Raw genomic sequence first — 115343 nt, 5'->3', positions numbered from 1 at the left:
CGACTGCGGTAGCGCCCGCCCACTTACGAGATCGAGTACCCCCCTTCCCCGCGGGTGCGCGGTGGCGATCATCGCCGCGCACCCGCGCCGGCTCGATCGACCCTGGCCGCTGTCCGGCAATGACCGGCCGCGGCTAGAGACGGCCAGCGTTACGAAGGGGAAGGCATGCGCTCGAATCTGATTGACAGGCACATGGTGACCAGCGCGGACGGCACGCCGATCATGGTCCACCGTGTCGGGGACGGCCCCGATGTCGTCCTCGTCCACGGCGGGATGGACAGCTCGGTGAGCTGGATGCCGGTCGCGTCCTCGCTCGCCCGCCGGGGATATCGGTGCTGGCTGCCGCAACGGCGGCGCGCCGATGCCGGTGAGGGCTACTCACTGGATCGTGAGATCGGCGATCTGGCCGCGGTGTTCGAGCTCGTCGACGGGGCCGCGCGGATCGTCGGGCACTCCTATGGTGCCCTGATCGTCCTCCGTGCTCTCCTGCGTACTCCGGCGCTGCCGGTTGCGGCCGCCGTGCTCTACGAGCCGCCGCTGACCGCGGGCGGTCCGATCGTCGGTGATTTGCTCGCCCCCATCGCCGCCGCCGCTGCGACCGGAGATCACGCCGCCGCGCTACTCATGTACCTGCGAGATGTCGCCGGCCTCACGCCGGAAGCCGCCCAACGACAGGCCGGGAAAGCCTGGCTGCAGAGCCAGGTTCCGGCGCTGCTGCGCGAAATCGAGGTTGCCGACCGTCTCGTGTGGACACCGGGGACCTACGCCGCGATCGCCGTGCCGACGATGTTGCTGCTCGGCGAGCGCTCAGCTCCGCACCCCAATCGCGACTCCACCCTCGCGCTCGCGCAGACCCTTCCGGCCAGCCGGGTGGTGCGCATGCGGCGGCACGGACACCTGGCTCATCGCCGGGACCCTTCCTATGTCGCCGGCCTGATCCGCTCCTATCTCGCCGATCACGCGCATCCCGAAGCCACGGGAGCGGCGTGACCACAGCCCCGATGCCGCAGATCAACCCATCCGATCGAGGAGGACCACGATGACCGACTCCGCCCCGCCCGCCGCCCCGCTTCTCGTTCTCGTCCGGGACGAAGAATCCGGCTGGGCGCACGTCGCCCGCCAGCCGCACGACCCGCACGCGACGCCGAAGTTCACCGGATTTCTGCACACCACCACCAAAGACGAACTCGTCTCCGCCATGCGCACGGCCGGTTACAGCGTCTTCGCCACCTACGCGATCGATCCGGACACGACCAACTACTGGTTCGCTCCCTCCTCGCCGCCGACGCCCCCAGGCCAGCCACTGCCGGTCGCGCATCCGTCGAGGGCCGCGGCATGACCAGCCTCGCCTCCGCCGCGCCGACCGAACCGTGGTGGGAAAGCACTCCGGATGCCCGCCGATTGGTGCTGCACCTGGGTGAGCGCAGCGCCACCGTGCCGGTCCAGATCACCGCCATGCTGCTGAAGCAGCACCAGCCCCGGAGTGACGCCGCCGCCGATGTCCTGCGGATGGACGCCCACGTGCGGGACCTGGAGCAGCGGGCGGCCGACAGAGCAGCCGCCGACATCGCCGAATACGCGCGGCTACGACGGCTCCTGGTGCAATTAGGCCGAAGCTGGTTCGCGCGCACTCGCCGCGCCGAGGTGCGAGCGGAGTCCGAGAAGGCACGCGACAGCTATCTCGACGCGTGCAGGATCCATGCGGAAACCCTTGCCATGAAAAGGGCACTGCGAGCCTTTGTGATCGCGATGGAGCCCCAGGAGGGACTGCTCGCCGAAGCGGCGGCCGGATGGGCACGCTCCCCCGCCGTACCCGCCGGAGTAGCGGTGTTCGAGGAGGTTTCCTACTTTCTGAGCGATACCCGCCGGGACGCGGCGCCGGACGGGCCTGCGGGCACCATCGCGGGCGAGGACTACGGCGAGCTGTGGCGACGCGAGGGCGACGACCCGATCGAGCAGCCGCTCGCACGGGCGGGATGCTGGCAAGTGGGCTACATCGCACGGACACACGAGATCTACGCCGTCCGGCGCTGCAGTACGGAGTCCCGCGAGGTCTGGCTACTGGGGCGGGGATTCACCGCCGCGCGAGCGCATGACCTGCTGGCTCCCCTGATGGCGCGGATGCAGGAGCCGAACTCACTGATCCTGGTCGCGGAAGAGGTCGTCAGCGCGGCACACCCCCATCCCGGAGGCGACGCATGAAACCCCGGACCGGCCTGGCCCTCGCGCTCGCCGCGACCGCAGCTTTTCTGATCGCCTGCAGCGGCGACGCCCCCGGGCCGTCCCCGCCACCCACCACCGGATGGGTGAACCCAGCCCCCGCCGACCGGCCCGGACCACAGATCGTCGTCGACGGCACCGCCACTTGGCGCACCGACCACATCGGATGCGCGGAGATGGTCACCGACCACGGGCAGAAACTCCGGCTCGTCGGCCAGGTCGCGACCGACCACGAACGCGCCGTATTCGAAGGCGCCCCCGCGCAGGAACGCGTCCGCATCACCGGCTATACCTTCGACCCACTGGCCAACGCGACCGTGTGCGGATCAGGAATCCCTTTCGTTGCCGAAAAGGTGGAATCACGCCCGATCCGATAAGCAAAAGCCCTATTCGATAATTCGTGGACCCGTCTGTCACTCGGTCCTCGAACGCTTTACCCTGCCCGAAAACTCGCAATAACATGCAGTAAGAAATTCTTTTCGGAATTGGTTGACAGATCATTTGGCGGTTGTGCAGAGTGAGTCGTGAACCGGGAAACCCCAGTTCACAGGCCAGCAGGGGAGACGCTGGCTGCACATCGGAACGCGAGTGGCCCACACGGGAAATAAAGCTGAAGCCAGCCTTCGGCATTGCGTCTATTAAACTCTTCCTCGTCCCGTGAATTGATGGCCGCCTCGCACTATTCCGGCGTGTTGCATACGCCAACCGAGTAACGGGGGCAACACATGGCAGTACGACCATCTCGCGCAGTCGGCGTGATCGCCGGATGCGCGGCGCTCGCCGGGATCGCGGCCGCGACACCCGCGATCGCCACGACCGGCCAGGCCAGCAACCGGGTCGCCGTCGCGGGCAGCACGCCGGCCTGGGCCACACCGGCCGCCAAGATCGGCGGCACCGACGGCGGCGCCCAGCGCCACGTTCAGGTCGCGCTGGCCCTGCGCGACCAGACCGGCGCCGCGCGGCTGGCGACGGCGATCAGCACGCCCGGCTCACCGCAGTACCGCAAGACGCTGACTGCCGAACAGTTCACCGATCGATTCGCGGCGACCAACGACACTGTCGACAAGGTCCGCGGCTGGCTGCAGAAGCAGGGCGTCCGCATCACCGAGGTGTCGGCGAACCGGCACTTCATCGAGGCGGTCGCCGACACCTCCACCCTGGAAAAAGCTTTCGGCGCCAAGCTTTCCACCTACAAGCACCGCGGAAAGCACGGCAAGGTCGAGTACCTGGTCGCCCCGGAGTCCGCGATCACCCTGCCCGCCTCGCTTCGTGATGCGGTGACCGCGGTGCTCGGACTGGACGACTCCGAGAAGACCATCACTCCGCAGCGGGTGGATCGCCGCGCACCGGCGGCACAGGCCGCGGCCGGGACCGGCTGCGCGACGTACTGGGGCCAGACCGTCAACACCAGCGTGCCCCGCAAGTATCCCGATCAGTCCAATGAAATCTGCGGCTACAACAGCGCGCAAACGCGGGGTCTATACGGGCTGACACCCGCGCAGACCGGCGCGGGCACCAACATCGGCATCGTCGCCGCCTACAACGGCGACCGCACCTTCGCCGACGCCAACCGCGCGGCCGCGAAGTTCGGCTCGACGCCGCTGGCGCCCGGCCAGTACACCGTGAAGCTGCCCGACGGCGGATTCAACCCGGACCCCGCCTGCGAGCCCGACGGGTGGGCCGGTGAACAGGCCCTCGACGTGCAGGCCGCGCACACCATCGCCCCCGCGGCGAAGATCACCTACTACGCCGGGCGGGACTGCCGCGGTCTCTACACCGCGCTCAACAAGGCCGTCGCGGATAACGAAGTCGGGATCATCACCAACTCGTGGGGCTACAACGGTGACGAGACGACCGCGTCGCCCGCAGCCCGGCAGCTGATGGATTCCATCGGCGTCCAGGCCGCCATCCAAGGTCAGTCGATCTTGTTCTCCTCCGGCGACGCGGGCGACCTTTCCGGTGTGACCGGCGGAAAGCAGTCGGCGACCTTCCCTGCCTCTCACCCGTGGGTCACCGCCGTCGGCGGCACCTCGGCCGCGATCGACGGCGCGGGCAAGAAACTCTGGGACACCGGCTGGACCTCTACCGGGCTGGTCCAGTCCGGTGACCGCTATGTCCCGACCCAGGACAGGGATGGGCCGTTCGCGGGCGGTGCCGGCGGTGGCGTGTCCCAGGTGTTCGAGCGTCCGGAGTACCAGGCGGGCAAGGTGTCCAGTACCCGCCGAGCGGTTCCCGACATCGCCGCCTTGGCCGATGCCTACACCGGTTTCGCCGTGGGACACACCGTTCCCGGCCACGGCTACGTCGAATACGCCTCGGGAGGCACCAGCCTCGCCTCGCCGCTGCTGGCGGGCATGATCGCCGCCTCCGCGCAGGCCGCGGGCACCGATCGGCTCGGGTTCGTGAACCCCGCGATCTACGACCTCGCGGGAACGCCGGCGATCTCGGACGTCACGCACCGCGACGGAGGGGTCTGGACTGACCGGCTGGGCTCCTACGGCGGAGTCTCGGTTCCCCCAGGGCAGGGCAGCTACCTCGTGGACTTCGACCAGAAACCCCAGTCACTGCAAAGCGGCCCCGGCTGGGACCCGCTGACCGGCGTCGGCACGCCGGCCGCCGGTTTCCCCGCCGCGCTCAGCAAGTAGCCCCGGTTCGTGCCGTGGCGGCGCCCCGCGCAGGAACGCGCCGCCACGGCACCCCGGCCACATCCCAGCAACCTCAGGGAAAGGAGGCTCCGATGGACAAGGACGGCGACCAGACCCCGCGGCCGAGTCAGGCCGGACACGAGCAGGACGCCTCGCTCGGCCCGAACACCCCACCGGGACGGCGCGGCTCGACGGAGCCGCCCTCGAGCGCACGGAACCGCCGTGCCGGGCTGGCCGCGATCGCGGGGCTGGCCGCCGTCGCCATCGCATTGGCCGCCGCGATCACCTTTACCTCGGGTGAGTCGACGGCGAAGGTCGCCACCCTGCCAGCCGGCTCCGAGGCTCAGCCCGCACCGGAGGTCGAGCAGATCGTGGCACCGCAGGAGGTCAGCGCGCAGAGCCTCGCCGGACTTCCCCAGGCCACGACCTTCACCACCATTTCCGGTGCACCACATGACCCCGCGCCCAGTGCGCGCACCTCGGGCCGGATCATCCACCCCATCGCCACGATCGCGGTGTACGCGCAGCCCGGCGGGCCGCCGATCGCGGCGCTCCCCGCGCAGCAGACATTCGGCGAGCTGAGGACCGAAACGAAGGTCCCCGTGATCACCGAGGAACCCGGCTGGGCACAGGTCCTGCTTCCCAGCCGTCCCAACGGATCCACCGGCTGGGTATCCCTCGACGACCCGGCCGTCACCATCGAACGCAGCAAGCACCGCCTCGTCGTCGACCGTGCTCACTTCACCCTGACGCTGTTCGAGCAGGACCGCCACATCGGGGTATGGACGGTCGGCATCGGCAGGCCGGGCGCGATCACCCCGGCGGGCCGAACCTTCATCCTGTCGTCCATTTTGGACACCAGCCCGAAAGCGTTCAGCCCTGTCGTCCTGCCGCTCGGGTCGCATTCGGACACCTACTCCAGCTATGGCGGCGGTCCGGGGACTGTCGGCCTTCATTCCTGGCCCACCCCAGCGGTTTTCGGGCGGGCCTCCTCAGACGGCTGCGTCCGCGTTCCCGCCGACGCACTCGACGTGATCTCCCGGACCGTGCCCCTGGGCAGCCTCGTGGAGATCACGTGACCACCCGCATTCACTTCACTCAGTCAAGGGGGGACCACGTGGTCCACACACTCGATCGACCTGCCACCCGCCGGGCGCTCGTGACCGCCGGCATCGGCGGCATCCTCGCCGCAGGTGTCATCGGCGTCACCGCCTCCACCACCGCACCGCACGCCGCCGCAGCCGGATCCACCGCGTTCGGAGTCAGGGCAACCGGGAACGAGAACAAGGCCGCCAACAGCGGCTCCCTCTCCGGGATGTCGTTCTCCGCGTCGGGAATCTCGACCGAGACACGGCCCGGGTACGCCAAGGCGACCATCGGCAGCTTGACCGTCGGCGGCAAGGCACTCGGCTCGGTAACCGCGACCTGCGAGCAAGGGGTCACCAAGGTCAACTTCTCCGGCAGCGCCCAGAACACGAAGTTCTTCCAGGTCGTCCCCGGAAAGGGCGGCGGCCCCAGCGTCGTCGGCGTCACGGTCACCATCTCCGACGCCAAGGGCAAGAAGAGCCAGACCGTGGCCGCCGCCGGAGTGAGCTGCGACAAGGCGACGACCCCGCCGACCACACAGCCGCCGACCGGCACACCAGGCCCGACCGGCACGCCGGCCCCCACGGGCAAGCCCACCGGCAAGCCTGGCACCCCGAAGCCGGGGACCGGCAAGCCAGGACCGAGCAAGCCGGGAACGGGCAAGGCACCGGAGAAGGACGCCACGCCGGTCCCGCCGCGACCGGGCCACCACGCGGTGACCGGGTGATACCCGCCGGGGCAGCGCCCGCCAGCGCTGCCCCGGCGCCTCTTACCCGCTCCAGCGGCCAGACTCGGCCACCTCGCGGGCGTGCCGACCCGCCTGGAACGGACAACAACCCGAGGGGAAAACACCGGGTTTCCCTTCTACCCCAACACAAACGGACTACGACGCGGCTTTTCGCCGCATCTTGGAGGAGAAACGTGAACTCGACGACCACCACAACCGCCCGCGGGCGGATCGCGCTGACCGCACTCGCGCTCGGCGCACTCGTCGCGGGCGGGGCCGCCGTGACCACCGGCACCGCCAATGCCGCACCCGCCGGGGCCATCAGCGTCGACGGCAACTGGGAGCCGGGCTCCGCACACGCCAGACTCAAGCTCGCCCCCGACGCGGACGTCGGCCCCGTCCCCGGCGGCCTCGCGGGAAGCGACGTTCCCGCGATCGCCCCGGACGGCACCGAGATCCGCGGCCTGCAGTCCGACCCGTGGTCGGGCCTGGCGCACCGCCGCGGCGACAACCAGGCCATGCGATCCACGGGCGGGGTCCAGGCACAGGGCGGGTCCTACGTCGACATCCTCGCCAACGGCGCCCGGCTGCGCGCGTCGGTCCCGAGCGGACGGGTGCTGGCCTACGGCTACCGCAACTCGACCGCCTTCGTCGGATGCAAGATTCCGCAGGGCCCCTACACGTGGGGCTGGATGAGTCTTTACACCTCGGGCGGATGGCGAAGCGGCTGGATGCGCAGCGACCTGTGGGAGGTCGAGCAGTCCACCGGCCCCGGTGGCGGTGGCACCGGTTACGTCCCGTGGTGCTGAACCGGCTCCCGAGCTGATCAAGATCCCGGGGGCGGCTTGGCCACCGTGGGAGACCAGGTAGTCAAGCCGCCCCCGCCCGGCGCGGCGGCACAGACCGCCACCGGCAGGTTTCCGCGCTGCCTCATCCAGCACTCCGCCCAGGAGGTACACAGTGATCATCAGTGCGCGCACTGGTCCTGCCGTGCGCGGCCCGTTCCATCGAACCCGCCACCGCGCTCCGCTGACGTGGTCACGGCATATGCGTCACCTCGCTTTCGCCTCGTTCCGGCACGCGCAGGGATCTCAGGCTCTGCAGGTCCACTTTGTCCAGAGCTATCTGCGAGTGACACACGAAAGCGGAACGCCCGCATCGGTGCCGCCGCTGCAGCGAATCCTCGACCACGCGGCCAAGTTGGCCGTCCCTGGCGGACACCTGGTCGTCGATCCCGCACTCGCACGGGCGCAATTCCTCTTCTGGTCGCGCAACATCTGGGACATCGCCCGGTCGATCCTGGTAGCCGACCCGCAACTCCTGCCCGACCGTAGTGAGCTCGACGAGCGCGCCGCCGCCGCCGGTGCCCTTCCGGGCATGAGCAGCTTCAGTGACGAGGAGCTCGACAGCCTCGCGGGCGCATTCCGGGTCTACCGCACCTCCAGTCCGGAGACCCTGACGGCGGAAACCGTGGTGCACAAGCACTTCGTTCCCCGGTTGCTGGAGGTCGAACTCGGCTTCCAGGGACACGGAGACCGATACCCGGAACGTCCCCGGACCGACGGCGGTGACCCGCACGGGAGCCGGTTCCTGCAGCACTGCACCACCGCGCACACGCGGTTCGCCGAGTCGAGACCGTCCATCACAGATCAGGTCTACCGGCTCGTGTGCCTCAGCCTCGACCGCCGGGAGGACGCGGCCGCCAACGATCCCGTCGCGCACCGCTACCGGCAACTGATCGCCGCCTACAACCGCCACCATCCCGGCGCCGCGCTGCCACGGCTGCACGTTCCCGACCGGGAGTTTCCCGCCCATCCCCTCAACGACAAGGACAACCGATGACCCTCATGGCCAGGATCCTCTCCGGCGCGCTAATGCTCGTCGCGACGGCCACGACCACGGCTGCCCTGGCCGCGGGCCCGTCCGACGCGGCCACCGCGCCCGCCCTGCCCGACGGCGTCACCGCCCACCACCAGGTGATCGACGAGAACGAACCGCCGGCTAGCCCCGCCGGCACCTTCGACCCATTCGGCACGCGCATCACCACCGCCCCGCATGCCGCTGTCCCCGGCCTGTTCGTCCGGGTGACCAGCCTCGCCGCCTGACAGAACCCCTTGGGAGACAGCATGAGCACCCAGACGCAGCACCGCCTGCACACCACCACCAACCCGATGGCCGACTACGCGGCCGGCCCGCAACGCCAGCAACTCGCGCCCGCCGTGCACTCCGGGATCGCACCGATCGACGCCCTGTCCTCCGGAGTCGTGCGCATGCCCGGCTATCACCACGCGCTGCCGCACCTGCACGCGTACTCGGAGATCACCATCTTCGTCGCCTACGGCCTGGTCGCCTCACTCGTCGGAGACGAACTCGAACACACCTTCGTCCACTCCCCGCACTCGATCATGACCATCGGGAAAGGCGTGCCGCACATCGGCGTGAACCTCTCCGCCGAAGTCGCGATGGTCTTCGAGGCACGGACCGACCCGGACTTCAACACCGACGTCGAACGAATTCCCCGCCTGGACACCCTCGCCGAGGCCCGGGTCGCGCAGGTCCAGAACGACTATCGCAACGGCCGGTTCCACGACCAGCTGCAAACTGCCTCCTGGAGCACGGCGGTGTGGAATGTCCACCACAGCTGACGTCCCCGCCCCCCACTACAGCGGACCACGGCGCATCGGCGGAATCACGAGGCTGGCCGCCAACGAACTGCCCCACCCGCCGCCCTCGCCGGTCCGCGCGGCCGTCGCCGACAACGTCCAGCTCAACCGCTACCCCGACCCCGCCTGCACCGAGCTGATCGCCGCACTGGCCAAGCATCTGCGCGCGACACCGGAGCAGATCATGCTGGGCGCGGGCGCCTCCGCCATCCTCCACAGGCTGATCCAGATCGCATGCACGGAACCGGACCACGCGGTGCTGTGGACCAGCCCGGCATTCGCGGCCTTCGACGTCTTCGCCCGCCAGGCCGGTGCCCGTGCCCAACGAGTGCCGCACGCCGGCGGCGAGACGCTCGACCTCGACGCGATGCTCGCCGCGATCACCCCGTCCACGCGCGTTGTCGTCGTCGTCAACCCCCACAACCCGACTGGCGCCATCGCCCGCCAAAAGGACCTGCGCGCGTTCCTCAACCAGGTCCCCAACGACGTTCTCGTCGTTCTCGACGAGGCATACAGGGAATTCGTCACCGACCCGCACGTCGTCGACGGCGCCGAACTGGCGCAGGCCCGGTGGGCCGCCGGGCAGGAGAACGTCGTCGTGGTCCGGACCTTCTCCAAAGCCTTCGGACTCGCCGCGACCCGGATCGGATACGGCATCGCGCCTGTCCCACTGGCTCGGGCGATCCGCGACGCCTCGGTGCCACGCGAGATCGGAGCCGCCGCTCAGAGCGGAGCAATCGCCGCCCTCACACACCAGCACGCCATGCGCCACAACGTCGCCCGGGTCACCGCCGAGCGCACGCGTCTACTGACCGAGCTGCGCCGGATCGGATACGCCCCCAGCGAATCTCAAGGCAACTTCGTCTGGCTGCCGCTCGCCGAGGACTCCGGGAGATTCGCGGCGCACTGCTACGACGACGGCGTCCTCGTACTCGACATCGCAGACCACGGCGTACGCGTCACCGTCGGCAGTCCGTCGGACAACGACGCCTTCCTGCGGGCCGCGCACACCTGGGTCACCGGTCACGGACATATCCTCAACGCTCCCTCCACCTTGTGACCACGGAACAGAAACAGAACCTTCCGCACCCGCTTGGTTTTTTAAGCCGCAGCGTGTTTCCGTTAATTCCGTCGAGCGGCGCACAGCTGGTCCACAAAAACTGGTAGCAGTACTTGGCAGAAAGAAGACGGCTATGGGACGTCATCGTAGGCCTCGCAACGAGCCGGGTTTCGAACTCTTCGCTCGCATCACCGGCTCACGTCAGCGCGGCCGCCATCGACGAGGGCGCCAGGCGTCCGGTTCATTTCTTGCGGCATTACACGCACTACTTCGGGCAGGCTTGCCGGAACGAATCTGGCGGGCAGCGACATGAGCAAGGCGTGGTCGAACATGACAGCACGGTGCGAACACCTTATTCAGGCCTTGGAGATACCATACCCGTTCGACCTCTCAATCTTCGTGGAAATGTCATCCAAGACGCTTGGTAGGCGAATCGAGCTCATTCCAGCACGAATTGCAATGAATCAGCTCTGCGGGTTACTGATCAGCACAACCGATGTCGACCACATCTACTTTTCCGAAGACTTGCCGCCTTTCCAATCACGACACACTGTGGTACATGAGGTCGGACACCTTCTACTTGGCCATAGAGGTCTTGAAAGTGACGGCCGTCACTTTGAGCTCGTCGCAGAAAGCAACGCTTTGCGGATGCTGTTGCCCACACTGTCGCCAACACTCGTCCAGCGGATACTTGGCCACGCCAGCTACGCCGCCGCAGAGGAGCGTGAGGCCGAACTATTCGCCTCCCTTGTACTTTCGCGGTCAGACACCAGTCAGACCGACCTTGGCAGCCACGCCTTGAATCTCAGTTCGACCGGGACGTCCGGCTTCGGCCGACGATTCCGCCTTGACCATCTGTCGGCGCGCACTTGGGCAGAGCGTGCGACCAGGCAACTAACCCCGCTGTGGAAACAAGTGACCTCCCAGGTGCCGAACGTAGTGCTCGGCAATCTTCCTAGCGGGCACCTCACCCTCACCGACGGTGCAATGTACCAGCTCTATCGCAGAGTTCTGGAAATCCTCGACGCTCAGCTAACGCTTAGATCCTTCATCCCGCCCAACATCGCCGACTTGGCATTGGAGGTCGCGGCCGAGCGAAGTCATGACCTTGTCGAGTCGGACGTGCTTCTGGCGGCCGCGGAGATCGCTGCCTCCTTGGACGGCCACCGTGCTGGGAGCAGCAATCCAATAGAGGACAGTAACGCCGTCGTACCCCGGCGCAACTATTCAGCGTCGGACTTGTTCGCCGAAGCGCACTGGCTGGTCCGTGTCGCCACTGCAGTACAGCGCGACCCCGACATCTCTCTCATCCGACACCGAGCGAACGCGGTCTCCGCGCAGGGGTACAACGTCGAAGCTCGACGGTCGGCAAGCATGGACGGGCACCAATCCAACCAGGCAATGTAAGTACCCGGCGGTTGTTGACACGCGGTTCCGTTAAATCTGGCTTGCGACACCACCGAGAGAGAAGTGGCGGCCTTCGCGGGTGCGCCGTAATGGATCAGCCCGCCAGCGAGCTCGGTCGCAGGCACGTGCGCTATGAGGAACTCTGATCTGCAAGCTGGATCGAGAGCACAGTTCGTCAGTCCACACGGGGGGTCTCGTTGATATCAGGTGCCATCGCGCCCGTAGGCCACGACCGCTCGTCCTCGAGCGTTGACATCGCGGGGCCAGAAGGATTCGACCGCATCGCGTTCACCGCACCTTTCATTCTCATCGACAGCGAGAACACCGGCGTGGCCACAGCGCGATCCTTACGAGATGCGCGCACCTACGCGGATTCGCGGCCGGATGTGAGAACGATTGCTGGAACACTTCGTGCCCAACTTTTCGCAGTTGACATTGATCCGAAGGACTGCGATGCCCGGGCTGAGGCGGGCGAAGCGCTCACCGATCTCCTCGCCGCTTGGTGCGAACGGCGCGGGCTGTGGTGGACACGGAGAGCCTCCGGCCGCCCTGGGCACTACCACCTTATTGTCCACATCCCGCAGCTTCTCCAGTCGGAGTTCAGAACCGTCGTCCGAGATCTGTCAGATCACCAGCGTGTACCTGCCACGATCAGGTCGACAATTCGACTACTGACGGCGCCACATCGCTCCGGAACGGACAGTGGCATCGCCACCGAGAATCTGACCGCGGCCGGCCTGCAAGACTTGGTACTCGCGTTAGGTGACAGGCGATTCAGGCCAAATAGCGCTCAGCGCGTTGCGCAGCGCGCCGACGCAACTTATCGCAGCACCGCCAAAACCCGACGGAGCAGATCCGAGTCGGAGTTTGGCGAAGCGATCGCTCGGGTGCGGGCAGGTTGGTCCCTCGATCAAGCATGGGCAGCGGCCCGAGGTCCAGGCTCGAAAGCTGCCGAAATCGGATACCTGGCGTGGCGACGATGGTTCTGGGCGCCAGCAGTCAGCAGGGTCGACGCCGAACGGGGAACCGATGTCGAGTTGGCCTGGCGGAACTTTCGGCATGCGTCGCCAGTCCAAGCCCGACACCTTGGGTACGCGGGCTGGTTGACCTCGCGATGGCGACCAGCAGTTGAGGAAGCCGCAACCTGTCGTCCACGGCGTCGAAGGACTGCGCCGGGCAGTGCCTCTGGCCCACCTCATGATGTTTCAAGTCCGACGCGAGCCGCGGACGAACAGATAGCCGCGATGTCGGACCGCCTCGCGGAAGCCGCCTGCCGTGCGTCTGCTCAGGTGGGACGGCTCCCCGGTGGCGTCCGGCCGCGGACGTTGTGCATAGCCCTACGAGCTCTCGCTCACGCAATCGTGAGGCGTGACGGATCAATTTCTGTCCGAGCCTGGGCCGAGAGGGCACGCCTCGACCCTAAAACCGTTCGACGCGCCCGCGATGCCGCGGAACAGCTGGGATTGATCGAGCGCGTCCGTCGATACGGCGGGTCTGCCGACGACTGCGATGCTTGGATGCCTGCCTCAAAATACGCTGGAATTGCTGGTCAGGGAGCCCTATGGGGGGATTCCCCCACTGGGCGGTACGCCCCCTACCCTGACTCCCAGGGGTCAGCCAACATCGAACGCCTCCGAGACTGCCACGCCACTGATCGAGAGCGTTGGAAGGCGTATCTCTCGTCGAGATGGGCGCAACGACCCAAGCTGAACACCGCAGCCTCCCGGATCGCGTTCATTTTCGGCCGGCAACGCGGATGGTTGTTGCCCCTCAGGGCGGCGGAAAGTTCGACACTCTGCGCGGCCCGAATGACGCAAGTGGGGGCGCTGCCTCGCTCTGCAAGAGGTCAGTGGTTCTCCTGGCTGGCGCTCGTACGCAGCCTTGCGCCTGGTGAACGAGGATTAGGCCGTCCCACGTCGAGAAGGAGGAATTGTGACAAATGCCAATATGGAACCACTTTGGACTACCGAGGAACTAGCATCGTTCCTACGCGTACCAGTGAAAACTTTGGCCGACTGGAGACTCCTCGGAAAGGGTCCACCGTTCACCAGAGTAGGAAAATATGTGCGCTACTACCCAGACGGCATCAGGGAATGGCTCTCGCAATCGGAGCCGTGATGCCCACTTTTGACACCCATTTACCTTGCTAAGGATTCATCAGTGGCGTACATCGAAGATCGCTGGATGCGGCAGAAACGTGACCCAGTCACGAGAGCAAAGCTGGTCGACAACAGGGGAAACCCGCTCATGGAGCGGACTGATCGGTATGGAAGCGGACAGAGGTACCGAGTTCGCTGGATCGACAAGAACCAAGATGAACAGTCCCTAGCCTTCCCCGACAAGGCCTTGACCCAGGCGCGCGAGTTCGCCGACAAAGTCGGACATGCGATCCGCTCTGGAGCCTTCATCGATCCTCGCGCCGGGGACATCACAGTCACGCAGTGGGCCAAGGTATATGTCAAGGGTCGATCTCAAGACGAGTCGAGCCAACTATCCTTAAACAGCCTTATCAGTAACCAGGTACTTCCGTTCCTGGGCAACTACTCGCTCAACGAGGTCGACGAAACAGAGATTCGCGAGTACAAGCACTGGCTCGCTAACCACTCAACCATCTCGATCAACTATCAAGCCGACGCCTGGGAGACCTCGAGTCTCATGTTCGACGCGGCAGTAGATGCACGAAAGATCGACCGAAATCCTTTTAACAGCAAGTCGATCCCCGGCCCCAAACGTCAGATGACACTCATCACGCCGTGGCCCGAATCCAAGATGCACGCCGTCGAGCACGGCCTCTCGCCTCGAGGAAAGATCAGTGTTCCACTGGGTGCGGGCCTCGGCTTGCGCATCGGTGAAATGCTCGCCTTTTCGCCTGACTTCATCGATAGAGACAGGATGCTCTATCGATGTGCACGACAGCTTATCTACAGGACAGGAGTCCTCAAATTCAAGCTCCCGAAGGGTCATAAGGAGCGAGACATACCCATCAGCGCCGGTCTTCTCCAGCGCATCGACGAGTACTGCGACGTGTTCGAACCCGTAGAGGTGACCCTTCCCTGGGCGGAGAGGGATGGAGTTACCGACATGACCGTCCGACTCATGATCACCAATGCGTCCAACGGGCCGTGGCGCGCGAGCATGTGGACCGATGAAGTCTGGAAGCAGGGGTTTCGAGACGGCGGGGTCGAGTACCGCCCCCGCAAGGATGGAACACACGCCCTCCGGCATCTCTACGCCTCCTACCTGCTCTCACAGGGCGTCAGCATCAAGGAACTCGCCGCGTTCCTCGGCCACACTAGCGAAGGTTTCACCTTAAAACGATATGTTCACCTGCTGCCGTCGGGCTACGACCGGGCCCGCTTGGCTGTCGACGCGATGTTCCCTCCGACAAGAATCCTCTCCGCTGTGCAGTCGCCCAGCAGGGTCCGGATTGCCGGGCGACGGGCAGCCGGTATTCGTCGCCCCAACTAGCACATCAGTAGCCACGCCCATGTGGATCCGCTCCCCCGTGGCTGCCAGGCTTGGGTAGGGCCTGCAATGCGGCTGGCCAGGGATTTCGGCAAGATCTCGTCGAATCCTGACGGGTGCAGGTTCGAGCTCACCACCAACGCGCGTCGTTCGTAGGCGGCGTCGACCACGCGGTGGGCCCCTTAGGCGGCGTCGGGGTTGACGGCGATCATGCCGATATCGTCGATGATGGTCCGGTCGGTGCGGATCAGCCGGGCCAACGCGCAGGTGACGGAGTGGTCGACGCTGGCCGGCATTGAGAGCCGTGGCCCCCATCCACCACAACCGCAAACCCGGCTCCGCGATCCACAACCGAAACTCCCGCTGCGGTCCCGGCCGCAGCCGCCGATTCATATGCGTAACCACCCCGCAGGTAGAGCGTTCGCCACCAGTGACCCCCTCCCTGCGCTCCGCCGATGCAGCACATCCACGCGAACCTTGCCGCTCGACCACGCCACCAATTCCTCGATCTTGGGCAGGTACTCGTCGATCGGACGAACCCGGTGCTCTCGCGCAAGCGCGCTGCCCGCAGAACCAGGTACAGCGCGACCGTGATGGCCACACCCCGCCAAACCTCCCGCGACGCGGTAACTCCCAGTGACGTCATCAGCCTCGCGGAACTCCTTGGTGTTGTTCACATCGCGCGGCCTGGCCGCACGTCAACCTGGACGATCTACCGGTTATATATCTGCCATTCACGGGGAATCCTGTGGCGCCCAGCGAGGCCATATCTGGCCGACTAGGAGGAGCATTCACTGCCCGCGGACATCTTTCGTGACCACACTCATGGTTAACCTAGTTCGGGGTAGCAGGGAAGCACTCGTAGAGCTACTGTCAACATGGGCTCAACGAACCCCCGGACCACGCTGAGCGGGCTCCAGACCGAAGCGAGACCAAGAACCGGCGACTGCATGCTTTTGCAAGCGGCCCAGATTCCCCCCAGGGATCCATTGTGGACGTTCGCGACAGCTAACACTGCAGGTAACGTGAACGTCCAGGCGACGGCCTACGTCCCGCTTTTACTTGTGCGACATGATCCCGAACGCCGAGCACTGGCGGGTCTCCGTGCACGAGGCGCAGGAACTCCAGCACGCCATCATGGGTTACCTGCCCGGCTACGCGACGCCGCGGATCGTCTGCGACGTGCCGTATGTCGGGAAGCGCTGGGTGCACCAGCTCGCCGAATACGACCGCGAGCTCGGGATCTCGTACTGGACCAAGAACTACCGGACCGGGATCGAGCACGAGGACCCGGAGGCCTTGCAGCGCAAGTACCCGTACTACGACCCGATCTCCACGCTGCCCGAAGCCGGTCAGCGCTGGTGGCGCGAGCAGCCCTGACCGGCCAGCTCGTCAGGCAGGTTCGCGAGGGGCGTTCAGGCTCACGTGCGAGCTTTGAACGCCCCTCTGCCGCGCAGGCGGTAGTGCTGGTCAGAACCGGTTGCGACAGGGGTGAGTCACTCGGTCACGGTCCGAAATGGACATACGGGGCCCAGATGGCCGGGTTGCGGGGGGCCGAGTCGCGCAAGGCGCGCACGGTGCGGTGGAGCAGGAGTGCGGTGTCGTCGAGACGCAGACCCGAAGGTCCGAGCAGTCCGGTGTACATCATCTCGGTCACCTCGGCCGCGGTCCGGTCCGTGATGGTCCACAACGTCGCGATCACCTGCCGGTAACCCGCGAGCTGGAGCGCCGCGGCGAGGTGGATGGCCTCGTCGGGCAGATTCGTGCCACCGATCGCCGTACTGCAGGCCGACAGGTAGGCCAGTTCGGCGTGCTCGAGATCCAGTTCGGCGACCTCGAGCACGGTCAGTGGTCTGTCCCACAGATAGAGGCTGCCGGTCGACGGTTCTTGCAGGTTTTGCCCGCCGTGGCAGGCGAAATGTGCGTAGGCGTGGGTGCGCAGGTCGGCGGTTGTCGCAGCGTGGGTGGCGGTGTCGGCGACCCGCAACGTGCCGTTGAGCGAGGGCACACGAGAAATGAACTCGGCTTCCGCCCGAGCGCCGGGCAGAGGGCACATGTCCGGGTTACCGGGAACCGGCGGGGTCTCCGGCATGCCGACCACGAGGATACGTCGGTCGACGGGCTTGACAGCGCTCGCGGTGTTCGCCTTCGCCAGCGCGCGCAGTGTCGGTGTGTAGGACGACACCGCGCGGTCGATCACCGTGCGTCCGGCGGGAGTGTCGGCCGGGTCGTGGTAACCGGCGGCGTGCAGCGGGAGCAGGGTCAGTGATCCGGTCGGGCACCACCACAGTCGTGGCAACGGCTCATCGTGCCCGGTGTGGCCCAAGCGGGTCAGCACCGGATCGGCGACGGTGTCCCACAACCATTCCAGGGTCGCGTGCACCGTTTGTTTGGCGCCGGTCGTGGCGAGGTCGCCGGGTCCGCCGGGGTTTTCCAGCAGCTTCAACGCCCGCAGGTATCCCTCTGCCCGTCGTCCGGCCTCCACGTACGACAGGTCAGGCAGTGGGACGTGGTCGACGTCGCGGTCCCGGTGCACGATCAAGGCGTCACATCGGGCTTCGTCGACGTTGATCAGGACGACGGGACCGTCGGGCAGGCCCTCGCGGAGGGTGGCCAGCGGCGGGATCCGCAGTAGGTATTCCAGTCCGGGTAAGGCGCGTGCTTCGGCGAGTAGCCGGTCCCAGTCCTCGGCCAGCTTGATCCGGTCGGACTGCATACGCTGGCTCGGGTCGCTCCACGGATCGGTCGTGGCGGCGGCCTCCGGAATGTCGGGCGCGGTCGTGGCCGCCAGCTTCGTCGCCACGGCGCGCAGGCGATCGTGCAACGCGAGGTCACGTTCCCGCAGCGTCGACAGGTCGTCCTTGGTCTGCAGTGCCTGCGACCACAACACGGAGCGGCCCTGCTCGAGCAGTTCCACCGCACGGCCGGGGTCACCGGCCTCCAGCGCCGCGGCGGCGGCCGCCCTGGCCAGGCCTTCCCACATCGTCAGCCTGCGCTCGCGCGCGTCGCGTTCGATGCCGTGCCAGGCCACATGGGGCAGCAGCGCGACAGCGACGCCGAAGGCCTCCGTAGCGGAGGCCCAATCGCGGTGCCGGACGGCCGACTCGGCCCACAATCTGGCCGCGGCCGCCCGATACGTCGGTGCGGCAGCGGGAGATTCGACCGCCGTTCGGTAGGCCGCGACCGCGGCGTCGACGTCGCGCCGGCCTTCGACGCGCCTGCGCTCGTGCAGCCTTCCCAACGTCACCCAGGCCACCGCGACTCGCGGGTCACCGGCGCTCATGCTGTCTATCGCCCGTCTGGCCGACTCGATCGATTCGGCCGCGTCCGCGTCGTCCCCACCGCGGTCGTACCGGGTGTGCAGCACGGTCGAGAGGCTGAGGACGCACAGCGGGTACATCGAATGCGCGACGTCGGTGATCGCGATCGCCTCCCGGACGAGTGCGACAGCCCGGTCCAGTGCGTCCCGGCTCGGACGCCGGTCACGGCGGGTGCGTAACAGTCCAGCCAGGTTCAGCAGGATCTCTCTCCGGTTCGGGCTCTGGGGCGTGCTGCGGTCCACCGCCTCGTTCAAGGCCGCGACCGCGGCGTCGAGGTCCGCGGTGTCCTGCTTTTCCAGGTACCGGATGTGCAGCGCGGTCCCGAGGTTCATCAGGCACATCGACACCGCCGGATGGTCCGACGGCGCGGACGCGACGGCCGATCGCCCGGCGTCCACGGCGGCGTCGAGGTCAGCGGCCGAGCCGAGCAGGCCAGCCCGCGTCCGTAGCGCGTTGGACAGGTTGGTCAGCATGACGGGCCGCATGATGTGCCCGGGATGGGCGTCCTCCGCCGCCTCGAACAACGCGTCGATGGCGGCGTTGAGGTCGGAAACCGTTCCGGTCCGATCGAAGCGGGACCACAGTGCCAGTCCCAGCGTCATCAGGTTGACCGCCGAAGCGACGTGCCAGTTGGGCGCGCGGGCGGCCTCGCGCCCCAGGTCGACGGCTGCGTCGAGGTCGTCGAGATCGCCGGTGGCCAGCGATCTGGTCAGCAGACCGGCGGCCAGTGCGGTGAACTGGGCACTCCGTTCGGCCGGTGTCGTGCCCGGCAGGGTCGTGGCGCGCTCCGCGGCCTCGATGGCCTCGTCCAGATCGGCGGACTCCGCCAGGATGCTGTACCGGCCACGCAATGCGTGCGCCAGCTCGGACAACGCGTTCGCCGTTATCGCGTTGTTCGTGCCCGCGGCGGCCACCCCGCGGCGCAGCACCTCGATCGACTCGGTCGCCACCCCGACGTCGCCGGTCCGCTCGAACCGCAGGGCCAACAGGGTGCCCAGCGTGATCAGTGCGTACGCCCGGTTGGTCTCCTCGTCCTGGGTGCGCGGGACGATCTCCCTGCCGATCTCGATCGCTTCGGCGAGCAGAATCTCTTCTCCGGAGTTGAGAAAACGCAGGCGCAGCGTGCTCGCCAGGAAGATCCCGGCCGTGTTCCGGCCCGGGCTCGCCACGGGTAGCCCGTCAGCCGCGACCCGCAGCAATTCACTCGCCTCGGCGAGCGCGACCTGGTCGTTCGACCACTGCCCGTGAAGCGACAGCGCGATTCCCAGCATCATGCTGACTTGAACCTTCTGGTCGCGCGATCTGGCCGACGCGAGGCCTGGCCGCAGCACCGCGATCGCCTCGTCCAGATCCACGATCGAGGCCGTGGCCTGGAAACGGGCCCGGAGGGCATAGCCGAGATAGAACCGGAGCGTCGGCAGATCCGGACTGTCCGGCCGGGCCCGGCCGAGCACCGACCGCAGTGCTTCGACGGCCTCGGTGAGATCGGCGGAGTCGCGGGCCCACTCGTACCGGTCGGTCTGTGCGGCCGCGACATTACCCGCCAGCAGCAACGCGTCGGGGTTTTCCCGCAGTGCTGCCTTCCCCCTGTCGATCGCCTCGGTCAGTGCGCTCTTGTCGCCGTGGCGGAAAAACCGGATGCGAAGCACCTGGACGAGGTTGTTCACGAGCATGAGCCGGTTCATCCCGGTCGCGTCCGCCAAAGCGGACCGCAAGGTCGTGGCCGCCGCCTCCAGGTCGGCTTCGGCACCGGTGTTCTCGTAGCGGGATATGAGCGCGTTGCCCAGGGTGAGGGTGACCGACACCTTCGGAACCACGCCGGGTGGTGTCGCCGCGTGGCAGGCTTCTATGGCTTCGGTCAGCTTCCCGGGGTCGCGCTCGGAGGTGGCTGTCGAGCTGAGGATCGCGGCAAGAACGCCGAGTATTCGATAGCGACTCGAGTCGCCCGAGCCGGTAGCGGCGAGCGCCGAGCGGATCAGCCGGGTCGCCGTCTCGCTGTCGGCAGGCTCGCCCCTGGCGTCGAAGCGTTGCAGGTGCGCCAACGCGGCGTCCGCCCGCAGGTCGGGCAGTCGGGGATCGTCCGCGGGCAGGGTCTCGACGACCCGGCACAACGCGGCGACGGACTCGTCGAGGTCGGCGGGGTCCGGATTCCTGCTGTATCGGAGGCTGAGTGCGTCCGCGAGCGCGGACAAACACTGCGTCAACGCCGGGGCGTCGGGAGCCAGCGGCACCGTCGCCCGCAGCGTCTCGATCCGTTCGTCGAGATTCGCGGCCCGGCCTGTGCGCAGGAAGCGCCACCGCAGCAGTTCCGCCAGCTGCCAGAGCTGCTGGCCGCGAATCACCGTGTCATCGGGGATGCCCTGCGCGGCCGCTCTCGTTGTCTCGATGGCTTCGTCGAGCTCACCGTCATCGATCTCGCCGTCGGCGTCGGCCAGTTTGACCGCCTCGTACAGCACCATCGACAGGGCCGTGAGCATCGGAGCCCGGCCGAGCGGACCGCCTGCGCCGGCCGTCTTCGCCTCACGAAGGACGTCCACGGCTTCCCGGAGGACCTCCTCATCACCGGAGGCCCGGTACTGGCGGCGAAGTGCCTCACCGAGGGACAGCAGCGCGGTCCCCCGAAGCGGGCTGTCCGCGGGCAGTGCCGCCAAGGCCGCTCTTGCCGCACGTGTCACCTCGGCATGGCCCGCGTCATCGGCTCGGAGCACGGTCGTCAGCGTGGCCTCGACCGCCCACCTCAGCGGGTGGCCTTCTCCAACGGCCGCGTCGGCCTCCCTGGCCAGAGTGATGGCTTCGGCCAGATCGGCCTTGTCCGGACCATCAGGTGTGGTGAACGCCGAGGCGTACGAAAACCGGGTCTGGAGTGAGCTTGCGAGATTGAGCAGCGCGGGGACATGCGACTCGCAGCCCTCGGGGAGCTTCCGCAGCGCCTCCCGCAGGTACCGGACACTCTCCGCGATGTCGGTGGCATCGCCCGTACGGACGAACCTGACCCGCAGGGCACTGCCTCGCAACAGGAGTGCTTCACCGAATGCCGGGTCGTCCGAAGCGCAGCTTGCGAGGACTTCCCGGGTCACCTCGACGTACTCCTCCACCACGGCGAGCGGACCGCCGATATTGCAATGGGTCTCCAATGCCAAGGCGAGCTGCGACAGACAGGCGACGCGGTCCGGGTCACCGGACGGCAAAGACGACGCCACTTCGCGCAGGAGCACCGTGCTGTCGGTGAGGTCCCGTTCCCGCCCACGGATGCCGAACCGGGTGAGCAGAGCGAGCCCGAGGGGAAACCGGACCGCCGAAGCGATCGGGTGCTCGGCCGACTCGAGTGCCGCGCGGCCCACCGCGACGGCATCGTCCAGATCCGCCTCGGCGGCCGTCCATTCGAAGCGCTGGTTCAGCAGCGTCATCAGATTGAACAGGTGCGCCGGACGGTCGACCTCACCGCCGGCGTCGACGGCGGCTCGACACGCGGCTATCCCCAGGTCTGTCAAGCCGGGATCCGCGGCCGTCAAAGCGGCGTCGGCGATCACCGACGCGTAGAACGGTCCGAGTTCCGCGGGCGTCAATCCCCGATAGCGGTTTTCCTGAAGCCAGCCGAGCACCGGTGGTGGCACCACACCGGGGAAGGATTCGGCAAGCGGGGCGAACAGTTCCGTACAGATCTGGATGTCAGGTCCGATACCACCCGGTGGCAGGGCGCAATGCCGCAGCCAGTGCAGCATTCCGAGCTCTCGAAGCATCTCGGGAGGCAAGCTGCTACCGATGACGGGCACGACCAAGCGAGCGGCGTCCGCCACGGCCTCGGGTGTGATGACCTCGTCGGATTCGTTTGTTTCCAGGCAACGCCGGATGCGTTCCAAGAGCGAGATGCCCACCCCTCCCCCTCGCCACCCACTACGGTGCGGTAGACGATTCAGGATGGCACAAGGGAGGGGCGAAGTGGCGGCGTTCGACGAGGGACAAGCGCTCGTTCTGTGGTGCACCGCCATGCCGGATCTGCGCCGGGCCGCCATCGCCGGCCGGTGGACCGACCGGTTGGAACGAACCGCCTCCCGTGTGCGCGCGGGTGGTTCGGCGTTGGACGCGTGCCGGCAGTTCGACCTGCTCGATGCCGAGTCGGCGGAGCCGACCAGGAACGCGGGCACTCCGGACCGCATGCCCGTATATCCCAGCACGCGGAGCCCTCGCCTGCCACGGACCGGACGCGGCGAGTACGGCTGCCCGCGCGGGTTGTGCATGCGCCACGACCATCGGGACGACAACGGGCACCCGCCCGTCTGCGCCTTGTTCGACAACGAGCCGATGCTGCCGACGGGCGCGACGCCGTGAACCCCTTCTTATCCTCTCTGAGCGGCAAGCTCGCCGAGCGATGGGTCGCGACCCTCGTGCTGCCGGGGGCGCTGTTCGTCGCCGCGGCGGTGTGCGCGGTCCGACTGGGCCACCGTTCCGCGTTCGACCTTGTCTCGGTGATCGGCTGGATCGTGCGGGAGGCGCCGCGCGTGCCGGTCGCGGCGACGGCGGTCTTCGTGCTGGCCGGTGCCACAGCGACGGCCATGGCCGCGCAGGCGGTCGGCAGTCTGGCCGAGGCGGTCTGGACCAGGCCGTGGCGCGGGCCTGCTGCCTGGCTCGCACGGGGATTGGTGGCCGTACGCGGCAGGCTCTTCGATCGAGCGGCGGCCAGGGCGGGGGTGGACCCGGTAGCCGCCTACCGGCCACGGCATCCGGCCTGGATCGGCGAGCGGTTCCGGCTGCTGAACGCCCGGATCTCCGGGCAGTACCACGGACTCGATCTGAGCTTGGTGTGGCCGCGCTTGTGGTTACTGGTCCCGGAAACGGTCCGCACTCCAGTGCAGGCGGCCGAATCCCAGTTCAGGTCGGCGACCAGGCTCGTCGGCTGGGGCGTGCTGTACCTCGGCCTAGGGATCCATTGGTTTCCCGCGGCGCTGGCCGGAATCGGCACCATCGCGGTGGGGTGGAGCCGGGCCCGATCCACCACCGCGACACTCACCACGTTGATCGAAGGCACCGTGGACACCCATCTCGACACGATCGTCACCGCTCTCGGCCACACCATGCCGGCCGCGGGCTTCACCGGCGATCTCGCCCGCCGGATCAACGACCGGCTGGCCAAGGGCGACTGACCACCGCCGAACGGTTTCAGCCGAAAGTTCACGGAGCGCACAGCCCGTGCGGAATGTCCATATTGGACAGACATGGCGGGCGCCTCACCACTCGCGTTGATTCGGCAGGCCGCGTGGTCACTGCCCGGCGTAGCGCTTGGCGAGCTCCTTCTCACGGGCGGCGGGCCAGGGGCAGCGGATGTCGCCCTGGGTGGCGGCGAAGAAGAGTTCCATGTGCACGTGCCAGGCGGCGAGGGATTCGGGGCCGTGTGCGTTCTCTTGGAAAAGGGTCACGGTGGTGCCCTGCAGGTGTTCGTGGTGGAACTCCCAGCGCACGACGCCCTGTGGAATGCCGTCCTGGAGCCACTCGTACTCCAGCAGGTGGGGTGCTTCGGAGCGGGTGAGCCTGCCCGGGGTGATGCCGGGGTGGGCGGCGCGGGTGGGAACGGTGTCGGTGGTGCCTTCGGTGAGGAGGGTCCAGACGTTGTCGAGCGGGGTCCAGACGAGGTCGCGGGCGAAGTGGATGCCATCGGAATTGTCGGTGCCCTCGTCGAGGCCGAACTTCGCGATGTAGTGCTCGATGCGCGAGAGCCATTCGGTGGGTGGCTCGAACTCGGTGCCGTCGGCGTGGGCGACCAGGGCGTCCAGACAGGTGATCCAGCCGGGGACGTCGCGGCCGGCGGAGAGCTTCGACGAGACCACGGCGGTGAACACCAGCAGGCAGCCGTCCGCCTGCGGGAGAATCTCGAAGCGCAGCACGTCGTTCGCCCAGCGGAAGGCGAAGACCTTCGGCGGGTCGGACTCGAGCAGTTCGCCCTCGCCGCCGTCGGCGTCGACCGGGGCGGCTTCCGGGAACGTGAAGCGCAGGGTGCGGCCGTCGATCGTGACCTCGGCCGGGAACCAGTGCTTCATTTCGGCCGGTTCGGTGACCACCCGCCAGACCTTCTCCGGTGAGTGCCGCAACCGGCGCTCGAAGCGCAGCACGGGCTTGCCCTCGATCATCTGCAGTTCCGCGTCCACGGGTCAGTCCCCTTCGATCTCGTCGAGCCGGCGTTCGAGCGCGTCCAGGCTCTTCTCCCACATCGCGCGGTAGGGCGCGAGCCAGGCCTCGACCTCCGCCAGCGGGCCCGGGTTGACGCGGTACCAGCGGCGCTGGGCGTCCGTACGCACCTCGACCAGGCCGGCCTCGCGCAGCACCTTGAGGTGCTTCGACACGGTCGGCTGGGTCAGCGTCAGCCGGTCGACGAGGTCGCCGACCGGCTGTTCGCGTTCACGCAGCAGGTCGAGGATCTCCCGGCGACTCGGATCCGCCAGCACGGCGAAGGTAGATGCCATGACAGCAATATAGCCGAAGTGGCATATGCGTGCTCGGTACGCCTGTCACGTGGGCTCGACGCGACGGTTCAGTTGTTCAGGCGGACGGCCACCTCCGTGGCCCGCCCGAGCGGACTCCACCTCGGACCGAGACCCGGCTACAGCGAGCTCGGCGAGTCGCGTCGTGTGAGACCGGTACATCAACGCTCAGAGGAGATAGGTGACCTCGACGAGCAGGCCCGCGCCGTCGCCGGTTTCGTGGGTGTTTTCGTCAGCCGGTGCCTCCGTGCCGCCCGCGGAGCCATCTATGGCGCCGATCGTGAACCAGTCGGTGATTCCCGCTGCATCATGGGCGTCAAGGCACCGTCAGGTATCACGATCGCCCACGGGATCGCCTTGACGGGGAATGGTGGCGCGGATGACCTGGCGGGATCGGACAACCGACCAGTGGTGGCCGCGAACGTATCGCCGAGGGCGTCGGCCGATGTCGGCATAGGTTGCGGGGCTGACCGGGACGGGCACGTAGGACGCCGGCGCCGTCGGGCAGCTGCACCTCAGACGCTCCGGCTGCCGATGCCCGAGTAAGCCAAAGGACCAGGTTGGTGCACCCCGTTGGTGGGCGCACCAACCTGGCAGAAGTCGATGACTAAGCCTTTGTCCCCGTCCATACGAGTGGACTGTTTCCATTTTCCGGGTCGATCATCATGATCGTTCGTCCCATTTCGACCGCGGCCCTGACCGCGCCGCTGAGAGCCGAGTAATCCGTATAGACTCCTCTGCCGCCGGGGGCTATTTTGACGAACTGCTCGTGACTGAATCCCTTGCCGATTGTCCGGCCTATCCAGTTGTTGTGCAAGTCCATCAACCCCCGATTGTCGGCGTTGCCCTCCTCCATCTCGTGAGCGTCGGTGAACTTCTTCGCATCCGCCTCACCGAAGTATACCGTCAGCAGGGCACTCCAATACGCATGCTGAAACGCGTTTCCGATGGCTCCGTCCTGCGTAGCATCTTCACCGTTTCCATAGTCATACGATTCTCCGAAAAGTGCCTTTGTCGTGTTTATGGCCTCAAAGTAGATCTCAACATATCTGCCCTTCTTTTCGTTGGACAACCCCTCGATCAACGCCTTTTCCGCAACGGTAACCGGGATTTTGTAGTATGTCGTTTTCGGCGGCCCGTTGAGTAGCGGAAATTCGTCCCTGAACTGGTGATTAATTCTGGCCATTTCAGTGTCGTCGAGTGGCCCGACTCCCGGGGTGCGCTCGGAAGGACTCTTCCCGGTGGGGTCAGTCAGGATGACCGGGTTGTTGTGCACGTAGGTGTGGGTGGCGAGGTTGCGGGGGTTGGTGATGCCACCCGCGACGTTGGAGTCCAGGTACTCAGGCAGCGCTGGGTCCGCGCTCGCCCAGAGTTGCGTTCTCGGGTTGTAGTAGCGAGCACCGTGGTAGTAGAGGCCGGTCTCTTCGTCGAGCTCCTTGCCGGTGAACTTGTACGGCGTATCGCTCTGGCCTGCCTGTTCCTCCACCCAGGTTTCGCCGAACGGCATGTACTCGAGGTGTTCGGTGACGTTGCCTTGCCTGTCGGTGACGTACCCGGAGGAGCCGAGGTGGTCGGTGTGGAAGTAGGACTGGGTGTTTTCGGGGTCGCCGGCCGCCACGGTCTTGGTGGTGAGGCGGCTGTCGCCGATGAAGATGTGCTTGAAGCCGGTCCCGTTACGTTCGCTGTAGCCACGGTTGGGATAGAGCGACAGGCCGTCGCCCTGTTTGATGACGCGTTCGCCGGCCGCGTCGTAGGTGTAGGCGACGGTGGCGTCCTGGCAGCCTCCCGGAGTTTGAGGGACTGTCGCCGTGGTGGTGTCCTGGTTGCAGGCGAGCCGGTTCTCCTCGTCCCAAACGTACTGGCGTCGTTTGCCGTCCGAGGCGGTGTTCACCGTGTCGGTGAGGTTTCCGCTCGTGTCGTAGGCATGAGTGATCGGGCCGACCTTGCTCGGTGCGTGGGGTTTTCCGCTCCCGTAGTCGTATTTGTAGTCGTAGCTCCCAGCAGCCTCGATCGGCCCGGTGGACAGCGGGCCTAGCGACGCCGGGCCCCCTCCGCCGCCACCGACCGGCGACACAGGACTGGACCCGCGGTTCAGCGCCGCCGCCTGAGTGGTCGTGCCGGTGATCTCGTGGTGCTGGGTCTTGCCGGTGGTGTTGTGGATGGAGTCGTAGCTCAACGCCAGGGTGTACTTGTCCTGCTGGTTGCTCTTGGTCGTGTACTGGCCGCTGGCGGAGGTGAGCTGGTACAGGTCGTCGTAGCCGAAGGTCTGGCTGCTCGGACCACCGATCGTCGGGTTCTGTGGCGTGCTGTTGGTCAGCTGCGTGATGTTGCCGACGTTGTCGTAGGTGTAGCCGAGGTTCTGGAACTCGGTGGCCCCCGGCGTCTTCGACTTCAGAGTGGCGAGCCTGCGGTCGGCCTGGTCGTAGGTGTAGGTGGTACGTACTCCGTTACCGGCTTGCTGCAGCACCTTCTGGCCGAACTTGTCGTAGTCGAGGCGACCAAGATAGACGTAGTCGGTTCCGTTCTTGGTTCCGGTGGCGCGGGTGACCTGGCCGCCGGTGTCGTAGTCGTAGCGGAGCAGCTCGCCGTCCGGATAGGTCATCTGCAGCACACGGTTGAAGGCGTCGAAGCGCCACCCGGTGGTGTAGCCGCGGTCAGCCTGCCCGGCGATCTTGATGGTGCGGGTCTCCCGGGTGGTCTCGCCCAACGGGCCATAACCACGAGTGAGGGTCCCGGCCCCATCGCGGATCTCGGTGATCCGCCCGGCGCCGTTGTCCGGCGCGCCAGATGCGCCATAGATGTAGGTGACGTTGTTGGCCGGGAAGGTCGGGTAGCGAACCGCGGTGAGGCGGCTGTGATCGTAGTCGTACTCGATCTGCTTACCGCCGGCGGTGATCTTCGCCGTCGGGTTGCCCGCCAGGTCGAAGCGCGTCTCGGTGCGGCCCGCATCGGGGCTGTCGAGCACCGTCCGGCGGCCGAGGGTGTCGTACTCGGAGCGGGTGGTGTTGTTCTTGTCGTCCACCACGGTGGTGATCTGCCCGAGCGCGTCGTAGCCGTAGCTGGTCCAGATCACCGGTTGTCCACCGGCCGGGTTGAACTCCTTGACCGCGGTGGTCTTCTCGCGCAGGTCGGCGTAGTTGCGCTTCTGTTTGCCGTTGCCGTCCGTCGCGATGGTTTCAAACCGGGTGACACCGGCGCGGTCGGGTCCGAATCCATAGGCCATGGCGGTCGTGACCTCGTCCGGCGCGACCGTCTTGACCGGCCGGTCCAGCACGTCGAACGAGGTGCGGGTAGGCGCCACGGTGTCGAAGGCGGCATTGAACGTGGTGCTGCCGTCACCCTTGGGCTCGGTCACGGGGTGATACTGCTCCACCACGCGGCCGGCGAAATCGACCTTGGTGCGGCCGGAGACGGTCATGACCTGGTCGGGGGTGTCACCGGGATTGTTCGCGACCGACGCGTCCTTCTTGGTCTGGAGAACGCGTTTGAGACCGTCGGTGAAGGTGACGGTGTCGATGGTGTCCTCACGGACACCCGTGGCATCACGGTCGAGGTGACGCGTGGTGGCGTACGGAACGGTGGCTTCGGGGTGATAGTCGAAGTCGATCGTGACCTTGCCCGACCCGATCTCGTACGGACCGGTGACGGTGTCCAACCGGCCCACGCTGTCGTAGGCGCGCAGCACCTGTTGGCCGTTCTGGTCGGTGGTGCGGTCCGGTTGCCCGTACTTGAGGTTGTGCGTCGCGCCCGACCGCAGCCCGAAGCTGTCCACAATAGACTCGATGTGGACGCCGACGAGCGTGTCGTAGCCGTACTCCAGGCGGTACCGCTGACCGGACTTGCCTGCCGGTTTGGTGACCGCTTTGAGGTTCCCGTCCGGGTAGTACTCCAGGTCGGTGTCGGCCGATGTGGTGCCGGTGAGGTACGCGCGGACCTGCCGTACCGTACCGGTCACACAATCCACTGTGGATTCCCTGTGTCGCGACAGGTCGGCGCCGCCGCGCTGTTCGAGCAGATTCGCGGTACCGACCAGGTTGCGCGCCCGGCAGGCCGGGTCGGACGCGGTGTAGCCGTAGGTGGTCTCCACGTCGTCGGCGACGCCTTCGTCGGCGGCGTCGAACGAGCGGATCAAGTTGCCGAAGTCGTCGTACGACATTTCGGTGTAGGAGGACTTGCCAGGGTTCTCGGCACCTTCGTAAAAGCGTTTGTCCACCCGGGACAGAGCTGCGAACACGCTGCCCGGTGCGGTGTCGCGTAGCTGATAGGTGTTGACGGTTTCGGTGAACGGCCGTCCCGCACCGTCGGTGCCGAGGGTGCGAGCGAGCAATCCGCGGGTATACGGGCCGTCGGTGCGGTACTCGTCAGTGGTCGAGCGATAGAGCGCCTCGGCAGCGCCAGGGTCACGCTGTTCGGTGACGACCTTGCCGAAGCCGTGGAACTCGCGTTCGAGTCGGTCGTACTTCCCTTGTTCGTAGCGATAGGTGGTGAGCTGGGTATCGGCTCCGTCACCGCGATGACCGTCGGACACGCTGGCGCGGGACAGCACCCAGCGGGACTCTGGCGTCGCCTGCGTGTTACCGGTACGGGTGTAGTCCAGATCGATCTTCCCTCCCAACGGCCGCGTCACCGTGCGGAGCAGGTTCGTGCGGCCGGTTTTGTTCACCGCGACCAGCAGCTCGTTGTCCCGGGTGGATTTGACATGGTCGGCCAGGCCGTCGCCGTTGATGTCACGCAGGCCGATCTCGGCACGGCTGATGCTCGAGGAGGCGTTGACGCCGGGGTTGAACACGAAGGTGCCGACCGGGGTGGGGACTGGGAACGTGAAGTAGACACCCGCACCGAGGGTGGCGTTCTTGTCGACGGCGATGTCGGTGAAGCCGCCGCGGAACGGAGTGGGCGCGTTGAAGCCGGTGCCGGTGTTGACGGCCACCTTGATCGGATTGGCGCCATCGGTGAAGACGCGGTCGGTGAGACCGTCGCCGTTGACGTCGAGCATGCTCGCGTTGGTGAAAGAAGTGCCCAGTTCGGCGGACAGTCCGCCGGCGAAGCCGTAGTTGTCGACATTGAAACCGAGGTTGACGCCGAGGTTGCGGGTGGAGGCGTCGTTGATCGGTCCCGCTGACCAGGGTTCCCTGGCGGCGAAGCTGTAGCCGAGGTTGAGCTGGGCGTCGCCGTTGGCGAAGACCTTGTCCGGCAGACCGTCGCCGTTGATGTCGACGAGGTCGACGCGGGTGTCGGACTCGCCGCCGCCGAGGCTGCCACCGATCCCGAGTGCCGGTTGGACCGGGCCGGAGGTGGCGGTGTTGTTGCTGCTGCCTGCCTCCGGAGCGGCCAGGCCCTGCGCACTGGCCAGTGTCGCGGCCTCACTGCCGGCGGAGTAGGACACGTTGCCGGACAAGGTGTCGGACTCGCGGACGTTGCCACCGAGCGTGCCACGTCGAGCGCCGAGCCCGCCGTTCATGTCGGTGAACTGGATCTCCTTGGCGCCGACGACATCGGGAAAGCGGTCACCGTTGAGGTCGACGTAGTCGACGGAACCCGCGGTGATCCCACCGACGACCGTGCCCCCGAACGGGCCGGCGGACAGCGTGCCGGACACCTGACCGGTCACGCCGCGACGCATCACGGTGCGGTCACCGGCGACATCGGCATCGGTGACCACGTCGATGGTGTCCGCGCCGAGCCGGGAACTGGTCGCCATGGTGGAGGTGAACCAGGACGACTCGTCCTGCGCGGCCCAGCCGCCTTTTGCCGGGTTCGGTGCGAAGATCGCCAGCCGGGGCATGGTGATCCGGGGGTTCGCGGCGAACGCCGGGATGTCGGCTTCCTTGGGTTCCCGGGGAAGGGCGTCCTTGAAGCTCTGGTCGATCGCGAGTTCGGCCTGCTTGATGGGCTGGGTGGCGCGGTCGCGGTTGGCCTGGTAGCCGATCACACCCCAGCCGCGGTAAGGCTGCGGGAACGCACCCTGCTGAACGGAGCCGTGTGCCGCGCTCGGCGCCGGGCTGAACGTCGGCCATGGGGAAGAGAGGTCGTAGGTGACCTTCGCGGACTGTTCGGCGATCAAGCCGAACAGGTAGGGGTCCGTTGTGGAGTGGTCGAAATACAGCTCGTCGCCCTCGGTGACCTGGACGATCACGTCCAGGTTCTGGCCGGGCGAGCCGTACTGCCCGTTGACGATGTCGACGACCCGCTTCCCCAGCAGCTGGTCGCCGCGTTTCTTGACGGTGAACGCGATCTTGGTCGCTCCGGGAAAGCCGAAGTTGAGCTTCACGCCCGGCCGGACCCGCAGCTTTCCGGTCTTGGTCACCTTGTAGGTCTGCTGCGGCGCCTTGAGGGTATCCGCGGGATACATGTCCACGTCGAACGGCGGGCTGATCACCAGGCTCGGCTGCCCCTTGTCATCGACAAGCGACTCCACCCCCGGCGCCTCCGTGTAGTGCGCTTTCGGCACCCACGACACTGCGGAAACGTCGATCGGTGAGTCGCTCTTGATGTGCCAGGACATCTTCTCGAACTGGCTGACCGGGAGGTTCATGTCGATCGTGGTGGTCCCGGTCGACCCGGCAGGCAGGACCTTGCGGAACACCTCCGCCGGCGCGTGTACCCCGTTGCCCTTCGTGATCACCACGGTCACGTCGTCCGAGGTCGCTTTGTGCTTGACCACGTCGCCGGTCAGCTGAAGCTTGCCGGTCACCGGCACCATCACCTGCGACGAGCGGCCGCCGAGCGTGAAGTCCGCGGACGCGCGGAACACGGTGTTCGCCATCCCGTTCACGTCCGTACCGGCCGCCAGGTCGGTGTAGGTGATCGTCGGATCCCACGCCACCGTGTCGTACTTTCCGTCCAGAATGGACTGTGTGCGGAAGTAGAGCGCGTCGCCCTTCTTCACCGCGATCGCCGACACATTGGCCGGGGTGAACTCGGTGTGGTCGTCCGGACCGATTCGTTGCGCCCACAGCTCGGTGTCCTTGGCCTGGATGGTGACCCGCACACCGTCGGCCTTGGCGTACGCGGCGCGCGCGGGCGACGGGTCCACGGTCAGCTGCACCCGGCCGTCGACGCGGACGGTGCCGTCGAACGGCGCGACCCACCGGCGCACCGAGTCCAGCAGCGGCGAGTTGTCGACCTGCTGGTTGAACTGCGCGGTCTGGTCACCGACGATCTCGCCGGTCACCGCCCCGCCGCCGACCGGTGCCGGGGTGCGGGTGGAATCCGGGCTGTAGGCGGGCTGCCCATTGGCGTCCAGATAGCCGAACAACACGCCGCCGTTGTTGACCAGGTCGGTGATGCCGTCACCATTGACGTCGCTGAAGAACCGGTCCGACGTGGTCGTGGTTCCAACGAAGTCCAGCTGCGCGGCGATAGCGAGGACGAATGCCTCGACACCGATCGTGCCCGACAGCGTCCGCTCGGTCGAGATCCCCGGGAGGTCGCGCAACCTGATCGGCGTGTCACCGAACTTCGGTTCACCCCCCGGGGTGCTCAGATTGGGGCGGTAGTGCACTTCGTTGTTCTTGCGGAAAACCTTGTCCGGAAGGTTGTCGCCGTTCACGTCCACCAGCGCCGAGAGGCCATCGGACTGGCCGGCGTTGAAGCCGACCTTCAGTCCGACGCCACCCTGCTTGACCGGCAGTCCCTGCACGTTGTAGCCGGCGAACAAGTGCGCGCCGAACCCGACGGAGGTGTTCGCCGAGATCGCACTCGCCTCACCTTCACGGATGTTCACGCCCAGGTCGTCATCCGGGACCGACCAGCCGGCGGCGTCAGCGAACCCGCTGTAGTTGCCTGCCTGGTCACGCACCTCGTCGAAATACTCGAACGAGTGCGTGTTGAACAGCTTGTTGTCCTCACCGAATTGCGACACCGAGGCGAGGAGGGATTTCGCGTAGGCACCGGTCCGGTAGTTCAGTTCGTAGGCACGGATCAGCTGGTCGTCCAGCTTGACCTCCACCCGCCGCAGCAGATCGGCGGTCACCTTCTTGAACCCGCCGCGAGCGTCGATCTGCACATCGCCGCGGCGTGGCTCACCCCGGTCCCGGTCGCGCAGGAACGTCACCGAATACTTGCCCTCGGTCGCGCCATGTCCGGTGTAGGTGATCCGCCGCGGATACAGGGCACTGCCCGGCACCGTCGACTTCTCGGTGCCGCCGTCTTCCACCCGGGCGTAGTGGTAGCGCATCACGTTGTCGTTGGTGTCGCGGACCTCGCGTGCCGCCCACGTCGCCACGTGTCCCGCGGCATCGGTCAGCGAGGTGTTCTCGGCCCCGCCGAACACCGTGCGCGTGCCCGCCTTGTCAGTGACCTCCCACCAGTAACCGGCTGGATTGTCCCCGTGGCGCACGATCCGGTCGAACCGGCTCTCCACGCGGGCGTGGAATACCTTCTCCGCCGACCTCTTCTGCAACTCGCCCCGATGGGCGACCGGCGTGAGCTGCTCACCGTTCAGGAGATAGGTCTCGGTCTCCAGAGCCGAGTCGAACCGCGGTACTCCCCAGCGGGTGTCGACCGTGATCGCCGGCATGGCGACGTCCCACCCGACACCCAGCCAGCCGTTCGCGCCTGCGGAGCTGTAAGCCACTGCCAGCTTCGGCTCCAGGCCCGCCCGTCCCTTGGGCACCTCGAGCGGGTAGGACATCCGCGCATCGCCGGAGCTGTTCGCCGACGGTGGGGCGATCAGGTTTACCCCGGCCCCCGGATCGGCGGCTTTGATGTCCTTGATCTGATTCGGATCGAACGCCGTCCCCTCGGGATGCTCCGGAGCGGCCACCGCGCCATCCGCACCTGACGCCTGCCCCGCCACACGCATCGAGGCAGGCGGGCCCGCACTCGGGACCATCATCGCCACCAAAGCCAGGAACAACAGCACCACCACGGCCTTGTGGCGATGACGAACCGGACGAGCCCACACGAAGGCAGACATGCCCCCGACCCCCTCTGGATCAGCGAATTCGGTTACTTGGACCCGGCAATCCCTGTCTCGCAGGGGGTCGAGCGGTGAAGCGTGGACGAAAGACGTACGATCGAACGGTCGAAACGAACTAGTGCGTTCGGACGAATTCCCGTTGGGGCCGCGCTGATCCCCGCAAAAAGAGACTTCGATCTTCGACGGACGCTATCGGCGGGTCATTAAATTTCGATGAAACGCCGGGGAACCGCTGCTCAGCTACGGCACCTGCAACAGCGGCGGCCGGGAGGTCCGGGTCCAGAGCATCTGCCAGCACGACATCTGTGTCGCCGGGCCTGCTGACCGGCGGTACCGGCACGGCCATCGGCGACAGCTCGCGAAGATGACCGCGCACGGCGTCCGACAGGAGGCAGGCTCAGGAAGCCGGTTTGTCCGCCAGCTGCTCGAGGCGCGCCATCTCCACGTCGAGGGCGGTTTGCGCCCGGCTCAACGTCTCCGAGCTGTACCCGCCGCTCGACCGGGCCCGTTGAAGACGCTCGGACTGCTCGGTGAGGACGCGCAGGCGCAGCCGCAGATATTGCTGGACGTCCGAAGCCGAGCGGCCGACTGGCGCCTTGCCCGGGACGCGTACGTCCGAGCGCACCCGGTCCAGGACCGCGTCACTGAACGGCCCTTCGGCCGGATCGTCCAAAACGGACTTCGCCGCGTCGGCGAGCTCGGTCATGAGCCGGACGTACTCCTGGCGCGTCCGGTCCGGATCCTCCGCGGGCACCCGCGCCGCGCGGATGACCGCCGGGAGCGTCATTCCCTGCACCAGCAGCGTCGTGGTCGCCACCACGTAGGCGATCAGGACCAGCAGGGCGCGATCCGGGGTGTCCTGCGGAAGGGTCTGCGCCGCCGCGAGGGTGATGGCACCGCGCATCCCCGCCCAGCCGAGCACCACGCCACCGCGCCAGCCCAGGGTCTCGGTGAGCCGGAACTCGACGTCGGCGGCGGCACGATCCAGTCGTTTCCGGAAATGCGCCACCCGTCTCGGTGACGCCTTGTCCAGTCGCTCGGTGACGGCGGGATTCGACTCGTCGCCCCGCAGCACCGCCTGTGTCGTTTCCAGCCGTGGTTTGAAGCGCGCGGCTTTCCGCTGCTCGCGGTACAGGCCGGCGACCAGCGGCCCGACGAAGACGACGCGCGCGACGATGACGAGCGCCGACGCGGCCAGGCCGATGGCGAGCGCTCGCCAGACGCTCGAACCGTCCTCGTGCGCCTCGTCGATGAGGGTTTTCACGCTGAGCCCCATGAGCAGGAACATCCCGCTCTCCAGCAGGAAAGCCGCGGTGCGCCAGTTGACGGTCTCGGCGAGGCGGTCCGTCGCGCGCAGATGCCGCGGGGCGAGATGACCGGTCACCAGACCGGCGACGACGACGGCGAGCACGCCCGAGGCACCGGCCTCCTCCGCGGGCAGGAAGGCGATGAACGGGACCACGAACGAGATGGCGGTGTTGAGCACGGCGTTGCCCAGCAAGGCACGTGCCCGGACGTTGACGATCCCGACCAGGATCCCGATCCCGACCGCCACGACGACCGAGAAGGCGAACTCGCCCACGACGCCCCAGACAGACACCGAGCCGGCCACCGCGGCGACCGCGGACCGCAGAAGCACGAGCGCCGAGGCGTCGTTGACCAGCCCTTCGCCTTCGAGCACCGTCAGCAACCGGGGTGGCAGGCCGAGCCGCCGTCCCACGGAAGTCGCCGCTACGGCGTCGGTGGGACTGATGACCGCGCCGAGCGCGAACGCGGCAGGCCACCCGATCCCCGGCACCAGCCAGTGGAACAGCCAGCCCGCGCCCAGCGTCGTCCCCACCACGAGCAGGACCGCGAGGCCGGTGATCGGCCGGATGTTCCGCCGGAAGTCGACCATCGGCATGTTCACCGCCGCCGAATACAGCAGCGGCGGGAGCACCCCGGCGAGGATCAGCTCGGGTTCGACCTCCGGATGCGGGACACCCGGCAGGAAGCTCAGCCCGATCCCGGCCACCACGAGGCTCAGCGGAGCGGCCAGGTTCAGCCGTTCGGAGAACGCGGCCACCACCACGATGATGACGACGCCGAGCACGGCGACGAGAGTCAAGTTCACCGGCACGTGTCCTCTCGCGTTCGCGGCACTCCGAACGTGTCCATTGGTGACACGACGCCGCAAGTCGGAGCATTAAGGTCGGGGTACGGCGGTCCCCGGTCTGGCCGCCAAACCGGTGACCGACCGGCTGCTGTACGTCCGTGCGCGCGGCGGGCTCCGCACCCACATCCTGCACGTCGTCACGAAGGACAGCCGGCCGACACGGAACCAGCGGATCCTGCGGAACCATCCGGCCGACGCGGCGCGGTACGCCGACTCAATCACGCGAGATACGGCTTCAATCACGCGAGTTCGGGATTGAACCTGATGGGGTGGCCCGCGACCGGAGTGGGGTCGAGGGTGCCGGCGCGGGCGAAGGTCGCCCAGACGGAGCGGAGGGCGGCGCCGAAGGCGTCGACCTCGGGCCACGGGACCTTGCCCAGCATCGGACTGTCCTGCCAAGCACGCTGGGTGCCCAGCAGCAGCGGCAGCTCGACACAGTGGGTGGCGCCGAACTCCGACCCTTCGGGCCTCCAGTCGAGCCGGTACGACCAGACGCCGGCTCCGGCCGAGCGCAGGCGGTCGCCGAAAGCGGCCAGCGGTTCGACGTAGATCTCGTCGGTGCCCGCGGCGCCGGGGAACGCGGTCATGTCGTTGGCGTTCCAGCCGTACAGCACGTCGAGGTCGCGCACATTGTCCACGAAGGACGCCTTGTCCAGCGTGTCCACGGGAACGAACGCGGGTTCCATCGGATCGCCGGTGAGCCGCAGGTTGGTCAGCGCGGTCTCCTTGTGCGCGGCAAGGATTTCCGTGATCCCGGCGGTGTGCGGGTCGCTGCCGAGCGCGTCGGCGAACACCTGGCCGAGTTTCGCCGCGTGCTCGGGCCGCCGGGTGGCGAGGCCGAGCGGCGCGCTCTGCAGGATCGCCCGGCGGAACAGGCCGCGAGCCTCGGGCAGGTCCATCAGGAGCCGGATGGAAATGCCGCCCGCCGACTGCCCGGCGACCGTCACGTTGTCCGGGTCGCCGCCGTAGGCCGCGATGTTGGCCCGCACCCAGCGCAGCGCCTCCAGCTGGTCGGCCAGCCCGAGGTTGCCGGGGCTGACGCCGTCCAGATACAGGTAACCGAGCGCGCCGAGCCGGTAGTTGACGCCGACCACCACCAGATCGCCTTCGGCCGCCAGCGCGCCGCCGTCGTACCAGTCGAGCAACCCGCCACCGCTGGAGAAGCCACCGCCGTGCAGCCACACCAGCACCGGCCTGCGTCCGTCATCCAAGCCCGGAGTGGTGACCGTCAGGTTGAGACAGTCCTCGCCCTGCGGGAGGCGATCGCGCGGCGGCCCCATCACGCGGTCCAGCCGGGACGGTGGTTGCGGGCTGATCTCCCCGCTGGACGGCGTCTGCTCCGAAACGCCGACCGGCAGGGCGAACCGTGCCGCTGTGGCATAGCGGATCGGTCCGGTTCGGACAATCGTGGTCATACGCACCTCGCGGGTAGGATCGGCGGGTGATCTTGCCTCGCCTGCTGGACGGCCGACTGAAGTTCCGCCACCTCGTCCTGCTCGACGCGCTGGCCAGGCAGGGCACCGTGGTCGGGGCCGCTGCCGAGTTGCACGTGACGCAGCCGGTGGCGACCCGAAGTCTGCACGAACTCGAAGAGATCCTCGACGTGCGGTTGTTCGAACGCGGCCCGCGCGGCATCACCCCGACCGTGTTCGGCGAGGCGTTCACCGGACACGCCCGCGCGGTGCTCGCCCAGCTCGAACAGGCCGGGCGGCACGTCGCCGAGCTGGCCGACGCCGAGCGCGGCACGGTGGTGGTCGGCACCCACCTCGCGGGGTCGAACATGCTGCTGCCGCGCGCGATCGCGGCGATCAAGACCGAGCGGCCGTACTTGACCATCGTGGTCCGGGAGGGTTCTCCCGAAGCCCTGCTGGTCGAGCTGGAAGCGGGCCGGGTGGACCTGATCATCGGCAGGCTGACAGCGCCTTCGGACGAGCGGATCGAGCGGCGCAAGCTGTACGACGAGTCGGTGGACCTGGTGGTGCGCAACGCGCATCCGATGGCGGGCGCGACCGGCGTCGAGCTGGTTGATCTCGCGGAGTATCCGTGGATCCTGCCCGGCGCGGAGACCGCGCTGCGCCGCGAACTGGAGCAGTTGTTCACCCGCAACGGCTTCCCGCTGCCCGCGAACCGGGTGGAGACCACCTCTTTCCTGACCGTGCGGCAGTTGTTGCTGGAGACCGACGTGATCGCCGCGCTGCCGAGCCTGATCACCAAGGACGATCCGAGGATCACCAGGGTCTCGCTGGCGCTGGAACCCATCGGGCACAGCGTCGGGCTCACCCTGCCCGCCCAGCGCACGCTCAGCCCGTCGGTGGACGCGCTGATCCGCAGCCTGACCGATGTCGCCACCGGGATGTCGCATTAGGACGGTCACGACAGTGACAGGAAACGTTCGGCGTTCCCGCTGGTGATCAGCCGCCGCTCGGTCTCGCTCAGGAAGGCGCTCTTGCGCACCACCTCGCCGACCGGGCGTTCGCCGAGCGGGTACGGATAGTCGCTGCCGACCATCACCCGCTCGGCGCCGAGCGTGTCCACGAGCAGCCGCAGCGCCCGCTCGTCGAAGACCACCGAGTCGACGTGGAACCGCTCGAGGTAGTGCGACGGCGGGAACTCCGAAGTGCCGATCACGTCGTTCCGCCGATGCCAGGCGTTCTCCATCCGGCCGAGCCAGAAGGCGAACGACCCGCCGCCGTGGGCGAAGCAGATCTTGAGACTCGGGTCGATCCGGTCGAAGACCCCGCCGAGCACCAGCGCCAGGATCGACAGATGCGTCTCGGCGGGCATCGCGGTCAGCCACCGTGCCATCCACCGGTCCAGCCGGGGCGAATCGGCCATGTCCCACGGATGCACGAACACCGGAACGCCGAGCGACGCGCAGTGCTGCAGGAAGGTCTCCACCCCGGCGCTGTCGAGATCCTGGTCGCCGACGTGGTTGCCGATCTCCACCCCGCGATGCCCCGCGGCCAGGCAGCGTTCCAGTTCGCGGCACGCCGCGTCGGTGTCCTGCAACGGAACCTGGCAGAACGGGATCAGCCGGTCCGGCGCCGGCGCGACGATCTCCAGCGCCAGGTCGTTGAAGATCCGGGCGATCCGGCCCGCCTGCTCGGCGGTCCGGCCGTAGTTGAAGAAGGCGGGCGTCGGGGAGACCACCTGGGTGCGCACGCCGTCGGCGTCCATGTCCAGGAGCCGGGTCTCCGCGTTCCAGCAGTCCGCGCCGATCCGGCGGAACTCCTTCTCCCCCATCATGATCATCGCCTGGGACTCGGTCTCCGCGCGCAACCACGGCGCGTCCGGCCCGGCGTCCGCGCGCAGATCCGGCCAGCCGTTCGGCACGTAATGCGTGTGGATGTCGATCAGGCCGGTCATCTCAGCCCTTCCCGGGGTGGAGGGCGCCGCAGCCGTCGCAGGTGCGGGCTTGCTCGTCGCCGTAGAAGGCGGTGAAGACCGGCGGCAGGTCCTCGACGATGTCACGCACCTGGAGTTCCACCTCGTGCACCAGCGCGTTGCATTCGAGGCAGTACCACTGGAACTTCTCCAGCGTGCCCTCCTCGCGGACCCGCTCGATGACCAGGCCGATCGAGTCGGCTTCGGGACGCTGCGGCGAGTGCGGGATATCGCCCGGCAGCAGCCAGGTGTCGCCCTCGGAGATCCGGACGGTCTTCTGGCCTTCGTCGGTCATGACGTTCACGTGCATGTTGCCCTTGAGCTGGTAGAACCATTCCTCGTAGGGGTCGACGTGGAAGTCGGTGCGCTGGTTCGGCCCACCGACGATCTGCACGATGAAATCCTTGCCCAGCGCCATGGTCCGGTTGTTCACCGGCGGCTTGAGCAGATGCTCGTGCTCGGCGATCCAGGCCTGGAAATTGACCACCTCGGGAATGCCGGTCATCGCGGAACCTCCGTGTCTTTCGGTAGCTGGGCGATCGCCTGGATTTCGATCAGCAGATGCGGATGCGGCAGCTGATGCACGGCGACCGTGGTGCGGGCGGGGCCTGTTTCGTCGAAGTACTCGCCGTAGATCTCGTTGTAGCCGCCGAAATCGTTCATCGAAACCAGGAACGTGGTGATCTGCGTGATGTCGGCGAGGTCGGCGCCGACCTCGTGCAGGATGCCGCGGATGTTCTCGATCACCGCGCGGGTCTGCGCGCGGATGTCCAGGTTCGTGGTGCCCAGTTCGTCCACCTCGACTCCGGCGAACGTGTTGTCCGGACGTCGGGAGCTGGTACCGGACACGAAGATCAGATCTCCCGCGACCTTCACATGCGGGAAGCGGCCCCTCGGCTTGGCCAGCCCGGAGATCACCCGCCCGCTCATGCCAGCCCTCGCACCGATACCCGGCCGAGCCCGGCGATGTCCGCCTCGGCGATGCCGGGCACGAACGGCACCGCCTCGGTCGCCGCCCCGGCCAGCACGACCTGCCCGGCCCGCAGCGGGATGTCCCGTTTCCGGCACAGCTCGACCAGCGCGTGCAGCGCGCGCACCGGATCGCCGAGGATCGCCGACGTCGAGCCGATCACCTCGCGGTCTCCGGAGCGCAGCCGCACCGCCCGGTTCGCCGCCTCGCCGAACGCGCGCCACGGACCGAGCACGAACCCGGCGGCCGAGGTGTTGTCGGCGACCACATCGGTGTGGGTGAACCGGAAATCCCGGTACCGGGAGTCGATGATCTCGATCGCCGGGGCCATCGCGTCCACCGCGGACTCCACATCGAACGCCGGGTCGGCGAGATCGACGTCGCGGGCCAGCCGATACGCGACCTCCGGCTCCACCTTGGGATGGATGAAGCCCGCCAGCGAGACCTCGCCGCCGTCGGCGACCCGCATCGCGTCGGTGAGCCTGCCGGCGATCACCTCGGACACGCCCATCTGCGCCATTTTCGCCTTGCTGGTCAGCCCCAGCTTCACCCCGAGCACCCGCTCGCCACGCGCCTCCCGGCGGGCCACCAGCTCGGCCTGGATCGCGTACGCGTCGGCGATGTCGAACTGGTGATCGTCGGCGAGGCTCGACGTGTCCACGCGCGACGTCTGCGCGGTGTCCAGCCGATCGGCGAGCGCCGAGATCTCCGCGATGGCCATCATGTGCCGCTCCGTACCAGGTCGAGTGCGATGTCCACGATCATGTCCTCCTGCCCGCCGACCAGCTTCCGCCTGCCGACCTCGGTGAGAATCCGCCGGGTGTCCAGTCCGTAGCGGGCGGCCGCGCGCTCGGCGTGCAGCAGGAAGCTCGAGTAGACCCCGGCGTATCCGAGGGTCAGCGTCTCGCGGTCCACCTGGACCGGCCGTTCCCGCAGCGGGCGGACCAGGTCGTCCGCCGCGTCCTGCAACGCGAACAGGTCCGCCCCGTGCTCCCAGCCGAGCAGGTCGGCGACCGCGACGAAAGGCTCGGCCGGGCAGTTGCCCGCCCCCGCGCCCTGCCCGGCCAGCGCGACGTCCACCCGGTAGGCGCCGTGCTCGACCGCGGTCACGCTGTTCGCCACCGAAAGGGAGAGGTTCTCGTGCGCGTGGACGCCGATCTCGGTCCGCTCGTCGAGCACCTGCCGGTACGCGTCGATCCGCTCGGCGACCCCGTTCATCGTCAACCGCCCGCCGGAATCGGTGACGTACACGCAATGCGCGCCGTAGGACTCCATCAGCCTGGCCTGCTCGGCGAGCGCGGCCGGCGTGGAGAGGTGGCTCATCATCAGGAATCCGGACACGTCCATGCCGTGCTCACGGGCCCAGGCGATGTGCTGCGCGGCCACGTCGGCCTCGGTGCAGTGGGTGGCGATCCGCACGCTGCGCACCCCGAGGTCGCGGACGCGGCGCAGCTGTCCGATGGTGCCGATACCGGGCAGCAGCAACGTGGTCAGCGTGGCGTTCTCGATCACCTCTGCGGCCGCGGAGATCCACTCTTCGTCGGTGTGCGCGCCGAATCCGTAGGTCGCACTGGAGCCGCCGATCCCGTCGCCGTGCGCGACCTCGATCGCCGCCACCCCGGCTTTGTCCACTGCGGACACGATCCGCCGGACCTGTTCCACTGTGTACGCGTGCCCCATGGCGTGCATGCCGTCGCGCAAGGTCACGTCCTGGAGGTAGATCTTCATCCGAGCCACCCCCTCAGTTCGGCGATCCGCTCGGCCGTGCGCAGCGCCGCCGAGGTCATGATGTCGAGATTTCCCGCGTAGTCGGGCAGATAGTGGGCCGCGCCGAGCACTTCGAGGAACACCGAGACCTTCAGCCCGGAGATCTCCCGGCCGAGCTCGGGCACCCACTGCCGGGTCACCGGGTCGAACTGCACTTCCTGTTTCAGTGTGTAGCCGGGCACGTACTCGCGCACCCGGTCGGCCATCTGCCCGACCGACGCGGCGATCTTCTCCCGGTCCGGCTCGCCCTCGACCAGGCAGTACACCGTGTCCCGCATGACGATCGGCGGGTCGGCCGGGTTCAGCACGATGATCGCCTTGCCCATCGCGGCGCCGCCGACCTCGCGGATCGCGGCCGCGGTGGTCTCGGTGAACTCGTCGATGTTCGCCCTGGTGCCCGGTCCCGCCGAGCGGGACGAGATCGACGCGACGATCTCGGCGTACGCGACCGGGGCGACCGAGGACACCGCGGCCACGATGGGGATGGTGGCCTGTCCGCCGCAGGTCACCATGTTCACGTTCGGTGCGGCGAGGTGCTCGTCGAGGTTCACCGGCGGCACCACGAACGGGCCGAGCGCGGCCGGGGTCAGGTCGATCATCAGCTTGCCGTGCGTTTCGGCCACCTCGGCGTGCCGGCGGTGCGCACCGGCCGAGGTCGCGTCGAAGAGCACCCGCACATCCGCGAACTCCGGCAGCGCGGCGAGGCCGTCGATACCGCCGTGGGTGGTGGCCACCTTGAGCCTGGCCGCCCTGGCCAGCCCGTCCGACGCCGGGTCGATACCCGTCATCGCGGCCATCCGCAGCGTCTTCGACAACCGCAGCACCTTGATCATCAGATCGGTGCCGATATTGCCGGAGCCGATGACGGCGACCGGAACCGTTGCTGTCACTGAATCTCCTCCTCGATCACCGCGTCGACCTCACCGAGTCCGTCCAGCCGCAGCCGGAAGCGGCCCGCTCCCGTGACCGGCACCATCGGGCCGAGCGCCCCGGACATCACCACGTCGCCCGCGCGCAACGGCTGCTCGCGAGCGGCCAGCTCCCTGGCCAGCCAGGCGACCGCGGCCACCGGCGACCCGAGGCAGGCGTGGCCCGCGCCGAACGACACCGGTTCACCGTCCAGCTCCAACGTCATCCCGGTCGCGGCGAGATCCCGGCCGGTCAGCGAGAACGGGGTGCAGCCCAGTACCACCGCGCCGCTGGACGCGTTGTCCGCCACCGTGTCCACAATGGAGAGATCCCAGGCGCCGATGCGCGAGTCGACGATCTCGATCGCGGGCAGCACGAACTCGGTCGCCCGCAACACGTCCGCGACCGACGCACCCGGCACGTCCAGATCGCGGCCGAGTACGAAAGCGATCTCGCCCTCCGCGCGGGGTTGCAGGAACCGCCGGTAGGGAACGGGTTCGGCGTGCGCGTACAGCATGTCGTCGAAGAGCACACCGAAGTCCGGCTGGTACACGCCGAACTGACGCTGCACCGACGGCGCGGTCAGCCCGATCTTCGCCCCGGCCGCCCTGGCGCCTGCCTCGACTCGCTGATCCCGGAGCCTGCGCTGCACCGCGTAGGCCGCGTCGACGTCTTCCGCGCCGAGGAATTCCCGCACCGGCGGGCAGGGGCCCGCGGTGCTCGCCGCCGTCGCCAGCCGGGCGGCGGCCGCCTCGATCGCCGCCGTCACAGCCGCACGCACACATTCGTCGGCTCGGTGTAGAAGTGCAGCGAAGACGCGCCGCCCTCCCGGCCGATCCCGGAAAGCCCCATCCCGCCGAACGGCGAGCGCAGGTCGCGCAGGAACCAGGTGTTCACCCAGGACATGCCGACGTGCATGGCCTGCGCGACGCGGTGTCCCCGGCGCAGGTCCTGCGTCCACACCGAGGAAGCCAGCCCGTATTCGGTGTCGTTGGCCAGCGCGATCGCCTCGTCCTCGGTGTCGAACGGGATCAGCGCGGCCACCGGGCCGAAGATCTCCTCGCGCACCGGCCGGTCCTTGTTGGTCAGGCCGGTCCAGAGGGTCGGCTCCAGCCACGAGCCGCCGTCGAGTTCCGGACCGAGCTCGGGAATCCCGCCGCCGGTCAGGGTTTTGGCGCCGGCCTCCTCGGCCAGCGCGAGGTAGTCCAGCACCTTGCGCCGGTGCTCCGGCGAGATCAGCGGGCCGGTGGTGGTCTGCTCCGCCGACGGGTCACCGAGCCGCAGGCCACGCGCTTGCTCCACCAATCCGGCAGCTACGTCGTCGAACACCGAGCGCTGCACGTACACCCGTTCGGTACACAGGCACACTTGCCCGGTGTTCGCGAACACCGACCGGGTCAGCCCGGCGAGCGTCTCGTCGAGATCGGCGTCCTCGAACACGATGGCGGCGTTCTTCCCGCCGAGCTCGAACGACACCGGCCGGACCCGGGGCGCGACCGTGCGCATCACCTGGGTCCCCGTGGCGGACGAGCCGGTGAACGTCACCCCGTCGATACCGGGATGCTCGGTCAGGTACTGCCCCGCCGAGTCGCCACCGAAGCCGTGCACCACGTTGTAGGCACCCGCGGGCAAGCCGACCTCGGCCAGCACCTCGGCCAGCAGGGTCGCGGTGGACGGGGTCTGCTCGCTCGGCTTGACCACGACCGCGTTGCCGCAGCCGAGCGCCGGCGCGACCTTCCAGGTCAGCAACAGCAGCGGCAGGTTCCACGGCACGATCACCGCGACCACGCCGAGCGGCTTGCGCACCGCGTAGTTCAGCGCCTGCGCCCCGCCGGGCAGATCGGTGACGAATGATTCCTGGCCGGCGGCCGCGATCACGTCGGCGAACGTGCGGAAGTTCGCCACCGCGCGGGCCACGTCCAATTCGCGGGCCTGGGTGACGGGCTTTCCGGTGTCCGCGACCTCGGCCGCGACGAACTCCTCGAACCGGGCCTCGATCCGGTCCGCCGCCCGGCGCAGCAACGCGGTCCGCTCCCGCACCGGGGTGTCCGCCCAGCCGTTGTGCAACGCCGCGCGGGCGCCGGTGACCGCGCGGTGCACCAGCTCCCGGCCGGCCTCGTGCACCCGGGCGAACTCCGCGCCCGTCGCCGGATCGATCGCCGGGAACCCGGGCCCGTCCGGCTCGGCGAACTCACCGTCCACGAAGTTGCGGATCCACCGCACTGGCTGCGTCATGCCGTTCACTCTGTCCGGCCGCGCCATGCGGAACAAATGCGAATCTGCTCGTCAGCCATACCTTTTCAGGCATACCGGAGTGGGTCTCCTGCCTCGATTCACGGGGCACAAAGGGGAACTCGCGTGATCAGACGGACGACACGTGGCGGGGAGCCGACGTCGCGTTGGCCCGTGAAGGGGCGCGGTACTGAGTGGGTCACCGTGGTCGTGAGTGGCGATTCGGGTTCTAACCCGAATCGCCACTCACGACGGGTTCGGTGAGCGTGTCGCGGGTCCGGCCTCGCGCCGCCGCCCGAGCTATACCAGTTCGGGCATGACAGACCGGCAATTCGGCATTTGTGGCCTATGCCTCACGGTGTCAGGCTTCTGCCCAATCGCCAGCAGCCGCGATCGGCTGTCGCCTGAGTCGATTGGGTTTTCGCAGATGAACGCACCCGCGCCCCGCAAGATCGCCGCCGCCACGCTCGCCGGGACCACCCTCGAGTGGTACGACTTCTTCCTCTACGGCACCGCGTCCGCGCTGATCTTCAACAAACAGTTCTTCCCCTCGCTGAGTCCCACGGTCGGCACCCTCGCCGCGTTCAGCACCTTCGCCGTCGGGTTCATCGCCCGCCCGCTCGGCGGTCTGGTGTTCGGTCACTTCGGTGACCGGATCGGCCGCAAGTCCACGCTGGTGGTGTCGCTGATGCTGATGGGCGTCGGCTCCACGTTGATCGGGTTGATCCCGAACTTCGACGCGATCGGCATCTGGGCGCCGATCCTGCTGGTCGCGATGCGGATCGTGCAAGGCATCGGGCTCGGCGGCGAAGGCGCGGGAGCGACCCTGATGTCGATGGAACACGCGCCCGACGGCCAACGGAACCGGTACGCCGGGTTCCCGCAGATGGGCACCCCGGCCGGGCTGGTGCTGGCGAATCTGCTTTTCCTGGGCAGCAGCGCGGTGATGCCCGCGGACGCGTTCGCCGCGTGGGGCTGGCGGATCCCGTTCCTCCTGAGCTTCGTGCTGGTCGCGATCGGACTGATGATCCGGCTGAAGATCACCGAATCACCGTCGTTCACGCAGGTGGCCCGGAACGACAAGGTGGTCCGGTTCCCGCTCGGCGCCGCGTTCAAGGTCGGCTTCGGCAGGCTCGCGCTGACCCTGCTGGTCGGCGTGGCGAACTCGGCGGTCGCCTACGTCTTCATGGTCTTCACCCTGTCCTACGGAAGCCAGAACCTCCACTACGACCGGCAGTTCCTGGTCCTGTCGGTGACCGGATCGGCGGTGCTGTGGTTCGCCACCATCCCGATCTGGACCCGCATCGCCGACCGCCACGGCAGGCGCACGATGTTCATCGCCGGCTCGGCCGCGCTCCTGCTGTGGTGTCTCGCGTTCTTCCCGTTGCTGAACAGCGGCGACACCGGGCTCGCCATGCTCGCCCTCGCGGGGATGGGCCTGGTCGTCCCGATCACCCACTGCGTGCAGGGCGCGATCATCGCGGACACCTTCCCGGTCAACGTCCGGTTCTCCGGTATGTCGCTGCTGCTGCAGGGCGGCGCGATCCTCGGCGGCGGGCTCGCCCCGATGATCGCCACCGCGGTGCTCAACGCCACCGGTTCGACCACCGGCATCACCTGGTACCTGGCCGCGATCTGCGGCGTCAGCATGATCAGCGCGGTCGCCCTGTTCCGGCTGCTCCCTTCCCGCGCCACGGAATCCACAGTGGACGGACCGCGCGACCGCGACGCGGTTCCGCTGTCCGTGAACACCCACCCGGCCGGGCTCGACGATCAATAGAGTCCGTTCCATGCCGGTCACCACACGCACGGTCGAGTACCCCGCGGACGGACTGACGATGGTCGGGCGCCTGGCGCTCCCCTCCGGTACCGACCGCCGTCCCGCGGTCCTGATCGGGCCGGAAGGGACGGGACTGAACGATTTCCAGCGTCGCCGGGCCGACGCCCTCGCCGAGTTGGGGTACGTGGCGCTGGCCTTCGATTTCAACGGCGGGCGCTGGTTCTCGGACCCCGAAGAGATGCTGGCGTACGTGATGCCCCTGCTCGCCGATCCGGACCGGATGCGGGAGATCGGCCACGCGGCCCTCGACGTGCTGCGGTCGGAGCCGCGGACGGACCCGAGCCGGATCGCCGCCATCGGATACGGCACGGGTGGCGCGATCGCCCTGGAGCTCGGCCGGGACGGCGTCGACCTGCGCGCGATCGGCACGATCAACGCGGTGACCACGGGCCGTCCGGGCGAAGCGGCACGTATCCGTTGCCCGGTCTGGGCCGGGGTCGGCTCGGAAGACCCGATCATGCCGCCCGCGCAACGGGAGGCGTTCACCACCGAAATGCAGGAGGCCGGCGTCGACTGGCGGCTCGTGGTCTACGGCGGCGCGCAGCACGCCTTCCACCACCCGCCGGTGGATCAAGTGGTGCTGCCGGGCGTCGGCTACCACCCGCGGCACGCGGACCGGGCGTGGCACGACGTCGTCGAGCTGCTCGCCGAATGCGTGCCGGTGGTCAGCCCAGCTTGAGCCATCCCAGCGCCAGCGCGACGACGAACCCGCTCGCCAGGACGACGATCACGCCGATGAAGATCAGCCAGGCGATCGGCATCGCCTTGGAGGGCATCGGCTGCGGGTGCGAGAGCCCGGAGGTCTGAGCCGAATCGGGCGGCGTGGCGCCCGGTGAAACGCCGCCTCCTGGTTCGCGGCGGGTTTTCTCAGGTTCCGGGTCGGGCGGCTGCGCTGTCATCGCCGGTGCTCCTTCGGTCGGTCTCCCGCTCGGGTACCCGATCGACGGCGACGAAACCCTGTCAGCCGAGCTGGGGAACGTCGTTCGGGAACGTGATGGGCAGCTGGAACATCCCGCGGGCGGTGCGGCCACCGCCGAGCCAGCCATGGAAGTGGATATGCCCGTCGACGACGTCGGCCCCACCCGGTGCGTCGACCTTGCCGCCGAGCAGATCGGTGGACAGGAACGGCGCACCGGCTTTCACGAACGGTCCGCTCAGCGAGGGCGCGGAGGCATAGCCCGTGTGGTAGCCGGAGCTCTGGAAAGTGTCGGCGGAGTAGAAGAGCAGGTACTTGCCCGGCGTCTTCACCACCGACGGTGCCTCGACGACGGCGTTCTCCGACGCGAGATCGGCGCGCAGCAGCTCGATCCGCGGACCGTCCGGTGTGCGTCCATCGGCGCGCATTTTCTGCGACCAGATCGCGGCCGGAGGACCGATGGCCGCGCCGTCGCTCTTGTAGAGCAGGTACCGAGAGCCGTCGGTGTCCACAAAGGTCTGCGGGTCGATGTCGCCGCCGTCGCCGGGGACGCAGATCAGTGGACCGTCACCGGCAGGTGTGTACGGCCCTTCGGCCTTCGAGGCGGTCGCGACGCCGATGCACATCTCCCCGCCGGGAGCCACCGCCGCCGAGAAGTAGAGCAGGAACGTACCGTCGGAAAGCCGGGTCACATCGGGAGCCCAGAACCCGCCGTCAGGCTTCGCCCATTTGGGTGCGGCCGCGAGCGCGTCCCCAGCCATCTGCCACGGACCTTCCGGTGCCGGAGCGTGCGCGTACGGCATTTTCGTCGCGCCGGTGCTCGTGGAGAAGGCGAGGTAGCCGGAGTCGGTCTTGACGATGTCGGGATCCGGGAAGTCCTGTCCGATGAGCAGTCTCGGCGTGCCGATGGCGGAGGCCGGAGGCGAGGTGACGAGTGTCGACGCCATCACCACGGCGAGGGTCACAAGGCAGTACATGAACTTCATGACCGATTCTGTGGACGGGACGACGCGGCCTGCAGTGTCGCCGGCGCCATGCCACCGGGAAGCGTGTATTCGGTCGTTCACCCGGTGATGCGGGATTCATCCGCGCGTCTTCGGGTAGCCGGTGTGGCCTTCCTTGTGGTGACGGACCACGGCGACGGGACACGGCGCGTGGTGGACCATGGCACGGCTGACCGAGCCCAGCAGAGCACGGCGCAGCGGCCCGCGTCCGTGACTGCCGACGACGAGCAGCGCGGCACCCTCCGCTTGCTCCGCCAGCGCGTGGGCGGGCCGGTCGACCGCGATCACCCGATGGACCGGAACGTCGGGATACCGTTCCCGATATCCGGCGAGCGATTCGTCGAGCAGGGGCTTTCCCCGTTCCTCGATGAGCTCCCTGTCGTGCTCGGTAGGCGTCACCGCCATGGCTTCGAGCGGGAGATCGGACCAGACGTGCAGGGCCACCAGCGCGCGGTCGTGCCGGTCGGCGAAGTCGTAGGCGAACCCGATGGCTTCCCTGCTGGTCTCGGACCCGTCGACACCGACCACGACCTTTCCCCCCGCCGGTACGTCACCGGCGCGCACGACCACGATGGGCCGGTGATAGTCGTGCAGGAGTTCGTTGGCCGTCGAGCCGACCAGGAGCCTGGGCAGCGCGGTGAGCCCCGACGACCCGATGACCAGCAGCTCCGCGTTCTCCGCGGCGCGGGCCAGCTCGTCGGGTGCGCGGCCGGACAACAGCCGCGTCGAGACGGCCAGCCCCGGCCAGGCTCGGCGGCAGTCCTGGGCGATGTCACCGAGCATGGCCTCGGCGTGCCGCTGCGCCGTTTCCTGGCCCGCTTCGAGGAACCCCGGTCGCGGCCACGCACCGCCACCCGGGAGCGCCTCGGGTACGGGCGGGAACCCGACGACTTGGGCGACGACCAGCCCGCGGCCGCGGGCGGCGGCCTCCCCCGCGGCCCAGCGCACGGCCCTCCGCGCTTCTTCGGAGCCGTCGTAACCCGCGACGACCGCTCCCTTGTCCATTGTGGATTCCGGTGATGTCATCACTGTTCACGTCCTGTCCGAGCGACGGCGACATCGCCATGAATACCACGTTCGCAGGTCGCCGAAACCTCGCTCAAGAAGACGCGGCCGCCTGGAGCAGCGCGACGACTTCCTCGTCGCTGGTCTGCGAGAAATCCTGGTACCACTGGCCGACCGCTCTGAACTGCTCCGGTTCAACCAGGCAGAGGACGTCGTCCGCCTCGTCGCGCAGCATCTCGGGTGCCCGCACGGCGCACACGGGGGTGGCGAACACCAACCGGCGGGGCTCCGCCCGGCGCAGGGCGCGCAGCGCGGCAGTCGCCGTGACACCGGTGGCGAGCCCGTCGTCCACCAGCAGGACGTCACGGCCGCGAGCCGCGACCGCGACCCGGCCACCGTGATAGCGGTCGAGCCGGCGGCGCGCCTCCGCTCGCTCGGCTTCGCACGTCTGCTCCAGGTCGGCCGGTCTCAGCCCGAGCCTGCGCAGTGTGTCCATGTCGTAGTAGGGCGGCCCGTCCGCCGTCACCGCGCCCACCCCGAACTCCGGGTGGCCGGGCGCGCCGATCTTGCGCGACACGGCCACCCCCAGCGGCGCGCCGAGTTCGCGCGCGACTTCGGCGGCGACCGGCACACCGCCCCTCGCCAGGCCGAGCACCACCGGATCGGGCCAATCGGGCCGGCCGATCGCGCGGGCCAGCTGCCGGCCCGCCATCCGCCGGTCGGCGAACGCGCGATACGTGGCTGAAGACATGACCTCGGCCTGCCCTCCGAAGCCGGGGCGGCAGGCATCGAACACCTCCTACCCGGGGCGTACTCGAGAGCGGGCCGGGCAAACCCGCTCGTCAGGCGAGTGCCGAGATCAGCCCGATCGCCAGCGCCGTCCGTTCCGGGATGTGCCGCGCGAGGATGTGTTCGTCCCGCGCGTGGGCGCCTCCTCCGACGGCGCCGAGCCCGTCGAGCACCGGGCGGCCCAGCGCGGAGACGAAGTTGCCGTCACTCGCCCCTCCCACCGCGGTCTCCTCCAGCTGCCAGCCCTCGTCGGCGGCCACCTTCCGCGCGGTCGCGAACAGCGCCCGTGACGGGTCGTTCGGCGTCATCGGAGGTCGGTTCCACTCCCCTTCGACCGAGATACTCACACGAGGATCGGTGGCTTCCAGACCGGCGAGTACCTTGTCGATCCGGTCCATTTCGGACGGTTCGGCGACGCGGACGTCGACGCCGCAGCTCGCGCCGCCCGCGGTGACGTTACGACCGGTGCCGCCGGAGATGGTGCCGACGTTGACCGTGGTCCCGAGCTCGCGTGAGCCCGCGGACGCCAGCTGTCCGACGATCTCGGCGAGGGCGTGGATCGCGCTCGCACCCGCGTACGGGTCCAGGCCCGCATGAGCCTCGACGCCGGTGGTGGTCACGTCGAACAGGCCCACCCCCTTGCGCGCGGTCTTCAGCTTGCCGTCGAGCGATGCCTCGAAGACGAGGGTGGCCAGCGCGCCTTCACTGGCCGCTTCGATGTACGGCCGTGAGTGGGGGCTGCCGATCTCCTCGTCGCCGTTGAAGAGGAACTTGACCGACGGATGCGAAAGGCCGAGCTCGCGGAGGCCTCGCAGGGCCCAGACCGACTGCACCAGACCGAGTTTCATGTCGAACGCGCCCGGCCCGGTGACGTGGCCGTCCTCGTCGGTGTACGGCCAGCCCGCGAGCGTGCCGGTCGGCCACACCGTGTCGTAGTGACTCAGCAGCAGTACCGTTCCCGGCGCTGTCCCCGCATAGCCCAGTTCCAGCACGTCGCCGCGGACCGTGTCGGTGTGGCGGGCTTCGGTAGCGGGCTCGCCGAGGCGGTCGAAGACCCAGGCCCGGATGGTGTCGATGCCTTTGTCCAGCATCGGCTTGTCGTAGCTGTGCGTCTCCAGTTCGACGATCGTCCGCAGATCGTCGAGCATGGCCGGCAGTGCCTGGCGGGACCATTCCGTGTGTGACAAGAGAATCCTTTCTACCGAACGGGGGCGCCGGGGCCGAGCGGGATGCCGAACACCCAGAACACGGAGAACAGCAACGTCCACACCACCAGCAGGGCGAACGAGAGCGGGACCGTCATCGAGAACAGCGTCCCGATACCCGCCGAACGCCGGTAGCGCTGCAGGAACCCCAGCGCCATCACGAAGTACGGGCTCATCGGGGTGATCGCGTTCGTGCACGAGTCCGCGATGCGGTACAGCGCCTGCGTGGTCTCCGGCGGGATGTCCAGCAGCATCAGCATCGGCACGAACACCGGGCCGATCAGCGCCCACTGGGCGGAGCCGCTGGTGACGATCAGGTTCACCAGGGTCACCACGACGAGGATGCCCAGCATGATGACCGGCCCGGACACGCCGGCGGATTTGAGCAGGCCGGCGCCGTTGATCGCGGTGATCTCACCGATACCGGTCCACTTGAAGTAGGCAAGGAACTGGGAGATGGCGAAGAACAGCACCAGGATCGGCGCCATCTCGCGGAATCCGTGCGCCATGAACCCCGGGATGTCGCGGCTGCTGGTCACCGTCCCGGCGACCTTGCCGTACGCCCAGCCCGCGGCCAGGAAGCCGAGCGCGAGGAAGATCGAGATGGACGTCAGCAACGGTGACTCGATGATGCTTCCGCCCTTGCCACGCAAGGGCGACGACGCGGGCAGGACCGCAAGCACCAGGGCGACCACGAAGACGACCAGCGCGATGAGTGCGGCGAGCAGGCCCCGTCGTTCCTGACGGCTGAGCTGGAGCGAGCCGAGATCGTCCTCCTCCGCGTCGTCGTCGACGGGCATCGCCTCGGCGCGCCGCGCGAGGACCTTCTCGGTCACGAGCGTGATCACGGCGGCCAGCACGATCGACGAGGCGAGCGAGAAGAAGTAGTTGGCCAGCGGGGTGACCGAATAGGCCGGATCGATCGTCTGGGCCGCCGCCGTGGTCAGCCCGGACAGGATGGCGTCGGTCGGCGTGATCAGCGGGCTGGCGTCGTACCCGGCGGAGATGGACACGAACGCGACCACGATGCCGAGGATCGGGCTTCGTCCCACCGCGCGGAAAGCCAACGCCCCCAAGGGGATCAGCACCACATAGGCCGCGTCCGACGCGACGTGGGACACCATGCCGGTGAACGCCAGCGCGAAGGTCACCCATCGCGGCGAGACCTTCGAAACACCGGACCGCAGCACGGCCGCGAGCAGACCGGAGCGCTCGGCGACCGCCACGCCGAGCATCACCACGAGGATCGTGCCCAGCGGCGGGAACGACGTGTAGCTCTTGACCGCGTCGGTCACCATCATCCGCACGCCGTCGGCGGACAACAGGTTCTTCGCCTCGACGGTCTTGCCCGTTGCCGGGTTCACCGCCGACACGTCGGCCGCGCTGAGTCCCCAGCTGGCCAGTGCCAGCACTCCGCTCAGGATGACGAAGAGCCAGAACGGGTGCGGCAGCTTGTTGCCGAGCCGCTCGACTCCGTCGAGCGCGCGCAGCAGGAGGTTCATCGGACGTGAGGTCGTTCTGGCCTGGCTGGAACTCACCGGCGCGGCTCCTTCCTGATCGGAGGCCCATTACAAACTCAAGCGACCGAATAGTGCAACCCTGAACTCGATTCCGCATGGATCAGTCATGTGGGAGAATCAGATGACTGATATATTCATCAAATGCTGACCGAACCCGAGCTGGACCTGATCGCGGCGCTCCAGATCGCCCCGCGTGCCTCGGTCGCCACGCTCGCCGAGGCGCTCGACGTCTCCGCCAGCACGGTGGGACGACGGCTACTTCGGCTGGAGGAACAGCGGATCCTCAAGGTGATCGGCCAGGTCGAGTGGACGGCGAGGGCGCGCGGGAACCCGCGCCATGTCTGGGTCACGACCGAACCGGGCGCGTCCGGCTCGGCGGCGAAGGCGCTCGCGCGGTTTCCCGAGGTCCAGCTCGCGGCGGAGACAGCGGGCCGGTCGGACGTCTACCTGGCCGTGCACGTTCCGGACCGGGCCGAGGCACGCGAGCTGCTCGCTGAGCGCATCCCCGGCGTACCGGGTGTGGCTGGGACCCATTCGGAGCTGGTGCTGCGGGCGTTGACCAGGGCCGACTCGTGGCGGCTGCACCGGCTGAGCGAAGATCAGCAGAAGATCTTGTCCCGCGATCAGGTGGTACCGGACGGATTCGACGCCGACGAGGTGGGCGCCGACGAGCGGCGGCTCATCGGGCTGCTGGCCGGGAACGGGCGGATCACCGCGGCCGAAGCGGGCCGGAGCCTCGGCCTCAGCCAGTCCACCGCCTACCGGCTGATCCAGTCGACGTTGCGGCGCGGCATCGTCCGGCCACGCGTCGAGGTGGAACCAGCGCAGCTCGGCTACGAACTGGAGGCGGTCATCGCGCTGACCATCACCCCGGGCGCCATCCAGGCCGTGGCCGGGGAACTGGCGCGGCATCCGTCGGCGCGGTACGTGTCGATCGTCGCCGGCACCGCTTCGGTCATCCACCAGGGCGTGTTCCGGAACGAGGACGAGATGGCCGACTTCCTCACCAGGGACCTCGCCCCCTTGCCCGGGATCACCGCACTGCAGGTCTCCGTGGTGTTGCGCATGCTGCGCCGGTACTGGTTGTACCGGGAAGACGGGAGATTCGCCGTCATCGACGAGCCGTCGTGACCGACGGCGACGACGCCAGGGGAACCAGCAGACGCGGCGCTCCGGTGCCGTCGGCGGGCACGGACCAGATGTCGCTCTCCTTGCCGTCCGCGCGCGGCAGGCCGTAGGCGATCGTGTCGTTATCGAGCCAGACCACCTGATCGTCGATGCTGCGCGCCTCCGCGAGCGGCGTTTCCCGCATCGTGGTCAGGTCCAGCACATGCTCCCGCCATGGCCGGACGTCGCCGTCGGACACGCGTTTCTTGAACGCGAGTTTCGTGCCGTCCGGTGACAACGACGGGCATTCCGCGTTCTCCCGCAGGGTGCGCGCCTTCCACGCCTCGTTGTCGCCTTCCACGAGATAGGTCCGCCCGCCGGTGGAGACCGTGGCGAAGAACGTCCGCTCGTCGGTGGCGAACGTGACGCCCCAGTAGTTGACGTCCTCTCCCCGGTGGACCGCGTCCCCGATCCTCAGCGGGATACCCTCGATATTGCTCGAAAGCTCGTTCCGTTCGCGGTCCATGATGGCCGTGCGCGTCGAGAACGTGCCGGGTGTCGAGTACGAGTCACCGGTGACGAAGGTGGTCCAGCTCCCCATCCGGCCGCCGGGTGAGAGTTTCGCGCGGTTGGGGATGCCGGGGACGTCGACGCGTTTGACCTCGCCGAGCGCGGAGTCGACGAATTTGGCGACCGCGCCCGGGAGTGGTGTGGGTTCCTTCGCGAGACACAGCCCGCCGTCCACCGCGGTGTAGAACCGTTCGCAGCCGAGCGAACTGATCCGCCGCGGACCACCGGGTTCGAAGACGGGGACCGACGCGACGTTGCCGTACCCCGGACCCGGCGCACCGTTGCGGAACAACAACCTCCCCGGCTCCCCCAGCACGACCGGCCCCGAGGAATCCACCGCGACCGCCGCGTCGGCCGTCCGCCGCTCGGGGCTGTTCGCCTTGGCCTGCACCACGTACACCACCGAGGCGGCGGCGAGCGCCGCGACACCCGCCAGCGCCACGACGAACTTCACCGGAAGCTTCACTCCGTCCCCTTTCCTCGTCACCGGCAGGTGTACGGGCCCGCTTTGTCGAGCAGTTCCCCGTTGGTGCCGATGATCTCCCAGGAATAGGTCTTTCCCTTGAGCACCAGCTTCATCACGCCGTGCTTGCCCAGGATCTTCTCGACGCCTTCACGTGCCTTGTAATCGAGATACAGGCTGTCGCCGCCGATGCCGGCGATGACCGAACGCACGCCGTTCGCCTCGTCGACATGCCCGTTGACGTCCAGCGGCTTCGTCCGCTCGTAATGGTGATCGTGCCCGGCGAACACGACGTCCGCCTTGGCCCTGGCCAGCTCGTTCCACAACGGCGCGATGCTCTTCGCGTCGCCGGAATTCCCGGAGTTGAAACGCGGATGGTGCCAGTACCCGGCGATACAGGACTTCTTCGTTTTCGCCAGATCCTTGCGCAGCCACGCCACCTGCTCGGCGCCGCCGCCGTTGTACACCGGGTCCGAATCGAGCGCGACGAAATGGAAGGCGCCGACGTCGAAGCTGTAGTACGGCTTCCCCTTCGGTGTCGCGATCTTCCCGAAGTACTGTTTGTAACCCGCCAGCTCGTTGTTCCACTCGTGGTTGCCCGGCGTGGGTTTGGTGATCTTCTTGAACCTGCCCCAGGTCTTGTCGTAGTAGGTCCGGAACTCCTCGATGGTGCCGTCGACGTACTGGTTGTCGCCGACCGTCAGCACGTACCGGGGGTTGATCTTGCGCACCAGCTCCGCCGTCCGCTGGTGCTCGGACGGCAGCTCGGCCTTGGCGATGTCGCCGGCGAGCGCGATGACGATGCCGTCGGACGCCGTCGGCCGGGTGGACGCCTTCACCGGCGCGGTCGATCCGGACAGGTTCCCCGCCGCGTCCCGCGCCCGCACCGCGTACTGGAAGTCGAAACCCGACGCCAGGGACGTGTCGGTGTAGGAAGTCGTCGTGGACCGGCCGATGACGTTGCCGTTGCGCAGGACCTCGTACTCCGTCACCCCCACGTCGTCGGTCGACGCGGTCCAGCCGAGCGTGATGCTCTCGGTGGTGGACGACGCCTGCCGGAGCCCGGTCGGCACCGACGGCGGCTGGATGTCGCCGTCACCGGTCCGGACGCCGTAGACCTCCAGCTCCCACAGCGAGTACCCGTACACGGTCGCGCGTGCCGTGCCGAAGATCCGGACGTGCCTGGCGGAGGTGTTCAGCCCGGTGAACTCGTCGAGGCCGCCGTCGCTGCCCACCACGGTCTTCACGTCCCGCCAGTTCTGGCCGTCGTCCGACGCTTGGACCTGATAGTCCTTCGCGTGGGCGGATTCCCAGAAGACCTTGATCCGGCTGATGTCCGCCGGACCGCCGAGATCGACCGCGATCCACTGTGGATCGCCCTCCAGGCTTGCCCAGCGGGTGGTCGAATCGCCGTCGACGGCGAGCGCGCCGTTGAAACCCTCGCTCTCCACGGTCGAGGTCGTCGTCCGCTTGCCGACCGACAGCAGGGATTCCGCCGTGGCATCGGAAGCCGTCACGGGCTGCGCGAGCAGGACGATCGCCGCGATCGCGGCGGTGCCCGGCTTCACCAATCGATTCACCTGTACTCCTGGCTGGACCTACGTCGTGTTCATGTTGAGGGGCAAGCAATGTGTCTTGTCTTGACCAACGGCTACCGATGAGTGAGTCGGCGGCCGGTCAGTAGTGTCCGTTTTGGACACTTTGCGCGGGGGTCGTGAGTGGTAATGAGCGTTTTCTTTGAGCCGAAGGTCAAACGTGTCTTGTCGGGCGGGGCGTCCTGAAGGCCACCTTGGGGACGTTGGATGTCTCAACGGTGACCTTCAGGACATCGCTTCTGTCCAGGACCACACGGCGGCGGCTGTGTCGCGAAAGCCACTTTCGGGACATCAGGCGTCGCGAAAGTGGCTTTCGCGACATGCCTCGGATATCACGCCACCTTGCCTTACCTCCCCATGACCCGAACGCCACTCACAACCGGGTCCGGTGCCGCGTACGGCACCGGACCCCGGCCGTCAGCGACAGGTGTACGGACCCGCCTTGTCGAGCACATTCCCGTTGGTGTCGTGGATTTCCCAGGAGTAGGACTTCCCGTTCAGCATCAGCTTCATCACCCCGTGCTTGGCGAGGATCTTCTCCACCCCTTCACGAGCCTTGTAGTCCGTGTAGAGGTAGTCGCCACCGATGCCGGCGATGACCGACCGCACCCCATTGGCCTCGTCGATGTGACCGTTGACGTCCAGCGGCTTCGTCCGCTCGTAATGGTGGTCGTGACCGGTGATCACCATGTCCGCCTTCGCCCTGGCCATCTCGTTCCACAGCGGCGCCATCTGCTTCTTGTCCCCGGAGTTCCCCGAGTTGAAGCGCGGGTGGTGCCAATACCCGATGACGCAGGACTTCGTGTTCTTCGCCAGGTCGTTGCGCAGCCAGGTCACCTGGTCGGAACCACCGCCGGTGTAGATCGGGTTCGAGTCCATCGCGACGAAGTGGAAGTCACCGATGTCGTAGCTGTAGTACGGCAAACCCTGCGGATACGCGATCGCGCCGAAGTACTCCTTGTAGCCCCGGAGCTGGTCGTCCCATTCGTGGTTGCCCGTCGTGGGTTTGGTGATGCTCTTGAACTTGCCCCACGTCTTGTCGTAGTGGGAGCGGTATTCGGAGATGGTGCCCTTGTGGTACTGGTTGTCGCCCACGGTCAGCACGTACTTCGGGTTGATCCTGGCGACCTGGTTCGCGGTCCCTTGGTGCGTGGAGAAGAGCTCCGGGTTGGCGATGTCACCCGCGAGTGCGAGGGTGACGGGGCCGGTGCCGCCGGGCTGGGTCGCCGCCCTGACCACCGGGCTCGCCGCGGAGACGTTGCCCGCCGCGTCCCGAGCTCGCACGGAGTAGCCGAACTCCACTCCGGACGCCAGGCCGCTGTCGGTGTAAGTGGTCGTCGCCGTGGTCCCGACGACGTTGCCGTCGCGGAGCACCTCGTACTCGGTGACCCCGACGTTGTCGGTGGACGCGGTCCAGCCGAGGGTGACGCTGTCCGTCGTGGTGGCTTTCGCGGCGAGACCCGTGGGCGCCGTCGGCGCTTGCGTGTCCCCGCCGCCGACGCGGTCGCCGTAGATCTCCAGCTCCCACAACGAGTAGCCGTAGCCCGTGCCGCGAGCCGTGCCGTGGATCCGGATGTGGCGCGCGGTGGCGTTGAGGCCGAGGTGCTCGTCGATAGCGCCGTCGCCGCCGACGACGGACTTGATGTCGGTCCACGTCCTGCCGTCGGCCGAGCCCTGGATCTTGTAGGTCTTGGCGTAGGCGACTTCCCAGTTCAGTTTGACCTTGGTGACGGTCGAGGTGGCGCCGAGGTCGACGGCGATCCACTGCGGATCGACCATCTCCTCGCTCGCCCACCGGGTCGTGGTGTTGCCGTCGACGGCGTTGGCGCCGCCGAACTCGGCGCCCTCGACCGACGAGGTCGTCGTCGGCTTACCCGCGGACAGCAGTGCTTCCGCTTGGGCCGCGGTCCCCGAAGAGATCAAGGTCTGCCCCAGCAGGGCCAGCGTCGCCACCGCGACACCGGCCAGGGGTGTTCTCCGTTTCATGCGAACTCCTCGACGTTGCGGAGTCGGCGAGTACCGGCGGTGGGCGGCGAGGTCGGCCGGAGTCGCTTTAGTTAAGTAAGTTTCCTAACGATCCGCAGTGTAAAAGGTTCTTAAACTCACAGTCAACGGGTGAACGCGTCGTGACCGGCACCATTTGATGGCAGGGTCACGGCCATGGTGACGCTGGATCGGCTCGTGAACGTCCTGGGTGGATACGGGGCGCGGCTGTGGTGCTGCCCGGTGTCGCGCGAGGTGGCCTTGCGCGACGTGGTGATGCACGACGCCGCGGACCCCCGCGAACTGCGCGGCGACGTCTTCCTCGCCGTCGGGACGGACTCGATCGCGACGGCCGTCGACCTCGCCGTCGCGGCACACGCCTCGGTCGTCCTGGTCCGCGGATCGGCGCCGGACGAGCGCGCCGAGAGCGACGCCGTCGCCGTGCTGCTGGTGGACCCGGACGTGTCCTGGGGTCAGCTCGCCGGCGTCGTCTACGGGCTCGTGCTGGAAGGCCGCGAGACCGAGTCGGGCCGTGGGCCGACCGATCTGTTCGCGCTCGCCGACAGCCTGGCGGACGCGCTCGGCAGCGCGGTGACCATCGAGGACCGGCTCTCGCGGGTCCTTGCCTACTCCAGCCGTCAGCACCTGGCCGACCGGGCGCGGCTGGAGACGATCCTCGGCAGGCGCGTCCCGGAACCGGTCCGCGAGCTGTTCGAACGGCGGGGCGTTTTCGCGCATCTCGCGGAATCCGACGAGCCCCTGTTCGTCGACGCCGATCCCGAGCACGGGCTGACCGGGCGCATGGTGGTCGCCGTCCGCGCGGGCCGGGAGCTGCTGGGCTCGATCTGGGTGGAATGCGACCGGCCGCTGACCGACGCCCGGCGAGCGGTCCTGCGGGACAGTTCGCGCACGGTCGGCCTGCATCTCCTGCGCTCCCGGGCGAGCGCGGACCTGGAGCGGCAGGTCGAATCCGATCTCGTGATCCGGCTGGTGGAGGGAACGCCCGACGCGGCCGCCGTGCTCAGCAGGCTCGGCCTGCCTCCCGGCCGGTTCCGGGTGATCGCGCTCCAGGCCCATATCGGCGACGAGCGCCACGCCGCGCTCCTGCTCGCGTTCGAGCGGGCGACGACCGGTTTCGGCTGGTCACGGCCGGGCCGCAGCACGCTGTTCAGCAACACCGTCTACACGGTCCTGCCGGGGGACGACGTCGAGGCGGCCAGGGCATGGGTGCGTTCGATCCGCGAGGCGCTGCCCAGGCAGGTGACGATGCTGGCCGGGATCGGCGCGGGTGCCACGTCGGCGGAACTGCCCGCCAGCAGGCTGGAAGCCGACGAATGCCTCGCGTTGCACGCCGTGCGGCCGGGCACGGAATCCGCGATCGCCTACGACGAGGCCTGGGACGACATCCTCGTGCAACGGCTGCGGGCCGCCGCGGCGTCCGGCAGGGCACCGGCGCGCGGGCCGATCACCGAGTTGCGACGGCACGACAGCGCCAACGCCACCAGCTACGTCGCGACGCTGCGCGCCTGGCTCGAAGCGCAGGGGGATCTCGCCGAGGCCGCCGAGCGGCTGGAAGTGCACCCCAACACGATCCGCTACCGGCTCCGCAAGATGGCGGAGGTGACCGAACTCCGCCTCGATCAGCCCGCGAAACGGCTAGCGATGATCATCGAACTGGCCGTGTCCGAACCGGCCCCTTGACCGTTCCGGCCAAACCGGCCCGCCCGGATTGTCGGAACCGGACAATCTCCGCCGCCCGGATCCGAGCCATCCTGACCGCGACAGCACCACTCGTGCAGCGGAGGAACACATGGGCGAGCTCGACCGGATCGACGGCGGCCCGCGTTCGGCGATCGTGATCGGAGCCGGCGTGGTCGGCCTGTCGACCGCGTGGTTCCTGCAGGAACGCGGCGTCGGAGTCACCGTGCTCGATCGCGAAGGCATCGCGGCGGGCGCGTCGTGGGGCAATGCCGGCTGGCTCTCCCCCGGCCTCGCGATCCCGCTCAACGAACCCGGCGTCCTGCGCTACGGACTGCGGACCCTGCTGGACCGGCAGGCCCCGCTGCACGTCCCGCCGTCCCCCGATCCGCGGCTGTGGTCGTTCCTCGCCCGCTTCGCCGCGAACTGCACCGGACGCTCGTGGACCCGCGCCGTCGAGGCGAACTCGCCGCTGAACGACGAGTGCCTGGAGGCCTTCGACGTCCTCACTGCGAACGGGGTGGACGCGCCGACCATCGAAGCACCGATCACCGCGGCGTTCGAGACCGCGGATCAGGCGGCGGGGCTGATCACCGAACTGCGGCACATCGGTGAGAGCGGGCAGGACATCTCCTGGACACGGCTCACCGCGGCCGAGCTCGCCGAGCGGTTTCCTCAAGCCACGTCGCGGCTCGGTGCCGCCGTCCGGATCGACGGGCAGCGCTACGTGGACCCGGGCCGGTTCGTCGAGTCGCTGGCGCGTGCGGTGGTCGGCCGGGGCGGCACCATCCGCCACAAATTCGAGGTCGCTTCGCTGCGCGCGTACCGCCACGCGCTGAGCGTGCGCTCGACGACGGGCCAGACGGTGAACGCCAACGCGGTCGTGCTGGCGACCGGGGCCTGGCTCGGTGATCTGGGCCGGAAGTGGGGAGCCAAGGTCCCTGTCCGCGCTGGACGCGGCTACTCCTTCACCGTGCCGACCGACCGCCCGGTGCCGGGCCCGCTGTACCTGCCGGACATCCGCGTGGCGTGCACGCCGTACCGGGGCGGTCTCCGGGTGGCCGGGACGATGGAATTCCGGAAGCCGGACGCACCACTGGATCCGGCCCGGATCGCCTCGATCATCGCGTCGGCGCGGCCCTTCCTCACCGGACTGGACTGGGAGCGGCGCACCGACGAGTGGGTCGGCTCTCGCCCGGTCACCACCGACGGGCGGCACGTGATCGGCGCGACGAGCACCCCCGGGCTCTACGTGGCGGGCGGGCACGGGATGTGGGGACTGACCCACGGTCCGATCACCGGACGGCTACTTGCCGAGCACATCACCACCGGCAAGCAGCCGGAGGCCCTGCGTCCCTTCGACCCCCTTCGCTGATGGCACAGGACAACGGAACCCCAGCCGACGAACAGTCCGAAGTGGACCGGCTCCGCGCCGAGAACGCGCTGCTGCGCGCGGAGAAGGACCTGCTGCTGAAGGCCGCGATCGGATTCGCCACCGACGCGGGCGCCTTCCAGCGGCGGTCTCGTGAACCCGAGACCCGCTGACCGAAGCGGGACTCATCGAAGGTCTGTGGGGGCTGGGTCCTTTCCGCGCCCGGCCCCCACAGACGTACCCACCGAAAGGCGATCATCACCATGTCAGGCCCTTGGCTGACCAAGGAAGCGCACGAGCGGCTGGTGCGCGAGCTCGCGACGTTGCGACGCCCCGGCACCGACGACCGGTACGGCGACGACGAATTCGCGCACAAGACCCACCGGCAGGCACGGATCCGGCAGATCGAGGACATGCTGCGCGGCGCCGTCGTCGGACAGGATCCTCCCGACGACGGGATCGCCGAGCCCGGCATGGTGCTCACCATCCGGTACGACGACGGCGACACCGAGACCTTCCTTCTCGGCACGCGGGACGAGGCAGGCCACGGCGAACTCGAGGTCTACTCCCCCGATTCGCCGCTCGGCCGCGCGCTACACGGCGCGCAACCCGGCGAGAGGCGGGAGTACCGCGTACCCAGCGGCGGGGCCGTGCGCGTCACGCTTCTCGACGCCAAGCCTTACGGGCGCCATCGGGAAACCGCGCACTGACGCTCGCCCTCGCTTCCGTAGATTGTCCTGTGTGGACCAAGATGAGTACCGCCGCCGGCTTCGCGACGTCCTCGACACGCGTACCGAGGACGTCGCCACGCGGCTGAGGACGATCGTCGAGGCGATCGGTGACAGTGTCGAGAGCTTGGAGATCGAGGTCTTCCCCGACCAGGACGGCGAGGGCACCTTCGACGTCTGGGCCCGGTTCGACGGCCCGGATTCCTACGTCCTCAACAAGCCGATCGACGATCACCGCCACTTGTTCGGCGTCGTCCATCACGAAACCGGCTGGGAGCCCGACGTGCCGCCGCTCCCGCGCGGGAGCTCGGCGGACGTCATCGTGGACACGGTCGCCGAATGGGTCGACTCGGTCTGGACCCGGACGTTCGACCGGCCGCCGGCGATTCCGGTGGCGGTGTCGTCCCCGGACGGCTACGGCGAGGCCTCCCGGATACCGTTCGTCGTGGAGCCCGGCTTCGAACTGAGCTGACGAGAAACCCGGAGGTCTCATGGACGTCGTCACCCTTGGCCCGGAGGAGATCCGTGCCGCCGTGTCCATGCCCGACGCGATCGACGCGGTACGGAACGGTTTTCTCGCACTACACCGTGGCGAGTTCGAAATGCCGACCCGGACCGCGTTGCGCGATGGCGGATTCCTGGTGATGTCGACGCATCACCGCCCGACGGCGTCGGCGGCCATCAAAACCCTGAGCCTCAATTTCGACGACCGGGTGCCTGCCATCGTCGGGACCGTCGTCTGGAGCGAACTCGGCCACGGCCGGCATCTCGTCGCCGACGCCGCCGAGGTGACCCGCATCCGCACGGGGGCCGTCGTCGGCGTCGCGACCGACCTACTGGCCCCGGCGGACGCGAAGACCTGCACCCTCATCGGTGCCGGCGGACAGGCCGCCGATCAGATCCGCGCCGTGCACTCCGTCCGGCCGTTGACCGAACTCAGGATCGTCAGCCGCGGACTCGAACGCGCCGAAGCGCTCGGCGAGGCCCTCGGCACGGAGTTGGACCTCGGCACCGTCGTCACTGTCGCCGACGCCGATCAAGCCGTCCGGGACGCGGACATCGTCTGCTGTGCCACGACGGCCACCACCCCGCTGTTCTCACTCGCCTCCCTGGCCGGGCACGCGCACGTCAACGCCATCGGCGCCTTCCGCCCCACCATGCGGGAACTTCCGGACGACCTGCTCGCCGACGCGACCGTCGTCGTCGACCAGCGCGAGGCGGTCCTGGAAGAGTCCGGAGAGATCATCCACGCCATCGAGGCGGGTGCCATCGACGAGGACGACCTGATCGAGCTCGGCACGGCGCTGACCGAGGGAGCCGGAGAGCGGGACGGCCGCACGGTCTTCAAGACCGTCGGAGTGGCCATGCAGGACTGGGCGATCGCCAGTGTGCTCGCTCGAACGTGCCTGGGCGGGCCCCGGTAGCGGCACCTTAGCGGTCTTGGCGACCTTCACGTTCGCGGAGGACGCGAGCCTCCCGGCGGCGCAGGTCGGCGCGTTCCGACCAGCCGTCGATCAGGTCGTACCCCGCGACGCACAGACCGAGCAGGCCGAGGATCCCGGTGATCACCGCGGCGGAGATCAGGTCCAGCACGGAGCACAGCACGGCCGCACCCATCAGTACCGCGCCGATGCCGAGATTCCATTTGCCGAAGCCGCTCATGCCGGCATGATGCCGTACGGCAGGCTCGATCGTGGAGATTCGGGACGGCATGTGTCCCGAATCTCCACGACCTCCTAGGCCTCGTCGAGGAGATCCTCGATCAGGATGGGGATGTGCCGGACCCGGATGCCGGTGGCGTTGTGGACGGCGTTCGCGACCGCCGCCGCCATCCCGACGATGCCGATCTCGCCGAGCCCCTTCGCGCCCACCGAGTTGTGCAGCGTGTCCGGGTACTCGACGAAGTGGACGTCGACCTCGGGGATGTCCGCGTTCACCGGGATCAGGTAGCTCGCGAAGTCACCGTTGGCGAACCGCCCGTTCTCCTCGACCTCCAGCCCCTCGTGCAGCGCGGCCGAAACACCCCAGATCATCCCGCCGAGGATCTGGCTCCGAGCCGCCGCCGGGTTGATGATCCGGCCGGCGTCGAACACCCCGAGCATGCGGGACACCCGGATCTCACGCGTCCACTTGTGCACGCGGACTTCGCAGAACTGCGCACCGAACGAGCTGAACGAATGTTTCGTCAGCTCCTCGCCGGGCGCCGACGAACCGGTCACGGACAACGACGAACGATCGAGTGTCCGAAGCAGCTCACCGAAGGTCATCGTCCGCTCCCCGGCCTGCACGCGACCGTCCGCGTAGGCGACCTCCATACCTTCGAACGGCGCGCCGGGAGCGGACGCCAGTGCGAGCAGCTCGTCGATCGCCTTGGCCGCGGCGATCATGATGGCCGTGCCCACGCTCGCGGTCGCCGTGGAACCACCGGACATGCCTCCGGGCGGGAGGATCGAGTCGCCCAGCCGCGGCACCACCCGATCCGGCGGAATGTCCAGAGACTCCCCGCCCACCAGGGAAAGCACGGTCAGCAGGCCCGTCCCGGGGTCCGCCCCGCTGGTCGCGACGACGGCGGTGTCGTCGGGCAGCAGGGTGATCCCGACCGTGGCCGGGAACCGCAGGGCGGGGAACATGGCGGTGGCCGTGCCCATGCCGACGAGCCAGTCGCCGTCCGTACGCCCCTGGGGTGCGCGATCCGCCCAGCCGAACCTGGCCGCGCCGACGCGGAAACACTCGTCGAGGTGCTTGCTCGACCACTGCAGATCCTTGCCGGGCGGAGCGGTCGAATTGTTCCGCTGCCGCAACTCGATCGGGTCCATGCCCAGCGCGACCGCGAGTTCGTCGATCGCGCTCTCCAGCGCGAAAGACCCCGGTGCCTCGCCTGGCGCCCGCATGAAGGTGGTCGGTGGGAGGTTGAGCGGCACCATCTTCTGGCTGATGGCCAGGTTCCGGGTGGCGTACCACTCACGCGAGGTGCCGTGTGACGTCGGCTCGACGAACGACCGGTCCAAGTCCGTGCCGCACCACGAGTCGTGCCGCAGCGCGTTCAGCGTGCCATCGTGTTCCGCGCCGAGGGCGATCTTCTGCACCGTCCCGGCGCGGCCGGCGGTCGCGGTGAAGACCTGCTCCCGGCTGAGCACGGCCTTCACCGGTTTGCCCAGCACCTTGGCGGCCGCCGCGGCGAGGAACGCCGGGGTGGCGGTCCGGCCTTTGCCCCCGAACGCACCGCCGACGAAGGGATTCACCGCGTGCACCTCCGACGGCTCCGTGCCCAGCGCCATCGCCAGCTCCGCCGCCTGGATATCGGAACCCTGGTTTCCGCTGTAGACCGTCAGGCCGCCGGGCCCCCACACCGCGACCGCGGAATGCGGTTCCATCGCGGCGTGGTGCTGAGGCGCGGTGGTGTACGTGGCTTCGACGACCACCGGGCTCTCGGCGAGCGCGTCCTCGATGGACTCGACGCCCTCGGCGAGGATCGCGAGTGACGACGGGCCGCCCCTCCCGTCAGGGGCTTCTTCGGCCGAGGCGAGGCCGTCCTCCAAGGAGGTCAGGGCCGGCCTGGTCAGATAGGAGACCTCGACCAGCATCGCCGCGTCGCGCGCCTGCTCGTAGGTCTCGGCGACCACGAAGCCGATCGGCTGGCCGTAGTAGGTGACTTCCTTGTCCTGCAAGGGAACCCAGGTCTCACCCAGGAACGGCGTGGCCGGCGTGCGCAGCTCCAGCGGATCGAAGGGCGTGTACACGCCGATCACACCGGGTGCGCCCTTCGCCGCCGTGACGTCCATCGTGTCGATCTCGCCATGGGCGATCGTGCTGAGCACGACGTAGCCGTGGACCAGTCCGGGGAAGGTGTGGTCCGCCCCGTAATCGGCCCTGCCGGTGACCTTCAGCGGCCCGTCCACCCGGCTGGTCATGAGTGGCTCCCCTCGGTCAGTTCGAGTAGCGCGCGGACGATGGTCCGCCGCAGCAACGACGGCTTGAAGCCGTTCCCGGACAGCGGCCGCGCGCCCTCGGCGGCGAGTGCCGCGGCGTCTTCGAAGGACGCGACCGTCGCGGGCGCGCCCCGCAAGGCCTCCTCGACCGCCGGCAGCCGCCACGGCACCGTGGCCACTCCACCGGCCGCGACCCGGGCGTCGACGACGCGGGTGTCCTCCACCCGCAGCGCGACCGCCGCGGAGCACAGCGCGAACTCGTAGGACTGCCTGTCCCGCACCTTGACGTAGGTGGAGTTCGACGCCCAGTCCAGCCGCGGTACCTCGACCTCGGCGATCAGTTCGCCGGGCCGCAGGTCGTTCTCGACCTCGGGGGTGTCGCCGGGCGTGCGGTAGAAGGAGCCCAGCTCGACGGTGCGGCTCCCGGTCTCGCTGACCAGGCGGAGTCGCGCGTCGAGGGCGACCAGTGCGACGGCGACGTCGCTGGCGTGGGTCGCCACGCACGAATCACTCGTGCCCAGCACGGCGTGCATCCGGTTGGCGCCGGAGATCGCCGGGCAGCCGCTGCCGGGTACTCGCCGGTTGCACGGCGTGGCGACGTCGCGGAAGTACGAGCAGCGCGTGCGCTGCATGAGGTTTCCGCCGATGCTGGCCATGTTCCGGATCTGCTGGGAGGCGCTGAGCAGCAGCGCACGGGAGATCGCCGGGTACACCCCGGGATGTCCGGCGATGTCGGCCATCCGCTCCAGCGCGCCGAAGCGGAGCCCGTCGGTGGTGTCGATGCCGCGCAGCGGTACCGCGTTGATGTCCAGCACCTGCCGCGGTGTCAGGACTTCGAGTTTCATCAGGTCGACGAGGGTGGTCCCGCCCGCCAGGAATGTGCCCGGCGAGCCGACCGCGTCTTCGACGGTCTCGGGGGCGAGCAGCTCAAAGGGACGCATCGGCCCTCCTCGCCTGCTCGACCGCGGCCACGATGTTCGGGTACGCCGCGCAGCGGCAGAGGTTGCCGGACATGAACTCCCGGACGTCCTCGACGCCTTGCTCGACGGCGGCGACGGCCGACATGATCTGCCCGGACGTGCAGAATCCGCACTGCAGGGCGTCCTGATCGACGAACGCCTGCTGAACCGGGTGCAGTCCGTCCTCTGTGGACAGTGCTTCGACCGTGGTCACCGGCTGCTTCACGGTGGCGGCCAAGGTCAGGCAGGAGAGCACCGGCCGCCCGCCGACGTGCACCGTGCAGGCGCCGCACTGCCCTCTGTCGCAGCCCTTCTTCGGGCCTGTGACGGCGAGCCGCTCCCGCAGGGCGTCCAGCAGGGTCACCCCGGGATCGACACCGAGATGTTCCGTCCTGCCGTTGACTTCGAGTGAGATGTCCACTGGATCTCTTTCCGCAGATCGTCCGGGCGGGCCCGGACGGCGTAGGTTGAGGTGGTGGGAGTCCGTTCGCGATAGCTGAAACGGATATTCATCCGCTTCGAATTTCAAGTTAGCGGAACACCATCGGCTCGGCAAGGTCGATACCCGCGCTGGAGTCGCTCCAGGTGCGACGGGTTCCTCGGCTACATTCACCGGAGAACCAGATCGGTGGACAGGAGGGACGATGACGACGGGATCGGTCAATCCCCGGCGTGCGGACACCCGGCGCAACCACGAGCGCATCCTCGCCACCGCGGCGAAGTCGCTGGCCTGTTCCGGTGAGGTTTCGTTCAACGCCATAGCGAAACAGGCCGAGGTCGGCGTCGGCACGGTCTACCGGCACTTCCCCACGCCGGAGGCCCTCATCCTGGCGGTGTACCGGCGCGAGGTGCGCCAGCTCGTCGAGATCGTGCCGAGCCTTCTCCAGAAGCACCCGCCGGAGCAGGCGTTCCGGGTCTGGACGACCGACCACCTGGCGCACTACATGATGACCAAACGCGGCCTGGCCGACGCACTGCGCGTCGCGACCGCCTCACGAGGCGAACTGCCCGCCGGGGCCTATCAGGACATGGTCGGCGCGGTTTCCACCTTGCTGCGGGCCAACGTCGACGCCGGCACCGTCCGGGCGGACCTGGAGCCCGAGACCGTCCTACGTGGACTGGGCGGACTGCTGTACCTGGACCCGAAAGGCGAATGGCGGCGCGACGTGGCGAACCTGCTCGACCTGCTGTGGCACGGAATGGGCACCGGCCGGGTCTGACGCGTGCGTCACGGCCGGGGGATGTTCCGGAGGTTGGCCCTGGCCAGGTCGATCATCCGGCCGACCCCGCCTTCGAGGACGACCTTGCTCGCGGCCAAGGCGAACCCGCCGAGCTGACCGGCGGTGATATGCGGCGGGACCGACAGCGCGTTCGGGTCCGTCACGACGTCGACCAGTGCGGGCCCGTCGTGGCTCAGCGCTTCCTTGAGGGCCGCGCGCAGCCGGGTCGGATCTGTGACCCGCTCGGCGCGCAGGCCCGCGCCACTGGCGATGGCGGCGAAGTCGACCGGACGGTGGTCGGTCTGGTAGTCGGGCAGGCCGTCCACCAGCATCTCCAGCTTCACCATGCCCAGCGAGGAGTTGTTGAACGTCACGATCTTGACCGGAAGGTCGTGCAGGGCAACGGTGAGCAGTTCGCCGAGCAGCATGCCCAGCCCTCCGTCGCCGGACATCGACACGACCTGACGACCCGGATAGGCGAACTGCGCGCCGATGGCGTGCGGCAGCGCGTTGGCCATCGTGCCGTGCAGGAACGACCCGATCACCCGGCGCCGACCGTTGGGGGTGAGATACCTGGCCGCCCAGACATTGCACATGCCGGTGTCCACGGTGAAGATCGCGTCGTCCGCGGCGAGCTCGTCGAGCAGATCCGCGGCGAACTCCGGGTGGATGGGCACATGCCGTTCGACGTTGCGGGTGTAGGCGTCGACGACCTGTTCCAGTGTTTTGCAGTGATCACGCAGCATGCGGTCCAGGAAAGTCCGGTCGGTCTTGCGCCGCAGGAGCGGCTGCACGGCCCGCAGGGTCTCCCGCACGTCGCCGTGTACCGCCAGTTCCAGCGGTGTGCGCCTGCCGAGGCGGGTCGCGTCGTGGTCGATCTGCACGGTCCTCGCCTGGGGAAGGAAAGAGTCGTAAGGGAAATCGGTGCCGAGCAGGACCAGTAGATCCGCGTCGTGCATGGCCCGGTAGCAGGCGCCGTAGCCGAGCAACCCGCTCATCCCGACGTCGTAGGGATTGTCGTACTGGATCCATTCCTTGCCCCGCAGGCTGTGCCCGACCGGTGCCTGCACGGTCCCGGCCAGCTCCATCACCTCCGCGTGCGCCCCGCGCACCCCGGCGCCGGCGAACAAGGTGACGGTCTCGGCGTCGTTGATCAGCTCGGCGAGCCGTGCCACCTGAGGTTCCGGTGGCACGATCGTCCCGTGCTCGGTGACCGGCGCCCCGGTGCCGGTGGGCGCGACGGCGTCGAGGTGCGCGACGTCGCCGGGCAGCACCAGTACCGAAACCTCGCCGCGGGACACCGCGTGCTGCATGGCGATCCGCAGCACCCTCGGCATCTGTGCGGGCCCGCTGATCTGTTCGCAGTAGCCGCTGCAGTCGACGAACAGCCGCTCGGGATGGGTCTCCTGGAAGAACCCGGTCCCGATCTGGCCGGACGGGATGTGCGAGGCGAGCGCGAGCACCGGGGCGCCGGTGCGGTGCGCGTCGTAAAGCCCTTGCACCAGATGGGTGTTGCCGGGGCCGCAGCTGCCCGCGCACACCGCGAGCCGTCCGGTCAGCTGGGCCTCGGCGGCCGCGGCGAAGGCACCGGCCTCCTCGTTGCGGACATGGACCCACTCGATGCCCGGGGTGCGGCGGATGGCGTCGACGACGGGGTTGAGGCTGTCCCCGACCACGCCGTAGATCCGTTCCACCCCGGCCTGCACCAGGACTTGGACGAACTGCTCGGCGACGTTGGGCTTGGCCATCGGGACCCCTTCGATGCTTCGGCGGCGGACACCCTCATGATCCACGTCCGGCCCCCGCCTCGCAGGTTCTATTGAGAGGTAAGTCAAACGTGTCGTGCTCGTGGGCGAGGCTGAAGGCACTGGTCGTGAGTGGCGTTTCGGGTTAGAACCCGAAACGCCACTCACGACCACCTGTACCGACCCACGCCACCTTTGCCCTACCCCTCGAATAACCAGGGCGCCTTAGGTATCTACGTGGATTCGGGCTGCGGGGCGATCAAGGACCGCCCGTTCTAGCCGAGCTCGGCCGAGGAACCGACGACGACCGCGTAGAGATCACCGATCGTGGCGAGCGCCGCGCGGTGCTGGTCCGCGGCGGTCACCGGACCGGCGACGGAAGGGAGCGCGCGTGTGGCGCAGGCCGCGGCCACCACGGTCGGGTTGTTCCCGCGCAGGAACGCGCCTTCCGCGGTGAACGTGACGCACATATGGGTCATGAACCCGGCCACCACGACGTCTTTGTGCCCGGCGGCGTCCACCAGCTCCCCCAGGCGGGTCCCGACGAAGGAGTTCGGCGCGGTCTTCACCACGACCTCCTCCCCTGGGCCGGGGGCGACGCGCTCGTGGATCCGGCCCAGGTCCTGCCGGAGGTCGTACGGGCTGCCCTCGCCGCCGTCGTGCATGACGTGGATGACCGTCGCACCCTCGGCGCGAGCGCGCGCCAGCAAGGTGGCCGCTTCGTCGAGCGCCGCCTCCCAGCCGTCGAGTTCCATCACGCCGCGGGTGTAGGTGTTCTGGTAGTCGACGAGGATCACGGTCGCGTCCGAGAGCGTCGCGGGAGTCGTCGGCAAGGTGCTGATTTCGCGGAGCGTGGTGCTGGTCATCGTGTGTTCCTTCGCTTTCCGGTCGGTACGGTTACCATGATCGCTGACCCGATTCGATGGTGAGATACGGATTCGGGTCAGCCGTGGCCGGGATCGGCCGATATTCGCGGGAAGGGATCGATGAACGCTCCGAGTGTGGCCGTCCTGGCGTTCCACGGGATCAGCCCGTTCCATCTCGCCGTGCCGTCCTTGGTGTGGGGAGCCGAATCCCCGGCGGGCGACATGGAACCGTGGCCGATCACGGTCGCCGCCGTCGAAGCGGGCAGGCTCGCCACGAGCGCCGGCTATTCGATCGACGTGCCCGCCGGCCTCGGCGCGCTCGCGGAGGCCGACATCGTCGTCGTGCCGTGGTGGTCCGACCCGGAAACCTCGACGCCTTCACCCGTGGCCGCCGCGTTGCGAGCCGCACACGAACGCGGAGCCCTCGTCGTCGGGCTCTGCCTGGGGGTTTTCGCCCTCGCGGACGCCGGCATCCTCGACGGGCGCGCCGCGACCACCCACTGGAAATGGGTCGAAACCTTCCGGAGGCGCTTCCCTTCGGTGGAGCTGCGCCCCGAAGAGCTGTACGTCGACGAAGGCGACATCGTGACCGGCGCGGGCGCGACCGCCGGGATCGACACCTGCCTTCACCTCCTCGCCCGCACGGCCGGGCAGGTCGTCGCCAACGGCGTCGCCCGCCGGATCGTCGCCGCGCCGCACCGTCCCGGCGGCCAGGCCCAGTTCATCGAGCTTCCCGTACCCGCCGCCGACGAGGATCCGCTCACCACCGTGATGAACTGGGCACAGTCCCGCCTGGACGCGCGGCACAGCATCGACGACCTCGCCACCAGGGCGCATATGAGCCGAAGTACCTTCACCCGCTCGTTCCGCGCCCGCACGGGGACCACCGTCCACAGCTGGCTTGTCGCGCAACGCCTCGCACGGGCACGCCAACTTCTCGAGACGACAGGGCTCGGCATCGACGCGGTCGCCGCGCAGTCCGGGTTCGGCACGCCTGCCCGTCTTCGCGAGCACTTCGCCTCCGCGCTGGGCACGACACCGACGCGCTACCGGGTCGAGTTCTCCGCCCCGGGTCCGGCACCCGGACCGCGGTAGCCGGGAGAAATCCTTTTCCCGCCGCTCACCGGAAAGTGGAATCATCAATTCCGCGAACCGGCGGGACTGCGTGCGCGTCCGGAAAGAGCCGTGTCCCCGCACTGCCATTTCGCGCCGGTGAATAGCTCACCCCCGAGGGTGAGCTCAATCGAGTGCATTGTCCGGCGGAACTGGATCGAAGAAGCCGCTCCGGGGCAAGATGACCGGGCACGAAGACCGGGACGACGGAGGACCATGTGGAGCTGTGCGGAACCCCCATCTTCGACTCTCTGGTCGAGGAGACGAGAAGGGCGGCCGCCGGAAATGGCACGCTCCCCCGCGAGGACAATTCCGAATCGAGCGAACCGCGCGTGGATGCCGGCGAGGAAAACAAATGACGATCATCCGACACTGTGAACGTTCCGAATAGCCGTCGCCGATTATCAGCCTGTTTCAGATGAATGCGCGTCGCCGGGAACACCGGCGGAATTCTGCAGATCGTCGAGCAATCCCAGCTGGCCGGTGATGACCCCGGTCAGGATCCCGCGAGCGACGGCGAGCAGTTCGGCGACCGACGGACTGGTCAAGGAGTAGGAGACGGTCGTACCTTCCTTGCGCGGCACCACCAGGTTGGCGCGCCGCAGGACGGCGAGCTGCTGAGACAGGTTGGCGGGCTCGATACCGAGGTCGGCGAGCAGCTCCGAGACGTGGTGCTCCCGCTCGCTGAGAAGTTCGAGCACGCGGATCCGGACGGGGTGCCCCAGCGTCTTGAAGAGCTCCGCCGTCGCCTGATACAGGGGACTGTTCATCGGCATCCCTTCCCCGCGGGTCCCGCCGTCCGCACAACCTGATCGTGCCCGATTTCCGGAGCCGCCGAACCTCGGCCCGCACCGTTCGAGCAGGACCACACCCGATCAGGGCATAAAAACGTCCATAAATTGCATATTTATGCAAGTCTGCATATCAGAGAAGGTGAGAACACCTGTGAGTCACGGCATGCGGGATTCCGCGAGCCTCTTGTCGTTCCCCCGGCCCGCCACGAGGTGCGGACGGTGACCACCCGCCACTCCATCCCCACCGCGGCCACCCGGGCCCACCTCGCCCTCGCCGCGCACGCGGCGGAACTGGCCGATCTCGCCGCGAACGCCGCCCGGGTCGACGCCGACGCGGAGCAGGACGCGTGCTCGACGCGGGATCATTCCGGGCTGATCGGGATGGCGCAGCAGATCCTCGAAGCGGCGGTGGTCGCCGCACGGCTCGACGGGAAGACCTGGCAGGAGATCGCGTACAGGCTCGACGGAGCTACACCGCGGTCCGTGCGGACCCGATACTGGCCTTCGGTCGCGCGGTTCCGTGCGGATCCCTTTCCGTCACAGCACTCGCGCCGCGACGGCGTGCCCGAGCACACTGAGCAGACCGCATTCCGCCTTCGCAGGCTGCCGACGCCGGAACAGCGACCAGACGCCGGCGAGTCCGCGCCGGAACCGGCCCGCTCGCCGGCCGGGCACCTCGCCCTGGTCACGATCCCGGCCGAACAGGGCGACGACCAAGCCGCACGGGAGCCGACGGCCGCGGACGCGCGGCTGAAGATCGCGGAAAGGCTGGTCGCCGCCTACGAGCGGATCGCGACCAACGACCGGCAGCCACCGCAATGGATCCTCGACGGGCTGGCCCACGCCCGCCGCACGGCCGCGGAACTCCGTGCTCACACGGGCGCGCCGCCTGAATGACTCTCGGCGGGAAGCTACACCGAGGTCGCGAGACCGGCTTCGCGGTCGAAGTCGTGCTCGTCCTCGGTCTGCGTCCGCGCCACCATCTTCGCGACCAGGTCGAAGATCGGCGTGGCTTCCTGCGGGAAGGTCACGCTCTGCTGGTTCGCGCTCTCGGCGATCATGAACCGCTACTCCTCAAGGGTGATGACTACAGCGACCGTTCACACTAACGGCCGCGCCGTGATGACGGGCCGTATTCGGGGTTTTCGGTCGAACGTCACTGAAGTCACCGGATGCGGACGTCGTGGTGCCGGACGGACTTAGGAGTCCTTCGCGGACACACGATCGCCGGATATCTCGTGCTCACGCCTGGTGAGCACCAGTGGAGCACCTTCGGTGATGGCCACCGTGTGCTCGGAATGAGCCGTGCGTGAACCGTCGGCCGAGCGGATGGTCCAGCCGTCGTCGTCGAAGACGATCCGGTCGGTCGTGCGGGCGAACCAGGGTTCGAGCGCGACGGTGAGTCCCGGCTGGAGCTTCAGACCACGGCCTGCCTTGCCCTTGTTGGGAATGTGGAGTTCCTCGTGCATGGTGCGGCCGATGCCGTGGCCGCCGAACTCGGTGTTCACCGGATAGCCGTAGGCGCGGGCGACCGCCCAGATGGCCGCGGAGATGTCGCCGAGACGGTTGCCGGGACGTGCGGCCTCGATCGCCGCCTCCAGTGCTTCCTCGGTGGCACGGACGATCCGCAGGTCCTCTTCCGCGGGCGTTCCGACGATGACCGTGCGCGCCGAGTCGGCCGCCCAGCCGTCGATCTTCACCGCGAGATCCGCGGTGAGCACGTCACCGTCGCGCAGCGTGTAGTCGTGGGGCAGGCCGTGCAGGACGGCGTCGTTGACCGCCAGGCAGATGACGTTGCGGAACGGGCCTTTGCCGAAGGACGGCGCGTAGTCCCAGTAGCAGGACTCCGCGCCGCGTCGCTGGATCATGCCGCGTACGTGGTGTTCCAGGTCCATCAGGTTGACGCCCACGTCCGCGAGGTCGCCGACCTCGGTGAGCACTTCGGCGACGAAACGCCCGGTCACGTGCATACGCTCGATCTCGGCGGGCGTCTTCAGTTCGATCATCGGATCCTCGCGTCACAGGTTGGTATTATTATACCGGAACCCTAGCAGGTGGCGGTATAATAATACCAACTCCCTCCCGTCAGGCGACTGGAGAAGGGCTGCCCAGCCGTCCGTCGTGCACTTCGACGATCCGGTCCACCGCGGCGAGATGCACCCGATCGTGCGTGACCAGGACGGTGGCGGTGGACCGCTCGCGCGTCAGGCAGGCGATCAGCTCGATGACCGCGGCGCCGCGGTCGTGATCGAGGGCGCTCGTCGGTTCGTCGATCAGCAGCACGGTCGGTTCGTTCATCAACGCGCGCGCGATGTTCACCCGCTGTCGTTGACCACCGGAAAGCTGATGTGGGCGACGTCCCGCCTGCGCCGCGAGCCCGACGGCAGCCAGCAGGTCCATGGCCACACCGCGTGCCCCGCCCGCGGAGCGGCCGTCGATCCGGGCCATGACCTGAAGCTGTTCGGCGGCCGTGAGGGCGGGCAGCAGATTCGGCTGCTGGAAGACGATCCCGATCTTGCGGCGGCGGAGTTCGGTGAGTTCGCCGCGGGTCAGACCGGTGGTCGTGGCGCCGTCGATGGTGACGGTCCCCTGGTCCGGGGTGATGAGGGTCGCCGCGACGGCGAGCAGGCTGGACTTCCCGGAGCCGGAGGGCCCGGCGACGGCGGTGATCGTGCCCGGCGGGACGTCCAGCGTGACGTCGTCGAGTGCGGTGAGGCGGGCGTCGCCGTCGGGATAGGTGAGGGTGACGCCGGTCAGGTTCAGGCTCATCGGGCACTCCCCAGTGCGGTCAGCGGGTCGACGGAAGTGATGCGGCGGACGGAAAGCGCCGCACCCAGCGCGCCGAGCAGGATCATCACGGCGGACGGCACGAGTACGGTGGCCGGAGTCAGCAGGAAGGGCACGGCGGAGCCGGCGACCGCCGTGCCGAGCCCGACGGCCAGGCCGGTTCCGATGGCGGTGCCGCCGACGAGAAGGACGACGGCCTGGCCGAGCGCGTCCTTCAACAGGAAGGCGGTGCTCGCCCCCAGCGCCTTGAGGACGGCGATGTCACCGCTGCGCTGGATGGTCCACACGGTGAAGAAGGCGCCGATCACGAGGGCGGAGATGGCGAACAGGAAGCCGCGCATCAGTTGCAGCGAACCGTTTTCGGACGTGTAGGAGCCGATCGCGGACAGCGAGTCGCTCTTCGAGACCGTCGTTGTACCGGCGGCGAGGTCGGTGGCCGCGAGATCGGCGTCGGCCGCGGTGGTCAGCGCGAGCACCGTCGCGCTCGGCTCGCCGCCGGTGGGTGGCGCCGTCTTCGCCCAGACGGCGAGGTCCGCCCAGATCACCGGTGTGTGGCTGAACCAGGCGTCCCCCGTCACGGCGGCGACCGTCAGCGGGCGCCCGGTCACGGCGATGGTGTCTCCGCTCCGGACGCCCAGGTCGTCGGCGGCGGACGTCGACAGCACCACCGAGTCGCCGGTGATCCTTCCGCCGTCCGGGGCGAGCGCCGAACCGGGCCGGACCCCGAAAACGGAGATCCCGGCGCTGCGGCCGCCCGCGGTGGCCTTGGTGGTGGCTATGCCCAGCGGTTCGGCGGCGGTGACGCCCGGCGTCTCGGCCCACTGCCGTCGCTGTGTTTCGGTGACGGCGGAATTGGCGTAGGAGAGGCTTTGCCCGGCGCCGGGGGCGGCGAAGACGATCTTGTCCGCAGGCAGGCCGGTGATCGCGGAGATGTTCTGCTCGCCCAGCCCCGCGGTGAGCCCGGACAACAGCCCGACCAGCAGGGTGATCAGCACGACGACGGCACCCATCAGGGCGAACCGTCCTTTGGCGAATCTCAGATCTCTCCAGGCGACGAACACGGCTCGGGTCTGTCCTCTCGGGGCGGGTGGGCTGGCTACCTCTCCACGATCGCCGCCGGTGACCGCGCCGGCATCCGGCCGGAGATGGCACTTCGCCCGCCGTAAGACGGCACGCCGCCTCTACCTTTGGATAGAGGCGCGCGCCGATCCCGCTCCGTAATCTGGACGCACTGTGACCGCCGCGCCCGCTTTGACCCCGACCAGCCGGGTGCTGACCTGGTGTCTGCACCTGCTGCTCGTCGCCCTGCTCGCACTCGCCGCCGTGCGGGCGGTGGCGGACGGCTCACCCGAAGCGGGAGCGATCGTCGCGGCGGCGGTGACGTGTGCCGTGGTGTACGCGGCCGGCCCACTGCTGCCTCGCGTCCGGACGTCCCGGCGGGCCGCCCTGTGGTGGCTGGTCGCGGTGGGCCTCGTCTGGCTGGTGCTGTTGGTGCTGACCGCCGACGGCGTCTGGGTCGCCTTCCCGCTGTACTTCCTGCAGTTGCATCTGCTGCCGCGCCGTCAGGGGCTGGTCGCGGTGATCGTGACCGCGCTGGCGGCGATCACCGCGTTCACCGCCCACCAGGGTGCCTTCGTTCCGGCGGCGGCGATCGGACCGGCGCTCGGCGCAGCTGTCGCGGTCGCCGTCGTCTGGGGTTATCAGGCGCTGTACCGCGAAAGCGAACGACGCCGGGACCTGATCGAGGAGCTCACCGCCACCCGTGCCGACCTAGCCGAAGCCCAGCACGAGGCGGGAGTGCTCGCCGAGCGGGAGCGGCTGGCCCACGAAATCCACGACACCCTCGCCCAGGGACTGTCGAGCATCCAACTTCTGTTGCGTGCCGCGGAAAGGACGCTGCCCGATACCGCGGGGAACGCCGCCCGCTACGTCGAACAGGCTCGTCAGGCCGCCGCGGACAACCTCGCCGAAGCCCGCCGGTTCGTCGTCGCCCTGTCTCCTCCCGCACTCGACGACACCACGCTGGCCGACGCACTGGACCGGCTGTGCGCCACCACCAGCGCCCGGCACCGGATCGCCGCACGCTTCCGTCTCTCAGGCGACGTCGTTCCGCTGCCGACCGCGTACGAGGTCGCGTTGCTGCGCATCGGCCAAGCGGCCCTGGCGAACACCGTCCGGCACGCCGACGCGTCCACCGCCGACGTCACCTTGTGCTACGGCGGCGAGCACGTCACCCTCGCCGTCGTCGACGACGGTGTCGGCTTCGATCCGGAACACAGCGCCTTCGGGCTCACCGCGATGCGTACCCGGATCGAAGCGCTGAACGGAAGCCTCACCGTCGAGTCCTCCCCCGGCCACGGCGCCACCGTGTCCGCGCGACTGCCCAAGGAAAGCCCGTGACCGAACCCCCGATCCGGCTTCTGCTCGCCGATGACCACCCCATCGTCCGGGCCGGTCTACGTGCCGTACTGGAAACCGAACCAGGACTGGTGGTCTCGGCCGAAGCCTCGACCGCCGAGGAAGCGGTGGCCCGAGCCGCCGAAGGCGACATCGACGTCGTGCTGATGGATCTGCGTTTCGGCTCCGGGATGACCGGAGCCGAGGCCACCGCGGCGATCACCGCGCGGCCGGACGCTCCCCGCGTCCTCATCGTCACCACCTACGACACCGACGCGGACACGTTGCCCGCCATCGAAGCGGGGGCCACCGGCTATCTCCTCAAGGACGCGCCTCCCGAGGATCTGGCCGCCGCCGTGCGGACCGCCGCCGCCGGGCGCACCACGCTCGCCCCGACCGTCGCCGACCGGCTCATGAACCGGATGCGGATGCCCGCCACCGCACTGACGCTGCGCGAGATCGAAGTCCTGGTCCTGGTCGCGGACGGCCTGTCCAACCGGGCCATCGCGGACCGGCTGCACCTGACCGAGGGCACGGTGAAGTCCCATCTGGCCCGCAGCTACACCAAACTCGGCGTCGATTCGCGCACCGCCGCCGTCGCCACCGCGACGGATCTCGGCCTGATCCGGCGCTGACCGGCCTGGACTCCGCGAGGGCCTCGTGAGTGGTGGAAGATCCGACGCGACCACGACTGTCCACAAGGGACTTCAGAGGCGTAGGAGGCTACCGCGCACTTCACGGGCTTCCGCCAGTCGAGCGTGTCGCGAAAGCCACTTTCGGGACCTCAGGCGTCGCGAAAGTGGCTTTCGCGACGTGGGCGGCGGCGAGGTGGTCGGTGCGGGTGGTCGTGAGTGGTCAGGTGAGTGTGTTGCGAAAGCCACTTTCGCAACCTTGAAGGTTGCGAAAGTGGCTTTCGCGGCATCGTTACCGAGGCCCGATGTCACGCGCCGAGTGGATCAGTGCCCGAGGACTCCGCTGACCTCGTTCGGCGTTCCCGGGATCGTCCCGGTCGCGGTCTTGGTCCCGGACGCGAGGTCCACCGAGTGGATCTCCTTCTTGCCGGGATCGGTGACGTAGGCGGTTCCGCCCCGGACGAAGATCGCCGGGCGCGGCTGCTGCCACTCGATCGGCTCCTGCCAGGTGCCGATGACGGCGATCTTCCGCTGCACCGCACCGCTCACCGGGTCGATCACATGGATCTGGCCGTCGGTGCCCAGCACCAGGGCCTCCCCCTGAGGCCCGCGGGCCAACGATCGGAAGGTGTAGCTGGTCCCGATGTCGACGTGCTTGAGCGTGGCCTTCTCGGTGTCGATCAACGAGATGCGGCTCGGGCGTTCGAGCTCGGCCGCTTCGTCGACCTTGTAGTCGCCCAAGGTGATCGGCGAGACGTCCGAGCCCGCCTGGTTGCCGATACGACCGTAGGGATCCGGGCTCGTCACCTTGGTGATCACGCCGTTGCGGTAGATCAGCGCACCGGTCTGACAGCCGACCACGACCGCTTCACCGCGCGCGGCGGCCTCGCCGTGCACGCCGGGGCACTGCTCGTTACGCGCGATCTCCTTCTTGTCCTTGTCCAGCACCACGATCCCGGACCGCTTGTCCTTGTCGCCGACGGTGGTGAGCAGTTCGCCGTTCGCGAGTTCGACGGCCACGCCGTGATGCGCCTCGGGCGTCTTGTACTTCGGCGCGGGGAGCGCCGCGGTGCCGATCGTCTTCGGGTCGAAGACTGTCACTTCACCGGTCCCGTCGGCGAACAGCACCGTCTTGCCGGCGTGCCGGACGACATGTCCCGGCTTGGCCGCCTTCACCTCGTTGTCCGTGAGCACGGCGCCGACGGCGTCGAGGACCCGGAATCCGGTGGAGGTCGAGACCAGGAGGTGCCGGTCGTTCCCGGCGGGGTTGAGGCGGTTGAAGCCTTCCAGCGGAAGATTCTTGGCCACCTTCAAGGTCTTCCCATCGAGCAGCACGATCCCGCCGTCGTAGGTGACGGCCACCGGATCGGCGACGACCGGTGCCGGAGCCGCGTCCTTCGCGGGTTCCGCCGCCGGCTGTTCGGTCCCGCAGGCGGCCAGCGCGAGCGTGCTCGCCGTCGTCGCCATCAGCGCGAGATATCGGGTCTTCCGTGCCATTTTCCTGTGCCTTTCGTCTGTTCCGGTCAGGAACGGGTCAAACCGGTGGTGATCGATTCGGTGTTGGCGCGCATCATTTCCAGATAGGTGGCCGCGCCCTGGCCTGGTTCACTGAGGGATTCCGAGAACAGCGGGGCCACCTGGACGTGCAGCCCGGCCTGTTCGGCCAAGACCCGGGCGAGCCGGTCCGGTTGCGAGGAATCGGCGAAGATCACCGGCACTCCCGCCGCACGGACGGTGTCGGCGAGGGCCTTCAGATCCGAGGAGCTCGGTGACGCGAGCGTTGTTCCGCCGGGGATCACCGCGCCGACGACCTGGAACCCGAACCGCTGGGCCAGGTACCCGAACACGTGGTGATTCGTGACCAGTTTCCGGCGTTCCGGCGGAATCCCGCCGAACTTCTCGGCCATCATCTTGTCGAGTGCCTCGATCTCCCCGCGATAGCGTTCGGCGTTGGCGCGGATCACCGCTTCGTCGACCCCGTCGACATGGGCGACGACCTCGTCCGCGATCGCCTTCACCGCGTCGCGCACCCGTGCCGGATCCGTCCAGAAATGGGGATCGGGCTTGTTGTCGGCATAACTGATCGGATTCGCCCGCTCCCCGGCGGGTAACGCCGGTACGCCGCTTTCCTCGGCCGTGCGGACGGTGCGCAGGATTCCCTCTTCGAGCCCGAGTCCGTTGTAGACGATCAGGCCGGCACGTTCGACCTGGGCCGCCTGCTGTGCGGAGATACCGAAGGAATGCGGGTCCGCGTTCGGCTTCATCAACACCGTCACGTCTGCCTGATCACCGACCACGGCACGAGTGATATCGCCGAGGATGTTCGTCGTGACGACGACCGACTTGCCGCCCCCGCCGGTCCCGGAGCAGCCGGCCGCCGCCAGCAGCGCCACCACGAAGAGGGCGAGTACGCGGCGCCTCATCGGCCGGTCTCCACGATTTGGCCCGCCTTGCCGCCGACCTTCAGGGTCCTGGCGCGCCGGAGGTTGTCGTTGTAGTCGATTTCGTACACCTCGGCCGAGAGCGGATTGTTGATGTAGGCGCGGGTGGAGTCGACCTGGATCGACGGAACATCGGCGGCGGTCGCCTCCGGGGTCAGGAGCGGGATGGCCGTCTGTTCCTTGCCGGCGCCGTCGAAGGAGCGCAGCTTTCCGTCCCGGGCGAGGACCAGCAGCGGTCCGCCCTCCCCGACTGTGTTCACCGCGGCGACCGGGCCGGTCTCGACGTGCTGCCAGCTACGGCGTCCGACGTCCAGTGACCACACCGCGGTCTCCCCCGCCCGCGCCGCGAGCGTGGAGCTTCCGGGCCGGTGGAAGAAGGCCGTGGCGCGTTCCTGCGCGTTGACAGCGCGTGGGTATGGGATCTTCGCCCCGGCGAACGTGCCGTCCTTTTCGGTCACCAGCAAGGCGCCGTCCGCGCAGCCGAAGACGACTCCGCGCCGGGTCACGGCCTGCCCCTGCAAGTCAGGGCACGGCTGGTCGATGTCCGCCACTGCTTTGCCCTGGCGATCGTGGACGCGCACACCGCGGGCGAGCGGCTTTCCGGCGTCGGCCACCGTGGCGATGATGTGCCCGCCGTACGGGATCGCCACACCCGCGTGGGGCTCACGCGTGATCTTTCCCAACTCGGTCACGGAACCCTTGTCCAGCGCGGCCCGGTCCAGCAACGTCGCCGAACCGTCCGAATAGGACAGTGCGGTGACGGCGGGATCGCTGTAGGCCGCCAGGGGTTCCTTCCCGGGCGCGACGCCGACATCCCGGACCTTCGCCCGGTAGTAGTGGACGTGGTCACCGTGGTCGACCATCCACGAGCCGCTGTCGATCACCCGGGTCGTGCCGTCGCGGGCGGTCAGGTAGCCGAAGCGGCCGTCACCGGTCACGGCTCGCACTCCGTCGACTCGCCCGACCTCGTGCACCTCTTCGGTGATCAGGTCGACGACGCGTACGGCGCCGGTGTCCGTGTCGGCGACGATCAGCCGCGACTGCGCCTCGGCCGCCTCCTCGGCGCCTTCGACGTAGCCGTGCGGGACTTCCGCGGTCACCTCCTTCGGCTGCTCCGAGCCGCACGCCGCCAGGGTCAGCGCCGCGACGACGACCGTCACTGCTTTCAGTTTCATCGTGAGCTCTCGATCTCCGGTGTCAGGGAACGGAATCGCTGTCGTACGAAGGACAGGAACGCGGAAAGGAAGAACAGGAGGACCGCGCCGGCGGCGATGGTCGCGCCCGCCGCGGTGCCCCAATGCCAGGACACGAGCAGGCCACCGGCCGTGGCGGCGATGCCGAGCAGCGCCGCGATGAGCATGATCGTGGTGATCCGCCGCGACCAGAAGAGCGCCGCCGCGGCGGGGGCGATGAGCAGCCCGAACACCAGCAGCGTCCCCACGACGCGGAACGACGCGACGATCGTCAACGTGACCAGCCCGAGCAGCACCGCGTTGGCCAGGCGTGGCCGAAGCCCCAGTGTGTGCGCTTTGCGGACGTCGAAGGTGAGCGCGGTGAACGAACGATGTCCCACCAGCGCCACCGCCCCCACGACCAGAAGGGTGATCGCGAGGCCCACCAGGTCACCCGATCCGACGGCGAGCACGTCGCCGAACAGGAAGCCGGTGAGATCGACCGCGAACGACCGCGAGTGGGACACGATGATCACGCCGCTCGCGAGCATGCCGACGAAGAGCAACCCGATGGTGGTGTCCTCGGACAACCGCCGCGAACGGCCGAGCGCGGTCACGCCGAGCGCCATCACCCCGGCGCTGATCGCCGCGCCGATCAGCAGGTTCACGCCGGTCAGCGAGGCGATGGCCACGCCCGGCAACATGCCGTGCGACATCGCGTCGCCGATGAAGGCCATCCCGCGCAACACCACCCAGGTGCCCACGACGGCGCACACCGCCGAAACGAGCACTCCCGCCACCAGCGCACGCTGCACGAACGACACCTCGAAGGGGATCAGCAACCACTCCACGCGTCACACTATAGTGGTAATGATTGTCATTATCTGAAAGAGGTGTCGATGACCCCGGACACAGCGGCGCTCACGATCGACCGCGCGCACGCCCATTACGGCTCTCGCGAGGTGCTGCGCGGGATCACCGCCCGGGTCCCGTCGGCGCGGCTCACCGCCATCGCCGGCGCGAACGGAGCGGGGAAGTCGTCGCTGCTGAACCTCGTCGCGGGCGTGCTCCCGCCGACCACCGGCTCGGTGACCCGGCGAGACCCGGGGCGGGTCGCCTACGTGACCCAGCAGAGCGAGGTGTCGCGGTCGCTGCCGATCACCGTCCGCGCCACCGTCACGATGGGGCGGTGGGCGCACCGCGGCCACTGGCGGCGACTGTCCAAGACGGACCGGAAGATCGTCGCGGAATGCTTGGAGCTACTGGAGATCACGTCGATCGCGGACCGGTTGATCGGCACGTTGTCCGGCGGGCAACGCCAGCGTGCACTGGTCGCTCAAGGGTTAGCCCAGCAAGCCGGGCTACTGCTGCTCGACGAGCCATCGGCCGGGCTCGACCTGCACGCCCGCGGCCTGATCGAAGAAGCCCTGCGCGCCACCCTCGCCGGTGGCACGACCGTCCTGCGCGTCACGCACGATCTGGAGGTGGCGGGCCGGGCGGATCACTGCCTGCTGCTCCAGGACGGCCGACTCGTCGGCGAAGGCGAACCGGCGTCGGTGCTGACCCCGGAACGCGTAGCGGAGGCCTGGGGCCTGCCGACCCGCCTCCAGTCATCTGATCGCGCCGATTCTCGCTAGGGTGCTCCGGTGGAAGCGACGTGGCGGCGCATCATGGCCTTGCTGTCCGAACACGCACCCGCCATCGCGCGCGAAATCCGGCCTCCGGCGCCGGCCGCGCACGTCGCGCGCCTGCGAGATCGCGTCGGCCTCGAACTCCCGCCCGAGTTGCTCACCTGGTGGGCCCTCATGGACGGCGTCGACGACGAGCGCGTGCGCGGAGCCGAAGACCTGATCCCGAAGGGCTACCTGCCCCTGTCGGTGGCGCGAGCCGAGGAGGAGTACGCCAGGCAGTCGCGGTACCCGGACCCTGGCTGCTGTAACCCGGCAGGAACGCACCACAAGCAGGCGGGCCAGGACGGATTCCCCTACTGCACGGCGAACCTCCCCATCGGCCGGGCGATCGACGGAGGCCTGCTGTGCGTCGACCTGCGGGCAGGCGAGCACCACGGCTGCGTGATGGAGTGGTACGCCAGTGAAGGGATCTATCGGTCCGACTGGGCGAGCGTGGCCGAGATCCTCGACGAGATGGATGAGCGGCTCAGCCGGCCTTGACCCGCGAAAGCCACCGCACGGTGACGTCCAGCGCCTCTTCCGCCGAGTCCCCGAACCCGTGTCCCGCGCCCGCCAGAGAATGCCAATCCGTCCCGGCCCGCGCCAGGGCCGTTTCCCGCGCGATCTCGTGAGAAACGTGCTCGTCCCCCGAACCATGGACGACCAGCGCGGGCATCCTGGACGCCAGGAAGGCGCCCCTCGGGTCGAGGTGGGCGAACTCCTCGAACAGCGCCGCGCCCAGTTCGAACCGGCCTTCGATGTCCAGAAACCCGTTCTGTGCCAACGAAGCACGATCCGAGTATAGCGCGATCCCCCTGGGCAGCTCCGGCTCCAGGAAGGTCCGCCGCAGGTCGAGCACCGGCTGCCAGAGCACCACCCTTCGCACAGGCAGCGACGCCAGCGACAGTGCCGTGCTGACGGCACCGAAGCTCGACGCCACCACCGAAACCGGCCCGTCCACCGCGGCGCGCAGGTCCAGGAGTTCGCCCGCGACGGTCATGTCCCTCGGCCGCCCGTCACTACGGCCGTGCCCTCGGAAGGAGAACCTCAGCACCGTGAATCCCGCGGCGGCGAGCCTCGGCGCGAGCTCGGTGAAGAGCCCGTTCTCGTCGAGGTCCGCGGTGATGCCGTGGACGAGCACGACCGTCTCCGGGCCGCCGTCGTGCCGGACACTGTCGAGCCGGAGCCCGTCGGACGTCGTGATCACAGGTACAGCACCGCCGTGAGCACCATGCCGCCCAATCCGACCAGCCAGGTGTACGGCAGCGTCGAGACCATCGCGCGTTCCGGACGCACTCCGGCGTACTGGGACGCCCACACGGTCTGGGTGCTGGTGGGGTCGGAGACGCTGAACACCTGGTTGTAGGACGCCATCAGGCCGACGACGGCCGGAAGCGGGTAGATGCCGCCGGTGACCAGCACGCCGGCGACACCGGCGCCGAGCCCGAACACGTTGAGCGGGCCGCGGAACAGGCACAGCGGGACAAGCGCCGCGAAGACCACGACGAACCACACCGCCCCGGACGGGCTGATCGCCGCCACGATCGGCGTCAGCGCGCCCTTCGCGCCGGGGAGTTTCACGGCGGCCAGCAGCATCCCGATCGCGACGAACAACACGATCGGCGGCGCCGCGACGTCGAACGCCTTGTACAGCGAGCGCAGGCCACGTCCGCTGAGCTCGCCCCATTTCGTCGTCGTCACCAGCGCGTAGACCACCCCGGCCAGCAGGGACGGCACGATCGGCACCGCGAACCCGAGCGCGAGCACGATGGGCAACAGTGGCGAAAGCAGCGCGTACCAAGGTGCGTCGCCGCGGCGCACGCGCGCCTTCGGCCGCTCCAGTTTCACCGCCCACGTGTGCCGGGCGCCGTGCCGCGTCTGGATGAGGACGTAGGCGATGCCCCCGACGAGCGCGAGCGGGAACAGCTTGATCATGATCGACTTCACGTCGGAGACCGGCGCCCCCAGCGCGTCGGACAGGAACTGCCACACGGCCAGTTCGAGCGGTGCGCCAGCAGAGATGCCCATCAGCACCGTGCCACCGGCGGCGACCGGGCTGACCCCGACGGCGATCATCGCGGGGATGCCGACGACGCCCGCGAGCATGGCCGCCGGAGCCGAACCGGTGATGCTGCCGCACAGGATCGACACGGCGAACACGCCGAGGGCGACGACCGACGGCCGTTCCCCGCCGAACTCGACGATCTTCCGCACGAGGGTGCCGGCGATACCGGTCTCGTCCATGAGTGTGCCGAGCCAGGAGCCGAGCAGGACGGCGATCATCGTGGACGCCAGCGTCGCCGAGCCCGTCTGGAGCACTCCGGTCAGGATGCTGTCCTTCGCGCCCGTCAGGGGCGCTCCGGCGAGTACGGCGATGCCGAGTGCGAGCAGCACCAGCGCGAACGCCGTGGGCAGCACGCGGGTGAGCATGAGCACGACGCCCACCGCCATCAGGACGAGAATCGCGATTCCCATGATCAGTTCCCTCCCGCGAGCGCGGTGGTGATGAGCAGCGGGCTGACGGCCAGGCCGCTGCGGTGGTGGGCGAAGCGGTGGGCGGTGATCTCTTCCGCGCCGGCGACGTGGCCGCGCAGGCGCAGCGGTCCGAGCCGGAACGCGGTATGCCCGAGCCGCCGGTTCAGCTCGCGCACGTCGAGCCGGTGGTGGGCGAGTTCGTGTGCCACGGCGGCCCGGCGCAGCGCTTCCCGCGTGATCGGCCATCCGCGTGCTCGTGCCAGCTTTTCGACTCGGCGCAAGGCGTCGGTGTACACGACGACGGAGCCGCGCTGATGCTCGGCGAGCACCAGTTCACCGTCGCTGACGCCGCCTTCACGCTCCACGACCTGGACGTCGCCGGAATCGTCGCCCTCGGCCAGTTCGTCACCGTAGGCCAGCGCGATCTCCGCCCAGGTACGCAGTTGTCCGTCGGAACGGTTCTCGTGGGTGGGCGTCGCGCGCAGCAGGCCGACCGCCAGATCGACGTCGCTCATCGGCGATCCTGCAGGATCACGACGACCGGCTCGTCACTCGCGCGGGTCTTCAGCTCGGCCCCGGCCAGCGCGAGCAGCTGGTCCCGGTCGAGCACGCCGGACAGGTCCGCGATCTTGGGTCCCACCAGCAACCACACCGCCGGAGCGCGGGAACCGCCGTCGCCGTACCGGGTGTGCTGATCGGCGAGCGTTGCCAGCCGTGCCTGGGCGGCACCGGCGTCGGAGGTCTCGACGACAGCCCCGGCACCGTGCAGCCGGATCACGCCTTCGCCGTCGACGACCCGCACATGCTGGACCGGTTTCGTGAACCGGCCGAACACTCCGTGCCGCCGGGCCGACGCGGCGAAGACCCGGTGGTGTGCCGTGCTCGCGACGCGCTTCAACCGATCCGGTCCGACACCGATGCTGCGCGCGACGGCGGTTCCGACCGCCTCGTCGTCCACTGTGGACGAGCGATCCTTGGTGCGCAGCTCGGTCGCGCCGGTGGCGACCGCGCGCACCAGGTTGCGCTGCGGGTCGACCGTCACGTCGACCTCGACACCTGCAGGGTCGGCACCCTGCGCCACGACGGCGGCCTCGGCCTCGGTCCGTACGGCGAGGATGTCGGCGTTGGTGGGGCTGGGCACGATCCGCTCGACCGACTCCCGGACCAGTGCCAGCGCGGCGCCGAGCGGGCTGATCACTTCCGCGTGCGCGGCGATCCGCCATTCGTGCCCGGAATCCTCGCCAAGGAACGGGGTGACCGCGGCCGCGCCGCCTCCGCCGCCGACGAGGGTCGGCCGATCCAGCCGATACTCCCGGATCAGTTCGTCGACGACCGCGCGCACCGGCTTCAGCGCCCGGCGCATCACCGTCCGGGCGGCTTCCTCACCCGACGTGCCCATCGCTTCGGCAAGCGGCGCCAGCGCCAGGCGCGCGGATTCCGCCTCCGAACGCGCGTAGGAATCGGCGGGCACGATGCCGAGCGCGTTGGCGGCACACGTCAGCGTGAGCGCGTACCGCTTGCCGTCGGCCGTTTCCAGCGCGACATAGTCACCCGGATCGTCCGGCCGTGGGGAGACGGTGATCAGTTTCGTTCTCTCCAGCGCCGAAGCGGGCGCGAAACACGCGTACGGCAGGCCCGCGATATGCGCGCTGCGTGGGCCGACGTCGGTCACGGCGCGTCCGGAGAACCGGATCAGGGAACCGCCGCCGATACCGATCGTGCGCACGTCGAGGGCGGGCAGGTACGTCTCGTGTCCGCCGAGGTGGGCGTGCCGCACGAGCACTCGCCCGCGACGGACCACGCTGATGTCGGTCGACGTGCCGCCGGTTTCGAGGAACAGCCCTTCGCTGAGCTTCTCCCCCATCAACGCGCCGGCGACTCCGGCGGCGGGCCCGGACAACGCCGTCAGCAGCGGCCTTCGACGCATTTCCGGCAACGACATGACCCCGCCGTCGCCACGCACCACCATCAACGGCGCGGTCACGCCGGCCCGTCGCACACTCGACTCGACCAGATCGGCGGTCGTCACCATGCGCGGCATGATCCCCGCGTTCAGCACCGCGGTGCGGGCGCGTTTCGTGAGTCCGTACAGGCCGGTGATCTCGTGTGTGGCCGTGGCGAGCACGTCCCGCTCCCGTGCGGCGGCCGCCACCGCCCGCTCCCCCGCCGGATCGTCCACACTGAACGGTTCGACGGCGACGATCACCTCCGCCCCCTGGCGGACCAGATCCTCGACGGCTTCGCCCGCGCCGGAGAGCTCACGCACCGGCGCGAACCGCACCGGGAGTTTCCGCCCGGGTGCCAGCTCCATTTTCGCGAAGGCCGCGAGCCGCCGGGTGGCGAACGCGTCGAAACCGGTGCCCACCCCGGCGATCCCGACCGTCGCCACGTCGCCTTCCAGCAACGCGTTGGTCGCCTGGGTGGTGCCGTGTGCGAGGAACGACACGTCCTCCGCGCCGATGCCGACGTCGGCGCGGAGCTTTTCCAATGCCTCCAGGATGCCGTGTGCGACGCCGTCTTCGTGGTCATGGCTGGTCGGGACCTTGACCTGGCCGAGCAACGCGAACGTGCGCGCGTCGACGGCGACGGCGTCGGTGAACGTGCCACCGACATCGATGCCGACGCGGACCGGAGTGGGCTTGGACGTCATCGTCCACCTCCTGGTGAATGGGGGTCAGTAACCGCGGACTTCCGGCCAGCGCCGCTCGACGCCGGCCCGGTCCAGCAGCCGGGCGAACTCCTCGAACCGCGCCGGGTCCTCGCGGACCGCGTGCGGCTCGCCGCCTCCGCGCACCGCGAATCCGGCGAGGTGGCCGGCGACCTCGCCGACGTTCCACTCCACGGGGTGCAGCCGGTGACAGCCGTTGGTGATGTGGGTCGTGCCGATGTTCTTGCCCGCGGGCAGCAGATTCCGCATCCGCTGGGGCAGCAACGCGCCGAGCGGCAGCTCGAACGGGACGCTCGGGACGTCGACGTAGGTGTCGCCCGCGGTCGAGGGATGCAGATCGATCCGGTAGCTGCCGACGCCCACGGAGTCTTCGCGGCGCTTGCGGCCGGTCGGCCCGAGTACGTCGAGCGAAACGTCCTGCTCGACGATCGTCGTCACGGCCCGGATCCGCCGCGCTTCACGCACGTAGGCGGATTTGGCCAGCCCGTCGTCGGTGTCGACGATGTCCCGGCGCAGCTTCAGGCCGGGGAATCCGGTGCCGCCGTCGAGCCGCGGTGCCTCCGTCTGCAACCAGTACAGCACCGACAACGACAGCTGCTTGGCCTCGTGGTGGGCCAGCGCGACGTCCTCGGCGGTGCTCACGCCGTCGATCTCCACCGCGGGCCGCAGCCAGTAGTCGTTGAGGGGCCAGTTCACCAGCGTGATGTCGGAGTCGAAGGCGCCCGGCTGGTGCAGCTTGCGCGCGAGGATCCGGCGGAAACCCCACAGCTCCTTGTCACCGGCGTCGGCGCTCTGGTCCGCGCTCACCGCCAGCGGATCGGTGTCCGGGTTCGGATCGAAGGTGCGGCCGACCGGCGCGAGCGAACGCGGATCCGGCGCGAGGAAGCCGAGCAGCGGGCCGGGCCAGAAGTCCGGCTGGTACTCGCGCCAGAAGCCGTACATCGCCGGCCGGTCGATCGTGTGGTCCTCACCCGCGTGGTGCGACAAGGCGAAGCAGTAGGTGATCCCCTGGAGATTGCCGGGATCCGCGTGTTCCGGGGCGTGCGGTTCGCCGTGGTCGGACTGGGCTTCGGCGCCGATCGCGAATTCGGTACCGGTCAACGGCAGTAGATCGCCGTTCTCGGTCGCGTCGAGCACGTACCGCGCACGCACCGCCGTGCGCTCCCCACCGGGTCCCTCGAAGGTGACGACGTCGACCCGATCACCGCTCACCTCCGCCGCGACCGGCCGATGACGAAGCAGCACGGTGAGCCGTCCGGCGGCCCGGTGCGGCGCCAGCATCGCCTCCAGCACAGCGAGCGCCACACGCGGCTCGTGACACAGCTTGCTGACCCGGCCCGCGCCCGGGTTGAGGTCGGTCAACTCCGCCGCTTCCGCGCGCAGCGGATAGTTCCGCCGGTAGTAGTCACGCACGCCCTCCCGGAAGGCGCGATACGTCGCCGTGCCACCGAAGCGCTCGATCCACGGGTTCTCGTCCGGGGGAACCGCCTGTGCGGTGAACTGACCGCCGAGCCAGTCGGTCTCCTCGGTCAGCACGACGTGATGCCCCGCCGAGGCGGCGGCGAGCGCGGCGGCGACGCCGCCCACCCCGCCGCCCGCGACGAGGATCTCGGTGCCGAGTTCGTACATGGTTCGTCCTATCGGGATCGTGGTGGGCCGACCTGTGCGCCGTCCACCTGTGGGCACCGCAGCAGCTGCTGCGGCGCGGTCGTCTTTTCGGTCACGAGGTCGACCAGCAGCCGCACCGCGCGTCTGCCCATCTCCCGCATGGGGACCTCGAAACCGCTCACCCCGGGCGGGCCGCCGAGCACCGCGAGCGAGAGATCGTCCGGAGTGGACAGTCCGGCGGTGTCGACGGCACGCCGGACAGCGCGGTACGCCGTACCGGTGTCGGTCCCCTCCACCACTACGGCGGTGACCCCGTCGGCGATCCAGCCGCGCACGGTCGTCGCGGTGATCTCCGGACCCTGCAACCGGACGACGCCCGTCCGCGGTGCGGCGCGAAGCACTCCGCGCTGCCGGTCTTCCGACGACGGTGCCTCGTCCGCCTCGCGCACATACCGGATTTCGCGATGACCGAGATCGAGCAGGCGCCGCAGCACCAGCGCGGACGCCGTCACGTAATCGGCGCCGACGTAAGGGATCCGGCCGCCGAGCTCCGGGCGCCGTCCGATGTAGACCAACGGGAAGCCGTCGTCGACGAGCCGGGACACCGGACCTTCCGGAACGTGCCTGCCGAAGAACAGGCAGCCGTCGGCCAGCCGGGTGCGGCGGATCGCGGCCTCCTGCCGGGCGCCCGGTCCGCTGGTGCCGGTGAACAGGATGAGGTCCTGGCCGAGTTTGGCCGCTTCTTCCTCCACTCCGGACAGGATCGGGTGGTAGGTGTCGGCCTCGTCGGTCGGGAAAGCGCTGCGGAACGTGTAGAGACCGAGCAGGTTCGAGCGCGAGCGCGCGAGCCGGGTCGCTACCGGATGCGGCACGTAGCCGAGATCCTGCGCCACCTCCATCACCCGTTGCCGCGTCGACTCGGCCATCCGCACGGAGCGGTTGCCGCCGAGCACCACGGAGACGGTCGCCTGCGACACCCCGGCGATGCGGGCGATGTCCGCCTGCCGCGGCGGACGGTGTCCTGCTGCCATTCCGGCTCCTCGATGTGGGCTAATGCGGTTTAGCCGAGCATCTGTGCGGGATCCGGCGAAATCAAGGAAACCGGCGCATCCTGTCCGGTATCGCCGCTGATCAGGACTAATACGTATTAGCTCCTTGACGCTGCCCTCGTGCAGTCCGAATGGTTGGACGACCACGTCAACGCCGACGAAAGGGAGTGTCCGCATGACCGAGCTGTCCCGACGCGCGGCTCTGCGCGGAGTCGCCGGAGTAGGCCTCGGCCTGGCCGCGATACCCGTCCTGGGCGCCGGGTCCGCGGCCGCGACGCCGGCCGGATTCCCGGAGTACCGGTTCCTGCGCACCGCGTTCGACAAGAGCAAATTGAAGTACAACCCGACCGGCGAACTGATCTTCCCGTGCATCCGCGGTGTCGCGGGCCGGGTCGCGAACCCGCTGGGCCGCTACTACCTGTACTACGCGCCGCACGACGCTCCCGGCGGCATCTGCCTCTCCTACGCCGACAGCCTCGAGGGTCCCTTCACCGAATACGCGAACAACCCGATCGTCAAAAGGACCTGGAAACCGCACTACGACGTCTCGCACGTCTCGTCGTCACACGTGCTGTGGAACGAGGACGCGCGCGAACTGTGGCTGTACTTCCACGGCGAGAACACCACGACCCGGCTCGCCCGGTCGAAGGACGGCATCCACTTCACCTACGACAAGGTCGTGCTGTCCACCTCGATGTTGCCCGCAGGCACCACCGAAGCCTCCTACGCACGGGTGTTCCGGCACAGCCTGCCGTCACGCGGCGCGAAGTACGTGATGGTCTTCATGATCAACGACAGGAGCAACCATCGTTCGATCGGCTGGGGCTGGTCCGCCGACGGGCGGAACTGGACGTTCTCGCAGACGCCGCTGATCCGCCCCGAAGAGGTCGGCGCGAGCAACATCGGCGCGCCGACCATCGCGCAACGCGGCACGTCGACGTACGTGATCTACCACGAGAACATCGAAGCCGGCGGCAACATGCTCATCACCGAGGTCGGCAACGACTTCAGCAAGCGCAGGCATCTCGGCGTCTTCCACGCTCCTCTGCCGGGCGCACCGGACAACGGGCGCTGCGCGGCTCCGTCGTTCGGGACCATGAACGGCAAGGAGTACATGTTCTACGAAGCCGGTGCACGCCTGGACGGCTCGATCGCGATCGCTCGGGCGGTCTGACCTCGTGAGTGGTAGGGACGGTTCTAACCGTCCCTACCACTCACGAGACCAGCGCCACTCGGTACCGCGGTTCTGCCGGGTGCTGGCCACGGCCGGGGGGTTGCGAAAGCCACTTTCGCAACCTTCAACGTTGCGAAAGTGGCTTTCGCAACCCCCCCCGGGCCTCCACAGACCGGGCCCGGGATCAACGGCGGCCGGAAGCCAGTAGGTACGTAAGACACCCTCGGTCACGGGCGCCCGAGCAGTGCCGCGACCGCCTCTCGCGCCTGACGCGCGGGCGCCGGATCACCGCTGATTCCCGCCGTCACGATGGCCCCTTCGGCGAGCAGGTAGACCGGTTCGGTCACCGACCCGCCCGCGGCCCGCACCCAGGTGTCGATCTGCTCGCGAAACGCCTGCTTGTGCGCTCGTACCTCAGCCAGGACCGCCTCGGACGACGAGCCGAGTTCGCCGTGGGCGTTGATCCAGGCGCAACCGCGGAAACCCGGTTCGGCGAACCACTCCGCAAGCCAGTCGAAGACCGAGAGCACCCGCTCGCGGGGATCCGCGACCTGGTCCACATGGGCGGCCAGGCTGCCCCGCCAGCGCTCATCGCGACGTCTGAGCATCGCCACCACGAGGTCTTCCTTGGCTTCGAAGAACCGGTAGATGCGCTTGAGTGACAGGCCGGACGCCGCGCGGACCTGGTCCATGCCGACCGCCTGGATGCCGTTCTCGTAGAAGAGTTTCTCGGCGGCATCGAGCAGGGCTTCGCGATCCACGCGGTTCTGCTCCTCGGTGACGGCGGCCGGCATCGGGTCTCCCTTGACGTTGAGAACGGTCGTTCCCTATCGTAGGTGTCAGACGTAGAGAACGCACGTTCTCCACCCGAGGAGGTTCGACGATGACCGAAGTACGCCAGCCTTGCCCGCCGTTCACGCGCGAGACGGCACTGCGGAAGGTCCAAGCGGCAGAGGATGCCTGGAACACCCGGGACCCCCGCAAGGTGGCGTCGGCGTACACGCCGGATTCGGTCTGGCGGAACCGGGAGACCTTCGTCCGAGGCCGCGAAGAGATCGTCGCGTTCCTGACCGGGAAGTGGGAACGGGAACTGGATTACGCGCTGCGCAAGAACCTTTGGACGTTCACCGACGACCGGATCGCCGTCCGCTTCCAGTACGAATGGCGCGACCAGGCCGGCCGGTCGTGGCGCAGCTACGGCAACGAACTGTGGGAGTTCGACGAGCACGGTCTCATGAGCCGTCGCGAGGCGAGCATCAACGACGTCGCCATCTCCGAAAGCGACCGGCGCATCCACGGCCCGCGCCCGCAGGAGGAACACGGCGCCGACTTCCCGCTCCGGTGAGCCGTTCAGTCCGTGATCGCGGAGATCTCCCACAACCCCAGGGACTTGTCGGCGTAGGCGCCGTCCTCCTCGGTGCACCCCTCGACCAGCACGGCCAGCGGCTCCGGGAACCCGAACGGCTCCCGGCACAGATTCAACGGCCGCCAGTCGCCGGTCACGATGTCGGTGTTGGTCCGCAGTTCGGTGAAGGTCGTGGTCAACAGGTACCGGGAACCGCTCCGCCGCAGGTTGCGCAGGGCCCGCCCGATATCGGCGAAACTGAGATGGACCAGGCAATCCCGGCACAACACGAGGTCGGCCGGCGGCAGCGGATCACCGGTCAGATCGAGCACCCGGAACTCGTGGACCGGGTCGTCCCGGAACCGTTCGGCGTTCATCTCGATCAGGTCGGGAACGATGTCGCCCCCGATGTACCGGTCGAGATCCAGGCCCACTTCACTGAGCCAGCCGTAGTCGCCGCACGGCAGGTCGAGCAGGGTGCGCACGCCGAAACGATCGAGGAGGGCGGGCAGCCGGTCGCTCAGTTCCCGCGTCTGGACCGACTCCGAACCAGGCCCGGAGACCGAGGAGGAACTCCACAACCGGGAGCGGAAGATGTAGGTGAAACGATCCTGGGTCCCCATGCTTTCCAGCTCTTCGGCGACCCGCCGGAAGTTGCGCTGCGCCGTGGTGATCGGTCGTTCGTCCACTCCCGCATCGTAACCTCGTGAGCGAGGGGGCGGTCCGATGACGGAATGGGACACCGAACGCGGCAGGCTGCTGAAGTCGAATGCCGGCGCGCTCGCCAGGACGGCGTTGACGAACGTCGTACGCGAATATCCGCACCACGAGAGCCACTGGCACCTCGAAGGCGTGCCCATTCGCTCGCCGAAACTGTCGCACCCGTGCTTCTACGGCAGTTTCGACTGGCATTCCTGCGTGGAGATGTTCTGGGTCCTCGTGCGTTTGCTCCGTCATCACCACGAACTCGTGCCCGCCGACGAGATCCGCGGCCTTCTCGGCGAGCACCTGACCGCCGAAGCGCTCTCAGGCGAGATCTCCTACTTCGCCCCTGAGGAGCAGCGGAACACCCAGCGCCCGTACGGCTGGTCGGCACTGCTGGAACTCACCTGCGAAGTCGCCACCTGGGACGACCCGGACGCCACGCGCTGGTCAGCGGGATTGCATCAGCTGAGCGCGGTCTTCGTGAACCGCTACCTCGACTGGCTTCCCCATGCCACCTACCCGATTCGGTACGGGGTGCATGACAACGGCGCGTTCGGGTTGTCCCGCGCTCTTCCGTACGCGGAGTACCTCGCCGACCACGGCGACCCGCGGCTGCACCGCCTCATCGTCGAGACGGCTTGGCGCTGGTTCGGATCCGACCGCGATTACCCCGGATCCTGGGAACCGTCAGGAGCCGACTTCCTGTCCCCCGCCCTCGCCGAGGCGGAGCTCATCTCCCGCCTGATGCCCGCGGCCGAGTTGGCGGATTGGCTGGACGCTTTCCTTCCTGGCATCGCGGAACGGAAACCCACGCCCCTCTTCACCCCGGCGACCGTGACGGACACCTCCGACGGACAACTCGCCCATCTGCACGGCCTCAACCTGCACCGGGCGTGGTGCTGGCACCGCATCGCGGCCGCACTCCCCGACCAGGACGACCGGATCCCTGCCATCCTCAAAAGCACACACGCTCATACCCACGCTTCGCTCGCGCAGACCGCCGGCGGCGCCTACATGGTCGAACACTTCCTCGCCTACTACGCGCTCCTCCTGCTCGGTTGAGCAGTCACTCGCTGTTGGTGAGCCGAGCGAGGCGACTACGGGCGGACACCCGCCTGTTCGAGTGAACCCACCGTGAGCACGGATGCTCGAATCTTGTCGACGTTGGGCGAAGTTCGACTGTACTCGGCAGTTGCGATCAGCATTTCGCACAATGCGAGAACGCGACGCGCGAACACATCGACGTCGGCCTCCACCTGCGGACTTCCCTGCCGCCGCAAATGCCCCCGATGACACCGGGAAGGCAAGATGCCGGGCCGCGGAGGCCTGCCGGCGGCACTGGTCCATTCGGTCCCACCCACTACTTTTAGTAGTTTTCGTGGTCACCCAGACCGTTGAGCGACGCGTGCATACCGTTCATCGAGACACACGCAGTACTACTGAACGGTCACAGTCTGCTTTCGCCAAGATGTCCTCAGCCGCACCGGTCAAGAACCGGTAACGCACGCGTGGCCCCCTGCTGTCACAGGAGGCCACGCGGATGTCCATTCGCCCGCTCGCTAGAACAAGGACAGGACGGTCGTGACCTTACAGCCCGACAACACGAAGACACCAGACAACGAGCCGCCCCAACGGGTCAAAGTCGTCATCGAACACGCCGAAAAGCCGGTTCGGCGAGTCGCGACGTCCGCGGAGATGATCCGCACGGCGCGGCCGCTCCTGAGGACACCGGGACGCCATCGCAAGGAGCCGGCGCGCGATGGCTGGCTCTGCCTGGCGATGGCAGTCCTCGCCGGCTGGGCCCCGACCCTGCGGATGTGTCTCCTGCTGACGCTCGGTGGCGGAATCGTCGTCGGCGTCGTCAGGATCAGCAGCCCGCAAATCGGGGTTTCGGCGGGGACCAGTGTGGGTCTCCTGACGCTCTTCTGCGCCTGGATCGTCAAGTCCCGCCAAGGAAAACAGCGGCGAGAGCCGAGTCTGTAGCGAATCGCGCCCCGTGCCCGCCGCATCACGGGCACGGGGCGCCCGGCAATGTCGGAAAATCTCCCCACGCACGCGGCGGCGTCCGGTTGAATGATCGCGAACGCCGACATGTGAGGAGATCTCGTGCGGAGAGCTAGAAGACTGGGGGCGCTGGCCGCTTCGGTGCTGGCAGCGACCATGGCACTGGGCAGTCCGGCGACGGCCGAAACCGTGCAGTCGTTCCACACCTCGCTCGACCCCGCTTCGGTGCGGGAGTCGATGCGCTATCTGGTCGAGAACTACCGAGTGAGCGAGCAGGAGGCGTTGCGGCGTCTGGAACTCCAGACCGACAGCCTGAAACTGGACGAACTGCTCCGCCGCGACCGCGGCGCGGAGTACGGCGGCATGTGGCTCGACCAGGACAAGGGGCAACTGGTCGTGGCGATGACCAAGCCCTCGGCGGCCGAGCCGTATCTGAGGGCGATGCCCGCCCGCTCCGCCGTTCGCACGCAACAGGTCCAGCACTCGTTGCAGCAGCTGACGGCGGCGAGGGAACGCGTCGCGGCCAAGGTCGGCGCCGGCCCGGACGCGGTGTACCTGCCTTCGGTGAGCGAGTCCGAAAACCGTGTCGTGCTTTGGGAACGCGGCTGGGTGGCGCAGGAGAAGGCGGCCGTGCGGGCCGCGGCCGCCGAGACGAACGCCGCGCACCAGGCCGCGGCGGCGGAATCCGGCATGGTCGTCTCACGCGTGCTGAAGAACCCGAACGCGCTGTCCACGGCGAACGTGGACCTGGGTTTCTGTCATCCGCTCTACTGCACGAACTACGGCCCGATGCGCGGCGGCCTCCGGCTGGACATGAAGCGCGACAACGGCACCTGGGGTGGTTGCACCAGCGGCTTCAACCTGCGGTCCACCGGTGGTGGTTTCCCCGGCAAGGGCTGGGTGCTCACGGCTGGGCACTGCATGCGGACCAAGACCAACAACACGCCGACGCAGCACAACGGCAACGACGTGCTGCAGCAGCACGGGATCGAGAAGAGCTCGTACCCGTACGACTACGCGGCCCTGCCGTACGTGAACGACGCGGCGGCGACGCAGTGGCTCGAAGGCCAGACCGGCCGCAACCGCGTGCTGAAGTACTGCCGCAACGGCGGTATGGACAGCAACGGTGACACCCCGTGCGGCGCGCAGGCCACCTCGGTCGACGAGTACATCACCAGTGCCCGCAAGCTCGCCGACATCAAGGCCGGGTATGTCGTCTGCGCCTCCGGGACGGCGTCGAGCGCGGTGAACTACCCCGATTCCGTCGACAGCGGCGCGGGCGCCGGCTACCTCGTCGGGACCCGCTGCGGACGCGTCCTCTCCACGGACGTCGGCATCAACACCGACCTCTGCGCCCGTCCGGGTGACAGCGGCGGACCGCTGTTCAGCCAAGCCGACCACGCGGCACTGGGCATCCTCGTGGGCAACCAGCAGTCCCGATCGGGCCCCTGCCAGGCCGGTGAGCTGAACAACTACGCGCCGATCGAGACGATCACCACCGACCTCAGCGAACGGATCGCCAGCCAGGGCTCCACGTTCGCGGTGATCACGACTCCGAACGGCTGACCTCGCAAGTACGTGTAGGCGCCCTTCGCCGTGGCGAAGGGCGCCTACACGTTGGGCCGTAATGCCGTAACTCGCGTGATGCGGCTCCAATCACGCGAGTTACGCCTTCAAGCACGCGAGTTCGCTGTTCAAGCACGGCGGGCTGCCCGGGCGGACTGCGAAGAGGTCCACGACGTCCTCCGGGCGTTGCCGCTACTCGAACCTACCTTCACGCGGTCAGCAGAGGACCTTCGTACCGCAGCGAGTCGCCCTCGCCGTACACCCGGACCGTCAGCTCCGGCGGCTCCCACGGGGCGAAAACCTCGTCGACCGTCTGGGGCACCGGACCGAGATCCACATCCACCGCGAAGGTGTGCGCCACGATCGCGGCCTGGACGACGTCGCCGTCCGGACCGGTCACCTCCAGCCGCGTCACTCCGGTGTCGATCGCTCCGAGCACGCCCGGCCGTCTGCTCCACACCGCGAACCCGCGCTCGCCGGTATCGCTCCCGTAACCGGTGCTCATGATGTTGAACAGCGTGCGCTCTCCCTCCCGGAAGACGCATTCCGCCTCGACACCCGAATCGTGGTAGGCCAGCATCCGCCCGTCCGCGGTACTCGTCCCGATCCGGGCTCCGGTGTGCCACCCCGCGTGTGACACCGCCTCCGTCGATCCCGCGACCTCCGCGGACCGGTAAAGCTCACAGAGAGCCGTCAACTCCGCTATCCATCGTGTGGTCTCTTCATCACTTGCCGGGGCCACTACGCGTGCGCCCTCCTCCCTGACTGTCCACAATGGTCAGGTTCGAGGCTGGCACACCCGGCTGCCGGCCACATCGGGGTTCTCCCGGAGATCGGTCCGGCCCGCTGCACGGTTCGGTGCAACCGGCGCCGCGCGGTTAGGCCGAGCAGAGCAATCTCGCGGGTATCCCGTCATGGGTGTTCCGGTCACCCGTCGGAGTGTCGTGACACTCCGACGCGAAGAGGGACGACCGATGACCGCGCAGCGCACGATCACGGACGAGATCGGCGAAATCGGTGTCTGGCTGATGGGCGAATTCGGTGGCCGCGTGCCCGCGGCCGTGATCAGCCGGGTGCTCAACGCGAGTAAACGTGACCTCGAAGGCCGTATCGACCCCGAAGAGCTGGGCGAGATGTTCCACGCCCTCTGCCGGTTCCGCCTTCAGCGGATCGTGGCCGCGGACGAGCGGATCACCGTCAAGATCCCCGTCGTTCGCCCTTCGTGATGGTCTTGAGCTCCACGTACTGGGCGAGGCCGGCGACGCCGTACTCGCGGCCGATTCCGCTGGCCTTGTAGCCACCGAAGGGACCGTCGAAGCCGATCGGTGCACCGTTGACGGTGACGGTCCCGGTGCGCATCCGCCGTGCGACGGCGAGCGCGCGGTCCTCGTCCGCCGACCAAACACCGCTGGAGAGCCCGTACTCGGAGTCGTTGGCGATGCGGACCGCGTCGTCTTCGTCCTCGTAGGGGATGACGACCAGCACCGGCCCGAAGATCTCTTCCTTGGCGATGCGCATCGTGCTGTCGACGTCGGCGAACAACGTCGGCGTGACGTAGTTGCCCTTGTCCAGGCCTGCCGGGACTTCGGACCCGCCGGTGACCAGCCGCGCGCCCTCGGCGACGCCGATGCCGATGTAGTCGCGCACCCGCTGCCGCTGATCGGGCCGCACCATCGGGCCGATGAAGGTCTTCTCGTCGGCGGGGTCGCCGACCACGAGCGATTCCATCATCTCCTTGAGCCGGGCGACGACCTCGTCGTACCGGGCACGCGGCGCGAGGATCCGTGTCTGTGCGATGCAGGCTTCGCCGTTGTTGAGCAGCGATCCGAATTTCAGCCCGGCGATCACGTCTTCGAGGACGGCGTCGGGCAGGATCACGGCCGCGGATTTGCCACCCAACTCCAGGCTGACCCGCTTCAGCCGCTCCCCCGCCAAAGACGCGATCCGGCGGCCGGCGGCGGTCGAGCCCGTGAACGCGATCTTGTCGACGCCGGGGTGCTTCACCAGGTACTCGCTGGTCTCCCGGTCCGCGGGCAGCACGCTGATCACCCCCGCCGGCAGCCCGGATTCCGCCAGCAGGTCCGCGAGCAGGCTCATGCTGAGCGAGTTCTCGGGCGAGACCTTGAGGACGACCGTGTTCCCCGCGAGAAGCGCCGGAACGATCTTCGCCATCGACGCGGAGAACGGCGAGTTCCACGGGATGATCGCGGCGACCACCCCGATCGGTTCGCGACGCACGATCGAACGGAACGGCGACGAGGGGTCCGAGGGCGTGAGTGTCTCTTCCCACCCGAAGTCCTCGGCCGCCTTCAGATACGAAACGGCCATCCGCCCCACTCCGGGCTGCCCGGCACGCGTGAACCAGAGAGCCGAGCCGTTCTCGGCGGAGATCAGTTTCGCGATCTCGTCCGCGCGAGCCGCCCGCAACGCGTTCAGCCGCCGGAGAACCTCGATCCGTTCCCCCGGCGAGGTCCCCGGCCACGGACCTTCGTCGAAGGCGGCCCGAGCCGCGGCGACGGCACGGTCGACGTCCGCGGGCAGTGCTTGGACGACCCGTCCCAGCACCGATTGGTCGTGTGGGGACACGATATCCAGCCTCGTCGGCTCGCTCGGCGTCGTCCACTCGCCGCCGACGAAGAGCTTGTCGTTCGTGATCACCGTCTGCCTCCATAACTGTCACACCCAAGTGGCACTTAACCCCATTAACGCCACGCCTGCGTGATACATTCCCGGCATGAGAGCTGACGCCGCCCGCAATCTGGAAGCCCTCCTGACGACCGGCGCGCGGATGCTCGCTCAGGACCCCTCCGCCTCCATCAGCGCGATCGCCGCCGACGCCGGCGTAGACCGTCGCACCGTCTATCGGCGGTTCGCCTCGCGCGAAGAACTCCTGGCCGCCATCTACGACTCCCGGCTGACCGCGGTCGAAAAGGTCGTCAGCGCCGCCCGGTTCACCGAGACGGCGATTCCCGTGGCCCTGCACCGCTACGTCGAAGGCATCATCGAAGTCAACCGCCGATGGCCGGTCGAACTGACCCGGATGCGCGCCGAACCCTCCATCCAGGACCGCCGGAGCCGGCTTTCCGCCGAGGTGGAGACGTTCCTCCAGCGGGCCACCGACGAGGGGTTCCTCCGCGCGGACATTCCCAACGGCTGGGCGGGCCGGCTGCTGATCCAGCTGCTCCACCTCGCGTCGCAGGAGGACATGGACGCCCCGCGCGCCGCCGATCTGCTCGTCGAGACGTTCCTGAACGGCGTCGGCGCTCGCTAGCGCCCCCTCCAGGAGGATCGCGTCGAGCCACGTCGTTGCTTCGTGACGGGGTCGCGACCTCCTTCGCCTGCTGACGACCTCGGCCCGATCAACGATGCGGAGCGCGTCCAGCATGTCCGCTAAGAACTTCGTCACCCACGACCCCCACGAAGGGGCGACGTCACGCAGAGTGTGCGAAGGTGACGGCATGGCCGCTTCGCGCAGACGATTCCCGGTGTCCTGGACCACCGTCATGCCGGTCCTCGCCATAGTCGTGCTGGCGCTGAGCTGGGGCCGTGACCTGGGCCCGGTGCCCGTGGTCATCGTCGCGCTCGCGCTCGGCGGCACGGTGCTGGCGGCGGTGCACCACGCCGAGGTGGTCGCGCATCGCGTCGGGGAACCCTTCGGCTCGCTGGTGCTGGCGATCGCGGTCACGGTCATCGAAGTCGCGCTGATCGTGACGATGATGTCCTCCGGCGGCCCCGAGGCCGGGACCCTCGCCCGCGACACCGTGTTCGCCGCGGTGATGATCACGATGAACGGCATCGCCGGCATCTCGCTCATGGTCGGCGCCCGCCGCTACGGCGAGACGCACTTCAACCCCGAAGGCAGCGGCGGCGCGCTCGCCACGGTGGCGACGCTCGCTTCGGTCAGCCTCGTGCTGCCGACGTTCACCACGAGCACGCCCGGTCCGGCCTTCAACGGCACGCAGCTCACCTTCGCCGCGGTAGCGTCGCTGCTGCTCTACGGACTCTTCGTGCTCACGCAGACCGTGCGCCACCGTGACTTCTTCCTGCCTGTGGACAGCGAGGGCTCCGTCAAGGAGGAAGAGCACGCCGAGCCACCCTCCAACAAAGCCGCCCTGACCAGCCTCGGGCTGCTGCTGGTCGCCCTCGTCGCCGTCGTGGGCCTGGCGAAGGTCGAGTCGCCCGCGATCGAAGCGGGGGTCCGCGCCGCGGGTTTCCCGCAGTCGTTCGTCGGCGTCGTGATCGCCATGCTGGTGCTGCTGCCCGAGACCCTGGCCGCGACCAGGGCCGCGCGGCGCGACCGGATGCAGACCAGCCTGAACCTCGCCTACGGTTCGGCGATCGCGAGCATCGGGCTCACCATCCCGACCATCGCACTGGCGTCGATCTGGCTGGACGGCCCGCTGATGCTGGGCCTCGGCGCCACGCACATCGTGCTGCTGGCGCTGACGATCGCGGTCAGCGTGCTGACCGTCGTCCCCGGCCGCGCGACACGGCTGCAGGGCGGGGTGCACCTGGTCCTGCTGGCCGCGTTCCTGGTGCTCGCCGTCAGCCCGTGACACGAGTCCTCTTCGGACGGTGTTCTGTCGGTGGTCCCGGGTAATCTCTGCCCCGTGAACGCTCGGGACCGCATCCAAGAACTCGCCGATCAGATCGTCGTCCTTCGCGACGCCTACTACCGTGGCTCGCCGAAGGTCGCCGACGCCGACTACGACGCGATCGAAGACGAATTGCGCGGGCTCATCGAGGCGAACCCAGAGCTGGCCCCGGATCCGAACCCGCTCGAGCAGGTCGGCGCGCCCGCCATCCTGCACGCGCCCATCCGGCACTCCCGCCCGATGCTGTCGCTGGAGAAGGCGACGAAACCCGAGCAGGTCGAGGCGTTCTTCGCCCGGTTCCCTGGGCAGCCGGTGGTCGTCATGCCGAAGCTCGACGGCCTGTCGCTGGCGCTGGTCTACGAGAACGGCAGGCTCGCCAGGGCGGTCACCCGCGGCGACGGGACCACGGGCGACGACGTGACCATGCTGGTCCGGGCGCTGACCGACGGCGTCCCGGACAAGGTCGACGCGCCCGGCCGGGTCGAGGTCCGCGGCGAGGCGGTCATGCTGCGCTCGACTTTCGCCGCCTACAACAAGGTCCACCCGGACAAGCCGCTGATCAACCCGCGCAACGCCGCCGCCGGCACCCTGCGCGCCAAGGATCCAGCCACCGTCGCCGAGCGGCGCCTCCAGTTCTTCGCCTTCGACCTCTCCACCGAACCGGAAAGCGCGGAAACCGATCTCGACGGCGCGCTCCGGACGCTCGGGTTCGCCGCCGCCGACATGCGTCACTGCGAGGACGCCGAGGCGGCCCAGGCGGTCATCACGAACATCGAGCAGCAGCGCAACGAGCTCGACTACGACCTCGACGGTGCGGTGCTGCGTCTGGCGGATCGCGACGCCTACGCCGCGGCCGGGACCAGGTCCAGCTCACCGCGTGGCGCGCTGGCGTTCAAATTCGCCGCCGAGGAGAAGACGACCGTGCTCGCCGATGTCGTCTGGGACGTCGGCAAGACCGGCAAGATCGCGCCCGTCGCTTGGCTGGAGCCGGTGTTCGTCGGCGGGGGCACCGTCACCCGGGCGACGCTGGCCAACCAAGAGGTGATCAAGGCCCGCGGCATCAAGATCGGCGACACGGTGCTGGTACGCCGCGCGGGCGACGTGATCCCGTTCGTGGCGGGCGTTCTCGACGCGGCCAAACGCACCGGCGAGGAACGGGAGATCGTGCCGCCGTCGGTCTGTCCGTCGTGCGAAGAACCGTTGACCGAACAGGGCAACAGCCGGGAACTGTTCTGCACCAACGTCGCCTGCCCCGCCCAGACCGTCCGGCGGCTGATCCACTGGTCGTCGCGCGCGGCCGCGGACATCGACGCGATCGGCGGGGTCTGGATCGAGCGGCTCGCCGAGGCCGGGATTCTCGAGCACCCGTCGGACTTCTATCGCCTCACCAAGGAAAAGCTGCTGGAGTTCGACCGCATCGGCGAGATCTCCGCCAGCCGCATGATCGAGTCGATCGACGCGAGCCGGGCCGTCGGACTGCGCCGGGCGCTGATCGGGCTCGCGATCCCGATGGCCTCCGAGGGCACCGCCGCGCGCCTGTGCCGGGCAGGGTTCGGTTCGCTGGAAGCCGTCGCCGACGCCGGCGAGGAAGGCCTTGTCGCCGTGGAGGACATCGGTCCCAAGGTCGCCGCGTCCCTGATCGAGCACCTCACCCGGCTTCGTCCCGAGCTCGAGCGGCTGCGGGAGGTCGGAGTCTCGCTGGACGTACGCGAAGAAGACCTGCCGCCGGTCGTCGCGGCCGGTGCGCCGCTGGAGGGCAAGACGGTCGTGGTCACCGGCTCGATCAGCGACCCCCGCTCCGGCGAGAAGGTGCCGCGCCCGACCTTCCAGCGGCTGTGCGAACGGGCGGGCGCGACCATCGCGTCTTCGGTCTCGGCGAACACGGACATGCTGATCACCGGCGCCGACGTCGGGGCGAGCAAGCTCACCAAGGCCGAAAAACTCGAAGTCGAGGTCGTGGACCAAGGGGTGGTCTGGGGTCAGTTGATCGAGGCCGGGGTCGTCTAGCCTCCTTCCGCGTTTAGTCCTCTGAATGCGGAAGTTCGTGTCGCGAACTACCGCATCCAGAGGACTAAACGCTGGGCTTCGTCCGGTACCGCGGGCTCGTCGAGTGCCATTCGAAACCGCCGCCCATCCACCCTCGCAACCCGCGTAGGAACCGTTGCAGTTCGGCGGAAGGAACCGCGCTGAGCTTCTCGTGCGCGGACTGGAAGTCCCGGACGACGTCGTTGTGCAATTCGACGGTGATCGCCGTGGCCTCCTCGATCGAGCATTTCCGGTCGTCGGCGATCAGCAGGACCGCGTTGCAGGGCGGCGACTCGTCCTCCAGATCCTTGGTGACCGAGTGCACGTCGTTGACGAGCACGGACGCCGTCCCCGCTTGGATCGCCGCCTCCCGGACCCGGGGGTCGTAGTACAGGTTCGAGGTCAGTTCGTAGCCACCGAGGACGTCGATCAACGTCATCGAGGTGTAGAAGCTGTCATGCTGCCTCGCCGCGAGGTATTCCCACGCCGGCGGGTATTTCCCGCTGTGGCGCCAAGCGGCGTAGGCGGTCCAGCTCACGAACATCGCGAAGGTCGAGTAGCAGACGCGCTGGACCTGCGCGGCGGTCCCGGATCGCCGCAGGAAGTCCGTCGCCGAGCCCAGCGCCACCAGAACCCGGTCGTTCCGCAGTGTTTCGTCGAGATCGCGGCTGAATTCACCCAACGACGGCACCGGGTCCATCGCCGCCATCGCCAGCGCGAGCTTCGGCGGCAGCTCGGCAGGCACGGCGCCGAGGGAGGTGTCGTCGGCGTAGAGGTCGTCGGCCGCCCACCACGCGGCGTTGAGCCGCGCGGAGATCAGCAGCCTGTCGGGATCCTCGCAGTCCGGGTGGGCGAGCATCACCAGCCTGCCGAAGCCCGCCTTCCCGATCTGCTCGCACTCCTCCTCGTCGAACCCGCACTCCCCCGCCCACCGGACGAGGCGCCGGTCGACCTCCTCGGCGAGCGGGTCGTTGATCCGTTCGGTGACGGGGCAGTACAGCGGCGGCGCCGACCCGTCACCCCACGGCCGGTAGGCGTACGCCGGGTCGAGAGCGGGTTCCGCAGGCGGTGGAGCCGCCTGCGGAACGGCGGTCAGCCGGGACGCGAGCCGGGCGGCGGACGTGCCCAGGCCGCTCGGACCGGCCAGCAGTGTGGCGAGCGCACCCTGTTCGGTCATCGCTTCGCTCCGATGGTCTCGCGGGATCAGACGCGGTCCGCGGCGATCAGCAGGTAGTGGAAGCTGCCTTCGCGGTAGGCGTCCAGGAACGGCCCTTCGATCCCGGTCGCCACCGACGACTTCGCCCGCAGCTCCCAGTACGGGATCGTGTCCGGCGTCAGATCCACGACCGAGATCGGCACCAGGCCGTTCGCCGTCATGGCCTTGAAGTACTCACTGCGCGGGTGGATGTTGCAGGTGTAGTGCTGGTCGATCTGCGCGACGGCCTTGGACCGGCCACCGGTCACGTCGTTGTAGCACCCGGTGATGGTGACGTACCGCCCGCCGAACTCCAGCTGCCGCGCGTGCTCGGCGAAGAGTTCGTGGAGGTCGACGTACATCGTGCTCTCGTTGTTCCAGATCGCCTTTCGCGAGCCGGTTTCGAAGCCGGTGTCGAGCATGTTGCGGAAGTGGTAGCGCACCCGGTCGGCGACGCCCCTGATCTCGGCCTGGTGATTGGCGAACTCGACCTGCTTCTCCGAGATCGAGATGCCGTCGACGTGGCAGCCGAACCGCGCGTTGGCCATGATGCTGGTCCCGCCGCGTCCGCAGCCGGCGTCGAGGAGCCGGTCGTCCGGCTTCACGTCGCCGAGGTGATCGAGCAGGACGTCCGCCTGCGCGGTCTCCAAGCGGTGCATTTCGGCGATGATCCGCTCGTCGCGGGTGTTCTCGGGGCCCTCCAGCACCGACCAGTCGACTTCGCCGACCCCGTAGTGGTGGTGATAGAGCCCGTCCACATCGCCCAGACGCAGGTTGACCGGGTCCTTCTCCTTGTTCCAGTACGACGCCACCGACTTCTGGTACTCGGTGCGCAGCACCTTGGCAGGAGCGGGAGTACGGGCGATGGTCACGTGTGTGGTCCTTTCTGGAGCGTTGTTGTTCGTTGTGGTCACCGCGCGACCTCGACGTTCTCCAGGACACCGAGGGCGTCCGGAACGAGCACGGCGGCCGAGTAGTAGGTGCTGACCAGGTAGGAGGCGACGGCCTGTTCGTTGATGCCGTCGAAGCGCACGTTCAGGCCCGGCTCGTACTCGTCGGGCAGGCCGGTCTGGTGCAGCCCGATCACACCGTTGTCCTCGACACCGGTCCGCATGGCGAGGATCGAGGACGTGCCCCGCTCGGTGATCGGGATCTTGTCGCAGGGCAGCAGCGGCACCCCGCGCCACGCGCCGACGATCTTGCCGTCGACCGTGGTGCCCTCCGGATACAGACCGCGGCGGGTGCATTCCCTGCCGAACGCGGCGATCGCCTTCGGATGGGCGAGGAAGAACTTCGTCTTGCGGCGACGGCTGACGAGTTCGTCCATGTCGTCGGGGGTCGGCGGACCAGACCGCGTCTGGAACCGCGATTTGAGGTCGGCGTTGTGCAGCAGCCCGAACTCGCGGTTGTTGATCAGGTCGTGCTCCTGCCGCTCGCGCAGCGCCGCCACGGTCAGCCGGAGCTGCTCGTCGAACTGGTTCATCGGCCCGTTGTAGAGATCGGTCACCCGGGTGTGCACCCGCAGCGCCGTCTGCGCGACCGCGAGATCGTATTCGCGCGGCGAGATCTCGTAGTCGACGAACGTGCCCGGCAGCAGTGGCTCGCCGTCATGCCCGGACGACATCCCGATCTCGGCCTCACCCTTGGCGTTCTGCGGCTTTCCCTTGTGCGCCAGCATGTCCTGGACGTGGCGGCGCATCGCCTCGGACCGGCCGTTGAGGTCGGCGAAGTCTTCCGCACGCAAGGTCAGCACGATGACCGGCGTGACGGCCTTCGCGGTGAACGGCCAGTTCCGGTCGATGCCGGCGAGCATTTCGTCACCGAAGTGGTCGCCGTCGGCCATGCTGCCGACCGAGGCCTCGGCGCCGTACTCGCCGGGTACCACCTTGGCGATCTTGCCGTGCGCGACCAGCACCACCTCGTCGAGCGGAGACCCGTGACCGACGATGGTCTCGCCTGGCTGGTACTCGTGCTGCACGAACCGGTCGGCGAGCGCGGTCAGCGTGTCCTCGTCGTCGAAACCCCGCAGCAGGGCCAACTCCGCGAGTTCCTGCGGGACGACCCGGACCTCGGTGCCGACGTTGGTGAAGCTCACCCGCCCGTCGCCGATCGCGTAGGTCAGCCGCCGGTTCACCCGGAAGGTGCCGCCGGACGCCTCGATCCAGGGCAGCATCTTCAGCAGCCAGCGCGGCGTGATGCTCTGCATCTGCGGCCGCGTCTTGGTGGTCGTCGCCAGGTTGCGCGCGGCGGCGGGGCCGAGACTGAGCCGCCGGTCGGCCTCCGGCGTCGTGGCGGTCATCCTTCGCGGCCGAGTTCGGCGGCTTCGAGGACGGCGAGCGCGTCCGGAACGAGGACGGCCGCGGAGTAGTAGGTGCTGACGAGGTAGGAGATGATCGCCTGCTCCGAGATGCCCATGAACCGGACGTTCAGGCCGGGCTCGTATTCGTCCGGCAGGCCGATCTGCCGCAGGCCGACGACGCCCTGGTTCTTCTCGCCGGTGCGGATCAGCAGGACGGAACTGGTGCTGGTCTGGCTGACCGGGATCTTGTTGCAGGGCAGGATCGGCACGCCGCGCCAGGACGGCACCTTGTGCCCGCCGAGATCGGTGCCGGTCGGGTAGATCCCGCGTTTGCTGCACTCGCGGCTGAACGCGGCGATCGTGCGCGGATGCGCGAGGAAGAAGCCGGGTTCCTTCCACACCAGCGCGAGCAGGTCGTCGAAGTCGTCCGGAGTGGGCGGACCGGTGCGCGTCGCGATGCGCTGGGTGAAGTCGGCGTTGTGGAGCAGGCCGAAGTCCTTGTTGTTGATCATTTCGTGTTCTTGCCGCTCACGCAGCGCCTCGATGGTCAGGCGCAACTGCTGTTCGGTCTGGTCCATCGGCTGGTTGTAGAGATCGGACACCCGGCTGTGGACCCGGAGCACCGTCTGGGCGACGCTGAGTTCGTACTCGCGCGGCGAGGTCTCGTAGTCGACGAACGTGCCCGGCAGCAGCGGCTCGCCGTCGTGCCCGGAGGAGATGTCGATCTCGGCCTCGCCGAAGTCGTTGGCGCGCCCGGAGTCCTGTGCGGCCTGTTCGATCTGCGCCTGCAGCGATTCGGACTGTTCCAGTACGCGCTCGAAGTCCTGGCGGGTCAGGGTGAGCACGGTGCAGGCGGTGGTCGCCTTGGCGGTGAATTCCCAGATGCCGTCGTCGGAGACGAGGGTCTGCGCGCCGAAGTAGTCACCGTCCTTGACCACGCCGAGCGCGGTCTCGTCACCGTAGTGACCGGGGCCGGTCTTGGTGATCTTGCCGTGTGCGATGAGGTAGACCCGGTCGGCCCGGTGCCCGAATTCGACCAGCACGTCGCCGGCCGCCACTTCCTGCTGTTCGAATCGGCGGGCGAGTTCGGCGAGCACCTCTTCGTCGTCATATCCCTTGAGTGGCTTCAGTTCTCCCAGTTCCGCCGGGATCACGCTCACCTCGGCGCCCGCCTTCGAGAAGGTCACCCGTCCGTCACCGACCGCGTAGTTCAGCCGCCGGTTGACCCGGTAGGCACCGCCGTTCACCTGAACCCATTCGAGCGATTTCAGCAGCCACCGGGACGAAATTCCCTGCATCTGCGGAACGGATTTGGTGGTCGTCGCCAGGTTGCGCGCGGCGGCCCTGCCCAAACTCAGCTGCGGATTTTCCGGCCCCTGGACACCTTCGGCGGAAGTGTCCGATTCGGTCACGGTCACAGCAAGGTCCACCCTTCGATAGTCGTGTGAACAAACAAGATCCACAATTCGCGGCGCGCCGGTCATGCCCCGAAGTGCGGCCCCGCACGATCAACATAGCAAGGGGTTTTTCCCGCACAAGCGCACTTTCAGGTAATGCGACAAGGCCACCCGAATGCCGAATTCCCTTTGTACGGGAAACCTTTTGGAAACGTGACACGACGTTTTCCCGTGGCCACGCAATCGGGCCAGCAATTGTGCTGAGGTGTCATGCCGGGGCACGCCGGGACTCCCCCGCGTGCCCGGGGTGCGACCGTTGGAGTGGCCACACCGGACTCTTTCGGGTCGCTCCGGTGTCCATGTTCGGCGATGGCTTGACAGACCGCGACGAAACAGAGGGTCGCGTCCGGACACTCCGTCGGGTCAATGGTTCAGCCCTTGCTGACATGTCAGCGTTCGCTGTACTGTCCTGGCTGTGCTGACATGTGAGACCCAGGGCGCCGCGCTCGCCCGGCTCGGCCGCGCCCTCGCCGACCCGAACCGGTGCCGGATCCTGGTCGCCCTGCTCGACGGCGTGAGCTATCCCGGGCTTCTGGCCGAGCAACTCGGACTGAGCCGCTCGAACGTGTCGAACCATCTCGCCTGCCTGCGGGGTTGCGGACTGGTCGTGGCCACCTACGAAGGCAGGCAGGTCCGCTACTCACTGGCGGACGCGCACCTCGCCCGCGCCCTGCGGGAACTCGTCCAGGTCGTGCTGGCCGTCGACACCGCCGAGCCCTGTCTGGACGAGGTGCTCCGGTGAGCGTGGAGAGCGATTCCTGCGCGGACGGCTGCTGCACCGCGAAGTCCACAGTGGCCCCGGAGCGCCGTGCCGTGCTTTCCCAGCGGGTCCGGCTCCTGGTCGCCGCCACGATCACCTACAACGTCATCGAGGCGGTCGTCGCCATCTCGGCGGGCACCATCGCCTCGTCGACGGCACTGATCGGTTTCGGCCTGGACTCGGTCATCGAGGTCGCTTCGGCCACGGCGGTCGCCTGGCAGTTCTCCGGGAAGGACCCCGAAGCCCGCGAACGCACCGCGCTCAAGGTCATCGCGGTGTCCTTCTTCGCGCTGGCCGCATACGTCACCGTCGAAGCGGTCCGCACCCTGTTCGGCGCCGACCCCGCCGAGCACTCCCCTGTCGGCATCGCGCTCGCGGCGGTCTCACTGCTCGTGATGCCGTTCCTGTCCTACGCCCAGCGCCGCGCCGGGCGCGAACTCGGCTCCGCGAGCGCCGTCGCCGACTCGAAGCAGACCTTGCTCTGCACCTATCTTTCCGGTGTGCTGCTCGTCGGGCTGCTGCTCAACAGCCTCTTCGGCTGGTACTGGGCGGATCCGCTGGTCGCGCTCGTCATCGCCGCCGTCGCGATCAAGGAGGGCCGTGAGGCCTGGCGCGGTGAGCACTGCTGCTGAAAGGAGCGTCATGACCCGGCCCGCCCGATGGAACCGTTACTGGGACACCAAATCCCGCAACTACGACCGGGAGATGCAGTTCCTGGACCGGAAGCTCTTCGGGGATTCCCGTGCGTGGGCCTGCGGCCAGGCCGACGGCGAAGTCCTCGAAGTCGCCGTGGGGACCGGCCTGAACCTGCCGCTCTATGCCGAGGGCGTCACGCTCACCGGCATCGACCTCAGTGACGGCATGCTCTCCATCGCCCGCGCTCGCGCCGAACGTCTCGGCCGTCCGGTGACGCTACGGCGGGCCGATGCCCATCACCTGCCCTTCGACGCCGATTCGTTCGACACCGTGGTCTGCACGCTCGGGCTCTGCGCCATCCCGGACGACGGCAAGGCGCTACGGGAGATGGCCAGGGTGCTCCGGCCAGGGGGCAGGCTCATCCTGCTCGACCACATCGCGAGCTCGTCGCGCGCGGTCCGCGGCCTGCAATGGATGGCCGAGAAGATCACCGTGCCGATGGCGGGCGAACACTTCCTTCGCCGCCCGCTCGAGAAGATCGACGGTCTCGGCTTGGCCGTGGAGCACCGGGAACGGTTCAAGCTCGGGCTCGTGGAACGGCTCGTCGCCCGTAAGTGAAGCGTGTCATCGGAATTTCATCGGCGAGGCCGATCCTGATGACGTGACCTACCCTCAGCAACAGTCGCCGATCTGGCAGCAGTATCCCGTCGCGCCGCCGAAGAAGGCCCCGAAGACCGGGCTGATCGTCGGGATCGCCGCGGCGGCGGTCGTCGTCACCGGCGGGGCGCTCGCGGTGACCGTGGCGATCACCACGAGCGGCGGCTCGTCCGGCGCCGATGTCCCCCAGGTCGACCCCGACCCGTTCTCCGCGCAGGCCGGGGATTGCATCTCGGCCGACGAAGACGCCGGCAGCAACGGCGCGTTCAGCGCCAGCGCCGTCCGGGTCCACTGTTCGGACAGCTCCGCCAACTACTCGGTGATCGCCCAGCTCGCGTCCGCGTCGGGCTCGGACTGCAACACCGTGCCCGGCTACGAGTACGGCAATCCCGTCGTCTACGACTTCAAGTCCGGGGAGTCACGGGAGCTCTGCGTCATGCCGAGAGGCTGACGCCTGTCTCCGGGCGAGGCTTTGGGCCTGCCCGTCGTGCAGATCCCTCACCCATTCCCAACCAGGCTTCGCGGACGACCCGATTCGCGGGTCGTCCGGCGTCCGACCGTCTCGCAAGGCGTGTACGTACGCCCGGTCCAAGTCGATGCGTGCCCGTACCGCACCGGCTCCGCCGACGGCCCCGTGGCCGGGTACGACGACGGCGGCGTCGCCCGCCACGTCTTCGATCACCCGGAGCCCGGCGAGGTAGTCCTCGAGCGGATCGCCGTCGTCGTCGAACATCGGGACAAGGACGTCGGAAAGCATGTCGCCGGCGACCAGCACCCCGCGTTCCTCGATCACCAGCGCCGCATGACCGGGGGCGTGGGCCGGGTGCTCGACGATCCGGATTCGCGGGCCGTCCCAGGGAATCCGGGTGGTTCCGGCGGGCAGGCCGGTGATCAGGCCGAACAGGTCCAGCGGCACCTCACCGCTGATTTCCGGTGGCAGCCCCTCGGCGACGCCGGTCTTCCAATCCGGGTTGGACCGCAGATCACGCAGATACTCCGCGCACCGGGCGGTGCCGTAACGGGGTGCGTCACCCAGTTCGGGGTGCCAGAGCACGTGATCCCAGTCGGGATGCGTCGCGAAACCCGCCACCACCGGGCGGCCCGAATCGGCCAGGTCGTGCGCGAGGCAGGCCATTTCGGCGCCCGTGAGCCCGGGGTCGACGAGCAGAACACCGTCCGCGCCCTCCACGACGACCGCGTTGTTCTCGAGCAACGCGCTCTGGTGGACCAGCACACCCTCCGCGACCTGTGTCAGCACGGCGATCCCCTCCGATTGTGATGTGCAACCGCTTTGCGGAGACGGTAGTCCCAACTGGTGGCAGATTGCAAGCACTAGGCGGGGCCGGTGGCTTCCCAGGCCGCTTCGATCATCCGGAAGATCTCGTTCACCGCTACCTCCGGATCGGCGGCCTCCCGGCCGAGCGAATAGGCGTCGAGCACGAATCTCGCGATCGTCCGGCAGGCGGTCGCGGACCGCGCCGACTCCGGGTCCGCCGCGATGGCCGCCGCCAGCGTCTCCGCGTGACGTAGCCGCATCGAGTCCTCGTACTCCCGCAGCGCGGGCGACTCGTCGATCATGCGCCAGATCGGGGCGGCGCCGTCCGCCGTGCAGTGGCGCACCATCGCGTGGACCTCGTGACGCAGCGCGGGAATCAGCGGCTCATGCGGCGCCCTTCCGGTGACCGCCCGCGCGAGGCCCTGCTCGAAGTTCGCGTCCTGCTCGAACACCAAGGCCTCTTTCGAGGCGAAGTGGGAGAAGAGCGTCGTGACGGCGACGTCGGCTTCCGCGGCCACCTCGCGGATGCCCACCGCGTCGTACCCGCGTTCCAGGAAAAGCCGCAGTGCGGTCTCGGCGATCTTCTGACGGGTGGCGGCCTTCTTTCGCTCACGACGTCCGGTCGGCACGGTCATGCGGGGACGCTATCAGATGCAAAACAACAACGGTTTCAAAATCCTAACCGTTAGTGCTACGTTCGACGGCATGAAGAAAGTGATCTTCACCGAGTTCGGTGGTCCGGAAGTCCTGCAGCTCGTCGACGCCGAAGATCCGCACGCCGGCCCGGGCCAGGTGCGCATCGCGGTGCGGGCCGCCGGGGTGAACCCCGTCGACTGGAGAATCCGTGAAGGCCAGGTCCTCGGCGCACATCCGACCGTGTTGCCGTCCGGCGTGGGCCTGGACGCCGCCGGAATCGTGGACGA

Annotated in this window: 102 protein-coding genes and 1 pseudogene (1 of these 103 only partly in view); 49 read left to right on the top strand and 54 right to left on the bottom strand. The window is 68.4% G+C overall.

Annotation, left to right across the window (positions count from 1 at the left end):
- Positions 1-165: 165 nt before the first annotated feature.
- From NQK81_RS01010 to NQK81_RS00930, 16 genes and pseudogenes are all read left to right on the top strand, one after another.
- Entirely contained in the window at positions 166-990 is an 825-nt protein-coding gene (locus NQK81_RS01010; protein ID WP_257486594.1) for an alpha/beta fold hydrolase, read from the top strand.
- Between the two features lie 49 nt (positions 991-1039).
- Positions 1040-1339 carry a hypothetical protein gene (locus NQK81_RS01005; RefSeq protein ID WP_257486593.1) on the top strand — a complete coding sequence of 100 codons (300 nt, stop codon included), beginning with the start codon at positions 1040-1042 and terminating at the stop codon, positions 1337-1339.
- Complete coding sequence (locus tag NQK81_RS01000; protein WP_257486592.1) at positions 1336-2202, top strand: hypothetical protein; 867 nt, start codon at positions 1336-1338, stop codon at positions 2200-2202. The genes NQK81_RS01005 and NQK81_RS01000 overlap by 4 nt, the downstream gene beginning before the upstream one ends.
- Positions 2199-2597: a hypothetical protein gene (locus tag NQK81_RS00995; RefSeq protein ID WP_257486591.1), complete on the top strand. Its 399-nt coding sequence runs from the start codon at positions 2199-2201 to the stop codon at positions 2595-2597. Before NQK81_RS01000 ends, NQK81_RS00995 begins: the two co-directional genes overlap by 4 nt.
- A gap of 348 nt (positions 2598-2945) precedes the next feature.
- Positions 2946-4865, top strand: a complete 1920-nt coding sequence (locus NQK81_RS00990; RefSeq protein WP_257486590.1) for a S53 family peptidase — start codon at positions 2946-2948, stop codon at positions 4863-4865.
- A 92-nt stretch (positions 4866-4957) separates the two neighbouring features.
- Entirely contained in the window at positions 4958-5944 is a 987-nt protein-coding gene (locus tag NQK81_RS00985; RefSeq protein WP_257486589.1) for a L,D-transpeptidase, read from the top strand.
- A gap of 38 nt (positions 5945-5982) precedes the next feature.
- Entirely contained in the window at positions 5983-6678 is a 696-nt protein-coding gene (locus NQK81_RS00980) for a hypothetical protein (protein ID WP_257486588.1), read from the top strand.
- Between the two features lie 194 nt (positions 6679-6872).
- Positions 6873-7487 carry a type 2 periplasmic-binding domain-containing protein gene (locus tag NQK81_RS00975; RefSeq protein ID WP_257486587.1) on the top strand — a complete coding sequence of 205 codons (615 nt, stop codon included), beginning with the start codon at positions 6873-6875 and terminating at the stop codon, positions 7485-7487.
- Between the two features lie 322 nt (positions 7488-7809).
- Complete coding sequence (locus tag NQK81_RS00970) at positions 7810-8520, top strand: hypothetical protein (protein WP_257486586.1); 711 nt, start codon at positions 7810-7812, stop codon at positions 8518-8520.
- The gene (locus NQK81_RS00965) at positions 8517-8783 is read left to right on the top strand and encodes a hypothetical protein (protein WP_257486585.1); all 267 of its coding nucleotides are present in this window, start codon (positions 8517-8519) and stop codon (positions 8781-8783) included. Before NQK81_RS00970 ends, NQK81_RS00965 begins: the two co-directional genes overlap by 4 nt.
- A 21-nt stretch (positions 8784-8804) precedes the next feature.
- Positions 8805-9323: a hypothetical protein gene (locus tag NQK81_RS00960; RefSeq protein WP_257486584.1), complete on the top strand. Its 519-nt coding sequence runs from the start codon at positions 8805-8807 to the stop codon at positions 9321-9323.
- Positions 9307-10401 (top strand): aminotransferase class I/II-fold pyridoxal phosphate-dependent enzyme, encoded by a 1095-nt coding sequence (locus NQK81_RS00955; RefSeq protein WP_257486583.1) that lies wholly within the window; start codon positions 9307-9309, stop codon positions 10399-10401. The genes NQK81_RS00960 and NQK81_RS00955 overlap by 17 nt, the downstream gene beginning before the upstream one ends.
- 309 nt (positions 10402-10710) lie before the next feature.
- The gene (locus NQK81_RS00950; protein ID WP_257486582.1) at positions 10711-11808 is read left to right on the top strand and encodes a DUF6545 domain-containing protein; all 1098 of its coding nucleotides are present in this window, start codon (positions 10711-10713) and stop codon (positions 11806-11808) included.
- Between the two features lie 1947 nt (positions 11809-13755).
- Complete coding sequence (locus NQK81_RS00945; protein ID WP_257489975.1) at positions 13756-13926, top strand: helix-turn-helix domain-containing protein; 171 nt, start codon at positions 13756-13758, stop codon at positions 13924-13926.
- Between the two features lie 42 nt (positions 13927-13968).
- Positions 13969-15276: a tyrosine-type recombinase/integrase gene (locus NQK81_RS00940; protein ID WP_257486581.1), complete on the top strand. Its 1308-nt coding sequence runs from the start codon at positions 13969-13971 to the stop codon at positions 15274-15276.
- A 1053-nt stretch (positions 15277-16329) separates the two neighbouring features.
- Positions 16330-16653: pseudogene (locus NQK81_RS00930) on the top strand (lysine 2,3-aminomutase); the annotation flags it as partial.
- Positions 16654-16777: 124 nt separating this feature from the next.
- Here the strand turns inward: NQK81_RS00930 and NQK81_RS00925 are convergent.
- Entirely contained in the window at positions 16778-22333 is a 5556-nt protein-coding gene (locus NQK81_RS00925) for a CHAT domain-containing tetratricopeptide repeat protein (protein ID WP_257486579.1), read from the bottom strand.
- 178 nt (positions 22334-22511) lie between these two features.
- Between NQK81_RS00925 and NQK81_RS00920 the strand changes: the two genes are divergently transcribed.
- Together NQK81_RS00920 and NQK81_RS00915 are read left to right on the top strand one after the other, a co-directional pair.
- The gene (locus NQK81_RS00920) at positions 22512-22922 is read left to right on the top strand and encodes a hypothetical protein (RefSeq protein WP_126733021.1); all 411 of its coding nucleotides are present in this window, start codon (positions 22512-22514) and stop codon (positions 22920-22922) included.
- Positions 22919-23734 (top strand): hypothetical protein, encoded by an 816-nt coding sequence (locus NQK81_RS00915; RefSeq protein ID WP_257486578.1) that lies wholly within the window; start codon positions 22919-22921, stop codon positions 23732-23734. Before NQK81_RS00920 ends, NQK81_RS00915 begins: the two co-directional genes overlap by 4 nt.
- 117 nt (positions 23735-23851) lie before the next feature.
- Here NQK81_RS00915 and NQK81_RS00910 read toward each other — a convergent pair whose 3' ends face one another.
- From NQK81_RS00910 to NQK81_RS00890, 5 genes are all read right to left on the bottom strand, one after another.
- Complete coding sequence (locus NQK81_RS00910) at positions 23852-24733, bottom strand: SRPBCC domain-containing protein (RefSeq protein ID WP_257486577.1); 882 nt, start codon at positions 24731-24733, stop codon at positions 23852-23854.
- Positions 24734-24736: 3 nt separating this feature from the next.
- Positions 24737-25048, bottom strand: coding sequence for an ArsR/SmtB family transcription factor (locus tag NQK81_RS00905; RefSeq protein ID WP_257486576.1), 312 nt, complete (start codon positions 25046-25048; stop codon positions 24737-24739).
- Positions 25049-25673: 625 nt separating this feature from the next.
- Entirely contained in the window at positions 25674-33986 is an 8313-nt protein-coding gene (locus NQK81_RS00900; protein ID WP_257486575.1) for a SpvB/TcaC N-terminal domain-containing protein, read from the bottom strand.
- Positions 33987-34386: 400 nt separating this feature from the next.
- On the bottom strand, positions 34387-36102 hold the full coding sequence (locus NQK81_RS00895) for a cation:proton antiporter (RefSeq protein WP_257486574.1): 1716 nt from the start codon (positions 36100-36102) through the stop codon (positions 34387-34389).
- A gap of 281 nt (positions 36103-36383) precedes the next feature.
- Positions 36384-37559 (bottom strand): carboxylesterase family protein, encoded by a 1176-nt coding sequence (locus tag NQK81_RS00890; RefSeq protein ID WP_257486573.1) that lies wholly within the window; start codon positions 37557-37559, stop codon positions 36384-36386.
- A gap of 26 nt (positions 37560-37585) precedes the next feature.
- Here NQK81_RS00890 and NQK81_RS00885 point away from each other — a divergent pair, with 26 nt between their 5' ends.
- Positions 37586-38509: a LysR substrate-binding domain-containing protein gene (locus NQK81_RS00885; protein WP_257486572.1), complete on the top strand. Its 924-nt coding sequence runs from the start codon at positions 37586-37588 to the stop codon at positions 38507-38509.
- Between the two features lie 5 nt (positions 38510-38514).
- On the opposite strand, the gene NQK81_RS00880 is transcribed toward NQK81_RS00885, so the two are convergent.
- The 8 genes from NQK81_RS00880 to NQK81_RS00845 are packed head-to-tail and all read right to left on the bottom strand — an operon-like array spanning position 38515 to position 45409.
- On the bottom strand, positions 38515-39510 hold the full coding sequence (locus NQK81_RS00880) for an amidohydrolase family protein (protein WP_257486571.1): 996 nt from the start codon (positions 39508-39510) through the stop codon (positions 38515-38517).
- Position 39511: 1 nt separating this feature from the next.
- Positions 39512-40033, bottom strand: coding sequence for a 3-hydroxyanthranilate 3,4-dioxygenase (locus NQK81_RS00875; RefSeq protein ID WP_257486570.1), 522 nt, complete (start codon positions 40031-40033; stop codon positions 39512-39514).
- On the bottom strand, positions 40030-40458 hold the full coding sequence (locus NQK81_RS00870) for a RidA family protein (RefSeq protein ID WP_257486569.1): 429 nt from the start codon (positions 40456-40458) through the stop codon (positions 40030-40032). Before NQK81_RS00870 ends, NQK81_RS00875 begins: the two co-directional genes overlap by 4 nt.
- The gene (locus tag NQK81_RS00865; RefSeq protein WP_257486568.1) at positions 40455-41222 is read right to left on the bottom strand and encodes a 2-keto-4-pentenoate hydratase; all 768 of its coding nucleotides are present in this window, start codon (positions 41220-41222) and stop codon (positions 40455-40457) included. Before NQK81_RS00865 ends, NQK81_RS00870 begins: the two co-directional genes overlap by 4 nt.
- Entirely contained in the window at positions 41219-42226 is a 1008-nt protein-coding gene (gene dmpG / locus NQK81_RS00860; protein WP_257486567.1) for a 4-hydroxy-2-oxovalerate aldolase, read from the bottom strand. The genes NQK81_RS00865 and dmpG overlap by 4 nt, the downstream gene beginning before the upstream one ends.
- A complete protein-coding gene (locus NQK81_RS00855) occupies positions 42223-43098 on the bottom strand; it encodes an acetaldehyde dehydrogenase (acetylating) (protein ID WP_257489974.1) in 876 nt (291 codons plus the stop codon). The genes dmpG and NQK81_RS00855 overlap by 4 nt, the downstream gene beginning before the upstream one ends.
- A 53-nt stretch (positions 43099-43151) precedes the next feature.
- Complete coding sequence (locus NQK81_RS00850; RefSeq protein ID WP_257486566.1) at positions 43152-43943, bottom strand: 2-keto-4-pentenoate hydratase; 792 nt, start codon at positions 43941-43943, stop codon at positions 43152-43154.
- Positions 43940-45409: a 2-hydroxymuconic semialdehyde dehydrogenase gene (locus tag NQK81_RS00845; protein ID WP_257486565.1), complete on the bottom strand. Its 1470-nt coding sequence runs from the start codon at positions 45407-45409 to the stop codon at positions 43940-43942. Before NQK81_RS00845 ends, NQK81_RS00850 begins: the two co-directional genes overlap by 4 nt.
- A gap of 424 nt (positions 45410-45833) precedes the next feature.
- On the opposite strand from NQK81_RS00845, the gene NQK81_RS00840 reads away from it, so the two are divergent.
- Entirely contained in the window at positions 45834-47186 is a 1353-nt protein-coding gene (locus NQK81_RS00840) for an MFS transporter (RefSeq protein ID WP_257486564.1), read from the top strand.
- 10 nt (positions 47187-47196) lie between these two features.
- A complete protein-coding gene (locus NQK81_RS00835) occupies positions 47197-47925 on the top strand; it encodes a dienelactone hydrolase family protein (RefSeq protein ID WP_257486563.1) in 729 nt (242 codons plus the stop codon).
- Here NQK81_RS00835 and NQK81_RS00830 read toward each other — a convergent pair.
- The 6 genes from NQK81_RS00830 to NQK81_RS00805 all read right to left on the bottom strand — a co-directional run bounded on the left by NQK81_RS00830 (position 47912) and on the right by NQK81_RS00805 (position 53667).
- Positions 47912-48145 carry a DUF6480 family protein gene (locus NQK81_RS00830; RefSeq protein WP_126733035.1) on the bottom strand — a complete coding sequence of 78 codons (234 nt, stop codon included), beginning with the start codon at positions 48143-48145 and terminating at the stop codon, positions 47912-47914. The genes NQK81_RS00835 and NQK81_RS00830 overlap by 14 nt on opposite strands.
- Positions 48146-48206: 61 nt before the next feature.
- Complete coding sequence (locus NQK81_RS00825; protein WP_257486562.1) at positions 48207-49148, bottom strand: glycoside hydrolase family 43 protein; 942 nt, start codon at positions 49146-49148, stop codon at positions 48207-48209.
- A gap of 96 nt (positions 49149-49244) precedes the next feature.
- Positions 49245-50192: a universal stress protein gene (locus NQK81_RS00820; RefSeq protein ID WP_257486561.1), complete on the bottom strand. Its 948-nt coding sequence runs from the start codon at positions 50190-50192 to the stop codon at positions 49245-49247.
- Positions 50193-50265: 73 nt separating this feature from the next.
- Positions 50266-50922: a phosphoribosyltransferase gene (locus NQK81_RS00815; protein ID WP_257486560.1), complete on the bottom strand. Its 657-nt coding sequence runs from the start codon at positions 50920-50922 to the stop codon at positions 50266-50268.
- Between the two features lie 91 nt (positions 50923-51013).
- Positions 51014-52108, bottom strand: coding sequence for a M20 family metallopeptidase (locus NQK81_RS00810; protein ID WP_257489973.1), 1095 nt, complete (start codon positions 52106-52108; stop codon positions 51014-51016).
- Positions 52109-52158: 50 nt separating this feature from the next.
- On the bottom strand, positions 52159-53667 hold the full coding sequence (locus NQK81_RS00805; protein ID WP_257489972.1) for an AbgT family transporter: 1509 nt from the start codon (positions 53665-53667) through the stop codon (positions 52159-52161).
- A 159-nt stretch (positions 53668-53826) separates the two neighbouring features.
- On the opposite strand from NQK81_RS00805, the gene NQK81_RS00800 reads away from it, so the two are divergent.
- Positions 53827-54816, top strand: a complete 990-nt coding sequence (locus NQK81_RS00800) for an Lrp/AsnC family transcriptional regulator (protein ID WP_257486559.1) — start codon at positions 53827-53829, stop codon at positions 54814-54816.
- Here the strand turns inward: NQK81_RS00800 and NQK81_RS00795 are convergent.
- The 3 genes from NQK81_RS00795 to NQK81_RS00785 form a co-directional block, all read right to left on the bottom strand.
- A complete protein-coding gene (locus tag NQK81_RS00795; RefSeq protein WP_257486558.1) occupies positions 54797-55828 on the bottom strand; it encodes a TolB family protein in 1032 nt (343 codons plus the stop codon). The genes NQK81_RS00800 and NQK81_RS00795 overlap by 20 nt on opposite strands.
- Positions 55829-55845: 17 nt before the next feature.
- Positions 55846-57405: a discoidin domain-containing protein gene (locus tag NQK81_RS00790; RefSeq protein WP_257486557.1), complete on the bottom strand. Its 1560-nt coding sequence runs from the start codon at positions 57403-57405 to the stop codon at positions 55846-55848.
- A gap of 432 nt (positions 57406-57837) precedes the next feature.
- Entirely contained in the window at positions 57838-59406 is a 1569-nt protein-coding gene (locus tag NQK81_RS00785) for a discoidin domain-containing protein (protein ID WP_257486556.1), read from the bottom strand.
- A 174-nt stretch (positions 59407-59580) separates the two neighbouring features.
- Between NQK81_RS00785 and NQK81_RS00780 the strand changes: the two genes are divergently transcribed.
- The 6 genes from NQK81_RS00780 to NQK81_RS00755 all read left to right on the top strand — a co-directional run bounded on the left by NQK81_RS00780 (position 59581) and on the right by NQK81_RS00755 (position 64625).
- Positions 59581-61104: a PucR family transcriptional regulator gene (locus NQK81_RS00780; protein WP_257486555.1), complete on the top strand. Its 1524-nt coding sequence runs from the start codon at positions 59581-59583 to the stop codon at positions 61102-61104.
- 109 nt (positions 61105-61213) lie between these two features.
- Positions 61214-62476, top strand: coding sequence for an NAD(P)/FAD-dependent oxidoreductase (locus NQK81_RS00775; protein WP_257486554.1), 1263 nt, complete (start codon positions 61214-61216; stop codon positions 62474-62476).
- Positions 62476-62646 (top strand): hypothetical protein, encoded by a 171-nt coding sequence (locus NQK81_RS00770; RefSeq protein WP_170064556.1) that lies wholly within the window; start codon positions 62476-62478, stop codon positions 62644-62646. Before NQK81_RS00775 ends, NQK81_RS00770 begins: the two co-directional genes overlap by 1 nt.
- A 90-nt stretch (positions 62647-62736) precedes the next feature.
- On the top strand, positions 62737-63183 hold the full coding sequence (locus tag NQK81_RS00765) for a GreA/GreB family elongation factor (RefSeq protein WP_257486553.1): 447 nt from the start codon (positions 62737-62739) through the stop codon (positions 63181-63183).
- A gap of 31 nt (positions 63184-63214) precedes the next feature.
- Entirely contained in the window at positions 63215-63673 is a 459-nt protein-coding gene (locus NQK81_RS00760) for a DUF6389 family protein (RefSeq protein ID WP_257486552.1), read from the top strand.
- Between the two features lie 19 nt (positions 63674-63692).
- Positions 63693-64625 carry an ornithine cyclodeaminase family protein gene (locus tag NQK81_RS00755; RefSeq protein ID WP_257486551.1) on the top strand — a complete coding sequence of 311 codons (933 nt, stop codon included), beginning with the start codon at positions 63693-63695 and terminating at the stop codon, positions 64623-64625.
- Positions 64626-64632: 7 nt separating this feature from the next.
- On the opposite strand, the gene NQK81_RS00750 is transcribed toward NQK81_RS00755, so the two are convergent.
- From NQK81_RS00750 to NQK81_RS00735, 4 genes are all read right to left on the bottom strand, one after another.
- The gene (locus tag NQK81_RS00750) at positions 64633-64863 is read right to left on the bottom strand and encodes a hypothetical protein (RefSeq protein ID WP_192744221.1); all 231 of its coding nucleotides are present in this window, start codon (positions 64861-64863) and stop codon (positions 64633-64635) included.
- A 74-nt stretch (positions 64864-64937) separates the two neighbouring features.
- Positions 64938-67112 (bottom strand): xanthine dehydrogenase family protein molybdopterin-binding subunit, encoded by a 2175-nt coding sequence (locus NQK81_RS00745; protein WP_257486550.1) that lies wholly within the window; start codon positions 67110-67112, stop codon positions 64938-64940.
- A complete protein-coding gene (locus tag NQK81_RS00740; RefSeq protein WP_257486549.1) occupies positions 67109-68071 on the bottom strand; it encodes an FAD binding domain-containing protein in 963 nt (320 codons plus the stop codon). Before NQK81_RS00740 ends, NQK81_RS00745 begins: the two co-directional genes overlap by 4 nt.
- Positions 68058-68510 carry a (2Fe-2S)-binding protein gene (locus NQK81_RS00735; protein ID WP_192744218.1) on the bottom strand — a complete coding sequence of 151 codons (453 nt, stop codon included), beginning with the start codon at positions 68508-68510 and terminating at the stop codon, positions 68058-68060. Before NQK81_RS00735 ends, NQK81_RS00740 begins: the two co-directional genes overlap by 14 nt.
- A 223-nt stretch (positions 68511-68733) precedes the next feature.
- On the opposite strand from NQK81_RS00735, the gene NQK81_RS00730 reads away from it, so the two are divergent.
- Positions 68734-69309 (top strand): TetR/AcrR family transcriptional regulator, encoded by a 576-nt coding sequence (locus NQK81_RS00730; protein ID WP_257486548.1) that lies wholly within the window; start codon positions 68734-68736, stop codon positions 69307-69309.
- An 8-nt stretch (positions 69310-69317) separates the two neighbouring features.
- Here NQK81_RS00730 and NQK81_RS00725 read toward each other — a convergent pair whose 3' ends face one another.
- A complete protein-coding gene (locus NQK81_RS00725) occupies positions 69318-71057 on the bottom strand; it encodes a pyruvate dehydrogenase (RefSeq protein WP_257486547.1) in 1740 nt (579 codons plus the stop codon).
- A 272-nt stretch (positions 71058-71329) separates the two neighbouring features.
- Positions 71330-71920, bottom strand: coding sequence for an isochorismatase family protein (locus tag NQK81_RS00720; RefSeq protein WP_257486546.1), 591 nt, complete (start codon positions 71918-71920; stop codon positions 71330-71332).
- 120 nt (positions 71921-72040) lie between these two features.
- Here NQK81_RS00720 and NQK81_RS00715 point away from each other — a divergent pair, with 120 nt between their 5' ends.
- Positions 72041-73015, top strand: a complete 975-nt coding sequence (locus NQK81_RS00715; protein WP_257486545.1) for a GlxA family transcriptional regulator — start codon at positions 72041-72043, stop codon at positions 73013-73015.
- 422 nt (positions 73016-73437) lie between these two features.
- Here NQK81_RS00715 and NQK81_RS00710 read toward each other — a convergent pair whose 3' ends face one another.
- Complete coding sequence (locus tag NQK81_RS00710; protein WP_192744209.1) at positions 73438-73803, bottom strand: ArsR/SmtB family transcription factor; 366 nt, start codon at positions 73801-73803, stop codon at positions 73438-73440.
- 243 nt (positions 73804-74046) lie between these two features.
- Here NQK81_RS00710 and NQK81_RS00705 point away from each other — a divergent pair, with 243 nt between their 5' ends.
- Positions 74047-74724: a hypothetical protein gene (locus tag NQK81_RS00705; RefSeq protein ID WP_257486544.1), complete on the top strand. Its 678-nt coding sequence runs from the start codon at positions 74047-74049 to the stop codon at positions 74722-74724.
- A 14-nt stretch (positions 74725-74738) separates the two neighbouring features.
- On the opposite strand, the gene NQK81_RS00700 is transcribed toward NQK81_RS00705, so the two are convergent.
- The 4 genes from NQK81_RS00700 to NQK81_RS00685 all read right to left on the bottom strand — a co-directional run bounded on the left by NQK81_RS00700 (position 74739) and on the right by NQK81_RS00685 (position 77675).
- A complete protein-coding gene (locus NQK81_RS00700; protein WP_185927105.1) occupies positions 74739-74888 on the bottom strand; it encodes a hypothetical protein in 150 nt (49 codons plus the stop codon).
- A 138-nt stretch (positions 74889-75026) separates the two neighbouring features.
- A complete protein-coding gene (map, locus tag NQK81_RS00695) occupies positions 75027-75833 on the bottom strand; it encodes a type I methionyl aminopeptidase (protein WP_126733055.1) in 807 nt (268 codons plus the stop codon).
- A gap of 79 nt (positions 75834-75912) precedes the next feature.
- Entirely contained in the window at positions 75913-76596 is a 684-nt protein-coding gene (locus tag NQK81_RS00690; RefSeq protein ID WP_257486543.1) for an ABC transporter ATP-binding protein, read from the bottom strand.
- A complete protein-coding gene (locus NQK81_RS00685; RefSeq protein WP_257486542.1) occupies positions 76593-77675 on the bottom strand; it encodes an ABC transporter permease in 1083 nt (360 codons plus the stop codon). Before NQK81_RS00685 ends, NQK81_RS00690 begins: the two co-directional genes overlap by 4 nt.
- Before the next feature lie 172 nt (positions 77676-77847).
- Here NQK81_RS00685 and NQK81_RS00680 point away from each other — a divergent pair, with 172 nt between their 5' ends.
- A complete protein-coding gene (locus NQK81_RS00680) occupies positions 77848-79014 on the top strand; it encodes a sensor histidine kinase (RefSeq protein ID WP_257486541.1) in 1167 nt (388 codons plus the stop codon).
- Positions 79011-79646, top strand: coding sequence for a response regulator (locus NQK81_RS00675; RefSeq protein WP_126733059.1), 636 nt, complete (start codon positions 79011-79013; stop codon positions 79644-79646). Before NQK81_RS00680 ends, NQK81_RS00675 begins: the two co-directional genes overlap by 4 nt.
- Before the next feature lie 321 nt (positions 79647-79967).
- On the opposite strand, the gene aztD is transcribed toward NQK81_RS00675, so the two are convergent.
- From aztD to aztB, 4 genes are read right to left on the bottom strand one after another with little or no spacing between them, the layout of a single operon-like run.
- Positions 79968-81140 carry a zinc metallochaperone AztD gene (aztD, locus tag NQK81_RS00670; RefSeq protein WP_257486540.1) on the bottom strand — a complete coding sequence of 391 codons (1173 nt, stop codon included), beginning with the start codon at positions 81138-81140 and terminating at the stop codon, positions 79968-79970.
- A gap of 26 nt (positions 81141-81166) precedes the next feature.
- Positions 81167-82066 (bottom strand): zinc ABC transporter substrate-binding protein AztC, encoded by a 900-nt coding sequence (gene aztC / locus NQK81_RS00665; protein ID WP_257486539.1) that lies wholly within the window; start codon positions 82064-82066, stop codon positions 81167-81169.
- Complete coding sequence (locus tag NQK81_RS00660; protein WP_257486538.1) at positions 82063-83259, bottom strand: hypothetical protein; 1197 nt, start codon at positions 83257-83259, stop codon at positions 82063-82065. The genes aztC and NQK81_RS00660 overlap by 4 nt, the downstream gene beginning before the upstream one ends.
- Positions 83256-84107, bottom strand: a complete 852-nt coding sequence (gene aztB / locus NQK81_RS00655; RefSeq protein WP_257486537.1) for a zinc ABC transporter permease AztB — start codon at positions 84105-84107, stop codon at positions 83256-83258. Before aztB ends, NQK81_RS00660 begins: the two co-directional genes overlap by 4 nt.
- Positions 84108-84155: 48 nt before the next feature.
- On the opposite strand from aztB, the gene aztA reads away from it, so the two are divergent.
- Positions 84156-84893, top strand: a complete 738-nt coding sequence (gene aztA, locus NQK81_RS00650; protein ID WP_257486536.1) for a zinc ABC transporter ATP-binding protein AztA — start codon at positions 84156-84158, stop codon at positions 84891-84893.
- A gap of 9 nt (positions 84894-84902) precedes the next feature.
- Positions 84903-85427: an SMI1/KNR4 family protein gene (locus NQK81_RS00645; protein WP_257486535.1), complete on the top strand. Its 525-nt coding sequence runs from the start codon at positions 84903-84905 to the stop codon at positions 85425-85427.
- Here NQK81_RS00645 and NQK81_RS00640 read toward each other — a convergent pair.
- Genes NQK81_RS00640 through NQK81_RS00615 form a run of 6 tightly spaced genes read right to left on the bottom strand, consistent with a single transcriptional unit; the run spans position 85414 to position 92708 of the window.
- Positions 85414-86133, bottom strand: coding sequence for an alpha/beta fold hydrolase (locus tag NQK81_RS00640; RefSeq protein ID WP_257486534.1), 720 nt, complete (start codon positions 86131-86133; stop codon positions 85414-85416). The genes NQK81_RS00645 and NQK81_RS00640 overlap by 14 nt on opposite strands.
- Complete coding sequence (locus NQK81_RS00635) at positions 86130-87401, bottom strand: transporter (RefSeq protein ID WP_257486533.1); 1272 nt, start codon at positions 87399-87401, stop codon at positions 86130-86132. Before NQK81_RS00635 ends, NQK81_RS00640 begins: the two co-directional genes overlap by 4 nt.
- 2 nt (positions 87402-87403) lie before the next feature.
- Positions 87404-87916: a hypothetical protein gene (locus tag NQK81_RS00630; protein ID WP_257486532.1), complete on the bottom strand. Its 513-nt coding sequence runs from the start codon at positions 87914-87916 to the stop codon at positions 87404-87406.
- Positions 87913-90051, bottom strand: a complete 2139-nt coding sequence (locus tag NQK81_RS00625) for a hydantoinase/oxoprolinase family protein (RefSeq protein ID WP_257486531.1) — start codon at positions 90049-90051, stop codon at positions 87913-87915. Before NQK81_RS00625 ends, NQK81_RS00630 begins: the two co-directional genes overlap by 4 nt.
- 24 nt (positions 90052-90075) lie before the next feature.
- A complete protein-coding gene (locus NQK81_RS00620; protein WP_257486530.1) occupies positions 90076-91698 on the bottom strand; it encodes an FAD-dependent oxidoreductase in 1623 nt (540 codons plus the stop codon).
- Positions 91699-91706: 8 nt separating this feature from the next.
- Complete coding sequence (locus NQK81_RS00615) at positions 91707-92708, bottom strand: LacI family DNA-binding transcriptional regulator (RefSeq protein ID WP_257486529.1); 1002 nt, start codon at positions 92706-92708, stop codon at positions 91707-91709.
- A gap of 193 nt (positions 92709-92901) precedes the next feature.
- Here NQK81_RS00615 and NQK81_RS00610 point away from each other — a divergent pair, with 193 nt between their 5' ends.
- The gene (locus NQK81_RS00610) at positions 92902-93900 is read left to right on the top strand and encodes a glycoside hydrolase family protein (protein WP_257486528.1); all 999 of its coding nucleotides are present in this window, start codon (positions 92902-92904) and stop codon (positions 93898-93900) included.
- Positions 93901-94127: 227 nt separating this feature from the next.
- Here NQK81_RS00610 and NQK81_RS00605 read toward each other — a convergent pair whose 3' ends face one another.
- On the bottom strand, positions 94128-94694 hold the full coding sequence (locus NQK81_RS00605; protein WP_257486527.1) for a TetR/AcrR family transcriptional regulator: 567 nt from the start codon (positions 94692-94694) through the stop codon (positions 94128-94130).
- Positions 94695-94783: 89 nt separating this feature from the next.
- On the opposite strand from NQK81_RS00605, the gene NQK81_RS00600 reads away from it, so the two are divergent.
- Positions 94784-95245, top strand: a complete 462-nt coding sequence (locus NQK81_RS00600) for a nuclear transport factor 2 family protein (protein ID WP_257486526.1) — start codon at positions 94784-94786, stop codon at positions 95243-95245.
- Positions 95246-95250: 5 nt separating this feature from the next.
- On the opposite strand, the gene NQK81_RS00595 is transcribed toward NQK81_RS00600, so the two are convergent.
- A complete protein-coding gene (locus NQK81_RS00595) occupies positions 95251-95934 on the bottom strand; it encodes a class I SAM-dependent methyltransferase (RefSeq protein WP_257486525.1) in 684 nt (227 codons plus the stop codon).
- A 37-nt stretch (positions 95935-95971) separates the two neighbouring features.
- On the opposite strand from NQK81_RS00595, the gene NQK81_RS00590 reads away from it, so the two are divergent.
- The 3 genes from NQK81_RS00590 (at position 95972) to NQK81_RS00580 (ending at position 99520) form a co-directional block, all read left to right on the top strand.
- Positions 95972-97012 (top strand): DUF2891 domain-containing protein, encoded by a 1041-nt coding sequence (locus NQK81_RS00590; RefSeq protein ID WP_257486524.1) that lies wholly within the window; start codon positions 95972-95974, stop codon positions 97010-97012.
- A 519-nt stretch (positions 97013-97531) separates the two neighbouring features.
- Positions 97532-97933, top strand: a complete 402-nt coding sequence (locus NQK81_RS00585; protein WP_257486523.1) for a hypothetical protein — start codon at positions 97532-97534, stop codon at positions 97931-97933.
- Positions 97934-98056: 123 nt separating this feature from the next.
- Complete coding sequence (locus NQK81_RS00580) at positions 98057-99520, top strand: trypsin-like serine protease (RefSeq protein ID WP_257486522.1); 1464 nt, start codon at positions 98057-98059, stop codon at positions 99518-99520.
- A 208-nt stretch (positions 99521-99728) separates the two neighbouring features.
- On the opposite strand, the gene NQK81_RS00575 is transcribed toward NQK81_RS00580, so the two are convergent.
- Positions 99729-100160 (bottom strand): hypothetical protein, encoded by a 432-nt coding sequence (locus NQK81_RS00575; RefSeq protein WP_257486521.1) that lies wholly within the window; start codon positions 100158-100160, stop codon positions 99729-99731.
- A 334-nt stretch (positions 100161-100494) separates the two neighbouring features.
- Here NQK81_RS00575 and NQK81_RS00570 point away from each other — a divergent pair, with 334 nt between their 5' ends.
- Entirely contained in the window at positions 100495-100746 is a 252-nt protein-coding gene (locus tag NQK81_RS00570) for a hypothetical protein (protein WP_192744192.1), read from the top strand.
- On the opposite strand, the gene NQK81_RS00565 is transcribed toward NQK81_RS00570, so the two are convergent.
- Positions 100718-102178, bottom strand: a complete 1461-nt coding sequence (locus NQK81_RS00565; protein WP_257486520.1) for an aldehyde dehydrogenase — start codon at positions 102176-102178, stop codon at positions 100718-100720. The two genes, NQK81_RS00570 and NQK81_RS00565, sit on opposite strands and share 29 nt — an antisense overlap.
- 76 nt (positions 102179-102254) lie before the next feature.
- On the opposite strand from NQK81_RS00565, the gene NQK81_RS00560 reads away from it, so the two are divergent.
- The 3 genes from NQK81_RS00560 to ligA all read left to right on the top strand — a co-directional run bounded on the left by NQK81_RS00560 (position 102255) and on the right by ligA (position 106122).
- Entirely contained in the window at positions 102255-102791 is a 537-nt protein-coding gene (locus NQK81_RS00560; RefSeq protein ID WP_257486519.1) for a TetR/AcrR family transcriptional regulator, read from the top strand.
- 187 nt (positions 102792-102978) lie between these two features.
- Positions 102979-104076 carry a calcium:cation antiporter gene (locus tag NQK81_RS00555; RefSeq protein ID WP_126733073.1) on the top strand — a complete coding sequence of 366 codons (1098 nt, stop codon included), beginning with the start codon at positions 102979-102981 and terminating at the stop codon, positions 104074-104076.
- 54 nt (positions 104077-104130) lie between these two features.
- Positions 104131-106122 (top strand): NAD-dependent DNA ligase LigA, encoded by a 1992-nt coding sequence (gene ligA / locus NQK81_RS00550; protein WP_257486518.1) that lies wholly within the window; start codon positions 104131-104133, stop codon positions 106120-106122.
- Positions 106123-106186: 64 nt separating this feature from the next.
- On the opposite strand, the gene NQK81_RS00545 is transcribed toward ligA, so the two are convergent.
- The 4 genes from NQK81_RS00545 to NQK81_RS00530 are packed head-to-tail and all read right to left on the bottom strand — an operon-like array spanning position 106187 to position 111052.
- Complete coding sequence (locus NQK81_RS00545; RefSeq protein WP_257486517.1) at positions 106187-107317, bottom strand: family 2 encapsulin nanocompartment cargo protein terpene cyclase; 1131 nt, start codon at positions 107315-107317, stop codon at positions 106187-106189.
- Between the two features lie 26 nt (positions 107318-107343).
- On the bottom strand, positions 107344-108207 hold the full coding sequence (locus NQK81_RS00540) for a geranyl diphosphate 2-C-methyltransferase (protein WP_126733076.1): 864 nt from the start codon (positions 108205-108207) through the stop codon (positions 107344-107346).
- A gap of 38 nt (positions 108208-108245) precedes the next feature.
- Positions 108246-109634, bottom strand: coding sequence for a family 2B encapsulin nanocompartment shell protein (locus NQK81_RS00535; RefSeq protein ID WP_257486516.1), 1389 nt, complete (start codon positions 109632-109634; stop codon positions 108246-108248).
- Complete coding sequence (locus NQK81_RS00530) at positions 109631-111052, bottom strand: family 2B encapsulin nanocompartment shell protein (protein WP_257486515.1); 1422 nt, start codon at positions 111050-111052, stop codon at positions 109631-109633. The genes NQK81_RS00535 and NQK81_RS00530 overlap by 4 nt, the downstream gene beginning before the upstream one ends.
- Before the next feature lie 454 nt (positions 111053-111506).
- Between NQK81_RS00530 and cmtR the strand changes: the two genes are divergently transcribed.
- Genes cmtR through NQK81_RS00510 form a run of 4 tightly spaced genes read left to right on the top strand, consistent with a single transcriptional unit; the run spans position 111507 to position 113595 of the window.
- Positions 111507-111833 (top strand): Cd(II)/Pb(II)-sensing metalloregulatory transcriptional regulator CmtR, encoded by a 327-nt coding sequence (gene cmtR, locus NQK81_RS00525; protein WP_257486514.1) that lies wholly within the window; start codon positions 111507-111509, stop codon positions 111831-111833.
- Positions 111830-112483, top strand: a complete 654-nt coding sequence (locus NQK81_RS00520; protein WP_257486513.1) for a cation efflux transmembrane domain-containing protein — start codon at positions 111830-111832, stop codon at positions 112481-112483. The genes cmtR and NQK81_RS00520 overlap by 4 nt, the downstream gene beginning before the upstream one ends.
- 10 nt (positions 112484-112493) lie before the next feature.
- Positions 112494-113105 (top strand): class I SAM-dependent methyltransferase, encoded by a 612-nt coding sequence (locus NQK81_RS00515; protein WP_257486512.1) that lies wholly within the window; start codon positions 112494-112496, stop codon positions 113103-113105.
- 43 nt (positions 113106-113148) lie between these two features.
- The gene (locus NQK81_RS00510; protein WP_257486511.1) at positions 113149-113595 is read left to right on the top strand and encodes an LppU/SCO3897 family protein; all 447 of its coding nucleotides are present in this window, start codon (positions 113149-113151) and stop codon (positions 113593-113595) included.
- Here NQK81_RS00510 and NQK81_RS00505 read toward each other — a convergent pair.
- Entirely contained in the window at positions 113563-114402 is an 840-nt protein-coding gene (locus NQK81_RS00505) for an MBL fold metallo-hydrolase (RefSeq protein ID WP_257486510.1), read from the bottom strand. The two genes, NQK81_RS00510 and NQK81_RS00505, sit on opposite strands and share 33 nt — an antisense overlap.
- A 74-nt stretch (positions 114403-114476) precedes the next feature.
- Entirely contained in the window at positions 114477-115055 is a 579-nt protein-coding gene (locus NQK81_RS00500; RefSeq protein ID WP_257486509.1) for a TetR/AcrR family transcriptional regulator, read from the bottom strand.
- Between the two features lie 70 nt (positions 115056-115125).
- Between NQK81_RS00500 and NQK81_RS00495 the strand changes: the two genes are divergently transcribed.
- Positions 115126-115343 carry the beginning of an NADP-dependent oxidoreductase gene (locus tag NQK81_RS00495; protein WP_257486508.1) on the top strand. The gene runs 676 nt beyond the window's last position, so 218 of the gene's 894 nt are visible here — the first part of the coding sequence; the start codon lies at positions 115126-115128; its stop codon lies off the right edge, out of view.

This window comes from Amycolatopsis roodepoortensis (genome assembly GCF_024628825.1).
Classification (GTDB): Bacteria; Actinomycetota; Actinomycetes; order Mycobacteriales; family Pseudonocardiaceae; genus Amycolatopsis; species Amycolatopsis roodepoortensis.
This window is presented reverse-complemented; position numbering and strand designations above follow the sequence as displayed.

Coding starts and splice junctions, on each gene's coding strand:
- NQK81_RS00875 (WP_257486570.1), bottom strand. CDS start 40,033: ATGACCGGCATTCCCGAGGTGGTCAATTTCCAGGCCTGGATCGCCGAG.
- NQK81_RS00745 (WP_257486550.1), bottom strand. CDS start 67,112: ATGACCAGCCGGGTGGACGGGCCGCTGAAGGTCACCGGCAGGGCCGAT.
- NQK81_RS00945 (WP_257489975.1), top strand. CDS start 13,756: ATGGAACCACTTTGGACTACCGAGGAACTAGCATCGTTCCTACGCGTA.
- NQK81_RS00715 (WP_257486545.1), top strand. CDS start 72,041: ATGAACGCTCCGAGTGTGGCCGTCCTGGCGTTCCACGGGATCAGCCCG.
- NQK81_RS00625 (WP_257486531.1), bottom strand. CDS start 90,051: ATGACGTCCAAGCCCACTCCGGTCCGCGTCGGCATCGATGTCGGTGGC.
- NQK81_RS00845 (WP_257486565.1), bottom strand. CDS start 45,409: ATGACGCAGCCAGTGCGGTGGATCCGCAACTTCGTGGACGGTGAGTTC.
- NQK81_RS00660 (WP_257486538.1), bottom strand. CDS start 83,259: ATGAAACTGAAAGCAGTGACGGTCGTCGTCGCGGCGCTGACCCTGGCG.
- NQK81_RS00825 (WP_257486562.1), bottom strand. CDS start 49,148: ATGAAGTTCATGTACTGCCTTGTGACCCTCGCCGTGGTGATGGCGTCG.
- NQK81_RS00835 (WP_257486563.1), top strand. CDS start 47,197: ATGCCGGTCACCACACGCACGGTCGAGTACCCCGCGGACGGACTGACG.
- NQK81_RS00925 (WP_257486579.1), bottom strand. CDS start 22,333: ATGCTTCGAGAGCTCGGAATGCTGCACTGGCTGCGGCATTGCGCCCTG.
- NQK81_RS00955 (WP_257486583.1), top strand. CDS start 9,307: ATGTCCACCACAGCTGACGTCCCCGCCCCCCACTACAGCGGACCACGG.
- NQK81_RS00605 (WP_257486527.1), bottom strand. CDS start 94,694: ATGCCGGCCGCCGTCACCGAGGAGCAGAACCGCGTGGATCGCGAAGCC.
- NQK81_RS00890 (WP_257486573.1), bottom strand. CDS start 37,559: ATGACCACGATTGTCCGAACCGGACCGATCCGCTATGCCACAGCGGCA.
- NQK81_RS00515 (WP_257486512.1), top strand. CDS start 112,494: ATGACCCGGCCCGCCCGATGGAACCGTTACTGGGACACCAAATCCCGC.
- map (WP_126733055.1), bottom strand. CDS start 75,833: ATGATCGAACTGAAGACGCCCGCCGAGATCGAGCGTATGCACGTGACC.
- NQK81_RS01005 (WP_257486593.1), top strand. CDS start 1,040: ATGACCGACTCCGCCCCGCCCGCCGCCCCGCTTCTCGTTCTCGTCCGG.
- NQK81_RS00830 (WP_126733035.1), bottom strand. CDS start 48,145: ATGACAGCGCAGCCGCCCGACCCGGAACCTGAGAAAACCCGCCGCGAA.
- NQK81_RS00700 (WP_185927105.1), bottom strand. CDS start 74,888: ATGATCGCCGAGAGCGCGAACCAGCAGAGCGTGACCTTCCCGCAGGAA.
- NQK81_RS00985 (WP_257486589.1), top strand. CDS start 4,958: ATGGACAAGGACGGCGACCAGACCCCGCGGCCGAGTCAGGCCGGACAC.
- NQK81_RS00615 (WP_257486529.1), bottom strand. CDS start 92,708: ATGGCAGCAGGACACCGTCCGCCGCGGCAGGCGGACATCGCCCGCATC.
- NQK81_RS00545 (WP_257486517.1), bottom strand. CDS start 107,317: ATGACCGAACAGGGTGCGCTCGCCACACTGCTGGCCGGTCCGAGCGGC.
- aztA (WP_257486536.1), top strand. CDS start 84,156: ATGACCCCGGACACAGCGGCGCTCACGATCGACCGCGCGCACGCCCAT.
- NQK81_RS00635 (WP_257486533.1), bottom strand. CDS start 87,401: ATGGGAATCGCGATTCTCGTCCTGATGGCGGTGGGCGTCGTGCTCATG.
- aztC (WP_257486539.1), bottom strand. CDS start 82,066: ATGAGGCGCCGCGTACTCGCCCTCTTCGTGGTGGCGCTGCTGGCGGCG.
- NQK81_RS00950 (WP_257486582.1), top strand. CDS start 10,711: ATGAGCAAGGCGTGGTCGAACATGACAGCACGGTGCGAACACCTTATT.
- NQK81_RS00555 (WP_126733073.1), top strand. CDS start 102,979: ATGGCCGCTTCGCGCAGACGATTCCCGGTGTCCTGGACCACCGTCATG.
- NQK81_RS00720 (WP_257486546.1), bottom strand. CDS start 71,920: ATGACCAGCACCACGCTCCGCGAAATCAGCACCTTGCCGACGACTCCC.
- NQK81_RS00590 (WP_257486524.1), top strand. CDS start 95,972: ATGACGGAATGGGACACCGAACGCGGCAGGCTGCTGAAGTCGAATGCC.
- NQK81_RS01010 (WP_257486594.1), top strand. CDS start 166: ATGCGCTCGAATCTGATTGACAGGCACATGGTGACCAGCGCGGACGGC.
- NQK81_RS00815 (WP_257486560.1), bottom strand. CDS start 50,922: ATGTCTTCAGCCACGTATCGCGCGTTCGCCGACCGGCGGATGGCGGGC.
- NQK81_RS00560 (WP_257486519.1), top strand. CDS start 102,255: ATGAGAGCTGACGCCGCCCGCAATCTGGAAGCCCTCCTGACGACCGGC.
- NQK81_RS00855 (WP_257489974.1), bottom strand. CDS start 43,098: ATGATCAAGGTGCTGCGGTTGTCGAAGACGCTGCGGATGGCCGCGATG.
- NQK81_RS00905 (WP_257486576.1), bottom strand. CDS start 25,048: ATGGCATCTACCTTCGCCGTGCTGGCGGATCCGAGTCGCCGGGAGATC.
- NQK81_RS00800 (WP_257486559.1), top strand. CDS start 53,827: ATGCTGACCGAACCCGAGCTGGACCTGATCGCGGCGCTCCAGATCGCC.
- NQK81_RS01000 (WP_257486592.1), top strand. CDS start 1,336: ATGACCAGCCTCGCCTCCGCCGCGCCGACCGAACCGTGGTGGGAAAGC.
- NQK81_RS00820 (WP_257486561.1), bottom strand. CDS start 50,192: ATGACATCACCGGAATCCACAATGGACAAGGGAGCGGTCGTCGCGGGT.
- NQK81_RS00730 (WP_257486548.1), top strand. CDS start 68,734: ATGACGACGGGATCGGTCAATCCCCGGCGTGCGGACACCCGGCGCAAC.
- NQK81_RS00960 (WP_257486584.1), top strand. CDS start 8,805: ATGAGCACCCAGACGCAGCACCGCCTGCACACCACCACCAACCCGATG.
- NQK81_RS00770 (WP_170064556.1), top strand. CDS start 62,476: ATGGCACAGGACAACGGAACCCCAGCCGACGAACAGTCCGAAGTGGAC.
- NQK81_RS00755 (WP_257486551.1), top strand. CDS start 63,693: ATGGACGTCGTCACCCTTGGCCCGGAGGAGATCCGTGCCGCCGTGTCC.
- NQK81_RS00775 (WP_257486554.1), top strand. CDS start 61,214: ATGGGCGAGCTCGACCGGATCGACGGCGGCCCGCGTTCGGCGATCGTG.
- dmpG (WP_257486567.1), bottom strand. CDS start 42,226: ATGAAGATCTACCTCCAGGACGTGACCTTGCGCGACGGCATGCACGCC.
- NQK81_RS00750 (WP_192744221.1), bottom strand. CDS start 64,863: ATGAGCGGCTTCGGCAAATGGAATCTCGGCATCGGCGCGGTACTGATG.
- NQK81_RS00765 (WP_257486553.1), top strand. CDS start 62,737: ATGTCAGGCCCTTGGCTGACCAAGGAAGCGCACGAGCGGCTGGTGCGC.
- NQK81_RS00570 (WP_192744192.1), top strand. CDS start 100,495: ATGACCGCGCAGCGCACGATCACGGACGAGATCGGCGAAATCGGTGTC.
- NQK81_RS00965 (WP_257486585.1), top strand. CDS start 8,517: ATGACCCTCATGGCCAGGATCCTCTCCGGCGCGCTAATGCTCGTCGCG.
- NQK81_RS00900 (WP_257486575.1), bottom strand. CDS start 33,986: ATGTCTGCCTTCGTGTGGGCTCGTCCGGTTCGTCATCGCCACAAGGCC.
- NQK81_RS00535 (WP_257486516.1), bottom strand. CDS start 109,634: ATGACCGCCACGACGCCGGAGGCCGACCGGCGGCTCAGTCTCGGCCCC.
- NQK81_RS00785 (WP_257486556.1), bottom strand. CDS start 59,406: ATGAAACGGAGAACACCCCTGGCCGGTGTCGCGGTGGCGACGCTGGCC.
- NQK81_RS00870 (WP_257486569.1), bottom strand. CDS start 40,458: ATGAGCGGGCGGGTGATCTCCGGGCTGGCCAAGCCGAGGGGCCGCTTC.
- NQK81_RS00990 (WP_257486590.1), top strand. CDS start 2,946: ATGGCAGTACGACCATCTCGCGCAGTCGGCGTGATCGCCGGATGCGCG.
- NQK81_RS00620 (WP_257486530.1), bottom strand. CDS start 91,698: ATGTACGAACTCGGCACCGAGATCCTCGTCGCGGGCGGCGGGGTGGGC.
- aztD (WP_257486540.1), bottom strand. CDS start 81,140: ATGGCACGGAAGACCCGATATCTCGCGCTGATGGCGACGACGGCGAGC.
- NQK81_RS00610 (WP_257486528.1), top strand. CDS start 92,902: ATGACCGAGCTGTCCCGACGCGCGGCTCTGCGCGGAGTCGCCGGAGTA.
- NQK81_RS00865 (WP_257486568.1), bottom strand. CDS start 41,222: ATGATGGCCATCGCGGAGATCTCGGCGCTCGCCGATCGGCTGGACACC.
- NQK81_RS00805 (WP_257489972.1), bottom strand. CDS start 53,667: ATGAACCTCCTGCTGCGCGCGCTCGACGGAGTCGAGCGGCTCGGCAAC.
- NQK81_RS00840 (WP_257486564.1), top strand. CDS start 45,834: ATGAACGCACCCGCGCCCCGCAAGATCGCCGCCGCCACGCTCGCCGGG.
- NQK81_RS00630 (WP_257486532.1), bottom strand. CDS start 87,916: ATGAGCGACGTCGATCTGGCGGTCGGCCTGCTGCGCGCGACGCCCACC.
- NQK81_RS00920 (WP_126733021.1), top strand. CDS start 22,512: ATGGCACAAGGGAGGGGCGAAGTGGCGGCGTTCGACGAGGGACAAGCG.
- NQK81_RS00500 (WP_257486509.1), bottom strand. CDS start 115,055: ATGACCGTGCCGACCGGACGTCGTGAGCGAAAGAAGGCCGCCACCCGT.
- NQK81_RS00995 (WP_257486591.1), top strand. CDS start 2,199: ATGAAACCCCGGACCGGCCTGGCCCTCGCGCTCGCCGCGACCGCAGCT.
- NQK81_RS00725 (WP_257486547.1), bottom strand. CDS start 71,057: ATGGCCAAGCCCAACGTCGCCGAGCAGTTCGTCCAAGTCCTGGTGCAG.
- NQK81_RS00600 (WP_257486526.1), top strand. CDS start 94,784: ATGACCGAAGTACGCCAGCCTTGCCCGCCGTTCACGCGCGAGACGGCA.
- NQK81_RS00740 (WP_257486549.1), bottom strand. CDS start 68,071: ATGCGTCCCTTTGAGCTGCTCGCCCCCGAGACCGTCGAAGACGCGGTC.
- NQK81_RS00710 (WP_192744209.1), bottom strand. CDS start 73,803: ATGAACAGTCCCCTGTATCAGGCGACGGCGGAGCTCTTCAAGACGCTG.
- NQK81_RS00780 (WP_257486555.1), top strand. CDS start 59,581: ATGGTGACGCTGGATCGGCTCGTGAACGTCCTGGGTGGATACGGGGCG.
- NQK81_RS00810 (WP_257489973.1), bottom strand. CDS start 52,108: ATGCTCGACGATCTGCGGACGATCGTCGAACTGGAGACGCACAGCTAC.
- NQK81_RS00880 (WP_257486571.1), bottom strand. CDS start 39,510: ATGACCGGCCTGATCGACATCCACACGCATTACGTGCCGAACGGCTGG.
- NQK81_RS00690 (WP_257486543.1), bottom strand. CDS start 76,596: ATGAGCCTGAACCTGACCGGCGTCACCCTCACCTATCCCGACGGCGAC.